Source organism: Paenibacillus sp. FSL R10-2788 (genome assembly GCF_038003885.1).
GTDB classification, from domain to species: Bacteria; Bacillota; Bacilli; order Paenibacillales; family Paenibacillaceae; genus Paenibacillus_AQ; species Paenibacillus_AQ odorifer.
Genome location: NZ_JBBOQA010000001.1, coordinates 3,459,721 through 3,575,063, shown reverse-complemented (window position 1 = coordinate 3,575,063; position 115,343 = coordinate 3,459,721). Strand labels below are relative to the sequence as shown.

The window sequence follows — 115,343 nt, the reverse complement described above, 5'->3', positions numbered from 1 at the left end:
ATACTTATGATTAGGCCCGCTAACTGTAGGCTGCATTCAATATCAGGTTTAGCAAGGCTCAGCGACATCGTTTCCTGTTCGTTTTAGTATGACATTCCTCGTTCTTTGCTATGTAAAAAGAGAAATATTTCACAAAGCAAGAGTTGGCGAACCTGATTTACCTGTTACTGAGCAGTCAAATTAATAACGTGGCCTAATAATTAAAGTTATCTTATCTTAAATTTTAAGTATTTCAATCATCGACATCTCTTAATCCCTAAACGTTCAAGAAAGGGACAAATCTTTCTAACAACTCAGTGAATAACACAAAAAGCACCCGAAGGAGCTATTGATTGATTAGCGTATATGTGATGTCACAAGTTTCCTCCTACTTTGATGCTAACAAAAAAACGAAATTTTCCCATTTTAAGCCGTAATATACCCCCTTTTTGCAACAAAAAAACACTGACTTAAATCATCAGTGTTTTTGAATTCAAGCTAATTTCATCTTCGTCATGACAAATCTTGAACTGCCACCATCATTTAGTACGACCGTAGAAAAAAGAATACCCATCTGACTTCCCGAGTTTAGTCGTCTCCGTTCCGTCCACTAGCTTGACCGCTTTCAGCAACGATACAATTTGCGTATGCATTAGCTTTGCATCAAATTTGTCCATCTCTCTGTTGTCACTATCCACGAGCAGATAGTCGGGCATTGGAATGAATCCAATCACCGGTATCCCTGCTTCAAATAAGGGCTGACTCTCTCCAAACTCAAACTTGTTATGTCCACGCAATAATACAGTACGTGTGCTATCTGTCTTTTCAATAGCCTTCAGCCAAATGGCTGCCATCATTTCATTGCCTGCATACGTATATTCTGTACTTATTTGTCCAGTTGGACCATAATGACCCGTATCATCGTCCTTCCACTCCATGCTGCCTAAATGCTCAACCGTAATTCCAGCTACAGCTTTTAAATGACCATTCTTGCCATCCCACAGCTCTCGATGCCCCTCCATCCAGGTGGAAGTTGCCTGAGAGGACCCTTTGAACTCCGGTAATCTAAAATGTCCTGTCACAAAAGCGAAAATCATCGTACGTTCCGGCTGCTCCTGCTGTAAGTAACGAATCATAGACAGCATGCCCACAGCGCCATTCTCCTCCACTACATTTATCCCATCCGTATGGGTATTTACGATAATCGCTTCGTCTTTATTCTTACCGTCAATTTTCACATAAAAGGATTCTGTTGGGGCATCTTTTTGAATTTCCGCTTCTAAAATAACCGTACCTTCTTTATGCTCCTGAGCTGCGCTGATCACCTTTTTCCCTTCCGTTTCATTAACCCAGATTGCAGGGATTCCTGCATAATCGGTGGTAAAAGGCACATATTGCTCTTCAACCTTATCGTCAGATACCCCTTTCCAGACTAAAACAACAGCTTTTACGCCCATTTCCGTCGCTTGCTCCAATTTAGCTTCTTTTAAAGCTGTAGTGAGGACCAGATCGCCTTCATTTGGGGCAATTTGGTTGTCCATTGGAGATGAAGCCCGCATATTCATAACGATCCCACTTGGAAAATTTCTAAAATTCTCAATTTCAATGACAGCAATTTTTCCACTGGCCTGGCCATATTCACCACGCTTCGTATACACCAGCTCCCCTGTCACACCTTTTTCGTCAGTTTCCCCGGAATAGGGAAAAGCTGAAGAGACATGAATTGCCTGCTGATCAATCATTAAAGCACTGTTCTTTTCTTCCCATCGGTCAAAAGTATAGCGATCACGATATACTTGCAGCCCCATATCCGTTACCTGCTGCTCCAGCCAAGCAATAAACTGATTGTGACCCTCAGAGCCGGTTGTACGGCTTCCAAAAGAATTCATTACTTCAATATCTTTCAGCATCATTGCTGCAGAATCCAATTTACGTTCATCGATCGTCATAGCCGCATCAGCTGATAATGCCACAGGTGTTGTAATAGGTTTTGCATAGATTCCAATCCCCCAAAGTGCAGTAACGATAAGTGCAGTAATGCTGAATAACACTTTACGAACGGCTAGAAACGGAGTGACTCTTTTGCTCCCCGATTGCCCAAAGAGTCCTCTACATATGCCCGCTACGATCAGCAGCAGGATAGAAAGCGCAAGCAGCCAAAATTCTCTTGTTAGTAAGAATAGCCCTTCTGCCACCATCACACTAATAAAAACCACATGTACCTTCTCACGTTTCTTTAAGAGTAAAAAAGAGATGCCTAAATCTGCTAACAAAAAGATAATGGTCACGATCGAGATTACCGTTTCTTTGCCAATGAATACCGTAGCACAGAGTGCTAGGATCAAAAGCAGCACCGCTGACAATCGTCTATATAAGATTTCTAACATGACGCCCTCCCATTTTAACTAACGATTATTTTGACATTACATTTGTAATGCCTTATGGTTTTAGCATATTGAAAAGACTCATGAAAAACAATGAAACGAACATCAGAATGTACAAACGGAGGGAAAATGTCATCTCAAATCATGAATTATACAGTCCAAATACCTCTCAGCATCGTTCCAATAAAGAAACTAACCGTTTGACAAGAGAAGCCATCTGCACGGCATTAGTCTTCTTGATCCAGGAACAGTCTTTTAGTAAAATCACCATCACCGATATTGTGAAACGCGCAGGGGTTTCTCGAACGGCCTATTACAACAACTATTCCTCCAAGCAAGAGATCCTGGTGGATTTGGTCGATTCGCTTATTTTCGAAATTAATCAAAAACTCTTACCTTACACCAATGAATTAACAGGCAAAGCTAAAGAACCTCAAAAATTTATCAAAGTGCTTTTTGAAGTTATTTTTCAGCAGCGGAACATCTACAAAGCACTTCAAAGTGCAAAATTTGATCATGTAATTCTGGATTGCTTGAATGAAATGATGCTTTCTACTGCTCATGACAAAAGCGACGAGAATGTGTACCGAATATACTTTAAAGCAGGGGCCCTCTATAATGTTCTCCTTAAATGGATACAATCAGACTTTGCAAAATCCATTGACGAAATGACCAAAATTTGTCTTGAGGTATACCATACTCCAATGTCCCAGGAATAAGGTTTAAAAATCGTGTTTATAAATAAAAAAACAAAGAAACCACGGAACCAAGTTCGGCTCCGCAGTTTAATTATCAACCCTACTATTGAATTTGAATTTGTTTCATGTACTCTTTGAATGCCTCAGCGATTTCTTTATATTTTGTATGATGCAGATAATGTGAACCTTCCATTGGGATCATTTTGCCCTGTGCGGATTGTTTGACTTGCTCCTCATGCAGCGGAATCCACTGTTTATTGTGCTCGTTATTCGATTGAACGAAGAGAAGCAACGGCAAGTCATTTGGCATTGTGATTTTTTCTCCATTTTTGAAATTGGAACCGAGGTGGCTCAGTTCATTCATCAACGTTGGATTGGTCGCGACTTGATTCGAAATCAAACGCATTTGTTCTTTGGTATGCTCATCGAATGCAAGCGATTCATACGGATCTCCGCTCACTTTTTGGACCAATCTCATTAGACCTGATTTTTGAAGAAATTGCATGGCTTTCAAAGGTAATTTGACATCCATTCCGGGTTGATTGGGAACGCTGCTATCGATGCCGACAAAAGCAAGAACTTCATCCGGATATGTGTTCACATAGGTCGCTCCGTAAAGTCCCGCGATGGAATGTCCCATTAGAATGTAACGGTCTACACCCAGCTGCTGCAAAGCTTCGTGAACCTCACTTACTATATTTTCCGTAGTTCTTTCCTTCTCGGTTTCATCGCTCAAACCATAACCAAAAGGCTCGACCACTACGACTTTATAATTAGGGGTAATTTCATCGATCAGTAATTTGAAATCAAGAGCAGGCGTCGGGGTTCCTTGTCCCGGTAGGAGTACAACGGTTTGTTCTCCGCTGCCTTGAATAAGCACATTCATCTTTTTCCCATCCACATTGACATACTGGCCATACGATTCGATTTTCTTTTTCTCTACCCCGTCGCTGATTGCATCAACGATAAAAACGATGCCCATGAACAACACGAGCGCCCCTACAATACCTCCGATTATTTTTAACCATAGGTTCCGTTTCTTGTGGCTCTTAGTCCCAGTTGTTTTTATTTCCACCTTATTTGCCACGTTCATCTCTTCCCTTCCTTGTCCCTGTATCTGAAGTGCCGCCTTGACGACATATTCAAAGTGTAATCAATCAAGATGTACTCTTCGTGACGACAATATGAACGGAATATGAACAAGCCAAATAAGAGGTTTTAGATCAACATCAAATCGGAAATGAAATAATGTTCTTGTCCTTTACTCAAAAAGCAGCGCCTCTCATTTAGAGGATCGCTGCTTTTTATTGTTTACTTCATTTAATTATGTGTAGGTTCTCACTATTATATTATTTTTCAGCACAAATCATGAACATCGGTGTTGACCGGTTTAAGACTTGCTGTTTCTCATCCAGTACTTTGGCGTTCAAATTCTCTTCAGCAAAAATAGTGGTGAATCCTTCTTCCTTGAGAGTCCGTATATCCCATTCGGGACGCCACTCTCTGGTCAGTGGCAATACAAGACTCAGACGGTCTGTCTCCTCTATGTCCTTATGATGCGGGAGCTCACCAAAGCCCTTATCTACATAGACTTTCTGATCCTCTACTCGCTTTTGCTGCATCTCTTCGTCCCAGAGATGGCGATTCCAGTTGGCATCAAAAACCAGTAGCCGTCCCCCAGGCTTAAGTACTCTTTTCCACTCTTTGTAAGCTGACTGCGGATCGGTAAGGCTCCAGGTAACATTGCGGCACACGATCAGATCGAAACTCTCCGCAACAAAGTCAAGCTTGTGCGAATCCATCTTGCGGAAGGTAACGGTGACACCCTCCCGACTGGAGTGGGAACGTGCTTCTTCCAGCATATTGTCGGTACAATCGATCGCAGTAACCAGATGCCCGGCACTTGAGAGAATCACAGAGAAGAAGCCAGGCCCGCAGCCAATATCTAGAACCTGCAATCTTTCCTTCTGTGGTGCGTTAGCGAGGATAAGCTTCAGCCAGGCCTCCCGCTGGAATCCGTTCAGTTCCTTCTGAATGCCTTCGCTGTACAGCTCAGCTTCGCCTTCCCAATACATTTCCACCTCTTGTTGTATACCCATTTATCATTCACTCCTTCTTGGCAAGTATCATGAACCGGTTTACATTCTGGTAACCGTATTTCAAATAATCTAGCGGCATCGCACGGGCAGGGATAAAGTTTCGGTGAACATCTATGGTTCGGAACCCGGCCTGTTTCAGCGCTGTCTCGTCAGCTTCAGGCCGTAATACATTAACAAATGGCAACTCGCTTAGCAGGTTTTTATCTTGACTGCTTCGCTGGCGGATTCTTTGTTCTGTGAGCAGAATCAGCGTCCAGGACAAAGCATACCAAAGTTTACGGAATACAGTCTTGCTCTCTTTATACAAATAGTTGCCGTCAAAAATAATCAGAGTCCCGCCCGGTTTTAGAATCCGGTACCATTCAGCATAAGCCCTCTGTGGATCAGGAAGCGTCCATACTACATCCCTGCAGACCACTGCATCAAAGCTATTCTCTAGCTCCATATGCAAGTCGGCAGCATCAGCGACATAAGCTGGAACTTTGTATCCATAACTCTCAAAATTTCGTGAAGCTCTATCTATCATTCCCTGAGAGGCATCCACCGCTGTAGGCAGATGACCCATCTGTGATAAGAGTATGGAGAAAAAGCCAGGTCCTGTTCCCACATCCAGCACCTTTTGCTGGGGAGTTGTTCCCAACCCTTTAATAAGCAGTTGTTTCCAGAGGTTTATAGTTTTTTTACTGCGGAATTGAGTCTGTATGACTTTGTCATAACTCTCCGAGCTTGATGTCCAGTATTTCGAAATCTCTTTTAACATCATTTTTCTCCTATGTCGAGTAGATTCCAGAAGACCGGCATAAATGTGGAGTACCCCGGTTTAAATCCAGTCACTCTATTATTTACTGCCAAGATATCGTCAGGGAAATAAATAGCTGCAAACATAGCCTCCTGATACAATTTGGAAAAAATGGAGTCATATGCGGTCTGACGTTCCTGAATATCGGTTGTTCCTACTGCTGTGTCAATTTGAGATTCTAGTGCAGGATCAGACCATACCACAGCAGATGCATCAGCTGTTTTATGAAATAAGGAGAGCAAGAATGCATGCGGATTATAGGCATCGTCATAAGTCCGGTACATAATTAGATCATAGGCTTTGCTTGTCCATAAGGCATCGTAATAGGCATTCGGCTCTAGAACCTGAAGATTCACTCTAATGCCAATCTCCTTTAACTCAGACTGAACCAGTTCACTGATGGACTTCCATTCGGGATACTCAGCCTGCTGCAGCACGAAATTAAGCTCAAGCTGCGCTCCGTCCTTCTGTACCATTCCATCTCCGTCCGAATCCGTGTAACCGGCAGTTGCTAGCAGCTGCTTCGCTTCCAGCGGATCGAAGCCGTACCAGGTATTATTGGATTCCGTCACATAAGGAACCGTCAACGGGAACAGACCTTGGGCTTCACTGCCGATACCGTCCATAAGATCATCGACAATGCTTTTTTTATTAATTGCCAAATTGATAGCTTTGCGCACATTCAGATCTTGAAGTGCGGGCGTTTTGTAGTTAAAGATCATAAAATGAGAGTTTGTTCCTTGTGCTTTTTGCAAGGTCAGTGAAGAATCCGCTTCAATCACTGGCACGCTTTCGACCGGAATCTTTCCCATTTGTCCCCCGGCAATGTCAACATCTCCAGCTTGCAGCGCTAGTACTCTGGACTGTGGATCAGGGATTACCTTTAAAATAATTTTCGACAGCTTCGGCATTTCTCCCCAATAATTCGGATTTCTGACGAGTACGGCTTCCTGATCTGTTTTGTAGCTCTCAGCCATCCATGCGCCAGTTCCAATCGCTTTGATGAATTTACCCGTAATATCTCCTGCGGGTTCCACAGCGGAAGGGCTGATAATTCGGACCGGTCTTGCAAAGGATAACTCGGTTAAGAAGGGATAATACGCTTTGTTGAATGTCATTGTAATCGTATGTTCGTCCACAACAACAAGGGATTGCATCGCAGTTGCCACATTTAACGAATTGGCTGGATCCTTAATCCAGCGTTCGAAGGAGAATTTAACCGCGTCGGCATTAAACTCCGTACCGTCAGAGAATTTGACGTCATGGCGAAGATGGAACGTATATACTTTCCCATCTTCTGAAATATCCCAAGACTCCGCAAGCGACGGCAGTATTTCGCCTTTTTCACTATACTCCACTAATCCCTCATATATCATCGCGTGCACATTCATCGAACCATCATAGGCACCGGCATCCAATCGGTCTATACCGGCATCGGACGATATAGCAACAGTGACTGTCTTGTCCTGAGCTTCAGATCCTTGTGCAGCTTCATTATTGGCGGTATTATTGGCTCTAGCCGTAGAATTGCTGTTATTACTGTTACCGCAACCTGATATCACCATAACTACCACAAGAAGCATAAAGAATAACGATTTTGATAATAGGCTTTTTGTCTTAAGGTTCGTTCTCATTCTTGGTACATCCTTTCTCTACTTAACATCATAGGAATGGCTGGGTTGCCACTCTGTGCCCAGTCTCTTCTTCCTTAAGCGGGGGTCCTGCACGGGTACCGAAGAGAGTAATGTTCTTGTATAAGGGTGGTCTGCTTGCTGCAACATAGTTGCACCTGATTGCTTCTCTACTATTTCCCCTTGACACATCACTGCCACACTGTCGCAAAAACGATTTACAACTGACAAGTCATGTGTAATGAATACATAGGATAATCCCAGCTCATGCTTCAACTCCTGCAGCAGATCCATCATTTGCTTTCGCAGGGTGACATCGAGACTCGAGAAAGGTTCATCACAGATAATCAGCTCCGGCCGCAAGGTGATCGCTCGTGCAATTCCGACCCTTTGCTGCTGTCCACCGCTGAGTTCATGCGGATAGCGGTGAATATGCCGCCGTTCAAGTCCCACAAGCTCAAGTGTGTCTGCTACCGTGGCCCTGCGGGCTCCAGCCTTCCTCTCTCCATAGTTTCGAAGAGGCTCCCCGATAATCTGCTCTACCGTAAACAACGGATTAAATGAAGCCAGACTGTTCTGAAACACCATCTGCATCTTCCTGCGGATCATGCGCATTTCGCTGAAGCTCCAGTCCGTATAATCCTCGTTCCGGTACATAACTCTTCCGGAGGATGGTTTCTCCAGTCCCAGCAGAAGTCTGGCCAAAGTGCTCTTACCACAGCCACTTTCCCCCACTAATCCAAGGGTTTCGCCGCTCTCCAGACTGAGAGACAGGTTGTTGACGGCATGAACACTTCTGGCATTACGTGTGAACCACCCCCTTTCCATCCCATATTTCTTGTTTAGGCTTACCGCTTCCAATAACTTCAAGATCACCACGTCCCTGAAAAATGTAATATTACCGTTGTTATCTGCACTCCATTAAGTATTTAGTATAGGGATGCACGGGATTAGAAAAGAGTTCAAACACATTGCCTGATTCCACGATCTTCCCGGACTTCATCACATATACATAATCTGCAAGCTCCGCAACAACGCCTAGATCATGGGTAATTAATAGGATGCCGACATTGTTCGTCCATCTGATTCGGTCCAGCTCTTTAAGAATCTGGGCTTGAATGGTTACATCCAATGCCGTTGTAGGCTCATCTGCAATTAATAATTTTGCACCGGATACCAGTGCGATGGCGATCATTACTCTTTGACACATACCACCGCTAATTTGAAAAGGATATTTATTGAAAAGCAATTCAGGATCGCTGAGCCCTGCTTGCTCCATCTGCTTCATGGCAAGTAATCTTGCTTCTTTTCCCGACACCCGCTTATGCAGTTTAATCGTCTCCGTGATCTGCCTGCCAATAGTAAGTACCGGATTCAGCGCGTTCATAGGATCTTGAAAGATTACGGCCATTTCTGTTCCCCGAAGTTTCCGTAACTGACGGCTGGAGCACTCACGAAGATTGTTACCCTTAAGCCAGATTTCTCCACTCTCAACTAAGCCTGGAGAATCTAATAATCCTAATATGGACATTGCCGTAACACTTTTACCGCTGCCGCTCTCGCCTACAAGTGCGACAATCTGCCGGGATTTCACCTCGATACTGACATCATCAACTGCCGTAACTTTATAACTGCCTGTGTGAAAGCTGGTGCGTAAATGATTGACCTTCAGCAGTGGAGACTCTACCATCATGTTCTGGCCCCCCACTTCACTGCAGAATCGAAAACACGCTCTGGTTGTCGCAAGCCTTCTCCCAACAGATTAAAGCCCAGAACCGCCAGCATGATCATCATTCCCGGAAATAGCATCAACCGTGGCTCCGTTTGAATATAGGCACGGCTGTCGTTCAGCATTACTCCCCATTCCGGTGTAGGCGGCTGAGCTCCCAAACCCAGAAAGGACAAACCCGCAATGGAGAGCATAATCGTACCCACTTCCATAGATGCAAGAACCAGAATAGGCCGGGCTGCGTTCAGCAGAATATGCCTGGAAATAATTTGTAAATGAGAAGTGCCTGACGCTTTGGCCGCTGTAATATATTCACTTTCCTTGATTTGAAGGACCATGCTGCGTATCACTCTGGCATATCCCGTCCACCAGACAGCAGCAAATGCGATTAGCAAATTCTTCATACTGGGACCTAGCATGGCTGTAATCGCAAGGGATAGGATTAAGCTGGGAAAGGCTAGCAATATATCTATGATCCGCATAATCAAATGATCGATCTTGCCGCCAGCGTAACCCGCCAGTAAACCAACAGGGATGCTAATCGCAAAAACAACGATCAACACCATAAACGAATAATTCAGGGTGGTTCGGGTCCCATAGATTAATCGGGATAAGACACAGCGTCCCAGATGATCCGTACCAAGCGGGTATTGCCAGGAAGGCATAGCCAGTTTGTGTTCCATGTGAATCTGCAGCGGATCGGAAGGTGAAAGCCATGGGGCAAAGACTCCAACGCATATGAACAAAAGTACTATGCCCGCTCCTAACCTTGATCCCTTATTCTTAAATAAGCTAATACGAAATATGACAATCCGCTCCTTCTAAATCGTCACCGCAGCCTGATTCGCGGATCCAGCAGCAGATGTAATAAATCCACTGTCAAGTTAATCAGGACAACGACAACAGCCATCCATAATACGTAACCCTGAATGACAATATAGTCTTTCGCAAAAATCGCCTCAATGGCATACTTACCGATTCCCGGCCAAGAAAATATAGTTTCAACAATAACGGAACCGCCCAATAGCCCCGCTATGTTAACTCCAAGGAGGGTAAGACTCGGAAGAAGCGCATTACGAAGTGCATGCCGAATGATTATTCTCCATTCCTGCAGCCCCTTAGCTCTAGCTGCTGTGATGTACCGCTTGCCCAAAACGTCTAGAAGACTGGAACGAATCAAGCGGATGTAGACTCCTGCCATTCCAAATCCTAGTGTGAGGGCAGGTAGAATGACACTGGATACCCCATCCATTCCCATCACAGGAAATAGCTTAAACTTCACTGCACCATAATAAATTAGGAGCAGACTTAGCCAGTATCCCGGCATTGAAACACTGAGCAGTGCACATACTCTTCCCAGTCGATCAAGCAATTTACCCGGATATAGTGCAGATCCCACTCCTATAGGCAAGGCAATAAGAATAGCGGACAATACGGAGCAGGCACTGAGCAGTATAGTTGCCGGAAAGCGACTCATTAGCTCTGTGAATACTGGACGACCGCTGCTGTAAGATAGGCCTAAATCGAGATGGGACACCCGGTTCAACCAATGAAAATATTGCTTATGTACAGGACCATCCAGACCAAGTGCATGTCTGGTCACCTCAATAGCTTCCTGCGTGGGTTTAATGCCGTCAGCACGCAGCATGATCTCCGCTGGATCACCTGGCGTTAAGTGCATCAGCGCAAAGGTAATGCAAGAGATACCGAGCAGCACGGGGATGAGCTGCAATAAGCGTTGCAACAAGTATCGATTGATGGCATTCAACTCCAAGATCTTAATCGTAATAATTACGATTATAGCATAATCTTTTTAAATTAATAGTCTTAATTTGATTTATTTCATGTAGGACATAAAAAAATCAACCCATATTAAATGAGTTGATCTTTAAACATTTGGCCTCTGCACAGTCGCAACTTTTTTTTGCAATAATATTGTCAAATCCTTAATAATCATGTCATTATAAGTAGGTTCATATTAAAAATAACAATAAAGGAAGTGTGTATTTGAATCGGTTCAATTTAGTCCTCATCTATGTTTTATCCATCATGATAGCTTTTCTTTTAGGAATTTACGTGGCCCCTAGCGTTGAAACACGCTTGAATGGGCAGAATGTGGCAAGTAATCCCGTTATCGAAGAAATACCACCTAGTACCGCAGATAAAGCTGCTATTGCTGCTGAATCCAACACTACTGGGTCCAATTCTATTGAATCAGATCCTACTGAATCAGATCCTACTGAATCTTCACCTTCCCCGGAAGCCGTTGTCTTGGAAGATATGCCTTCGGACGATGATACCGGACCCGCCGGTGATGAAGCTGAAGATCTGCCAGCAGCAGATACCCCATCCGGGCAAGGGATTGGTGCGCCATTAGAATTCAAGTATAGTACGAACTCTGCCGATGCTGTTAAGTTGACCTGGGAAGCTGACAACTTAACCGGTAAAAGGATCAATTATTACACAGCTCACATCAGCACGTTTAATCCAGTAGGCGATCCTTCCAATGATCAGCTGAACGGCAAGAGCAGCTTTTCGCTTAAATATGTGGGGCCGGTTGAGCCCAATGATACTTTATTTATTTTCAGTGATTTTACATATCAGAATACAATACATACGATTATTATTGACCAGCTCACACTTCAATATGATGATGGTACTATCGAGACCTTCGACTATGGTTACGAAACTACCGATGATAGCGGCCTATAATCCATATGATTTGCAGCCCTGGTGCGAACCAGGGCTTTTTGCGAGGCACAATGAACTAATGGTAATGTAAAAAACGAAGAGCGGCCTGGAATCCGGCGCTCTTCGTTTTTTACTGTTATTGTTACTGCCATTCAGTTTAGCGGATGACCGTTACCTTGATCGTATCACTGGCAGTTACTCCCGCCGCGTTGACCAGCTCCGCCCGATATTCGTACACACCGGCAGTGCGTCCGCTGATGGTGGTTGCTGCACTTTGCGCCGAAGGTGTATGGGCATTCAGCGGCTGTGAGTCGATGAGCTCCCCGTTTTCATACAGGCGGTACTCTGTAGCGTTAGTTCCCCACCAAAGATTCATCGACACCTTATAGGTGCCATCTCCGTCCCAGTTATCTTCGGACAGAATCGGCTTGCCCGGCGCAGAGTCACTTATGGTGACCGTAAGCGAATCGATCTTGGTCGTGCCATATTTGTTGGTTAACTCCGCAGTGTATACATAAGTGCCGTTCACCTTGCCATGAAGCTCTGTGCTTGCCGTCTGGGCAGCCGGCGATACATCCTTCAGTGTCTTAGAATCAATCAGTGTGCCGTTCTCATAGAGTTTGTAGCTCGTGCCGTTATTACCCCACCATAGGTTCATGGTGACCGTATAGTTACCATCACTAAGTCCATTAGCATAGCTGCTGTTGGAGGAAAGATCAGCCTGTCCTGGCTTACCAGTCGCAATCACCTGGCCGCCAATAACCTGGAAAGTATAGCTCTTTTCAGTCGTATTGCTGGCCGCATCCTGCACGGTGTATTTCACGGTGTGGGAGCCGGCGCCTAAATCTGCGGCGCTCAGGGTCTGGCCCTCGGCAATCGTTTTCCCATCTAATAGAAGCTGTTTCGAGGTGACACCTGACAATACATCGTCAGCAGTCAATTCAAAGTAAAGCTGCGCTCCTTCTTCTACATCTCTCACCTCATGGCCGGATTCCTTCAGTTCGGCAACCGGTGGAGCCGTATCAATATTGAGGTTCAACGTCTTGGGATCTTCCGATTTGCCTTTTCCCGGCACAGCATGGTATGTCAATGTATGCCGCCCGTCTTCCTTCAGGTCCACAGGTGTACTGTACTCAGCTTCCTTGTTGCCGTTAAGCGAGTAATAAACATTAGCTGTATCTGTATTAACCTTCAGGGTAACGGTGACCGGCTGGTTAAACCAGCCGGAAGCATTAGGCTCGGCAGACAGCGTCGCCGTTGTCACCGGAGCCCCCTCTTCTTCTGCTGCGGCGAAGTCATCGAGGCTTCTCGGCTTGAGCTGGTAGATGCCTTTAAAAATTGCGGCAACACCTGTGATATTAAGTTTTTGTCCCTCAGTATAAGGGAAGATATCCTTAGTAATGCCTGTCCGGGCATCCACGCGCACATGATTGCTAGTCCCGTCGGCGTTGACTGCGTCGAATTCAAAGGAGCCGCTTGGCGTAGCGTTGATAATGTTCGCCACTGTCACACCGTTCAGTTGAACCAATTGGCCTTGGTTGGCATCATTCACCATGTTCGCCGCAATCGGCTGCGGCAGTGCCGCCGTGCCCGTCTTCGCAATTTGTACTGCTTCGGTCAGCTCCAGCTCTGTGTTGTACAGTGCGGTGGACGCTGTTACCTTGACCTTATCGCCCACGTGGAAGCCGCTCTGACTCTGGAAGACATAAACCCCACCGGTTCCATCTTGGAGATAGAAGGACTGTCCGCCAAAGATACCCGGCTCGGTCGTCACGGTCCCCTCCACCGTTACCAGTGATCCGGCTGCCTTAGCCCGGGAATCGCCGATAGAGATTGCAGCCGGTATGGGATCTTCCTCAGCCGGAAGCGGTTCAGCAGGAACATTGCCCAGCGTCACCGATTCAGTCTTGAGGTTTGTACTGTTCTGACGGAGGCGCAGATTGGATGCAGCTGTGGTGCCTGGCTTGATCTGGATCGTCAGGTCCTTGTAGGCATGACCGTTCTGATCAGCCGTCAGATTGAATGAGGAGCTATAGCCGTAGCTGCTTGGCCAGGTGCCGTCGCTGTTCTGAATCTTGGCGATTTGGGCGCCGCTGCTTACCTGGTAGACACCTACCTGGAAGCCGGAAACGCTTGTGCCTGCTGGAAGATTATCTGCACTCACCCGAATCTGAAAATTCTGTGCATTTGGCAGCACAGCCTGGTGCGTGAAGTTATAAACCGCACTTGCAGTGGCTGCCGGTCCGCCGTAGGAGCCTGCTTTGAAGGTGCTGCGATCATACCATTTGTAGCCAGCATTTGGTTGAGCCCAAGGCTCCGGTTGCGGCTCAGTGGACAGCGCTGGCTCCTCGAATGGCAGCAGTGCTGTCGGCTGATCTAGCATCAGGCCATTCACCTGGGTGAAATCCGTATAGCTCTCCTGCTCAGCGAGCCAGTTGACGGTGTTAACCAGCAGTGTGGCATCGTCCACTTCCTTGAAGCCATCGTAAGTTGTTTTCTTGGCGCCGGTATCTTCGCGCAGGTATTTCGGTGTTGCATCCTCTACAGGAGATGAGTCACCGATGAAGGCTGCCTTGCCGGCGCCTTTTTTCGCAACTGCCACATAAGGACCTTCTGCCACACCGCCGCCGTTATAGACCCCCTGGTCTACGGCATTGGCCCAGGCAGCATTGGTTTGCGGCAGGTAGACGATACCTTTCGCACGGGCTGGGTCTAGAATGGCCAGCGTGGAACCGGCATGCATAGCTACCGCCGATACGCCCGTTGTAATGCCGAAGGCTTGATCGGGAGCCACGATGTTGGTTGCGTTAATGTCGCCAAGCGCATTGTAGCGGAAACGGACACCGAACTCGTCCGCCAGCCAGTCAGAGCTAACCACACCCTGCATGGCTGCAGAAGCGACCTCATCGGCATTCATGCCTTTGGCTGGATTGTCCCACGCTCCACGGCGGTAGCCGTTGAAAGCTTCAGAACCATCCCAGCGGTTTTTGTTGCGGTCGGCATTATAATGGTCGCCGATGAAGAAAATACTGCCGCCATCCTCCACATATTCCGCCATCGCAAGCTGCTCGCTTGCTTTGTAGGGCACGTTGGATTCGGCGACGATGTAGACATCATAATCGGAAAGATCACTCAAAGTAATTGGAGTCGTCTTGCGGAGTTCTTTGACATAATAGCCTTCCTGGGCAAGGGCATTCCCAAAGTCTGAAAAAGCGCCGTCAATCACCCAATCGGCTGCTCCCGCAGTCTGCTCATGGGTGTTGTCAAACAGGATCTTCTGGCCTGCATGCTCATTGACCACTTTGGCCTCAATGTATGGTGCAGGATCGTTTGGTCCTTCTGCGAATACCGCCGAACCGGCTCCGAACGTGAACAGCTGAAGTGGTACGGCCACCGCCACAGCTAGAGTGCTGTTCATCAGCCTCTTTTTCCAAACTGAATTCTTCTCCTTCATACCCTTCCTCCTCAAGAAATAGTCCGGTGAGTAATTACCATAAATACCCACCTGCTTGACATCTACTATCCTATCTCAAAACAATTAAAAAAAAGATAGATTTATGTAAACTGCTGTAAAAATTATACTTTTGGCCTATAAAACGGGTCGAATATAGAAAGGGTATTATGAAAAAAGTCACAGTTGCTGAGGCTCATGATGAAGGATTGGGCTATCGGGATATTAGTACAAAAAAAAGCGAAACGGATAAATGCTCCGTTTCGCTCTCTCCTAAGTTACTGATAACCAAGTAACAAATTCACAATCGTATCAAGCTGAAGCTCTAATGAAAAAGGGTCCTCCATTACGAATTCATCATGATAATTATCGCCATACAAATAAACTTTGCCATTTTTCACTGCAGGGATGCCTTTCCATATGTTACTTTCCATTGCTTTATTGGTTGCATCCGCATCGCCATTATATACAAAAACATAATCACCTAAGTATTCTGGAAGCACTTCAAGTGAAATGGATTCAAACCCCTCCGCCATATTTTTGGCACTTTCTGTTGGAGGCAGCTTCAGCATATTGTATATAGTGGAAGAACCATAATTTCCTCCCTTTGCCGCTAAGACGTACACGGCCTTTTGTGAAAACTGAACAATCGAAACGGTTTCCCCTTCCTTGATAACCCCGGCAAGTTTCGACTTTGCTTCAGCTACTTTCAGTTCATATTCCGTAATCCATTCTTCTGCTTCTTTTTCTTTTCCGAATATTTTGCTTACACTCCTAAATTTATCAAGCGGCCCTGCTGTTTTTAACCCCTCCCAATAAGGCAGAAAAACAGTGGTCCCAATTTTCTCATATTGTTCTATGTTCTCATCGATCGAACCGATAATTAAGTCCGGATCTAGCATCGTTAATTTTTCCAAATTTAAAGGAAAATCCCCTAAATCCTCAATTTTCTCGATCGTTTCTTTGGGTATGTCCGCTTTTTCCATCCACCCTTCATCCAGCATAAACGTTCTTGCTCCGATGGGTATAATTCCTAATTTCAATAAATGCCCCATATATTGGTCAGCCGCCACTCTTTTCGGCTCTGCTGGTACTTCCACATCTCCCTTAGGCGTTGATAATATTCGAGTGTTCGTACTTTCTTCTGATGTTGCTTGATTTACGGTTCCATTCCCATTACTTTGTTCCTTCGTAGCAGTACCCGTCCCGCTTGAGCAAGCACCTAATAATAGAGAACTGCAAAGCAGTAAAGCTGCCGTCGTCTGAGATTTTGTCATTTTAAACATAGGTAATTCCCCTTTTTCCCTATTATGATAATGATTATCATTATTAATATACTGTTGAACGATGGGTTCAAAAATAGAGGATGTGGGGAAGTTTAATGGACTTTCAGCAACTTTAGGCCGCTGAAACTCTCTTGTTCTAAAATGTGCAGGGGATACACCTTTTCTTTTCTTGAAAATTCGGCTGAAATAATATACGTCTTTATAACCAACACTTGCTGATATTTCCCCGACCGAAGCATCTGTTGTCATTAAAAGCTCCGTTGCAAGTTCAAGCCGAAACCGAATTAAGTAATCAATCGGACTCATACCTGTGTGCTCTTTAAACAAGGATGACAAATGATAAGCACTGAAATTAAATACTTCCGCAAGCGAATCTAATGTAATTGGCTCCGCATAGTACTCCTGGATATAGGTGATTACCTGGACTGCAACACTTGTTTGTTTCACTTCAGTCTCTTTTCTATGTAATTCTTTTAAAACCTGATGAATGAATTGATAAAAAAGTGATTTTACATTGAGTCTCTCTTCTTGCTCGTTCCATTTTTGATACATCAATTGCATTTTGTTATAAAGTAAAATGGGTGCATCTGGGGAAAAACAATATTGTGTTTGGAACAGATCCTCCTCTTGCATCCATGCACGGTAATAAATGATATAGTAAACAAAATTCTTGCTTGTCGGAACAATATTAAGGGTCGCTCCTTTCCCGCTATGCAGGACTTGAAATCCTGTAAAAGAAAATTCAGACTGATCTAATTGAACTTGAGCGCTCCCTTGTACCGAAAGTAAAAATATACTGGCAGGAATCTTATATTTATGAAGAATTTCGCCCCGAACCCTTTCAATACGGCGCACATCCAATAACTTGACCGTCGCTTGGTCCCAAAGCAATATTTGATTGCTTTTGTGCATAATGACTACCCCTCCGTTATCTGTCTAATACTCATCATAAATGATAACCATTATCAATAACAGTCAAGATATTTAACTTAATAACAAAAATCCGATTGCCCTAAAAGGTGCAATCGGATTTTGTAATATAATTTTATTGTTCAGACGCCAATTGCAGAAAATGATCTGCAGCCAAACGGACAGCCAGGATACTTGCGCTATTGAGTGAGTTATCAAAGATAAGTACATGATTGTTTTTCACTGCTTCCAGTGAGTTCCACACGTTCGAAGTTTCCTTGTCCTTGATGGCTGCCTTTGCGATATCCATATCATGCTGGATAATAATATAATCTGGATTCATGCTGTATATTCCCTCCAGAGAAAGTGCCCCTCCCTCTTCAGGATATCCCTTTGGTGGCAACAACCCAAAGCCTACAGTTTGATTGTAGTACATCGTGTTTTTAGAGCCTTGAGCATTAAAATTGGCTTTTCCGTCGACCCGTAGTAAAGCAAATGTTTTATTCTCAAGACTACTTAACTGTTCTTTTGTTTTTGCAATCATTTCTTGGGTTTCCTTAATGGCTTGTTCCGCTAATGTCTCTTTACCAACAATCTGAGCACACAGCATGGCCGTTTTTTCCCAGGTATCGGTGTAGTCAATTAAGATGACTGGTGCAATCTTATTCAACTCTTCATAATTGCTATCAACAGAACCCTTGAAGGTTACAATCACATCTGGCTTTGCATCCATGATCATTTCCAGGTTCGCATTGCTGCTGCCCAAATCAATAATTTCAGCAGTTCCAGCATAAGGCTGTAAAGTAGCAAAATCCTTCATCGCTTCCGCTGCATTGGTTGATGCGATTGGAGGAGTATCTAGAGCAAAAAAGTAATCTAAATACAAGGGATGCAAAACCGCTATACGCTCAGGACGTGTCTTAAGCACCACTCCATTGTCGCTGGCATCCGCAATTGTTCTAGGCCATCCCGCTTCATCGATCTTGCCGGCTTCCGGTGTAGGCGTGACTGAAGTTTCGGAACATCCAGCCAGTAATCCTGCAAGTATAATTAAGGATGCAATCCATCCATATAGTCTTTTCATTTGGCTCCCCCTTGAGTTGTTATCATTACTGTCTGTATAAATGCTTCATTAAATCACGGTTTTTCTGCGTGAACAGGTCATTATGTGAAGACACCATCCCGGACGAATTTGCCTCCGGTGTGATGTATTGTTTGGCTTGGTTTACCGCATTGGCAGCATCCTGGAATGCCCCCGCGATCAGGTGCAGTTTCCCATCATGGTGTAGAACATCACCTGCCGCATAAATACCCGGCACGGATGTCCCGCTCGTTACTGATCCTGAAATCTGATGTTCCCACAGATCCATTTTAATTTCACTGTTCACCAGCAGTTCTTTGTCGCGCTCATAACCGTGATTAATGATGACCTCATCGACAGACAGCTCAAATGCCTCTCCGTTGTCATTACTTTTCAGCAGTACAGTCCCTATTCTTTCGTGATCCGGTGTGGCAATCAACTTTTCGATTGAAGTATTTAACAAGCACTCTACGCCATTGTTTGCCAAGCGTGAAATATCGGCTTCATGCCCCTTTAAGTTCTCTTTCCGGTACGTCAGAAACACCTTTTTGGCAATCGGAGCCAGTTCATTCGCCCAGTCAACAGCAGAATGGCCGCCTCCCGATATTAGGATAGTCTTCTCTTTAAATCGGGCAAGTGACTTCACCGTATAATGCAAATTTGTGATTTCGAATCTTTCGGCACCCTCGATTTCGAGCTTGACCGGCTTCAGAATGCCTCCTCCAATGGCCAATATCACAGTTTTAGTGAAATGCTTCCGGTTTGCGGCGGTGTGTAAAATAAAGTAACCTGCTTCATCTTGCGAGATGGATGTGACCTTTTCATTAAAGGCAACCTCCGGTTGGAAAGTCATCCCTTGAGCAACCATTTGTTCAATAAGTTGTGAGCCAAGAATAGGCTGTAAGCCTCCTACGTCCCAGATCATCTTTTCCGGATAGACATGCACCTTGCCGCCAAGTACAGGTTGGAATTCTATAATTTTGGTTTTCATTTCACGGAGTCCGCTATAAAATGCAGCAAATAATCCAGCCGGACCGCCGCCAATAATCGTAACATCAAACAATTCCACTTCATGCATCGTTCAATCGCCTCATTTCTCTTTTTTAAATCCCTAAATGCTCACGGAAAGTGCTTCCAGTATATTCACTCCGGAATAAACCTCTTTCAACCAGCTCCGGTACCAACTTCTCAAAAAACAACTCCATAGATTGTTCCGAGCCGCCTGGCAAGGCGATGAAGCCATCCATAGCCTCCGCATCAAACCGTTCAATAATATCGTTCAGCACATCCTCTACTGTCCCGACAGATACCCAATGTGCAGATCCGACAACCTCCGGCCTGTCCAAGATTTCTTTCACTGTAGGCTGGTTTTTGATAATATACCGCCGTAACAATTCGGCATGAGTCCGGCTGCGGACGGCCTGACTGGAATCGGGTAATATATCGTCAGTTACTCGCTTATCTAAGGGATAACCGCTTAAATCAAGACCCATCACCGATTTGAGCGAAGCATGTCTGCGTTCAAGGCTTAAATTCGCATGTGCAGCCTTATGTAATTTAAGTGCTTCTTCGCGCGTATCGGCCAGGAAAAAATATAAGCCCGGCAAAACTTTGATAGCATCCGGATCACGGCCCTGCTCAGCCGCTCTTCTTCTCAGATCATTCCTTAGTTCCACTCCCGATTCGATATCCGGCATTGCCGCAAAAATAGCATCAGCTACAGATGAGGCGAAATTCCGTCCAATGTCTGAAGCACCAGCTTGAAATAGCGGCGGTGTTCCTGATTTGTGAGCAGGCAAAGTAAGCGGCCCTTTTACACTGAAAAATTCCCCGGAATGATTAATGGCAGTCACTTTATCCTTATCCGAAAACATACCTGACTGACGGTCGATAACAATCGCTTCATTCGGAAAACTCTCCCAAAGCTTGCGTACAACATCCGTGAATTCCATAGCCTTGGCATATCTTTCTTCCGGTGACGGCATAGGTGAATCGCTGAAATTATTGGCACCTTCAATCGAAGTGACAATATTCCAGCCGGCGCGTCCATTGCTCAGCCAGTGTAAGGACTGCAATTGCCTTGCAACAACATACGGCGGATTAAAAGTAGTGGAAATCGTCGTTACCAGTCCGATCCGCTCGGTTTCACGAGCTATCGCTGCAAAAAACAATGCAGGGTCGGGGCTGCCGAAATTTGAGGAGTCTCCTAACATCTGCGGGCTAACATACAGATAATCAGCCCTGAAAAGAAAATCGAGCTTTGAATTCTCAGCCATTTTTGCCAAATTAATATAGTAATCAATAGACTCCATCTTCTCTACTCCGCTATCCGGGTGTCGCCAGCCGTCTCCTTTCATCCAGGTTGCATTTAAGGACAGGCCAATACATAATTGTCTTGGTCTTTTTTCTGTCATATCTACCAGCCTTTCATTTATAAATCAATTTACTGATAATGATTCTCAGTTACAAAGGTGAGTTTATCAAAAATTTAAATAAATTCAAATGTACAAATCTCAAATCCAGCATGCATCATTATTTAATCTAAATAAAAAAAAGTCTGCACTTCTGGCTTATCACCAGTAGCTGCAGACGTAGTTCAAGTACAAGAAGCTCATTATGTACATTACTTATAGGCAGAGGGAGAAACACCGAATTTCTTTTTGAATAATCGGCTGAAATATAGTGGATTGTCATAACCAACACGGTCAGCAATCTCGCGGATAGGAAAATTACCTGCTTTGAGTAATTCACAGGCCCGTTCCAAACGATAATTAACGACATAGTCGATTGGTCGTAGTCCCGTATATTTATGAAAGAGGTAAGAGAAGCGGTTGGCACTCATTGCATGCTGTTCCGCTAACTCACCGAGTGTAAGTGAATTCATATAATGAAGTTTAATATACGCAAGAGCTTCGTCTACCATTTTTTGATTCGGAGAACTATCGTTCTCTCTGTAACTGCACGCAATCAGAACCTGATGCATCAGGCTTAAGAACAACTCCTTGATACGCAGCTTCCCAATTTCTCCGGATGGATGGGCATTCTGATGGAGCATAATTAGTAATTCAATAATCTTTAGATTCGCTCCCGGCTCCAGCTTGAAATGAGAGTCAAATTCGTGAGTACTATTCATTTCTTCCGGCATATCCAATTTATAAAAAAGTGAGTAATACTCGAGCTCAGATTGTCCTATAACCTGCGAATCCATCTGCATGCCCGGAGCAGCATGAAAAACTGATCCTGGCCGTAATTCATATACCGTTCCATTCACACGTATTCTGGCTCCCCCGCGAATGATAAATAGAAATCCATGCTTAACGGTGGTGAATTCACTTAATAAGCTTTTGGGCTGGATGACTAAGCGGCTTCTATCTTCTATTTCATAGACACCTTTAGTAAATGCCTTTGCTAATTTGTCCAAATTTATCAATGTTCTGCACCTGCTTCCTAGCACCATGCTTCTTTTAAGATCAGATCCAATTCTGATATTTATTTAAAACAGTATAGACAATAGTGTGCGAAATTGCTAGAAGTGTAGTAGATATTCTAATGTACATTGTACCCAAGAAGATGCTCAGGAGATTTTGGTTGAAAATATGCCGTTTTCATTACAATCAATTTGAAGAAGTTCATCCTGTAAAATCCAAATATCAGTTTTTTCAACAAAAAAATGAAATCCGCCAATGGATTGAACCCATGCGGGATCGATCGGTGTAGCACTTGCATTAATTCCAACAGTGAAGGCATTTGAGCCTCCACCGGCATATTTTGCATAAATTCTTACATATTGGTCCTCTTCCAAACCCCATTCATTCTTAAATGAATCCAATGCTTTTTCGGATACTGCAAATGATATCATTCCTCTTCTCTCCTTTCTGCTGTTCAATCACATTTTTTTATTTCGCCACGATAATTGGCCATTCTGAAACTGGCTCCGCATCCACATGAAGCTTTTGCATTAGGGTTATTCATAGTGAATCCGCCTACCATTCCACTCTCTTCATAGTCAATTTCAAGACCGTCAATATAAGGAATACTATTCGGGTGAACCAATATACTAAAATCCTTTTTATTTAATACAATATCCTCTTCTGCCTGCTGTTCATCTACGACTAGGGTATAGGATAATCCACTGCATCCCCCTTCATCAACACCCACTCTAAGGAATGGATTTCGGATATTCGCACTTAATAAGATTTCGGCGATTTTTTCTGATGCCTTATCACTGACCTCGATGATCATTGTGAACTCCTCCTTCGTTTATTTGTTTTTCAAACCTAAAGATTGGATACCCGTTCCTATCTGTTCAGCTACTGGTGAGATCCGAGTGCTCGCAAATAAACTCATTACAATCAACAAGAGATGGAAACCCATTGCTACAATTAATCCGGATTGGAGTGACATTCCGCCAGCCTGACAAACCACAAGAATGGAACCGCCGATCCCGATAACTACACCGGGTGTAAAAGAATCCGCAAATTGCAGATTTGCCGAGGTGTTGCCGACACCTCCTTCTCTTGTCTGAGAAAACGCCACAACACCGCTAATCGGATGCGCCAATCCAATGCCGATTCCAGCGATGATCTGTCCAATAACTGCAACGGTAACGGTCACCACGGGTATCCAAAATACGATAGTAATCCCTATGGCAAGCAGCAATACACCCAGAATAATTCGCGTATGCCGTCCACGCCCCTGATCTGCCGAATCCCACCGTCCTTGCAGATACGCTATGACGCACCAACTCAACGCAGCACTCGCTACAATCAATCCGGCCTGAGAAGGCGTTATTCCCTTCACATCGATTAGAGCCAATACCAAGAAATTCTGTGTGCTGGTATAGGCAGCGAAGAACAGCCCACGTGTTGCCAGAATAGCTGGCATGCCTCTTCGAAGCGTAAGAGTTCCCTTCGGCAGCAGTTTGCGGAGCGGAAATATCATCAGTACTAAGCCGATAAGGACTAAAACAAATCCCATAATACTCGGAAGCATGCTTAGACCAACCAAGAAAATCCCTGTACCCATCGTTAACAGTAAAGCCATCCAAGTCGATGAAGCTCCGATATCCCCTTGTGTCTTCGGTGTTTTTAATTTCGTGAACGCAGGTAAACTAAGCAGCGCTGAAATTATCAGGATCGGTAATATTCCCCAGAAAACAAACCGCCAGGACCACTGATCTGCGATAAGACCTGCAACGTATGGACCGAGCATGGACGGAAGAACATAGGCCGTACCAAACGCTCCTAGTATTTTGGCGCGTAATTCATCCGGGTAGCTTAAGGATATTGCTGTGTACACACAAGTCATCATAGCTCCGGCGCCCAAACCCTGCATGGCCCGTGATCCTATCATGGTAAACATATCGCCTGATGTTGCGGCAGCGATCAACCCAACGATAAACAAAAGTAGTGCGATAGTGAACGGTACTGCAGGTCCTCTTCTATCTATGATTCGACCGACGACCAGAGTTCCGATAATCTGCGCAAGCAGATACGTGCTGAATATCCAGCCAAACAGGCTAAGGCCGTTCAAATCTCCAGCAATCGAAGGGGCAATGGTGGTTACGGACAGACCTTCGAATCCAACAGCCATCACTGACAGAATAATACCTATGGATAGTGCAAAATAACGTGGGCTGAAAATACTTTGATGATTAGACGACATGAAATGTGACCTCCAAGAAAATTGGTATGTATACATCGTATCCGGACACTTAGTAAACATTTTTGTTTATAATGTCTAAGCTACAGTTCAGCTTTGACTTTGTCAACATTTTTGTTTAAAATGTAGTCTGTGATGTAGATTTAGTTGCTTCAAAAGGAGGTGCACCTTGAGCCGAAATCAAACCAAAAAGGATGTCTCAACCAAGACCCGAAGAGCGATCATTGATCTGTTAAAGCAGCAAGGGGGAATGGATGTTATGGCACTCTCCTCGCAGTTTTCGCTATCTGGAATGGCTATTCGTCAACATTTGAATGCGCTGAAAGAAGAAGGGCTGGTTACTAATAAAGAAGAGGCCCGTCCCATGGGGCGGCCCACCAAGCTATGGATCTTAACCCCCGCGGCCGATCGGTTTTTTCCAAGCGGATATTCGGATTTATCCGTCAGTCTGATCCATTCCATGAAAGAAGCTTTCGGAAACGAGGGGCTGGACAAGCTGCTGGCTGTTCGAAATAAGAATATGCAAGAACAATATCTTCAGCAACTCGGTGATACAGCAGATGTTAGAGTGAAGCTGGAGAAACTGGCCGAGATTCGAACAAATGAAGGGTATATGGCCGAGGTTAAGGAGCAGGATGATGGCAGTCTTTTATTCATTGAGAAACATTGCCCGATCTGTGAAGCTGCTGCTGTATGTACCGGGTTATGCAAAAATGAGTTACATCTATTTAAAACTGTTCTAGGTAATAATGTTCATATTGAACGGGGGGAGTACATATTAGCGGGAGGAAGAAACTGTGTATATACGGTTAGAAAAAATAAGCTCCTGTTTCCAAGCTGCCATGCTGAATGACCGCGCCACTAAGGGAAGGGTGTTCCCGTTGAAATATTCATAATTTGAAGCGGTACCTTGCAGCGGTTTTACATATTGTAACAAATTCATGGGGCATAACTTTCCTTTTCTGATATGGTCATATCATGCTTTATTTCATAAATGGAAGTTTTAATAGAAAATTATGGATGGTTATGTTCATGGGAAAATGGTAGATTATTCTATGGTTGATATTTCAGCTTGTTCGTGTTCGATATATGTTATTAGGATTACGCGCAAGTCGGGAGATATGTTTAGGCTTATATAATCTATATTTGGGGCGGGTGTCTGCATGGACAAAAATTCTGGTCATAGAACAAACGTTATAGGCGCGGGTGAGGTTGGCGTCGCCATCTCGGTCGATATGAATACGAATGCTATTCATGAAACAAACAGCTTATTTTGGGATACAAAAGGAAATGATGTTTTAGGAGCTACCGCACTACCTTTATATGGAGCATTTGTCTCAGAAGAACAATGTCAACTTTTTGGTGATGTCTCAGGGAAAAAGTTGCTGGAGATAGGCTGTGGAAGCGGTCAATCTTTGCAATATTTGGGGGAACGCAATGCATCTGAACTATGGGGTACGGATATATCAGAGAATCAAATCGAAAAGACTAGGCAACTTTTGACGGCGCACGGACTTTCAGCAAATTTGATCTGTTCTCCCATGGAAGAAGAATGTGGCCTGCCAGAGGATTATTTTGACTTTGTTTATTCGGTTTATGCCATAGGCTGGACAACAGACCTTGAGGGTACTTTTAGCCGGATTGCTTCTTACCTTAAAAAAGATGGATCATTTATTTTCAGCTGGTCTCACCCTATACACAAATGTGTTGTTGCAGAAAATGATATGCTTGTTTTCAAAAAATGTTATTTCGATGAATCTTGGTATTCAGTATCTCTTGAAGAAAGTACGCTAACCTTATCGGATCGTAAATTATCAACCTATGTGAATGCGCTCTCTAAAGCTGGATTTGTTATTGAGCAAATGATTGAGCAATCTGATGATGAACTTATGCAGTCGCGGGACGATAAAAGCGATTTTGCAAAAAAAGCAAAGATGCTTCCTGTAACTTTTGTAATTAAAGCAAGAAAACTCTAGCATCCGATACCTATTGAACAACCTTACAACGTAATAATTATTATTCTAAGCCGATCCAGAAAAGGATCGGCTTATTTGATAGCTTTGTTAAGATCAATCTTGCCTGTTCTCAACAGATTTCATACGGTTTTGATCATCTGGCACTCGGTCATTACTGAATTCCTGGCCTGCTTCTACTTCACCATGACCGGAAGCACTTCGGGCAAAATTTGTGAACTGCCTCTTCTGCTCATCTAGCTTATGTTTACTTTTAAGAAGCTCCTGCGGATCTTGATTTGTCATCATTATCACCTCGCAAAATGGATTCATGCTGTTTATTCGCACTACATAAGTTTTCCATAATAGAGCGGTGCTTATGCAAGATAAAAAAACTCCTGCTCACCATAAGCAGAAGTTTCTAAATGAAGTTCTATTTAACGAAAAATATCAATTATTTTATGCAAAACAAGGTATTCCAAAACAACAATCCCACCGCAAATGAGTATAAAAAACTGAAGTCTTGCCGTATTCATTCTATCCTTCCAATACTCTCCCCGGAATAAAGAAATGATGTTAGGCGTAAAAGTATGCCTAATCGATTCGTTATAATCATCATTATCCACGAAGAACACACGAAACAAAAATCTATATACTGGAATATTTAAGAACAGTAACAAAATGATCATCACAAGACTCAATGTCCTCTCCTCCCAAGATCCACTTATCTTAATTTTACCACATGAGTAAATGTAGAAATCGGAAACTGATGACAACTTTATAACCGCTCCACTAAAAAAAGACCTTCCCTTTATAGGAAGGCCATTATTGAGTAATATTCACTTTCAGCTGTGTAAACGACTATTTATGCTCCAACCACTTACACTCAGTAATTTCCATTTCCGTGAAAACACCTTTAAATGAAGAATTCTCTGGGCTACAAGCATATAAGCCAAAATTTATTTCCTCATTCCCTTCAAACAAATGAAAAATACGCATCTGTTCAAATGTAGTTCCATCCAAAGAGCTTTCAATACAGAAATCACTTTCACGTCGACTTAGTCTATAATACATTGTTTTAATGTTTGCATCGATATCTGTTGTTGCCCAATCTGAATATCCGTGATTTGTAACCACACTTCCAAGTCTTTGGAATTCCTCATTTTCATATTCTACCGATGCCTTGAACCAATTGTCACTGTCCTGATAGATGACTATCCCACACTGCTCGTATCTATTTGCACTATCATAATCTGTTCTTACTATAAATGAAAAATATTTCTCAGCAGTTTTCATTAACAGTGCAGGTGAATTATCATTTCTAAAACCATAATAGGTTCTTTGCCAAAAATCTGTATTCGGCATCGTTACAAATTCAATCCTGTTTTCTGTAATAGTATAATCAGTGATTGGATTTATCCAAAAAAGCTGTTCTTTATTAAAGTTCATTGCTCTACTCCTCACTTTTTATAAAGTTTTATCAACCATTTTCATTGCTAAGATTCCAAATACAATTTAAATAGTTTTCAGCAGTTCATCCTAATAATACCATTTGAAGAATATAACGCACATCATTTTCTAATCTTTTATATTGAAGTATCCAGAGAATTAAATAAAAAGGTTGTCCCGTTCACATAAGCTCTCAAAATCGCTTGAGCATATGGCTGCTCTTCGATCAAACCCTCGGTCTCTAGCGGATTCTCTGCATGAAAGCTATAGGCTTCGATTATTGCCATGACTAAGAAGCACTCTAGCTTCATTATATGTTCATCTTCCAGCTTTCTGATTCTCTGATATCCTTCGACGAAATAAGCTCTTTGTGTTGGGTATAATCCCATAATAGCCTGAGCTATATCGTAAAGATGGTAGCCGAAGCCACACCTGCCAAAATCAATAGGGTACGGTTCATTATCCTGAAAAATGACATTTCCATTATGTAAGTCCGCGTGGATCATCCCGTAATTTTGTTCATGTCTTGTGAACGTTTCGAGACATGTTGCCACTTTAGTGGCAGCTACGGAATACAACTTAAAACCCTCATCCGATATGAAATGTTTGCGATGTAGACTTAGGTGATCCCAGTCCCGTTTAAAGCTCAGTGCACCCCAAGAAGGACGAGTAAAGCCGCTGGAAGTACTAAAATCAGAGCTGGCCTCATGAAGCTTTGCCATCAATGATCCTGTTTTACGGATGCCCTCCTCCGTTAGTTCGCTTTTGTCTACATACTTTCCCTCGACCCATCTCATTAAGCTCGAATAAAACCGTTGTCCGTCACACACCGACGTTTCCGTAATAAAGGCCCCTTCACGATTGGTTACAGCTTCGGGCAAGATGAGGCCCTTACTCTTCAATGCGAACAACCACTCTATTTCTGAAATGGTTCCTTCGCGTTGTTTGTTATTCGGGTGAATACGGAGCAAGAACTGTTCCCCCACTTCGCTTACAATGCGGAAGGTGACATGTTCGGATACTTGAATGAAGTGAATGGAGTTCCAGTCTATTTCGTATTCCTGCAAAGCATGAAAGGCCGCTTGCTTTACTTGTCTCAGAGTTCGGAGTCGATTCTCCTCAGTATTGATCTGAAAACCGTTATTCATTGCTTATCTCCTTTGTCTACCATACTTCCATCATTTTAACAGTCTAGACGGATAGCTGTAATGATAAAGAATGAATATGAAAAGAGTTTTCTCTTTTTGACTCACCTATAAAAATAGGGAATTCATTGCCATTTAGGCCTGAAATTCCCTACTCTTCAAATCTAATAAGATTCTTCTTCAAGCGAAATTGCAACAGGTTCTATGACATTAGTATAAGTGCCATCACCAAGCTGGGCTAACCCATTATACCCCCAGGTCAGCAAGGTCCCCTCCTCACTAACCGCACCGCCGCTCATATAACCTGCACTAATAGCGACGATACGACTGCCAATGTTGAGCTTAGAAGCGAGGGAACGCTCCGACTCAGCACTACCACCGAGCTGGCCCTCATTGTTCGCTCCCCATAACCATACGTTTCCATCGCTTTTCAGAGCCATGCTATGCAAGGCGCCAGCGGATACACTGATAACTGAACCAAGATCCAAGGCTTGAACGGGAGTATAATGATCTTCGGTTGTCCCATCCCCCAAGATTCCCTTAACGTTCGTTCCCCAGCTCCATACGGTTCCGTCCTTTTTCACTGCCATGCTGTGATAGAAGCCGGCAGCTACGGAAGTAACGCTGCTTAACTCAGCAACCTGCACTGGGGTCACGTGGTCGATTTTTGTGTTATCTCCGAGCTGACCGTAGGCATTGAACCCCCATGCATAAACCTGACCATCGTGGCTAACCGCTAGATTATGAAAGGCTCCGGCTGAGATCGATGCGATTGAGTCCAAACCTGCAACCTGCACCGGTAATGCACTATCCTCGGTGGTTCCATCTCCAAGCTGACCATATGTGTTAAGTCCCCATGCCCACACCGTTCCATCGGACAACAACGCTAACGAATGCTGCTCACCTGCTTGAACCGCTATGACATTCACTAATCCAGTCACTTGCTGCGGCACAAGCTGGGGCGCCGACGTACCATTACCCAGCTGGCCCACGCTATTGCTTCCCCATGTCCAAATCGTTCCGTCCGTCGCGAGCGCGATGGAATGGTCTTGTCCAACGGATGAGGCGCTTATCTCCGGCAAGCCAACAATTCGCACAGGCTTATTACGAGCAATGGTTGTGCTATCACCGAGCTGGCCCATCCTATTATTGCCCCAAGCCCATACGGTACCATCCGGCTGTACAGTCAATGTATGAAAGGAATTCCCGTTGCCCATGCTCATAATGGGACCAACATTACTTACAACATCAAGTGTACTAACCTTCAACTCGTTACTAATTGCTGATTTGTTCCCTGCTTCGTCTATAGCTTGTACTACAAAGGTATACTCCTGTCCAGCCTTCAAGTCGACGGCCGTGTAGACCGTTGTGCTAACTGTTACTTCTGCCAACAGATCAGAGTCCTTATATAGAACATATTCCGCAACTCCGACATTATCCTCGGATGAAGTCCATGCCAAGCTAATGCTATCTGATGTGCGACTGAAAAGAGTTAGCTCGGGCGTACTCGGTGATTCTTGATCGGCTAGAGGGAGTTCCTCTTCCTTCGTTGTTGGTGGGTACGCTTCCGCTGGAAGCGTACTTGCGGTTAAAGGTGGACTTGTTTTCGACACGGGTCCGGATATGTTTACGGCTTGGACCGTAAATGTATAGCTCCGGTCTGAAACCAATCCCTTCACCGTATACTCCGTTAATTCGCCTGAATCGAAGGTATAGACCACATCGGTTACGCTAGGATTGGTAGACTCCATTAGATTTACCTTATAACTCACATCCGTGTTAGAGGTTCCCTCTACGGCATCCCAGGTAAGGCGAATGCTTGTGGAGGTTGAATCGCTGACTGCCAGATTCGCTGGTGCAGCCAATAGCTTTACTTGTTCAAAAGAGCGTCCTTTTGCATCTCCTACAGACGGGAATTGAATGACGGATGGAAATATAAGAACTAACACCAACATTAAGCTCAATTTTTTTATCGGAAATAGCTTCCTTGCCATTTTTAATCACTTCCTATCAAATAAAATGGATGGTTCCTACCTCAAATCTTGAATTACTTAATCTCAATTCCGGCGCTGGCATAACCTGTTACAGTATTTATCAAGCTTAGACCGGAAGCCGTCGAAGAGAACACTAACATTAAGCGATCGCCAGCCTGAACAGCCGTATTTATGCCTTTGACTGATCCGTCACTAGTAGATCCAATAGAAATTATTCCTGTCAAACTAGGCGCCAAGGATACTGCTGAACCAATAATAGGTGTAAAACTGTTGCTATTACTATCCGCTTTATATATTTCTGCTTGAACGTTTATGGTCGTGCCTATTAAAGAAAACGCTAAAGTTGGGCTGAAAAAAGCATATATTGAAGTGATCGTACCATTACGTGGAACGATAAACGCTTGGTTGTACGGATCTTTTGTAGGATCAGAACCATTACTTCTGGTTAAATCTATTTTTCCACCTACTATACTAGCTCCTGAGTACGAACTGCCAAATCCAAGCATCGCAACTGTACCTTTTAATCCCCCGACGATTGTTGTTACAGTAATTGGTGATCCGGAAGAGAATGGAATTATAGTTGATGCGCCAGATGCCCCGGTAGCTCCGGTTACCCCTTGAATTCCTTGTACTCCCGTAGCTCCGGTTGCGCCAGTTACTCCTTGAACTCCTATTGCACCTGTAGCTCCGGTAGTTCCAGTCACCCCTTGAACTCCTTGTGCGCCTGTATCGCCAGTTACGCCTTGAATTCCCTGAACTCCTTGTGCCCCGGTAGCTCCGGTTTCACCTTTAGAGACAAGCAGGGTAAAGTCGTTATTTATATCAGAAGGTACTCCAGATGGGTTGTTTATAGTAACGATGTAGATACTTCCTAAATAAGTAACGACTTGTCCTGCATGATAGGAAGTCGCTGAATTGAACGGAGCAATGCTATCAAGACCAATGCCAGTTGCGCCAGTCGATCCGGGAGCACCGGTTATCCCTTGAATACCCTGTGCACCCGTTACGCCAGTTGACCCCATCGCTCCATTAGCGCCAGTTGCACCGTTAGCACCCGTGGCACCTGTTGCCCCATTTGCTCCGGCTGCTCCAGTAGCCCCGACAGCACCAGTTGCTCCAGTTGCGCCAGTAGCTCCAACAGCCCCAGTAGCTCCGACAGCACCAGTCGCTCCATTAGCACCAGTAGCCCCGGTTGTGCCAGTAGCTCCAACAGCCCCAGTAGCCCCGACAGCACCAGTAGCCCCGACAGCACCAGTCGCTCCATTAGCACCATTCGCCCCGGTTGTGCCAGTAGCTCCAACAGCCCCAATTGCCCCGACAGCTCCGGTTGCACCAGTCGCTCCGGTCGCACCAGTGACACCTTGCGGTCCACTTGAACCAGATACCCCATTTTGACCCGCTGGACCGGTAGCACCTGTGTCTCCTTTTTCCCCTTTCGAACTAGTCTGGCCTACAGCCCCTAATCCCAACACTTCAACGAAGGATGCCATTCCTCCATTATGAATAAGCGTCACCAAAGACCCCGCAGGAAACACGCCCTTGCCATTGTCCCCGAACAGAACAGATTTGCTATTGATTTCGAGCTTCTCTGTCTGACCGCTGCTGCTTAAGAGTTCGATCGAATTTTTGGACATCGAGACGACAGAGCCATGGATAATCCGATCGGATACCTTGCTCGCAAATATTTCAGTCTTAGACAAGATAGCTGCAAACTCGGCGCGAGTAGCCGTCTGCTTAGGCTTGAAAGTATTATTAGGGAAGCCAGATATGACCTTGCGGTTAACTGCGGCATTAATGTAGCCTGCTGCCCAGTCCGATGCGTCTGATGCATCCGAGAAACCTATGTCGCTATCCCTAAACTCGATAGCTTCGGATTCTTTGCCTGCGGCACGAATAATTAGACGTGTTATCCACTCTCGACTTGCTTGCTCTTTTCCCCAGATGACGGTGTTGGGTCTCGCTTCCTCGCTTGGAATCACGAGGCCGATGTCAATCGCTTGCTGAATCCAAACAGTAGCCCAAGAATCTACGGTGAAGGGCAAGCTGCCGCTAGTAGCCTTAGGTTGCTCATATCCCATGAACCTGAGTACCATAACAACCGCTTCCTGATTCGTGACTGGTCGGTTAGGGCTAAAGTTTCCGGAACCGTCTCCTTCGATTACCCCAAGCGCGGAAGCTTTAGTGATATACTGATATGCCCATGAGGTAGAATCGACATCACTGTAAGCTGCTGCACTTGCCCGGGGTAGAATACTGCTATAAGCAGGGCTCAAGGGTGCAATCAACTGACTCATCAGAATAAATGCCATTGAGCTCTTGTAAGCTAACTGCTTGCCACTTTTCTTGCCACTTGTCTTCGTCCTCTTTAATCTTGCCATTACTAAATCCCCCTCAAATTTATAAAGTTATGTATTGCTTCAAATAATCGCGATTAACCATGACGCTCGGATAATCCGGTACATAGCCCCCAGCTATCTCATTGTGATAATGCGCTTGTTCGTATTGTCCTAAGCGATCGTAACAGACGCATAATTGCAAATGCGGCAGCCACGTCCATGCCGGAAGGTCTACTCTAGCGTTAAGCTCAGTCGGCTTTGGTACTTCCGTGGCTAGCTTGTACCAAAAAGCAGCATTCTCGAACCGTTGTTCGATTAGCTCATAAGACCCTAATTGACAACAGGCTTCGGCTCGGGGAGGCGACAAGGCAAAAGCTTGAAGTACTTTAAGCTTGGCTTCTTGAAAGAGACCTAATTGTGACAATGCATCTCCGGCACGCCGACTCGCAAGTAGCTTGTCCTCCAACCAGCCATTCGGCATGACTATGAAGGCATCGTATTGCTCTATCGCTCGCTGCCATTGGCCGTGATCGTATAGCTCGTTGGCATAATAAAATAAATCCCGCGGAGTGAACCTCGTTTGCGCTTTCAACATCCCCTCATAGATGAGAAGATTACGCGAGGACTGCGTATGCTTTCGATCATGTGTTATGCCTAACTCGGCATAGAACACATTGCCTGCGACCTCAAGGTACTCATGAACGACTCCAATCCAACGGAATTCACAATTTCGTCTTAGAAGGCGATTACGTCTCAAGCTCGAAGTTACACTTCCGTCTTTGTCACGGTCGAGATAATAATGCATCGATACAGCATCGATATCCCATGGTAGATCGGATACGATGGACTGGAGAGCCTTTGCATCCTCTAACTGCAGATAATCGTCCGCATCCAACCACATCAGGTACTCTTGAGTAGCGAGACTGAAGGCATAATTTCTTGCTTTGGAGAAATCGTTCACCCATTCGAAATCATAAACCCGTGCTCCATAAGATGCCGCGAGCTCTTTGGTTCCATCACTCGAACCTGTATCCACAATAATGATCTCATCGACAAGCTCCCTCACGCTGGATAAACAACGCCCTAAGGTGTACTCTTCGTTTTTTACGATCATGCATAGGCTGACAGTGACTTTCCTTGTGCCACTATACAAGGAAGAAGTTAAATCGAATCCCCACTTGCTTATGGCCATAGCACGATTTAAGATTAATCGGTTATTGTACCAATCAGGATCATTGGGATCTACTGAAGGAGGTTCATTCCGGAAGACTACGCATCCTTCGGCTATGTAAATATCCAGGTTCATAGATAACGTGCGATAACACAGATCGTCATCCTCGTAAGATTCGACCTCAAATCGCTCATCAAAGGACCCGATCTGCTCAAAGTAGCGACGGGGTATCATCATTAGTAAACTGACAAGTCTAGGAACCCGGGTCCAAGACATTGATTTCCCGATGGAAAGCATCGATGACGACTGATAGAGTTGCTCCATGTTCTGATATACAATCGGAATCCGTTGAGCGCCGCTAACATCATTCATCCTCGGACCCACGATTGCAGCATTGGAATGATGGTCCAGACAGCCCGACAACTGTTCTAACCATCCCTCGTTAACCATAATCTGATCGCGGATGAATACAAGATGATCTCCCGAAGATGACACCGCGCCCAGATTGAATGCTGCTGCAACCCCTTTGCTCCGGCTATGAATGACATGAACGCCGTATTCATACGCAAGGTAATTCGACACTTCGGCAGATTCGTTATCCGAGACGACAATCAGCTCATAGGACATAGACGTATATTTCTTAATCCGATCCAGACATTGTACGGTCAGGTTAAAGTGCTGAGCCAACAATATAATGCTAATATTCAATCGCTTTTCCTCCTATATTCGACATTTTCCCTAAATCTACCATTCTATTAGCGTTGCATTCAAGACAACCAAAGTTGCTATTAGCCAGTTTCACAAATAATGATAAGCTTAAAAAGACAGCCGGGTATGCAACTCTGCTCTATTAATGCAATAAATAATTTTTACAGAATGCAGGAAATTTCCACCTACTAATTCTGGCATGCAACGTATACCGTATTTGTTACGACTGGCAACGAAGGTATCGCTGTTTCCATATTCCAACAATATATATGTATAAAGAACATTTAAATAGTGTGGGTTGTCATCACTTTTGTCATATGACAATATGGTATTTAATGGGTTTTACATGAAAAGATAGGGTCGTTAATCATTTATCTGTTCCTATTGAGATTCAACATTCGATCGTCTTACATAAAAAAACTGCCTCTGAGGGCAGCTTTTTTTCTTAATATATCGTTTTTACGAATGGAGCGAATGAACCTTTAAAGCGCTCTTGTATCGAAAATTTGCACAGTATTGGCTATATAACTCCAACACACCTGATAGTGATTGAAAGGGATAGAGATTTCACAATTAGATTGTATTTTTTCTCAGGAAACTCTCATAAAAAAAAGGGTATCCCAAACTGGGACACCCTCTGATTAGCTTATCGTCTCACCCTCCGAGCAAAATCCACAAACTGAAATTTATCCAGCCGGTGTCTAGACTCGGTATATTGGTAAAGCACCGTGTTCTCCAAATAAACATAGTTTCGTACTACTACAATATGCGTAAAATTCTTCAAATCGAGCAGTCTATGATCCTCCTCTGTGGAAGGTTCAACAGATATCAGCTTCTTCGCATAACTGATCTTAAGGCCCAATTCCAGCTCCAGATATTCATAGATTGAGCCCTCGGCGATTTCCGCACTCAGGAAGGAAACGATATCCGCACGAAAATAATCCTTATCCAAAATGATCCGTTCACCTTCAATCTCTCTGGCACGAACAACCTTCCAAACCAGAGTTTCAGGTGGAATCTGCAGATGTCTGGCGAGAGCGGAGCCTGCCGGCTCTTGTATCGTCCGCTCTACCAGTGTCCGCGAGGCAGTACCCAGTGTATCGGCCATCTCTTTAAATGAAATCAAACCGGTAACGGGGAAATCCATTCGGGTCATGTCAAGCACAAAGGAGCCTCTTCCCTTAATTTTGTGAATATATCCTTCTCGGAAAAGTAGATTCAGCGCTTTGCGCACGGTCTCTCGTGAAGTGGCGTAAGCTTCGGCGAGTTCACTTTCGGAAGGCAGCTTGGTTCCCGGCAGCAGTTGTCCAGAATGGATTTGGTTGCTGTATTCATTATAAATTTGCAAATATTTATTTTCTCTCAATTTTGATCACCGCCCTTTATTGTATCACGTCATGCCTTTGGAAGCATCGATTCAATTGGAGGGGAATTCATAGCGTTGAACATATAAATTCTTATATTTATAGAAAAACAGCCCCCAAGGGGCTGTCTTTCTATAGTATAAAGTCTTTGCCAATATAGCCTTTATCAACCCTTGAGATGAATAGTCAAGATGCTTGTTTGTTTGGCCGTAGCTGGTCCGGTCTTCTCTTCAATCTTCTCGACCATCTCCTGACCTGCAGGAATGATGATTGGAGTAATCACCGGGTAACCTGCTGCGCGGATAGCTTCCATATCAAATTCTAGTAGAAGCTCGCCTGCCTGCACCTTATCACCAATATTCTTCAGGCTGGTAAAACCGCTACCTTTAAGCGCCACCGTGTTAATTCCAACGTGGATTAATACCTGAACACCGCTGGCATGCTCCAGTATAAGCGCATGTTTGCTCTTAATCACATGAGCTACTGTAGCATCAAAGGGAGCATATACTTTCCCCTCAGAAGGTTCGATTGCAATTCCCTCACCCATTTGCTTTTCAGCAAAGGCAGGATCGGGTACCTGTTCTAGCGATACTGCAGTTCCACTAAGCGGGGAGACAAGCTCCAGAATATTAACTGATTCCTGTGACCCTTGAACTGAATGACGGCTGCTCAATTCCTCTGGTTCGCTCGTAGTACTAGAAGCCTCTGTAGCTGTGTTCTTTTCGGAACGACCCACTACAGAACGTCCGTACAATACTGTGGCGGCAAATGGCACAACGAGAACAATAACCATACCTATGAAGAATACGCCCCACTGGTTCGGGAAAATCGAAAGGAAACCGGGAATTCCCCCTACGCCAATGGATGAAGCGCGAACCTGGTTAACGGTAAGGAGCATACCGGCAATTGCTGAGCCGATCATCCCGAAGATGAAAGGGTAGCGATAGCGGATATTCACCCCAAAGATTGCCGGTTCAGTCACGCCGAGGAATGCAGAGACGGAAGACGTAGCCGCCAAACCTTTTGCCTTTTGTTCTCTAACAACGAACATCATCGCCAGTGCCGCAGCGCCTTGTGCAATATTGGAGAGCGCCAGCATCGGCCAGAGGAAGGTGCCCCCCTCACTGCCGATGAGCTGTACATCGACTGCCAGGAAAGTATGATGCATCCCAGTGATGACCAGAAGTGCATAGAATCCACCATAGATCAAACCACCAAGGAGCGCAAAATGATCAAATACATAGATCAAACCCGAGGTGATAGCATTGGCAATGGCGAACGTAACCGGTCCGATAATGGTGAAGGCCAGAAAACCTGTAACCAGCAGGGTCACTGGAGCAACGACCAGTAGTTTAATGGAATCAAGCACCCGACGGTTGAGGAACTTCTCCAGTCTAGCCAGAATATAGGCCGAAACCAGTACAGGCAATACTTGCCCCTGATAACCGATCTTCTCCAAATGCCAGCCGAACAAATTCCAGGTCGGAACGGTTCCCTCAGTTGAAGCACTTGCATAACTGTAGGCACTTAATAGATCCGGGTGTACGAGAATGAGACCTAGCACGATCCCGAGCAGAGGACTGCCCCCGAAACGTGTAACAGCTGCCCAACCGATAAGTGCTGGTAAAAAGGTGAAGGCTGTGCTGGCAATCGTGTTAATAATCGCAGCAATGTCTTTCCATGCAGGATAGACATCTACCAATGACTTACTATCAAAAAAGATACCAGGTCCGGTCAAAATATTATTAATCCCAAGCAGCAAACCTGCGGTTACGATGGCCGGAAGAATCGGAATAAAAATATCAGCCAGTGTTTTGATCGCCCGCTGCAGTGGATTCTGTTTCCGTGCTGCCGCTGATTTCACGTCATCCTTGGAAGAGCGGGCACCACCAGTGATCTGAATCATTTCATCGTATACTTTATCTACAGTTCCTGGTCCGATAACGATCTGGAACTGCCCCTGCGTAGAGAATTGTCCTTTTACGAGTTCGTTACGGTCCAGGGCTTCCGAATCCACCTTGTTCTCGTCATACAGCGAGAATCTCAGCCGGGTTACACAATGCGTCGCAACTTCAATATTCTCCTTGCCCCCAACCGCCCGTACAATATCTTCAACATTTTTGCGGTCTATAGCCATATCTTCACTCCTTACAAAATTGATGTGTGCTCCTTCTTAAGTACACCTCGTTAGCGGACTAACCACATGTAGGAAGCATAAGGACTAAGCTGAAGCTTTTGTGTTAATTTAGGTGCATCTGCTGTATTCCCAATCAGAAGCTCGTCCTTACCACTTGGCGACAATTCAGACCAGTGATTATCTTCAAAGCGGAAAGAGATCTTTTTACTGCTGAAGTTCGAGACCACAACAAGTGTCTCTTCATCGCCTGTTCTGGCGTATGCGAATACTTCGGGATGACCTTCATCGAGTCTCTTGAAAATACCTTCTATAAATATTTCATATTCCTTGCGTAGTGCAATCAGTTTACGGTAATGGTGGAAGATGGAACCAGGATTTTCCAGCTCCTTCTGCACATTGATGTTTGGATACCGCTCGTCTACCTTCAACCATGGAGTACCAGTGGTAAATCCGGCATTCCGGCTGTCATCCCACTGCATCGGCGTACGTGAATTGTCCCGCGAACGTTCTTGGAGAATGCTGAGAGCAACCTCCGGGCTTTTCCCCTGTTCACACAGAATGCGGTACATATTTAGTGACTCAATGTCGCGGAACTCATCGATGCTTTTCCATACCGGATTCGGCATACCGATTTCTTCCCCTTGATATACATAAGGTGTTCCCTGAAGGCCATGCAGAGTTGTCGCGAGCAGCTTGGCGCTTTCCACACGGTAAACCCTATCATCAGTGAATCTGGAAAGGGCACGTGGTTGATCATGATTGTTAAAAAATAGTGCGTTCCAGCCTCCGCCTTTCTGCATTCCAGTCTGCCACTGCGAGAACAACTGTTTCATTGCCTCGAAATCATAAGGCATCAGTTCCCACTTCTGTCCATTCGGATAGTCGACTTTTAAATGATGAAAATTGAAGGTCATGGAAAATTCCCGCTCTTCGGGACTTGAGTACCGGATACAATGCTCCAGTGTAGTTGAGGACATCTCTCCTACAGTCACCATCTCAAACGGACCAAACACCTCTTTATACATTGCTTTGATGTATTCATGGACCTGTGGACCGTCAGTATAGAATTTACGTCCATCCCCCGGTGGAACACTCCCGTCATCGTTAGGGAAGCGCTGATCTTTGGAGATTAAATTAATTACATCCATGCGGAAGCCGTCGACACCCTTTTTAGCCCAGAATAACATCATATCATTCACTGCTCTACGTACCTTCTCATTCTCCCAATTCAGATCCGCCTGGGTTTTATCGAAGAGAGTAAGATAATATTGTCCCGAAGTTTCGTCGAACTGCCAGGCAGGACCCCCGAACTTCGACTGCCAGTTGTTGGGTAAGCCCCCGTCCGGAGCCGGATCCTTCCAGATATAGTAATCACGGTAAGGGTTGTTCCTGCTTGAAATGGACTGTTTGAACCACTCATGTTCAGTCGAAGTATGGTTAACCACGATATCGATCATTAGCTTCATTTCGCGTCTATGCAATTCCTGTACTAGCTCGTCAAAATCCTCCATCGTACCGAAATCCGGGTTGATATTTTCATAATCTGCTACATCGTAACCGTTATCATGTTGCGGCGAAACATAAACCGGCTGTAACCAGACAATATCGATTCCAAGCTTCTGCAAATAATCTAATTTCTCAATAAGTCCTTTAATATCTCCTGTTCCGTTGCCTGTAGTGTCCTTAAAGCTCTTCGGGTACACCTGATACACCGTGGAGCGGCGCCACCATTCCGAATACTGGGACTGACTCAAGTTGAACACCTCCAAAAAGAATTCTTTATTTCAACCATTAAACCTGTATATACAAGTTCAAACACTTCACACAGTTTAAACCTGTATATACAGGTTGTCAACACTATTACTATCGAAGGAGTGGCATGAGTAGAAACTAGATTATTTATAACGTTGTATTAGAATGCGATTCATCGAATAAAGGATTAACGACAGGTGGCTATAAAATTAACCCCTTTAATAATTGATTATTACCCTAATATTTGATCCGTAATAACAAAAAAAGCCGCTTACTCGGCAGCTTTTTAGATACGAAGATATGTAGATAAAAAACAAACAGGATACCTTTTACTAATACAAGTTAGGTACCCTGTTTCTTTTCAAAGTCAAATTAAGTTTATTTAAGCTCCTGTAGGAGACTCTGACCAAATTGGGGCATGGTCACAACAAAGTTATCAGCAACTGTTGCTCCAATATCCGAAAAAGTCTTCGATATAGGCAGCTCCCCTTGTCGATTGAAACTCTTACTGTAGAGGAGTAAAGGAACATATTCACGGGTGTGATCCGTGCCCGCATGAATGGGATCATTCCCATGGTCTGCCGTAATTATAAGAAGATCATCTTCACATAGCTCCGCTAGAACTTCATGTAATCGATCGTCAAATTCTTCTAGCGCTTTCCCATACCCGATCGGATCTCTACGATGGCCATAAAGTGCATCAAAATCAACAAGATTCAAGAAACTAAGTCCTGTAAAATCAGTATGAAGGGTCTCCATGAGTTTATCCATGCCATCCATGTTAGACACTGTACGCAAAGACTTGGTGACACCCTCCCCATCGTATATATCTGCGATCTTGCCAATCGCTAGTACATCGAACCCGGCATCCTTGAGCTCATTCATCACGGTTCTTCCATAAGGCTTCAAGGCATAATCATGACGGTTCGATGTTCTTTTGAAATTTCCGGGCTGCCCGAGGAATGGTCTAGCAATCACTCTGCCTAGCATGTACTCCTCACGTAAAGTAATCTCTCTGGCAATCCCGCAGATTTGATACAGTTCTTCTAAAGGAATAACCTCTTCATGAGCCGCAATCTGAATCACGGAATCTGCTGAAGTATAGACAATGAGTGCACCTGTGTTCATATGCTCTTGTCCAAGCTCATCGAGAATAGCTGTGCCACTAGCGGGTTTATTCCCAATCACCTTTCGTCCTGTTCTTTCTTCTAATTCATTAATTAATTCATAAGGAAATCCTTCAGGAAACACTTTGAAAGGAACGTCAATTCGTAGGCCCATGATTTCCCAGTGACCTGTCATCGTATCCTTTCCATTAGAAGCTTCCTGCATTTTGGTCCAATAAGCTAAAGGGCGCTCTACTTTGGGAACTCCGGGTATTGGGTCAATATGACTTAACCCTAGCTTGGATAACGCAGGAACATGTAGCCCATTCATTTTTTCTGCAATATGCCGTAATGTATGTGATCCTGCATCCCCAAACTTTTCAGCATCTGGAGCTTCACCAATGCCTACAGAATCCATAACGATGACGAAAATCCGCTTAAACCGGGGTGTTTGTTTCATGTTAATACTCCTTGCTTCAACTAGAATATGATACCGATAATCAAAGCTGATAAAACGCTTACAAGTGTGGCGCCAAATAACAGCTTTAATCCAAATCGTGCGACGATATTCCCTTGCTTTTCATTCAATCCCTTCACTGCACCCACAATGGTACCAATCGACCCAAAGTTAGCAAATGAGATTAGAAAAACGGAGACAATGGCTGTAGTACGGCCACTTAAACCTTCTTGAATCTTAACAAAGTCAAGCATAGCAACGAATTCATTCGCAACAAGCTTTGTCGCCATAATACTACCGGCCTCAACAGCTTCATGCCATGGCACACCGATAAGAAAGGCGATGGGTGCAAAGACGTAGCCTAACACTCCTTGGAACGAGATTCCGAATATGCCACTGAAGACCCCGTTAATCAAAGCAATGATTCCCACAAAACCAACTAACATTACCCCAACTACTATGGCTACTTTAAAGCCATCCATAATATATTCGCCCAGCATTTCAAAAAACGTTTGTTTTTCTTCTACCTGAACTTCAACAATATCTTCTTCAGGTGTAACTTCATACGGATTAATGATGGATGAAATGATAAATCCGCCAAATAGGTTTAATATCAATGCAGCTACTACATACCGAGGTTCTAGCATCGTCATATAGGAACCAACGATTGACATGGATACCGTAGACATTGCAGACGCACATAATGTATACAAGCGATGTTTCGGCAATAGTCCAAGCTGGTTTTTCACCGAAATAAACACTTCATTTTGTCCGACAATTGCGGCTGCAACTGCATTATAAGATTCCAATTTACCCATGCCATTTATTTTACTCAGCACCAGTCCAATATACTTTATAATGAATGGCAGTATTTTGTAATGTTGCAAAATCCCTATCAATGCTGACATAAAAACAATGGGCATCAAAACATAAAGGAAAAATGTATGCGCCCCTTCATTTGCAATCCCGCCAAACACAAAGTCAGTACCTTCATTGGCGTATCCAAGTAATTTTGCAAAACTATCAGCAAACCCTTTAATCAAAAATTCTCCAATGCTCGTTTTTAGGATAATTAATCCCAAACCTATCTGAATAGCAATCATTACAATGATTGGACGATATTTAATCTTTTTCTTATTGTTACTTCCTAGCCATGCCAGTAATAGAACAATAACCAGACCAGCAATAGAAATTAGATAATGCATTTTTAGCCCTCCAAATTATCGGTTAATTTTCTTGGAATCCTCATATCGGAATGCATCTTTCCACATTAACCCTTGTTCCAAAATAATCGCTAACAGGCTTCCGCATATTAATCCATTATTTAAAATGGCTATCACGGATCGGAGATAAATGGGCCGTAGCTGATGCAGGAATAAACATTAAACCTACACCCACTAAAAGGGAAAGCCCACTGACAATAAATGTTCGCTCTTCATGAATAACCTTTTTCAATTCCTTTAGCGCTAGTCCGACCATCTTCACAAAAATGACGAAGGTAACAGAATAGCCTATGGGAGCTGGAATCGCAGATATGAAATTCATCATAGGCGGAAACAAGGATATTGAGATCACTAAGCTGCAGCCTATTAAAAATGATCTGCGCTCCCTCATCCCTGTTTGCTCAACATATCCCGCCGCTCCCGAAATAGGGACTGAGCCGATCGCTCCTAAACCACCACTAATAAGATGCGTAATTCCAGAAGTAAACCCGGCGCGCAAATAACGACGATGATCCCCTTGCTTGGGTTTCATAACGGTCTCCATCAAACGGATGGATGCCACTGCATTGGTTATTAATAATAGGGTTAGTAAAAATGCAGTAGTAATTGTCCCGGCATCGAATCGGGGTTTTCCAAATGGGAATATTTCCGGCAGCTTAAATAGAGTATCCGCACGAGAAACCGCCGGCATACTACCGCAGATTATAAATAATAGGCAGCCTATCACTATACTGAAAATTATTGAAAACTGGCTGAGTAATACAAAGCGGCTGTTGCCTAACCAAAAGGTAATGCAGACCACAATCACACTAAGGATGAACACTTTAACATCTAACATGGTGTGGGATATGGTAATCCCCATCATCCCTTTCATAAAAGATCCGCTTAATTGAAAGATCAATAAAAGTAAATAAATAAAGGTGATGGTTGGAGTAAATAGACGAGCGATTTTATCCATTAGCTTAAATGCTGAAATTAGGATAAACAACACTCCGCTAATGATCATCGCTCCACTTAAAGCCTGTAAAGCGCCGTTGTTAGAGGAATAAAGTCCCCCCACTAAACTCGCGTAAATGGTAAAAATGCTCCACCATAACCCTGCCGGACCTTCATGAATAGGGAATTTATGACCCATCAGGCCTTGTAAAAATCCAGCTATTGCTAAAGTAATCATGGTGCTCTGAATGAGTCCGGAAGTCTCTATGGGTGTTAAGTTATATAAATCTGCGATAGCAATGGGTGCAGCAATTGCACCAGCGATCATAAAAATCATCCACTGCAATCCTGACAGTATTACCTTCATTTCTTTCTCACTCTCTTTTCTAACAACACTACACTCTTATCAATAAATCAGCCTTCAATGACTGTGTTAAGAGCTACTTCGACCATTTCATAAAAGGATTGTTCACTTTCTTTATGAGTTAGGTGTTCCTGTCTTAACAATTGACTGCCGACGGTCAAAATCGATAAAGCTTTTACACCATATTTAGCGGCTAAAGTGTATAGGGCGGTACTTTCCATTTCTACAGCTAATACACCGAAATCCATAAACTTGTGAAGCCGATCTAAATTTTCACGATAAAATTCATCAGAATTATAGATGTTACCAACAAACACATTGGCATTTTTAGCTTGTGCTTGTTGATATGCTTTCATTAGCAATGAGAAATCTGCCGTTGGTGCAAAATTACAGCCATGAAAGATCTTTTCCGTCATATTACTGTCTGAAGATACTGCTTGGGCTAATATAATATCGCGGATATTGATTTCTTCCTGCATCGCGCCACATGTACCAATGCGAATCAATTTCTTAACTTCATAATCGACGATCAATTCTGTCGCGTAGATACTCATCGATGGATTTCCCATCCCTGTCCCCTGAACCGACACAGGCACACCCTTGTATAATCCAGTGTATCCATACATCCCTCTTACTTCGTTATAACAATAAGCCTCCTCTAAAAAGTGTTCTGCCACAAACTTTGCACGCAAGGGATCTCCTGGGAGCAAAACGAGCTCTGCTATTTCTCCCTTATTTGCACCTAAATGCCTACTCATAGTTCTTCCTCCAACTTTTAATAGTAAACTGAGGTTTACCGAAATCGCTTTCCACTTGCCTTCAAGTAAAATCAGTTTCGAAACTAGATTGAGCATAAGGTTTTTTAACATTACAAACTAGACCAAAAACTTACGGAGCTTACGGAAAATAATTGGTCAAATTATAAAAGCAGTTCTTTACGAATGTTGTCTAAGTCTCTTTTAGAGGGGATCGTAGAAATAATAACAACAGGCACTGTCTTTAATGCAACCGGGATATTACTAATGACAAGATCGATATTATTTTGCTGCATGATCTCGTCGGTCAGGCCTTTCATTATGGAAGTATTAAGGATCAACTGATCCCCAATTTCTTTTTTTATCAAATCTGCTATGTAATGACGAATTGAAAATTCTTCCCCGATCACTAAAAAAGCCCTCTTACTTTTGTAACGTAAACTCGAGCGGACAATTAAGGTTAGCTTTGTTAAATGAAAGTGATTAAACAAAACAGAAGGGTAAGTTTTATTCCACGTTTGCATACAGGTTTGCAATTCTTGATAAATCTGCTGGCACTCCTTTTGAACATATGTTGTTAAATGACTTGTTGAAATCATCATCCATTCAGGAATGGCATTTTCGATTAATAGCTTGTCAAAGAACCCGTAAATCTCCAAAATAAACCGTTCTTGCATATGCAAGTTCGGGTATACCTTTGCTAATAACATTAGAAGCAGATTCCCCATTTGATATTCTTCTTTATCCTTATGTAATTCTACTTCTTTCATCGGAGTGATCTCTGACCCTTCATAATAATGATATTGGCTGAGACTAACCATGGATTGCATAAAGAATATTTCACTGTTTGGAAATTTAAGGGACAGCTTGTCCTCAAGACGTTTTGCAATAGTTTTCACTGGAAAATAAAACATTCCCTTTTCCCAAGGGTAAGCATTTTCGTCGATTTTCACACACTTTCCTTTAGCCACTCTTTCTATAACAATGGCCAACAAAAACGATAATCTCCTTTTGGAATTGATAAAATATACAATGTTATTCTCATTTTCTATATTTGTGATTAACTGATTAATATAAGCAAAATCAACATTCGCAAAGGGCCAGCCTGTAAACTCATACGCATCACAATATAACTTCCAATAAAAATATCGAATATTCATTTCATTCCCTTTGATCATGGGGGTAGAAAAACTAATGCGTAGCTTATAAGCTTTTAGATCATCATTATTTAATTGCACAATCAATTTCTTCAAAGACGAGGTACTCATAAACATGGCTTCGGAGAGCTCCTCCACAGACAGTCGCCCTACATTCGTAAACAAAAAATCCATCAGCCGATAAAAGATGGTTTGTCTGAACATAGAAGAAATCACTTCACTAATCGTACTTCGCCCATCACGTTGAAGAACTATTCCCTTTCCTCTAGAAACCTCAATGGTTACAGTAGATGGTAATTGCTTGCTGATTTCCTCCACCATCTTCCGGATGGTCTTATCAGAGATCCCTAAACTTTTTTCAATTTCCGCTAAGGTAAACCATCTATGTTCCGTATCAAGCAGCGTTAATAGTTGACTAGCTAAATTAAATCCCTTATCCATTTTTCTACACCCACTTAATTTCGTTTTAATTTTTATAGTATAAACAAATTCGCAACCATAACCCTATTATTTTTCAATAAAAAAACCCGGGCTTTATTTACCCGAGTTTCACATCACATTATATTTGTGTTTTTTCTTCAATAGGGCTAATTGCTTTCAGCTGCATCGTTATGACGGCTGCAATAACGGCTTTGATGATGTCTCCCGGAAGAAAGGCCAACGCTCCGACAAGACCAGCCCAGATCGAAGTATTGGTTATCAATGCCATGACAGGGGCACCAATCAGACTCACTAGTAATACACCGAAGATTATGTTGATAGCTACCAGCTTCCAAGTTCGAACCTTCGGCCAGATTTTTTCGGAATACCAGCCAATAAGGCCGGCCGCAATTGGAAAGCTAAATATGTATCCTGCAGAAGGTCCAACTAGCACCGAGATTCCGCCGCGACCGCCGGTCAGTACAGGCAGCCCAATGGCTACTAGTATGATGAAAATAATTAGACTGAGAGCGCCCATCCGTTTCCCCAGAAAACATCCAGCCAACATGACGCCAAGTGTCTGGGCAGTGATCGGAACGGGGATGAAGCCTAGTGGGATGGGCGGTATCATCCCCAACACCGCGATAAGTGCTGCGAATAATGCAGCATAAATAAGTTCTTTTGTCTTCAAAAAAATGACCTCCATTGGATATCAATGATTGTATTCTGGTTAGTAAATACGTCCAGTAAGCTGAATTATAATGGAGATATTCTTTATTGTAAACCATAAATTATTATATGGTTTACAATAGAATAAAATACCATGCTTGAGTTTTTCCTATTGTTATATAGAATTAGAGTATTCAGTCGCAATCGTTGGATGTTAATCTATTCAATGGGTTTTGGTCGGAGAGTTATACTTTTGGAGGTTTAAGTTCATGACAGTAAAAGAACATATTCTTGCCTTACTCGACAGTAATAAGGGTGAATATTTTTCCGGCGAGGAAATAGCCGTTCAGTTATCCGTGACGCGCAGCGCGGTCTGGAAAGCCATAAAATCTTTACAGACAGACGGTTATTCCATACAAGCTGTAACCAATAAAGGATATTCCATGTCACCACAAACGGATATCTTATCAGCCAGTGCAATTTCAAAGTACCTGGATACTCGGGGGCAAAAGTTACGAGTTGAAGTCTTTAAGACCATATCTTCCACGAATGAAGCCGTAAAAAACCTTGCCTCAAATGGAGAAGCTGAAGGTAAGGTGATTCTTTCGGAAGAACAAACAGCTGGTCGCGGGCGAATGGGCCGGAAGTTCTTTTCTCCACCTGGAACGGGTATCTATATGAGCATCCTGCTGCGTCCAAAGCTGTCCGCAACAGACTCAGCTTTATTGACCACTTGCGCCGCAGTAGCTGTAGCCCTTTCTATCGAGAGCGTATCCAGTAAAGAAACGCAGATTAAATGGGTAAATGACGTTTTCATGGAAGGGAAAAAAGTGTGCGGGATTCTTACCGAAGCATCCGTGTCACTGGAAAACGGCTGGCTTGATTATGCTGTTCTCGGCATCGGTATCAATGTAGTCCTCCCTTCCGAAGGCTTTCCCACTGATCTTACCGAGATTGCAACAACTGTAATTTCCGAAAACAATCCTTATGGTGATCTCCGCAACCGTCTCGTTGCAGAAGTACTAAACAATTTCATGAGATATTATGAGCATTTAACGGACAGATTGTTTCTTTCCGAATACAAAAAAAGGTTAATTTCACTTGGAGAACCTGTGACCGTGATAAAGGATAATGAACAACGTAAAGCAACAGCCATTGATATCGATGACGATTGCCATCTGAAAGTCAGATATGAGAATGGTGACGAGGAGTATCTTTCAAGTGGAGAAGTCAGCATTAAAATTTAACTGGAGCTTCGCCTCCAAAGCAGCTATGTGCTGCCTCATGGCAGGCTGCGTCATCATACGAGCCAAAAAAACCTTGCTGATCCAAGGTTTTTTTAGATGAACTTAAAGTATCAACTTAAAGCTTAGGATTTTACTGTACTAAAGTATCTAAATCAGGCTGCAATTTGTTCCGCAGAACATACAGCATGATGGCACCCACAAGGAACGCAACAGCATCCGAAATGACGAGCGACCAGACTACTCCGTGAAAACCGTTCATTCGATTAGCGATATACAATACTGGAATCAGAGTAATACCTTGAATAATTGACATAATAAAGGCGGCGGTTCCTTGTGCTGTCGCTTGGAATATCCCTGTAAACAACGCGGTCGTTCCTGAAATGAACAGGGATAAGAACGTTACATGAAGAATGTAGCTGCCCAGTTCAATTAATTGAGGGTCATTCGTAAATAAACCGATTAAGTGGTCTGAAATCAGATATACAATAATGCCGAACACGGCTGCTAATGCCACAGTCACTTTGATTGTAAAAGTAATGGTGTGCTTCATGCGTAATTTGTTAGCTGTAAAAGAGAAGGCAATCAGCGGCACGACTCCCTCACATAAGCCCATCAGGATAACCTCTGGAAATTGTAATAAACGTGATGAAATCCCGAAGGCCGCAATGGCCTGCTCCCCATATTCGACCAGAAAACGGTTAAAGATGAGTGACATTGCACCCATGAAGAGACTCATAACAAAGACTGGAACTCCAATTTTAAATACATTGCTGAGAATGTCTTTGGAAGCTTTGAACCATTTTACGGAGATGGTTAAGAATTGGCTCTTATATCCCATGTGGAAGGCATAGAATGCACTAGCAACCAAGTTAGAAATGACTGTAGCAGATGCAACCCCGATCACGTCCCAATGGAAGACGAAAATGACTAGCGCATCGAGAATAATATTCACAACAACACTGAGAAGCATACCGATCATCGAAGTGATTGCTGCCCCCTCCGAGCGCACGATATTCTCCAGCGTGAAGAATAGAACGACGAAAGGTGAACCAATAAGCATAATCGTGACATAGTCCTTCGTGAATCCGAAGGAGTCAGGCGTCGCTCCCAAGCCATGAACGATTGAATCGATCAATGGGATGCCGGCAGCCATCAAAATAAGACCGAGAACTAAACTGCTGTAAAAGGCGAATGAAGACACATGCTTTACATCATCATATTTTTCCTCTCCCAGCAAACGGGAGATAAATGCACTGCTACCGATGCCAATCAAGTTACCAAGCGCCATTATGGCGGCAAATAACGGTAAAGTTAGTGCGAGTGCGGTTAACATCGCAGTATTGCCCAGTGTACCAAGGAAATAGGCGTTCAAAATGGAGTATATGACACTCATCGACATGCCTAGCATCATCGGTACTGCGAAGTGAGCTACGGCTTTTGCGACAGGTGCTTTTTCAAAGTAATGGAGGTTTTCTGCATCCATAGGGTTCACCACTATCTTTCTTTATTTTGTTTTTTGAAATACTTAGAATTCTAACTATCTGTCCAATATGAACCGTGACGCAGCAACAAGCAAACCTGTACCCTAACGTCGAGTTTTCAGATTTGGCATACGAAATTTGATTATTCTTCAGTTTCACATTACGCTGCCTTTGCCGTTCATCTTTCTCTGGTGGAAAGGCAGCGCCTCAGCTACTGTTTGCAAAAAGACTCTAATTACTTATCGTCCGGGCCATGTGACTTGTCAGGTGACGAATTACTGTCATCTCTGGAAGGCCAGCCGAATCCGCGCATGTCACCATGCCCTTCTCCGCCAAACCCAGGGAATCTGCCGCTAAAGCGTTCGTCCCTAGAATTTCCCCACATTTTGTGCATTTGTCCGCGCATAGCCATCAGTTTTTCAAATTCCTCTGTTCCCATACGCTCCTTTGCGGCTTCCATCCACATAGCCATCACATCACGTTCTCCGTCCGTTCCAAGTTCTTCCTCCAAAGCTGTAATGACGCGAGTTAGGTAATCCCCGAAAGCTATCTGCTCTTCTGGCGATAAGCGAGAAAATATGTTGCCGTTGTCTATCTCTTGTTTCTCTTCCTCTTGCCCTTTTTGCGTTAGGTAAATCAACATGATACGTTTGTCTGTTTCTGAGGGCTTACGGGTGATGTATTCTGCTTTCTCCAGTTTACCAAGCAATTCATTGAGGGATGATACACGGATGTCCAGCATATAGGATAAGTCTTTGGTGCTGATACCGTCTTTCATCCGAAGAAATGCTAATATCCTGCCTTGCCCACGTGATGCGTCGGCCATCGGACCAACCGCGGCGTGAGTTTTCAAGTGTTGCCTTTGCAACAGCCATTGCAGTTTCGCGAGTTTTTCGTATAACTCATCATTCATGTCCATAATGAATCCTCCGTTGAATTTTTACGGTACCTGTTGCTCTTTGTGACGGTACCTGTTGATTTGTATTATAACGGTACCTGTTAGATATGTCAAAATGTTTTTTGCAGGTACCGTTAGTATGTTGTTACGATGTTTCTGGGAGGTGGCTTATAAGCTTGCAAACAAATACAAAACCCGCGCCCCGCGCGGGTTATTTCAAAATTATATTGTGATCAGTTTTCATTTTATATATCTGCAAGCAATCCTTCAAAGCACTTTAAAACGGTTTGCTCGCCTATTCGATGTGCCTTGATATTCTACTTATCACCGGCAAGTGTAAGCCACTTGCGGTTATGATGTTCCTGTACTTCAACAGGGGTATCGAAGAAATCGCTCAAGACATCCGACTGCAAGCAGTTTACTGTCTCATCCCCTTTGTAGATTTCGCCGCTCTTTACCAGCAGCGTGTGCGTAAAGCATGGTGTTATCTCTTCGATATGATGGGTTACATACAGCAAGGTTGGTCCACCGGGTTGCTTTGTTATCTTCTCGATCATCTGCAGCAGCTGTTCTCGGGCAAAAATATCAAGTCCCGTGCATGGCTCATCAAGAATTAGTAGATCTGGATTGGCCATTAGTGCGCGTGCTATGAGGACTTTCTGCCGCTGTCCTTGCGACAAGGTATCATATGTACGACTAACTAAGGAAGAGCAGTCTAGAAATTCCATTAACTCTTCGGCTTGTTTTTGATCCTCTTCATTTGTCTTATCATACAGACCAATGGTCGCAAATTTTCCGCTTAGGACGATGTTCAGGGCAGTCTGATGGCCGTACAGCTTCTGCTGCAAGGAGGTGCTTACCCAACCGATTCGTTTGCGTAGCTCTCTCAAGTCCACATCGCCGAAGCGATGGTCCAGCACCTCGACTTGTCCTGTTGTCGGCCAGATATAGCCGTTCACTACATTTAGCATCGTCGTTTTTCCTGAACCGTTCAGACCGACGATACACCAGTGTTGTCCCTGCTTCACTTCCCAATTCATATCGCGTAAGATCATTGTCGTATCACGTTGCCATGATACATTTTTGAGTGATATAATCATGCCCAATTTTCCCTCCTTAAACATGCTTCAATGAGTTCAATACTATCATGGTACAGCCCTTCCCGTAAAAAAACCATAACCTCAAGATTTTTTTACCAGTGGTTCTACGGACAATTAATCTTTGATTCTCTGTTTGTTTCGGTATACTGTCGGAGGGATCCCATTAAGCTGTTTAAAAATCTTGCTGAAATGATATTCTTCGTAGTACCCGCATAATTTGGCTATTTCCTTAACTGGATAATCGGTAAAGACTAGATAACGGCAAGCTTGCTGGTTCTGTATGTGCATATGGTATTCCTTAGGCCCCATCCCCGTAAATTTTAGGAACATCTTACGCAAGTAAGATGGCGAAATGCCGTATTTCTCCGCCAATTTTTCGATCCGGTGATGATCCTTATAGTCGTTCTCGAGTGTTTTCTTGATTTGCTCGAAGGCGGCGAAAGCTCCAGACTCCATCAGATTCCAGTCCGGTTGTACGGTCTGGTGCAGCATATGCAGCAGGATCTGCATTTTAGCCCGGGAAACAGCTATGCCATCGGTTAGTCCGGGCAGCCATTCCTGGTGAATCCCCCAGACCAACCGGCTAATTTCCTCAGCTTCCTGTTGATTATATTGGCTTAAGAAGGGAAGTCTTAGTTTTCCGATTGGCTTGACTTCCTTCCATACCGCATCATAACCAAGCTCGGCACAATCGAAGAGCAGCATCGTTATACGAAGTGGAGCATCCATCTGCGAGCGCATGGACAGTTTAAGGCCTGGTTTTAAATAGATTAGCATTCCAGCCTCTACTTTGTGCTCAACATTGGTCAGGAAAACCCCTTTACCTTCATGAATCCAGTACAAGCTGTGCACATTTACCATGTTACGGATGTCCTCCCAGCCGGGATAAGTAGCTTTGTCGAGTACAAAATGGATATGCACGGTGAGGTCATTCAGCTTGTAATCATTTTCTTCCAATTAATATCCCCTCCTGCTGCTAAAAGAGCGATTTAAACAAGACGGTAACGTTTTTTTCTATTCAATGCTTAAACTCCAAATGTTACTATCCATATTATCAAGATGTCTGAAATTCTCAATACATTACAGGAAAAAAAAGGAGGAACACACTTGTTAAGGACTTTTAGCGAGTATCAAATTCGGAGAACTGAGCTGTTGGATGGGCCTTGGGATTTCATGAAGGATCCGTTAAATACGGGTGTTCAAGAAAAATGGTTTGAGCGATTTCCACATTCTAGGCAGTCTCTTTATGTGCCCTCGTGCTGGAATAATGAACTGGGAATGTACGATTATGAAGGTGTCGGTTGGTATCGTAAAAAAATACAGATTGTGAATTCGCAGCATGTCAGACTCATCTTTCATGCCGTGCTGGGCCATGCCGATGTCTATTTGGACGGGCGGCACCTTGGGTATCACTATGGCGGATTTACACCTTTTGAATTTATTGTTCCTTCCTTAGGGGCAGGAGAACATGAGATTATCGTCCGGACGGACAGCACCTTGGACCTACTTACGATTCCGACAGAGCAGGTGGATTGGTATCATTACGGGGGTATCATACGGTCGGTGGAGCTGCAATATTTGCCTGATATTTACATCGAACAGCTGAAGATTGATTATGCACTGCATGGATCAGATGCAGATGTTACTGTTCAGGTGCAGCTCCATTCCTTCCATAAGGAGCAGCATACTACCAAGATCACATTCTCCGAAAGCGGACATGAATTGCACTCGGAAGAAGTACAGATTGAGACTGGCCAAACCCTCAGTCATACGTTCAAGTTGCTTATGCCTGAAATACGTTTGTGGAACGTAGGTCTTCCAGAACTGTATACCTTTCAACTGCGGACAGAGGAAGACGACAAGATTGAACGGATCGGTTTTCGCTGTATTGAAACAAAGGATCATCGGATTCTAATTAACGGTTCACCCGTATATCTTAAGGGGGTGAACCGACATGAAGAGCATCCTGAGTGGGGTTTTGCCTTCCCACCGAAGCTGATGCACAAGGAGCTCAGTATCATTTTGGAATTAGGTTGCAACTCCGTCCGGGGCTCGCATTATCCCCAGAGCCCATATTGGCTTGATCTACTCGATGAGCAAGGGATTGTATACTGGAGCGAAATTCCGATATGGGGAGCCTTTCTGCCGAACGAAACGGTAAGTGAGCCGCTCTTCCAGGAGCGTGCACTGTCTATGATTGAAGAAATGATTGGCCTGCATTTTCATCACCCAAGTGTGATCTTCTGGTCCGTTCATAATGAGATTGATACCCGGACTCAAGAAGCATATGCTTTCACACAAGCTCTAGTCGGGTTGGTGAAGAAACTCGACAGCACTAGGCTTGTCACCTACGCTACGATGCATCCACTCGAAGATATTCTACTTCCATTATTCGATGTTATCGGTATAAATAAATATTTCGGCTGGTACGAAAGCGATACAGCCAGCTTCAAAGACATGCTGGAACAGTTCCATGTGCGTGCGGAGCAGATGGGAGCCGGTAACAAGGTTGTGCTCATGACCGAATTCGGTGGTGCTGGACTATTCGGGGATGTGGGCTGGGAGCCGAGATTGTTCAGCGAGGATTATCAGGCAGATATTGTGACTGAAGCGCTGACAATCTTCAAGAATGATTCGAAAATTGGCGGGACCTACATCTGGCAGTTTGCAGACATCCGCGGCGATCTGAAAAGCAGCAGTAAGAACTTCCGCGACCGGGCCCGCGGCTTCAACAATAAGGGTCTGGTTAATGAATACCGTAAACCCAAACAATCCTTTCGTGAAGTGCGCTGTATCTACCGATCTTGGACAGATTAATATCCACATTGACTAAGAAGCCCATCGTCAGCATGGGTTTTTTTAGTGTCTTCATTCTTAGATCCTTACAGCTGGTGTCGGATGCTGTATATATATAGTTAAGCTGGGCGTATTAAGCCGGTTCTATTCTTTGCGTACTCGGGTAGCAGTAAGTTGATTGTCTATTTTCGGCATTCGATACAAGTGCTTCTCCTCTTACATTGCAGATAGATAAAGGAGTTTTAATCTAGAGTGATCAGTATGGTATGAATAATACTTGTTAATTTTTTATGATCCGTTGCCGTTTTTACCATTGTACGCAGTCCTAACCAGGCATTCATTAAATAATGAGAAATGGCCTCGGGCTCCAGTGAAATTCTAAGTTCACCTCTTTGCTGGCCAGTCTGAACGAGGTCATATAACAACTTCTCCGTTTTTGAATAGCTATTCTCAACAAAGGATGCAACCTCCGGATCCAGTACTCCCAGCTCCACACCCGAATTAACTATGAAACATCCTTGAGGTTCTCCTTCGCTCCTCATCGAGGATTCTAGAAATTGTCGAATGATCTCCTTTACCGGTTCTTGCTTCTCAACCAAGAATCTCATTTTTTTGTTTTGAGTAGATTCGTACCGTTGGAGTGCCGTCAAATATAAGGCGTGCTTATCACCAAATGTATCATAGATACTTCTTCTGTGAATTCCCATACAGTCTACCAAATCTTGCATTGAAGTTTTCTCGTAACCTTGCATCCAAAATAGTTGTATCGCTTTATCTAGTACTTCATTAATTTCAAATTCTTTGCTTCTTGCCATTGTAATCACCTCAAGCAATCATTATACATTTAAGTAAACGATCCGCAAACTAATATATAAAACGTAAATAAAATCAAGCAAGATGCTTGATTTTATTCATAACATGATAACTGAACTGATGCTTACCATTGGATTCTTACTTTGGCTGTTTTTAAACAATCCAGAGTCCAATCTTTTTCCAGCGTGTGCAAAAGTTGTACCCTACGTTTAAGAATAGGGAAGCCAGTTCTTTTTGCTCCAGTTTCTTCGACGATCGTTTTCGTGACTAATATCTAATTCGATTTAAAACTCAGATATAATTGGATAGATTTGATCTCTCAGATTGAAGTTATAGTTCTGGTCAACAATCCCTATCATATCATTGCTATTATAAAGTTCTACCATGAAACTCGCCATTTGTTTGGCAGTGTGGTACTTAGGCATGTTTGCTTTGTAATCAAATTCTTCAGCATCTATTGATTTCTTCACAAATTCCGTTTCAGTTATTGCTGGAGCTAAAACTTTTGCTTTTAATTTCGCGCCTTTAAGCTCTAGTTCTTTTGCAAGCCCTTCGGTGAAGGCACTAACATAATATTTAGATGCAGAATAAGCAATGCTCCCAACAGCAATGGCATATCCGAGTGCGGATGATACGTTAATTAACTGAGTTCCTTCTACATCAGCATAATCTCGCACAAATAGTGTAGAAAGGATCGTCAAGGATTCGATGTTAACACGTAACATAGTTTCAACTTTATCTAAATTCTGTTCTACCACAAAAGAAGCTTCACCAAGTCCTGCATTATTAATCCAGGTTTCTATTTGGTATTCCTTCAAAGTGTTATACAGTGTGTAAGCCTGCTCTGTAACAGACAGATCACTTGAACGAACAAGAACATTTACATTAGGATCAATATTCTGAATTGTTGATTTAAGTTCTTCTAATTTATCTAATCTTCTAGCTACCAAAATTAAATTTTTACCGCGTGCAGCAAACGCCAATGCTGTTTCATACCCAATTCCTGAGCTTGCTCCTGTAATCACTGTATATTTCATATTATTCTCTCCCTTTTAAGTTTTTTGATCATTTAACAACATTTCGATAGAGTTTTGTTCACGATTAAACTTGTATCTCGTTCATCCCTCCCTTAATAAATTTCTTCGAAATATTCAAGAACGATCATTCTAGTTACGGCAAAAAAACTACACTATTAACTCTAATTTAAATCAGTATATCAATTCTAGAATGATCAATAAAGAATTTTTCGACAACCAATTTAGATATACTCCTTAAAATCTGATAATAACTTTCCCTTTAGGATGACCTTCAGCAACAAAATTCAGTGCTTCGTTAATCTCTTCTATGTGGAATTCTGTTGGGTCCACTGCTGGTACAATCCCATTATCTTCAATAATCTTCGTGATTTTCTTTAATTGTTCGCCATCACTGCGAACAAAAATGAAATGATATTGAATCTTCTTTTTCTTCGCTTTATGATCATACTTAGCCCCAGCGATGGTGAAGAGCTTTTTTTTCCAGCCAGAGAAGCCCAGATCTTCTGCAAAACGTTCGTTAGGACCGGTCCGCAGAGAAAGAAGGCGGCCTCCTGCTTTAATAATTGAAAGCTCATGATCAAATTCGCTTGGTCCCAAGGTATCAATCACATAATCTACATCACCAAGCTGTTCCCAATAGTTCTCAGTCGTATAATCAATATATTGGTCTGCACCAGCGGCCATTGTCCGTTCACGTGCTTCTGGATTTCCACTGATGATGACCTTGAGCCCCATACTTTTGGCGATAGGAATGGCCATTTGGCCAAATGAACCAGAACCTCCAGGGATAAACACGATTTCGCCAGCTTTAGCATCTAATTCTTCATTTAATCCTTGATAGGCTGTCAATCCTGTTAATGGCGCAGCTGCACCAGTCACAAAATTCAAATTAGCGGGTAGGTGCCCGATGGCATTTGCATTAATTGCCGCGTATTCCGCAAAGGCACCGATTTTTTGTAGTGGCAGACGTGAATAAATTGCATCGCCAACTTTGAAGCCTTGCACCTTCTTACCTACTTTTTCAATAACACCCGTCAGCTCGTTACCAAGTACCAATGGGAATTCATAATCCTGAATCAGCTTTACGCTTCCGGTACCAATGAGCAATTCCAAATGATTAACTGCTGCTGCTTTCACCTGGACCAAGACTTCGTTATCACTTATTTCTGGGATTGGAATATCGTTCACTTTTACTATGAACTTTTTTGAATATTTGGTGATCTGTGCTGCTTTCATAATTTATAACCCCCTATGCGTTAAAAAAAGTAACATTTATTTATTTTTGTAACTTATACAATAAGCATAAAGCAATAAGTTACAAAAATCAACAATTGTTACTGATTATTTTATATGTTAAAATATTCGCAAGTGTATTAACGATAAAAAGGAATTTATTGAAGAAAGAAGGGTTGGCAGTACTGTGGCTAAAATCACACAAGAGCTCATTATTGAAACAGCTGAGGCATTAATTAAACGCACGGAAAAATCCGAAGTGACACTCTCACAAATTGCGGATGAATTAAGTATCACCCATGCAGCGCTCTATAAGCACTTTAAAAATAAGCAAGAGCTCTGGGCAGCCGTATCTAAGAGCTGGTTCAACCGGATGATTTCAGAACAAATTAAATTAGATATGACTAGTTTAACTAAACCGCAAGAATTGCTTCACGATTGGTTATGGGCATTTGTTAACGCAAAAAAACGGGCTTATAACGAGAATCCCAAGATGTTTGCCTTGAATACTCAATACGTGGATAGCAATCCACTGGTATTACGCGATGTTCTCTGGGATTCCTACCAAATTATTGACGGCTTCATGGACTATCACGATCCCCACTTGGAACGGGCTGAGGCGATTCTCTCTGCGTTTGCAGTATTTAGCCTCCCATCCTTCAAAGAATCCTGGAATTTACCTGACTACCAAGACAGGTTTGAACGCATCTGGAGTTTAATCAAACAGGGTCTATGAATTCAAATCCTCTAGTTTTTAAAAAAATTATTCTTCAATCATAAACATGGTCCAGAAGCTTCTGTCTTCTGAAGTACTGCCGTTGCTCTCCCACTTTTGTCCGGTTCCCCAATTTTCGTAAAACTCGGAATAAAATTATCATTACGAAGTCCTGTTTTGGTGGAATACGCGGAATTCCTGAATTCCTCACTGAGCATGCCAATATGTGCGGGTTACGGACGACTTCTGGAACCTGTGGCTGGTGAATGGCAAATTCAAGTGCGATTATCTTTAAATCTCTCCTAAAAATGGTTTGCTAAAAAAATGTAAAGCCGGTTATTCAGGATCATCCTGAAACCGGCTTTTTATTTAGAACAAATTAAAGGTATAAATTCTTTGCCGAGTCTGTTAATGCAGTCCTCAGTTCTAAGTTCTAATCATAAAAATGGCCCCTATAGTTCCCTTTAACTCTAAAAAGTTTAGCTTTTTTCTCGGCTTCTATTCCGCAAGCCTGTAAGTCCAAGCAACCCTAAGAGACCCAACCAGCTCCAATTAGTGCCTCGATTCTCATCCCCGACTGCCTGTGCTCGGTAATTTCCATTCTCGACCGCTGTTGAATTATGATTACCCGTTGCATTAACATTCCTTGCATTCAGGTTATCATTTGTTTGATTAGCCGAGTAATGTGTTTGTATCCCTAGGTTTGCTTCATCTTGGTTCGCAAATGCTGGAATACTTAAAAGTAAACTAAGACATGCAACTGATGCAAAAGTAGCAATCTTCTTCATTTTTTTCCCTCCAGAACAATATTGGGCAGGCAGCACCCATTGCTATTTTCCCCTATTTAATCCTTCCTATCCGAGAATTTTGAGGAATAGCTTTGCTTCTGATTGTTCTTCCCTCCTGTCTTTCCCTCGCTTGGAGTAACAGCGAATAAGGATAGCAGTCACGTTCCGCCCCTACGGCTGCTATATAAAGAAGTGATCGTGCCTCGATTTCTTTTTCAATTCTTTCAAGGGTGCAAACCATAACAATGTACCTAAATAAGCGCCGAGGACAGGGCTTAACATTTTACCAAAGGTGTTGGAAGCAATGACTCCCATTCCATCCCTGCCTCGATGGAGATACACTCGACTCTCTCCAGTGATAACCAACTTCATTGAATGCAAAGGCAATTATACTTGCAAGCGGTCCGTTAGAACGATTACTGATAAGTCCTCTCTAAAATAGTATCTGCCATCGTCCATGGAAGTATCTATCCAATCATCACGATGAAAAACATTTGATTCCTCCACAACTCGTGTTCAATTTTATCGTTCCTTATTTTCACATTTATCCTATTATGAGAAAATTAGTGCTATTTATTCTTAAACTTGCACGGATGCCGAAGCCTCAAATTGACATACCTATTTTATGTGAAAAGCTGCAATTTTCTTGTTGTTGTGGGCATGCTAATGTTTGTTCAAATCCAACAATAAAGGAGACTATTTATGACAGGGATTCTAGGCGGTAACCCCAAAGAAGAACCGATGCATTATGGAGAGATTTTTACGGTTTGGCAAGCCTCAATGGTCGCAAAGGGAGCCCTCTCTTGTTACAGAGCTTATATGTACCACGCGGGCGACAATGACCTGAAAAAAATATTAGGAGCTTTAATTGATCAAGCGGAGCTTGAAATCAGTGAGTGTGATACACTGCTCTCAGAGCAAGGTATTGCATCTGCACCAGTAATGCCAAATCGGCCCGATGCTAAACTTGAAGATATTCCTGTAGGGGCACGTTTCACAGATCCTGAAATTGCAGCCAAACTTGCAGCTGATAATGCTGTTGGACTTGTGGCATGTAGTCAGGCAATGGGACAATCGATCAGAGAAGATATAGGGGCTTTGTTTGCTAAATATCACCTTACCAAAGCAGCAATCGGCCTTAAAATTCTACATTTGACTAAGAAAAAGGGCTGGTTGATTCCTCCACCTCTTCTTGTTAAAAGACCTGAATCCGTGAAGGCGTAATTCTACTCACTCTTTAGTTTCTTATAAAAGAAGGCCCGCGATCTTCCGCAGGCCTTTTTTTGGTTGTCCTACCACTGCCTTTATCAGAATAAGCTAACTATATAAAGGAGGAGGACAACATTAACGTATTTATAGGTTATATGATTATAGGATTATCCCTCTCGGCACCTCTCGGACCCATTAATGCAGCACAGCTGGACAAGGGACTCCGCGGAGGATTTATGCCTGCCTGGATAGTCGGTTTAGGGGCGGTTAGTGCCGATATCATCTACATGCTGCTTGTTTATTTTGGCCTCATTCATCTGCTGGATGCTCCGTTTGTTAAAGTGTTTTTATGGTTGTTCGGATTCTTTGTCCTCGTCTATTCAGGTGTAGACAGCATTAAAAATACAGGTGACATTTCAGCTGACGGGCTGAGGGGCAACGATACCTCACTATCCAAATCTTATCTGTCGGGATTTCTCATGTCCTTGTTCAATCCCCTCTCGATCCTTTTTTGGTTGGGTATTTACGGCTCAATATTAGCCAAGGCGGTCAGCGAGTATCCGATGCAGCAATTATTGATCTATAGCGGAGCAATCGTACTAGGGATTCTTTTCTGGGATGTAACCATGGCTGCCGCCTCCAGCCTCTTTCGTAAATTTCTAACCGTTCGGGTATTGAAGGCGATCTCCGTTCTGTCAGGTCTGTCGCTGATTGGATTTGGTTTTTATTTTGGTGTACAGGCTGCCCGACTTCTCTTTTTTCATTAAACCTTGTTTTTTCGCATCCTGATGCCCTTAATCCGAAATTCAGGACCGCCCGGTAAAGAATGATATTCATGGGTCTGTTCGTCCGCCCCATGCCCCATAACATAACTGTCCTTCTTATTACGGATGTGTTGAACGATCCAATCACTCAAGGCAATCAGCGAAACAATTAGCAGGCTGATGTAGAAGCCTGGACGACTGAGCGCATGAAATAGCGTACCTGCTACAGCAGTAGCGATCAGCACTAAGCCTAGCCAGCGTTTCACCCCGTTTAGAAGACTGGGCTTAAGCAGCTTGCGGGAGGAGAGCAATATAAAGGACCAGTTATAGAGGATCATCAGTCCGGCAGCTGTTGTAATGTATTCGTATACTTTTCCTGGCAACCACAATGACATCATAATGGCACCCCCTAAACCTCCAGCTATTAAACAAAGGGCAAAAAACGGATATTTATCCTTCCATTTCTTCGAAAAAACCTTGGGTGCATCCCCTTCCTGTGAAAGAGTGATCATCATCGAGGTAATGGCATAAAGCGAAGCTGTCATCGTGGAGAACCCAGCTATGATCAACACCCCGTTAAACAAATGCGGTATAAAGGTCAGATGGTCGCTGCTGAGCGCGAGCACAAAAGGACTTTCTTTTGGATTAAAAGCACTAAGCGGCACCATGATTACTGCAAGCCCGATTGAGAGAACGTATACTGTAGCCAGTCCCAGCAACATCACCTTTCCTGCTTTTGGAGCTTCCTCAGGTTTCTTTAGCCTGTAGGACATAATTCCCAGCACCTCAATGCCACCATAGGCATAAAAAGCAAAAATAAAGGCAGACCACAACCCAATACCTCCAGATGGAAACAACGCTTTAAACCCAAGTGGAACTTTCGGTGAGAACTTAGAACCGCCGATCCAACCCGTCAGAAGTACGGCAGCAATAACAAGGAACATTAGTATAGCCGCCACTTTAATGATGGCCAGTATATTTTCAACCCTGTCAAAGCCCTTATTACCAAAAAACACAATCAATAGGCTCACGGCAGCAAAGCTGGCAGCAAATACCCACATCGGTACGGCCGGGAACCAAAAACGCGAGAATATGGACAATGCTGTGAGCTGACTTCCCATAATCAACAGTTCCGAAAACCAATATACCCAGCCGCTCCCGAACCCTGCCCAATTTCCAAATGCTTTTTTTGCATAGGATCGAAATGAACCCTGCTCCGGATCTTCCGCTGTCATCTGAGCCAGTGCATCAAATACGACATATGTTCCAATAGCAGCTAAAATGTAGGCTAGCAGTACTGCTGGCCCTCCCATGGAAATTGCTAGACCTGAGCCAAGAAAGTACCCGGTTCCTATAGTGCCTGCTATGCCTAACAAGCTTAGTTGCCACCATTTCAGTTTATCGTCTTCTTCAGTTTTACTGGAAGGTTGCTTCATGAATTCCGTCCTCATCCTGATTAGAATTTGAGATGTCTCTCATCTCTAGAATTCCCTTCAGGCGGGTACGTTATTTACAGGAATCATAATAAATAAGCTTCCCGACCAGAAAGGCTGACAGGCTTATAGTTATTCATACCGGGTAGTATGCAATAAAGAAGAAAAGACTGGTTAATCAGTATGGCTTTTTTGTGGTAGGAATCGTTGTATCGATTCGCATGTTTACGGAAGTTTCTTGTTCTGTGATCTGTGGAATGGCAATCGTAACTACATCTAAACCGCAGTATAAATGATATCTTTCCGTACAAATGGTACTATTGGGTATGGACTTACTCTATAGTAAAGGATAATTTACTCATGATTAGAAAAAATCTAACGAATTTTTATACTGGTGAATTTGCTAAGCTATTCGGAATCAAAAAAGATACATTGTTCTACTATGACAAAATAAAGCTATTTCAACCAGCAGGAATAAGCGATAACGGATATCGATATTACACTTTACAGCAGCTCGATACCTTTTGGGCTATACAATCACTCCGATAGTTGAACTTTCCTATTAAAGATCTGAAGAGCTATTTCAGTTCACCTTCCTCGGAGAAATTGACCAAGCTTGCTGAAGAACAACTCATAAAGGTGGAAGAAGAAATTAAAAAGCTACAAGAAATTTATTGGTTCCTTTCGAAGTTGACATCCATATCAGAAGAATTAATAAATACCACACTAGGTGAAGTTACAATCGTTGAATTACCGGAGGAACACGTGATATATAGTGCCCCGAATCCACGTACCGGTGATACCTCTAACGAAGAATGGAATTACGATTATGAAGTTTTTTTAGAGCAAACAGGAATGAAAGGTCCAGCTTTCATTGGTTCTGTGACTAGCAAAGAGGATATCTTGCATGGTCGGTTTAACCGAGTTGAACGTTTGTTTGTTCACACTGAAACTCCGAATGCCGAATTAAAATCCGCAGGTCTTTATGCCATTCTTTATCATAAAGGCAGCTATGAGAGCATAACGGAAGTTTATCCGTTCCTGTTAAATGAAATTAGGGATAGAGGGTTTCATGTATCCGGTAATGCTTATGAAGAATATTTGGTCAATGCATTGTCAACCAATAGAGAAGAAGACTTTGTCACGAAAATCAGTCTTGCTATAAAGTAGAAAATTTAATTTATAGCTTAGCGTCGTGTGACGAGTTGCTGCAACTCGGTAGCCCAGAGCTCCTTGCGGATTCGGTTGAGCCACGATGTAGAACTCGCGGTATACTTCCTGAGGCCGATACCCCTCTCTACTAATCCAACGTCGGAGATTATTCCAGGTGGCAGCAGTGCTTTCTGAGCCACGGTGGACCGTCGTTACAGCCGCTTCAACACCAGAGAGTACTACGACCTCGAATCCGTCTCCGGAGACAACCTCTGGTCCGACAGGAAATGCGGCAGTCACAATTAACCCGTTACCGTCCACGTCTTCCTCAAAGGTGGCTAGCGATACCGCACCAACAATCACACCTGCCTGGGTAAGGCTGAGGTAGAGCTGATTAAACATTGGACCAATGATAGGGTTGATGTGATTAAAGCTCTTCGCTTTTGCCATGATGCGGGCGACGCGCAGAGCCGGCAGCGATTTGATCTCTGGTTTGTGTGCAGCGAACTTAGGTTTTTCTTCAGACACTGCTGATCCTTCAACACTTTTTTCTTCTGTGTCTTCTTCTATATAATTATTCATGAGGTACTGCGTTGCCGCTAAGGCATGGGTGCGAACCAGATGCAGCAATTCCTTGATCGATACCGACTCATTGGCCGCGCTGCAATTGCTTCCGTCCGGACCATACCAGAAAGCAGGCGTACCACGATAACGCCAGTACCGACAATCGGAAATCGCAACATCAGGAACCAGCACCGGTTTTTTCCACCCCAAATCTTCTACCGTCTCCTGCAAGATCCTAGCCATCTCACTGTCTGGATCCGATACATCCGCCGAATCGACCCCTTCCAATTTGATTTCTGCTTCGGGATAGCGAGCAACAATATCTCTGGCTTTCGAGAAAATCGTATACGGATCAGCTCTGACTGGAAGAACAACGGATACCGAGAATATACAATCAGGTGAAATGACACTAGGTGAATTGCCGCCCTCGATCGTACCAACATTAACCGTGATTAATGGCAGAATCTCAGCCGCACCTTCTCCTCTGGACTCGTTGTACTGTTCACGCCGCTGCGGATTAGAGAGTATATCCGTAATCGAGGAGGGAACGTCTACCTCGATACCTTCCAACTCGTCAAGGTCGCGGATGATATCGGTGGCGATATGGATCGAGCTTTTGCTTTCGTTAGGATACCCGGATATAGCTCCCCGTGTCGCCACTCGTACAGAAAACTGCATGTAACCCTTCGAGGCGAACGAAATCGCATCCGTTCCAGAGGGTTCGGCGCTGAGGACGCAGTCGGCTTCCATTTCGCTTTCGATCTGCTCGAACATAAAGCCGGTGCCCCGTCCATATCCAGTCTCTTCATCGGAGACGATGGTAAGCGATAGTTTGCCCTTCAGTTGATCGAGTAATTGTGATAGATACGTGTAGGCGAAAAGCATCGCCGTTACGCCTGCCTTCATATCTGACGTCCCGCGTCCCCATACCCGACCGTTCACAATCTTTCCGCTCCATGGATCGTCAGTCCACCCGGGTTCATCTCCAGCAGGCAGTACATCGAGATGTCCGTTGAACATCAGATGCCTACCCTCGCTTGGCATTTGCACCGAAGAAATGATATTTGGCATGGTATCTTTGGCGTTGACTTGCCTGTACGGAAGTCCTTCGATGTCGAGGTAACTCTGAACCATCGCCATTGCCTCACGCGTATCACCTGGAGGGCTAGGGGTTTCACATTTAACTAGACTTGAGAAGAACTGAACAATCTTCTCCTCATCACGTTCGACCCAATTCATTATTATCTCGCTAATTTGTTTTAACTGATTCTTTTGCTTCAATTGTTGATCCATATCCTTGTCTCCTTTGAGTGATTGATGATTTGCAGGCTTACATAGGTCATCTGTCCTGACAAAGGGTATCATAAGGTATGGAGTTACTCCATAGTAAAGAGGGGGTTTTTCTTTTGTTTTGGAATAGCTGAGTAACTCCTAAATCCAAACCGTATCCAGCAGCTCGTCCACTGCTTGAATTCTGGTCACAGATGGTGTTTGTATTAAATTCCCTCTGACCATAACCATAGCTACATCAGACAAAGCTTTTATGTTCTCCAATGGGTTTTGCTCCATCATGATTAAATCCGCATATTTGCCCACATCTATAGAACCTGTCAGGTGATCGATTCCCAAAATATCTGCATTTGATTTGGTTACTAGTTCAATAACCTCACATGCGTTCAGCTTTGTTTGTCGCATGAAATGATCAAGCTCACGCCAAAGATCATAGTGGGTTACATAGGACATAGCATCGTCCGTTCCCACACCGATTTTGATATCATGTTCTATAGCCTGCTGTAGCCCTGTTAACATAGAGTCATACACAAGCCGGGCATTTTCCTTAATGGTTGTATTCAACTTTGTCAGGATCGGATCTAATTTCGCACTGGGATAAGCTGCTTGTAAAGTAGGAATCACAGCGGTGTAGCCCTTTAAGGCTCTGGGATTATTTTTGTACAGCCTGATCATATCCTCATCCATCACCGCGCCGTGTTCAATAGTATCCACTCCACCCTTTAACGCAACTCTTACACCTTCGGTACTTTCTGCATGTGCCGCCACACGCATCCCAATTTTGTGAGCTTCCTCGCAAATGGCAGCCACCTCTTCTTCCGTCATTTGCAAGCGGCCTGCTTCTCCGATCCTTTTGGCATCAGTGACCCCGCCAGTTACACATATTTTGATTAGGTCCACTCCGTTTTTTACATTGATTCTTACATTTCTTCTCCCTTCCCATGGTGAATCACCGACCAAAGCCAAATAAGGTGCACCGTGGCCATCCGTTACGCTCAGGAAATACCCAGATACCAAAAGATTAGGTCCAATAGATTGATTTGCCTTAATATCATCCCTCAACTGAACATCAGTATAAAAAAATTCACCTACGCTACGTATCGTTGTTACTCCGGAATGCAGTGCGGTTAGGGCATTTTTTTTCATCCGTCTCTTCAACATGTTTCTGCCCAGTCTCGTATCCAAAATATGATGAAACGCAAAATTCAGCAGCCCTTCACTGGCAGACAGCGTAAACGGCTTACCATCGGCAAAAAGATGGACATGCGCGTTGATGAGACCGGGCATCACATATTTCCCCGAACAATCGATCGTTTGGAAATGGGTGGGGACAGTTACAGCGCTTGCTTTCCCGATCTCCTGAATCAAGCCGTTTTCATCAATCAAAATCGTCATATGGGAATCAGTCCCTTTTTTCGCATCTCCATAAATAACATTACAGTCCATAAACGCATAACCTGTCTTCATCGTAACTTCCCCCGTTCTTGATTACACCGCCCAAAAATGAATAATTAATTCATTATTGGATTAAAAAAATAGGGACCCTCGTAGATGCTAAATGTGCATATCCACTTGGTTGTCCCTCATTGCTGCGTTGCGCCCCAGTTTTACCCCACACCTAAATTCGGCGCATTGATGTTATTCGTTTAAGCTTTTTAGTCCATGCAGCCAGTATAAGCTTAATGCCTCAAAAATCCTTCTCCGGCTATCGGCGCTCATCTCGTGCTTTAATAAATCCAGAATCATATTGATGACATTGTTCGCGATGATCTTCAGCAGAATCATATTTTCTTCGGTTCCGATTTCGTATCTTTTATAATGATCTTTTATATAGGGTCTTTTAGTTTCGATCATCAGATCGATCAGCTCGTTTTTGGCATTGCTATATACGGTCCCTTTATTCTTTTCAAAAATAATGACAATCTGCCTGCTGTACTGGGTTAATATATTTATTTGCTCTTGAACGATAGCTGATTTTTTCTCATTATTAACATCATCAAAAAAAGTCTGGTTATCGATACGAATATTTTCCACTAGCACATTCTTCAAATAGTCCACTAAAGACGGGGGAACAACCGAATAGAACAAATCTTTTTTATTTTTAAAATAAGTATAAATATTGCCAACAGAAATTTGAATTTCATCGGCAATATCATTCATTTTGGCATCAGAGAAGCCTTTTCGGAAAAATACCTTTAAAGCGGCGGATTCAATTTCCTGTTTTACTTCTTCTTTTTTAGACTGCATATTGCCCCTCACCTTTAATAATGAATTAATGATTCACTATTAAAAAATAATTCAAAAGATTCGATTTGTCAAACTACATTCGTGATTCAACCATTACAATATTTCGATATAGCCTTCTGTACCATGCACACGAATTCGTTGCCCATCTTTTATCAATTTGGTAGCATTCTCCACTCCGACAACTGCTGGTAAGCCATATTCACGCGCAATAACTGCCCCATGGGTCATTAGTCCACCAACTTCAGTAACTAGACCTTTTACAGATACAAACAATGGAGTCCAGCTAGGGTCAGTAAATAAGGTAACTAATATATCACCATCTTCTAGATCAGCATCCTCCATGTTTAAGATGACACGCGCTCGTCCCTCTATAACACCGGAAGAAACCGCTAGACCTACAATAGCTTCTGTTGGGAGGTTTTCTCGGTTGTACTTACCCGCAATAATTTCACCATCAGACGTGAGAACACGTGGTGGAGTTAGTTTTTCATATAATTTGTACTCTTCTTTTCGTTTGCTGATGATCTGGTAATCCAGTTTGCATCTACTTACGACTTCGCGAAGTTCTTCAAACGTTAAATAGTATATATCTTCTTTTTCAGGAATAACTCCTGCTTGTACGAGTTGTTCGGCTTCTTTTAATAAAGCTTGCTTATAAACGAAGTAGCGATTAACCATACCGTATTTGGGGTATTCCCTAAACCCGCTGAAATTCCGGATGAGATCAATCATTCGTTTTGTTTCTTTAGCTTTTTGTTCACCATCGGGTAATTGCTTCAATCGATCTAATAGCTCTTGTTCTTTTTTCAAAGCTTCCTGTCGACCTTGCTCAAATTTCCGATGGCCAGCATTAGGTTCAAAGTTTTTGATATTACTAAGAATCATGGGGACAAGTGTAGTTGGTTTTTCGCTCCAACGAGTTCTTGTAAGATCGATTTCTCCGGTACATCGCATTCCGTATTTACTGAGATAGTCATAGAAAGCCTCTTGGGTTTCCTGCCCACCCTCAAAACTAACCAGTTCATCTAAGAAATTATCGTCTTTAACCTGCTGTAAATAATCAATGACTTCCGGATAAGGTCGAATCACATCAGCGAGATTGAGTAACGCCAGACCCATTTCCGAAGTAATATTGCCCTGTACAGATTGAGAAAGCGTATCTGCTACGTTTTTTTCACCTAACCATTCGTTTATTTTTTCATTGATCCATGCTGAAGCATCCATAGCCGCCATAATCACACGCATACTTTGTGGGTTGAATAGAATCTTCTTTAATTGCTGCATATCTTCCAGAATAAAATCAAACAACTCCGCCCCTGATTTGGTTTGAATGTTTTGTTGCAACTCTTCTATTGATGCTTGGTTGCTCTTAATGAGGTCAGAAACGATTGTCGGATCATTTTCGAGTTGTACTTGAGAATCACTAGGTGGCAGGCTTGTATTGCTTTTACTCGGAGTAGAAGCTTTTTCATTATCTGCCGAAAATTTTATAAAATCTTCTCGCTCTGCGATGGTTATGAGTGCGTCTTTTATGAGGGGATCAGATTTACCTAAGGCTTCTATGATCATTTCTCTGCTGCCAGGTGAAGCAAGACTTGATGTGACATCAACAAACAATCTTCCGCCAGCTGTACGCATAGGTGCAGGAGTCGTTAACAGGTAAAAAGCCAATCCCAGCGGTTTCATGGGATCTGTCATCATTTGTTGATGACCAACAGATACATAAACGTGGTTTTCTTGATCATTCGCTTCAGGGATGGGGAATAAAGTCGTGATTGGCCGACTCTGGACGATATAAAATGTATCCTCGTCCAAACACCATTCGATATCTTGTGGGCAACCAAAATAGGCTTCAATCTGTCTGCCTATCCTTGCTATTTTTAAAATTTGTTGTTCAGTAAGTGTTTGAGTCTTTTGCTGTTCGAGGTCGATCTGCCGGGTCTCTGTTCCGCCTTCTTTTAGTCCGTAGATAGCCAATTTTTTGGTTGCTATTCTCTTATCGACAATTTTCTCTTGCTGTACTTTATAACAATCGGCAGATACCAAGCCAGAGACCAGTGCTTCGCCAAGTCCAAAACTAGCATCGATGGATAGCAGTTTCCGGTTAGAAGTAATCGGATCAGCGGTAAATAAAATCCCTGAAGCCTGTGGAAAAACCATCCTTTGAACGATAACGGATAAATAAACTTGACTGTGGTCAAATCCATTTTGCATACGGTAGATTACGGCACGATCCGTAAATAGAGAAGCCCAACATTTGCTGATATGCTGAAGGATTGCTTCTATGCCGATGATATTTAAATAGGTATCTTGTTGACCTGCAAAAGAGGCATGTGGTAAATCTTCAGCGGTGGCACTAGAACGCACTGCATAAGCATGTTCATCACCAAGCTGGGTGAGATAGTGAGAAACTGCCTTCACAACATCGGAAGGAATTTCTGCTTCCATAATGATTTGCCGAATCTTCCTACTGATTTCACCGATTTGATCCCGATCTTCTACTTTTAGCATAGTTAGTTGATCCAACAAAGCATGATACGTTTGGTTCTGTTCGAGGGCTTGGTGATATCCTACTGTTGTAATACAGAATCCTTCTGGTACTTGTATTCCTTCTATTTTTGATAATCTCCCTAAATTTAACCCTTTTCCGCCAACGAGCAAAAGCTGTGTATTGTCCACTTCCTGAAAACCGAGAACTAAAGAACGCATTTATTATCGCTCCTAACTATTAAATTGAGAAAAAAATTGACAAGAATTTAACGGCATGATAATATAAATATATAAGATGCAATTATTATGCCTAACATTTGAATATCAGTCGTGAGTTGATTATATCATCGTGTCTTTTCATATGCAATATATAAGAATCTGATGAGATAAATCAGGTTCTTTTTTTTTGATTTCAGCTATCATTAGTGTTAAAGCAAATAAACCGCAGCCCCTCAAGTGGCCTACGGTTTATTTGCTGTAATATTAGAATGTCGTAATAGGGTATATTATAATCCCTTCACTTCAAACTCATAGATCCGCGCTGCTGTATCGGCTCCCTGCGTAGGTTTGAGAATCAATAATTTTACATAGCGGGCTTTTACTAACGCAATTGAATCAGTCGACTCGGCAGCCGAGTTTCCTTGGACGTTGACAACATCCGTCCAGTTCGTTCCGTCGCTGCTGACCTGAATCGTATAATCACTGGTATTAAAACCGGACCACTCTCCTCCGCTCTCAGCATGCTTGATGACAAAAGTGCTGAGTTGATGTTCGGCGCCGAGGTCAACCTGAAGCCAATGGGGCAGATTGCCAATTGCGCACCATTTACTGTTATCCGTCACTTTACCATCTACGGCGTTAGGTGCCCCTTCCTTTTCCCCGCAGGCGTGATCGGCTGTTGCAGTTTTACCAAGTGCCAGATTTTTCACTGCGCTAGCTTCCTTGCTCACTGTGATGAGCCCTTTTTTCGTAATTGTGTCTTGGCCCGAGCTGTTGGTTGCAGTTAGCGTCACGCTATAAACGCCCTCCTGAGCGAATGTCACAACTGGGTTCTTCGATGTGCTGACCGCCGGGCTTCCGCTTTCGAAGGTCCATGACCATCCTTCTGTCACTTCAGTCGACAGGTCGGTGAAGTTTACGCTCTCGCCTGGAGCCACTAGGGTTCGATCAGCCTTGAACTCCGCAATCGGCTTTGGATAATCCGGCCAGCTGATCTTCACGCTAGAGGGTTGACCTTGCTCGTATCTTCCATTGATGGCAACAACCTTCAATACTGTGACCGTTTCTTTGTCTATTCTTCGTATCTCAGGAACGTAAAACACATGATTTGGTGTTGCACCTATGAACATTTCACTACCATCTGGCAGTACACGATAGATTTCGTATTGTTTGACCTGCTGGTCAAGCTGTTTCCACTGTAATCGGGCGTCTCCATAAATACCATTGCGGAAATCGGATTGAGTGACCTTAAGATCGCGAACCGCGGGCAATGGTTTGATCGAGTCATTAGCATTTTGAATAGAGAGCTGGCCAATTTGAATGTTGTAATTATTAATTGCATCCTTAGAGTCAAAATACAGTGACAACTCTACGATCCGTTTCCCTTTGTATGGGGTCAAATTCAATGTTTCAGTAGTCCAGTCTGGCGATGTCTTATCCTTCACGTTAAGGAAGACATATTGGTTGGGATGGTCTGCGAAAGCGAGACCAACCTTCAGGCTTGGCTTATTTTGTGTTTTGTACGTAATAGACAGCTTTGTACTTGCTTCGATCTTAAGGTCGGTCTTGTAGAGTTTCAGATGTGTCGCATTGTTAGGGTTCAGCACGCCTGATACCTTCAGCGAACTGCCACCGTAATATGCATTGGACCAGTCGAGCACTGGTGTAAGTGGGGTACCTTTGCTGTCTGCGATCCAGCGCCAGGATGGAAGAATATCCTGCAGACTCCGGTTGTTCCAGCCCTTATCCCGCACCTGCTTCCCTCGTACAAAATATTTCTGTCCGCTTCCCGTGTTGAAGTTAGTGGTGAAAGGCAGCTCATTTACTGGTGATGATTCGATCACATCGTTTGCGATACCTTTCCAGGCTTGATCGCTCGAGGTGTTACTCGGATTCCCGTTTGGACCCACCCAGAATTTGTTCTCGCGTACAAAGAAATCTTCCATACTCTCTGCGCTGTTAAAAGCCCAATCCGGACGGTAAATACCAAGGGAAGTAACGGCAGGATCTTTATCCGGAAACAACAGATTCCAGTTCACCTTTGTATCGTAACCCTTGGCTTCGACATCGATGCCTGCATACAAGTCATATGGACTTCTGCCCAAGCTTCTAGCCTTCTCTGCCGAGCTTTTAAGATCCTTCCACCAAAAGTTCAGGAACATATTGTCTGTAATTTGCTTTTTATTGTCTTGCAGGAACATCGCATTCTTGTCGTTAAGTGCATTTTGCCAACTGATACTGCCCTCATTGGTCATGGAATCATACCATACGATGTGCATAGAATTTGACTTGTGTGATTCCAGATAACTTAGGAAAGCTTTCATTTGCTGTGCGTCGGCCGGCGTTCCGCCCTCAGTCTCCTGGTTAATAAACCAGCCGTCAAATCCGTAATGGCTCGCAACCTGGATCAACTTGTCAGCAACAGGAAAGGAGCCGTCACTATTCTGCTGAAGCATCTGCTTGACCCATTCATACTTCCCGCCATATACGGTTGGTGGGAAGAACACCGTTCCGATAATCGGCACGCCATTTTTATGAGCCGCGTCGATCGTATCAGCGCTTGGAGGTACGATGATCCCTTCGCCCGCGGAACCACCCCAATAGACCAGCTTGTCAACATATTGCCAATAGGTAAATGTGTTAGCTTCGAATTTGCTTGAACCCTGCGATGGAACTCCGCTTGTTCCCGGGTTCAGTGCTGATAAAGCCATGACTTTTGGCGCTTTGGTTGCATGAGCGTTGACTCCATCTGCTACAAAACGGTCCTGCAGCGGGACTGTGCTCCGGTTAAATGCCGCATCCGGGTCGGATGCCGGACTCCACTGAAGCAATTGCTCCGGAAACCAATAGGATGAATAAGGCTGTTTCGCGAACGCAGTTGTGGATAAGGCTGCGCACATCACAAGTAAGAATATAAAACCTGCCCCAATCTTTTTCATGCCATACTCCTCCAATCGATAGATTAAATGATTGCGCTTACATTTTATCAAGTTGAACAAAGCTATAGATAGTGGATTAATGGCAAGTTCAGGTGCAATTATTACAGGTCGTAAGTCTAAGGTCAATAATCTCAGTGGGGAATTTGCTCCTATAAATTTGATATTTATATACAAAAAGCCGCAATTATGCGGCTAGTAAATGTAAATGTATAGGATAAGGTAAAGTGTATAGTTATTACGCTTTCAGGTTTAAAAGAAAATGCCGTGTGTCCTGATACGCATCTGTCCAGCCCATCTTAGCATAGAATCGAAGTCCATCGAGTCCCTTAAAATAATAGGCACCGATTAGCCGCTCCTCAAAATTCGGGGTCACTATTCTAGCTTTCTCTTGATAGTTTTGATACGCGTTAATGACATTACACCAAGGCATATGCTTGTCGAGAATCGCAAGGTCTATGAGAGAATCGCCATACATGCAATTTCCATCAATAATGCTGGTTATCCTTGTTCCGTTGGACAAAATATTCCACTGTTGAAAATCTCCGTGTATAAAGCTTCTATTAGATTCATTATAGGGTACGTAGGTCATCAAACGACTATAGATTTCTTCGTATACGTCTCTTTCCAAGCAAGACGTGCGGAAGAGTTCATGCCAATTCTCCCAGAATGTCCCCATCTGATCTTCCGCATTTACGGCAATGACGAAGTCTTTCCAAGATGAATAGGAGCCATTGCCGTTAGGACCGATCCAACCATACCCGTTAGTTCCCCCAATATCCGTTTCGGCCATTCTTGTTAAAATGCCGATAATTTCAGGCATCAGCCGGGTTTGTTCCTCTGCTGTACAATCGGATAGATTGCGACCTTCCATTCGCTCCATGATCAAATAGGTTAACTGATTAGTCCTCCCTAACCCCAAACATTTTGGGAAAGGGATACCTTGGTCGAGTAGCAAATTGGATACAAATTGTTCGGTCTCATATGCTCGTTCCAAATCGCTGAATTTAACAACATAGTCTTTTCCTTCGAGAATAAAAGAAAACACGTTGCTAATATTGCCGCCAGACATCGGTGTAATCTCAGCCGCTCCCTGTCCAAGATGATTCCACAGTACTTTTTCAATTTCACTCATGGTCAATTCCGGTTTTTCGTAAGCCATTTTTACTCCAACTCCTGCTTATTTGAGTCTACTATGAATTTATCCGCAGCATATCAAAAACACCATTATCCTAAATATCTCGTTCCTCATACTCAAAGGGTTCATCACATGAGTAAATTTCATGGAAAAACCCTACATATGGGATATCGTCTTCTAGACATTTTATACGATATGACAGCTCTTCATCGCATTCCGGCTCTTCACCATTGTTCCGCATTACCTCGAATGCATCAACGATGTTTTCCATGAGGGTTACTTGGATAAATAATGGCAATGTATCTAACATCGAATCTTCGATCCTGGTCTCGGATCTGTAGCCACCAAGGACTGTTTTAAAATAATCATCCATAAACTTTTTGCGTTTATCAGTATCTTGTTCAAATTGTATCCAGCCCACTCCAAGTGTCCAGAGATTTGCCAGGTCATACATATACCAACAAAAACAGGAGTTATCGAAATCAAACACAGTTATTTGCCCTGTATTAAAATCGATCATATAATTCCCATCGCAGTAATCAAAATGGACCATCCCAAAAGACTCGTGATGCCTGTCCATCCCTTCTAACGTTGTAAGGAGATCTACCAGCTTCTCCTTCAACAGAGATAACGAGTCAGGTATTAGCTTATCTATATAATCGGCATTGTATTTATCAAAAAAATCATACCGAGAATGGACAGGCGTATATCCCTTCGATAATTGATGCATTTTTCCAAGGACTTTACCGCAGTTATAATAGTATTCCGTAATAGGAACGCCTTCCCGATACTGATAATTATTTTCCACGAGCATACCCCCCTTGGCCTTTACAAACAAGCAGACAAAAAAGGTATGATTATTAAGAGTTATCGTTTCCAGCAGATTCCCCTTCTGGGAGTTAACCACATTCGAAACACTGCCGCCATGCTCGTACAAGTACCTGATATATTCCACTTCACCCAGAATATCTTCTCGGCTTCTGTCGCTTAAGAAGGCAATTCTGATTATTTTTGCTTCAGAATCAGCTTTATCACAGTTATATGCAACATTCCGTCCTCCTTCATGTGCATTGATAAGCCTGATTTCATAACCTTCCAATCCGTACAATTCCATCACTAATGGAAGTATGTATGTATCAGCAATTTTAATAACCTCGTTATAATTCAGAATATCTCTCCTCTCAACTCCTTCAATATATGGTTAGTTTACCAGCTCCAGCTGATAAACTGCATGGAGAAAACAACTATAACTGAAATATCCTGCTTCATTAGGTCATCGTTCCTAGGTACACACGAATTAAAATATCTTGGTCATGATTACCGAATCCAGCCCCATAAAGTGTCAAACCACCAACATTAACAGCCTTCTCGTCAACTGCGAAACGAAGCGTCCAGAATTGTTCCCGTAGCAAAATATCTGCGACAGTAATGTCCGACATCCGTTCTTCATCAATAAATGTGCCCGAAGTGTCAATGCGGATCGTCTTCAATAACCCGTATTGATTTACATTCCGATGCCACCAATCCGGAGTATATATGCCTCGTGCCGCTCTTCCAAAGTCTGCCGGACTGGTCCAAGTTCCAAGCTTCACACCGTTAAAAAAGAACTCAATATCCGAAGGCCAATGATCTCTCAAGCCTGGCGCTTCAGAAGCAATTTCCATTGAAATCTCGATGGCCTCGGGCATTTGACCGGGAAGTAAGTAGTTAGGCGTTTTGTACTCTACGTAACCTCTCCCAAACCACAAAATGCCGGCGTTGACCCGTTCGGGATCGAGAAAATAGCGGGGATCGTCCCAAACCCCAATTTCTTTCTCTTGTGTCCCAAGACCACATGTAGGATGGACATCAAACGAGGTATAATGACCGACTGAAATGGTCTGCTCTCTGATCCTCGGGGTTTGAGTGGCAGTGGGGAGTTCGATTTCAACTCTTTTTTGTTTAAGGAAGCACATTTTGTGTGTTCCTCCGTTTAGGCGTACCCTGTGGCTTCCTGTAAGTCCAGCTTGTTCGAGCTTTCGGATATGCATGGTAACTATGGAAGGGCTAAGCTCTAACTTAGCCGCGATCTCCTTCACATTCATTTCATTATCTGCAATGAGGCTCATAATCCTCCATCTGACTTCGCTTGCCAGCGCTTCATATAATGCCATGAATTTTGCTTCGCCGTTTGCTTTGATCATCATCATAATCACCTGACCTGTGCTTATTGAAATTACATATATATTAATTTAATAAATATAACGTATATCTTCAACCCCGATTCATTGAAAACCTATAAGCAATAGTGTTTAATTTTCTTAGTAGTTAAATATATTGAATTCTTATTTATATGAATTTATTAATGAGGTGGAGAAATGAAATACAATAACCCGGTCATCAAAGGGTTTTATCCTGATCCCAGCGCATGTAAAGTTGAAGACACTTATTATTTGGTCTGCAGTTCCTTTCAGTATTTTCCCGGTGTTCCGATTTTTGAAAGCAAAGATTTAATTAATTGGACCCAAATCGGTCATTGCTTAACCCGAAAGAACCAGATTCAACTGGATACTGTGGACAGCTCCGGTGGTGTATTCGCCCCCACCCTGCGGTACAATAAAGGACGATTCTACATGACGACCACTAATGACACTCTGCGCCAGAACTTCTATGTCTGGACTGACAATATTTACGGCGAATGGTCTGATCCGATTAATGTAGATCAAGGCGGTATTGATCCGGATTTGTATTTTGAAGACGGCAAAACGTATTTCATGAGTAATGGGACAGACGATTACGGAGTTAATGGTATTGTCCAATGTGAAATTGAAATTGAAACTGGGCAGAAGCTGTCGCCAAGCCGTTCAATCTGGCAAGGATCCGGTGGGCGTTATTTAGAGAGTCCTCATTTATACAAAATTAATGGACAATACTATCTACTAGCTGCTGAGGGTGGAACCGAATATGGGCATATGGTTACTTATGCAAGAGGCAATTCTCCTACTGGTCCATTCGAAGCCTACCCGCATAACCCCGTATTGACTAATCGAAATTTAGGCGGTTACGAGCTTCAGGGAGTTGGACATGGAGATTTGGTACAAGACCATGAGGGGGATTGGTGGCTGTTACATCTCGGATTCCGGCAGACTGGCCAGTATCTTACCTATCACCATTTGGGGCGCGAGGTTTTTCTAACTCCGATTACCTTTGGCGAGGATGGATGGTTTACAGCAGGTCATGAAGGTACCACACTTATAAGTTTCGAGACTGATCGTATTGCGGACACAGTCATTCAGCAGGAGAAAAGAGTCTTTACGTTCGAGAACACAGATTGGAATTTGGACTGGTGTTACCTGCGTCACCCGGTTACAGAAAATTATCGGTTAGAAGCTGATAAAATAAAGCTTAAAGGAACTGCAGTTACGTTAGATATCCCGGCTACTCCGACATTTATTGGTATTCGTCAAAAAGATTTCAACGCAATTATTTCGTGCCAAGTCAGCCTTACGAATGGTGAAGCCGGAATTACACTTTACATGGACGAAAATCACCATTATGACTTGGCCTTGCGTAAACATCCAGAGGGTTATGAGATTATCGAACGGCTGAATATCGGAGATATCAAATCCATTGAAAAAACAAAAAATATAGGTCAATGCAACCATGCTTCATTAGTTGTCAAAAGCAGTCCAACGCATTATCACTTTTATATCCAGGTAGACGGTACTGAGATCTTACTCGGAGCTGCGCAAACCAAATATTTATCCTCTGAAATAGCCGGAGGATTCACAGGTGTGCTTATTGGTTTGTACGCCACTGGAGAAGACCAAGATTATAATGCGATATTCACAAATTTTAGCTGCCTTTATTCTTAAACCTCCAAATTAGAATGAACTGTACAAGGCTAAGGGTGTTCTTATAAATAAAAGACGGGTTAACCCCTTAATTATGGTTAACCCATCTTTTATCAAAACCAATAAGATCCTAAGAAAAATTAGATATCCAGCTTCCTAGTACTTAACGCTTTTACCATTACAGGATCTCTATGTGAAAAGAACAAACTCTCTTTTGTATCTAACAGCGCAATTTGTTCTATATCCTCTGAATTTAATTCAAAGTCAAAGATATTAAAGTTTTCAATTATTCTTTCTTTCCGGACAGACTTTGGAATCACAACAACTCCTCTTTGCGTCAACCAGCGTAAAACCACTTGGGCAACAGATTTATTATATTTTCGAGCTATTGATACTAATACTTCGTTCTGGAACATGTTGTTTTTACCTTCAGCAAATGGACCCCATGATTCAATCTGAACATTGTTTTCTTTCATGAATGCAGCACTTTCAATTTGTTGACAGAATGGATGTGTCTCAACTTGATTAACGGCAGGTGTTACTTCATTATGAATAATCAAATCAATCAGACGATCGTTCTGGAAGTTACTTACGCCAATCGCTCTGATTTTTCCTTCACGGTACAATTCCTCCAGCGCCCGCCAAGAACCATGCACGTCGCCAAAGGGCTGATGAATTAAATACAAATCCAAATAATCAAGTTGCAATCTTGAAAGGGATTTTTCAAATGCTTCCTTTGTACGTTCGTATCCGGTATCTTGAACCCATAATTTCGTAGTAATAAATAGATCCTCTCTTGGTACTCCACTCCGTTTGATGGCTCTTCCCACCGCTTCTTCGTTTAGGTAAGAGGCTGCGGTATCTATCAGTCGATAACCTGACATGATCGCATCGTAAACAGCTTGTTCACATTCAGCTTCATCTTGAATTTGAAAAACTCCAAAACCAAGTATCGGCATTTCAACACCATTGTTCAAAATAACTTTTTGCATAAAAAATCCTCCTATTAGTTGATGATACACCTCTAGTTAGAAGTGTGTACTATCAATTTCCATTTTAGACAAAGCTTCATTTAGTCTATCTACATCTTCCTTTGTTAATTTCAGATCAGCTCCATATAGGTTTTCTTCTAATCTGTTTAATTTTGTAGTGCCTGGAATTGGAATGATATATGGTTTTTGAGCTAATTCCCACGCTAATACGACTTGAGCCGGTGTTGCATTTTTACTTTCTGCAACTTGAGTAATTAAATCTAATAACACTTGGTTATGATCAATCACATCAGGTTTGAATCTTCCCATGAAACTTCCCATGAAACTTCGATAGTCATCTTCATCATATTTGGTTTCCTTAGTATATTTACCACTTAAGAAACCATTTCCTAATGGACTGTAAGCGATAAAAGCAATTCCTAACTCTTCACAAAGTTCAAACAACTCTTTTTCCGGTTCACGCCACATCATGGAGTACTGATTTTGGGTTGCAGTAATCGAACAAACAGCATGTGCTCGTTTCATATAATCAATCGGTGCATTTGAGACACCCCATGTTTTAATCTTCCCTTCAGCTATTAAATCTTTCATTGTTTCTGCGACAGCTTCAGGTTCGACATTCGGATCCACTCGGTGCTGATAATATAAATCAATACAATTGACCCTCAGCCTGTTTAATGAACCTTCTATTTGCTCACGAATAGAATCTGGTGTGCTATTTAAAATAAGTTGAGGTTGACCGTCTACAGCTTCTTGTCCTAAAATTCCAAATTTAGTTGCAATCACAACTTGATCTCTTTGTGGTGCAAGAGCTTCGCCTACTAATTCCTCATTGGATTGTCCATAAAAAGCAGCAGTATCAAAGAAATTACATCCTAGTTCAACTGCTCTGCGAATTAATTTAACCATTTCATTACGATCTGCTGGCTTTCCATAGGCATGATCCATTCCCATACAGCCAAGCCCTATTGCCGAAACTTCCAAGCCACTATTTCCTAATTTACGCATTTGCATCTGAGATCTTCCTTTCGCATGAAGTTCAGTCAAAGTTCAACGTTCAACGTAGTCTGCATTATTTTCAGCACGTTAATTCAGCTAAATTAGTTTGGGTACTATTTTAGTATGCAACAATTTTTCACAAAACAGATATCATAATAGTATTAAATCATTGCCTATTCCTCTCATTTTAACGAATAGACAGATATATGAGTCACTTTATAGCGACTACAAGGATTTCAAACCGAATCTTAAGATTAGATAAATATTGATTCTGCTCCCTTTAAAACAAATTCCCCACAGGTAATAATGGATACAAACCTACTATTGGAGTGAACAGTAATGATTAACATACTCGTTGTTGAAGATGATAAGCATGTAAGAAGACTTCTTGAAGCTGTTCTGAAACGCGAAGGATACGATGTAGTAACTGCTGAAGACGGAGTTAAAGCTTTGGAGGTCCTAGATTCACAACATATTGATCTGATCATTCTGGATATTATGATGCCTAATATGGATGGTTATGAATTCGCCAAGGAAGTAAGAGATGCCGATAGCTTGGTCCCCATTCTTATGGCTACAGCAAAACAGCTGCCTGAAGATAAGAAAAAGGGGTTCCGGATTGGAACTGATGATTATATGACCAAACCCATTGATACCGAAGAAATGCTGCTCAGAATCCAAGCGCTGCTTCGCCGTTCGCAAATCGCAAGTGCCCGTAAATTAGTAGTGGGTAAAGTGATCCTTGATTATGACGCATTGACAGTAACCCGGGAGGACGAGAAACAAACGCTTCCGCAAAAAGAATTCTATTTGTTGTATAAGTTATTGTCCTATCCTGAACGGATTTTCACGCGCATCCAGCTTATGGACGAAATATGGGGCATGGAAAGTGAAAGTACGGATACAACCGTTAATGTGCACATCAATCGTCTGCGGAAACGGTTTGACGCTTATCCAGAGTTTGAACTGGTTTCCGTCAGAGGTCTTGGATACAAGGCGGTGCGAAGCCAGTGAGCAAAATAAGTAACAAGCTTAACAACAGAATCAGCCTTCCCATCTATTTTTCCCTTATCATATTTTTCATCTTTCTTATTACCGTTGTGATTACAGGACTACTCTTCTTTCTCGCACAAGTTTTTGGTTTGTTGAACGAAGAGCTTGCCCAGGATGGATTCGTACTACCCATAATGGTATTAATCGCTTGTACAATTATCGGTACCACGATATCAGCCATCACAAGCCGGAAAATGGTAAAATCCATCCGGATATTTATTGAGGCCACAGAGCGTCTTGCCAGCGGTGACTTCTCCATGCGGCTCCAGCTCAAAAGCCCGCCAGAGTTTGAAATTTTATCAGAGAATTTTAACCGGATGGCTGAAGAGCTTGGGGGTATCGAAATTCTGCGAACCGATTTTGTGAATAATTTTTCCCATGAATTCAAAACACCGATTGTATCTATCAAGGGATTTGCCGAAGTCTTAAAGAACGATGATCTTACCAAAGAAGAACGGAATGAATATCTAGATATTGTCATTGAGGAATCGACCAGACTTGCCTCCCTTGCTTCGAATGTACTGGAGCTGACACAAGTTGAGACGCAAAAGATTCTGACAAACAAAATGAGGTTTAATGTTGGGGAACAAATTCGCCAATCTGTGCTTTTGCTAGCTGCCAAATTTGAGAAGAAGCACCTGAAGCTAAATGTTAATATTCAGGATTATGAACTCTCCGGCAATAAGGAGCTTTTAAATCAAGTTTGGTTAAATTTATTGGATAACGCGATCAAATTCACTCCTGAACATGGCGAAATTGAAGTTAACATGAAGAGAAACGAAGATAACGTGGTGATTCTAGTTCGTGACTGCGGAAGCGGTATTCATCCGGAGGCTCTTCCCAAGATATTCGATAAATTTTATCAGCAGGATACTTCCCACTCGACTGCAGGCAATGGACTTGGATTAGCAATTGTTAAAAAAATCATTCATCTACACAATGGAACCATTTCTTGCGAAAGCATTCCATTACAAGGAACCACATTTACAGTAACGATTCCAATTGGAATATAGTACGAGCCCTGGAGAACCTCATCGTTCTTTCAGGGTTTTTTCATTTTTCAGAAAAGTTAACTTTCAGTTTATCTTCATTCGTTATCATATAAGCAACACCACATAAAGGAGTCAGATGTATGGTAACTATACTTAAGTACTTAAAACCGAAGGAATGGGCCCTAATCGGTATCAGCATCCTATTCATTGTTACACAGGTATGGTTGGATCTGGAATTGCCCGGTTATATGAGCGAGATTACTCGTCTTGTACAGATACCAGGAAGCGAAATGAGCGAAATCATTGCAGCCGGAGGCTGGATGTTGCTCTGTGCCCTCGGCAGCTTAGCCACATCAATCATAGTGGCAGGGATCGCCGCTAAAATTGCCGCTAACTTCTCTTCAAGATTACGCTCCAAATTGTTTGATAAGGTACAGTCTTTTTCTATGGAAGAAATCAACAACTTCTCTACAGCTAGTTTAATTACCCGTTCAACGAATGACATTACACAAGTGCAAATGCTGATTGTCATTGGTCTGCAACTGCTGGTGAAGGCTCCCATCCTTGCCGTTTGGGCAATGCTCAAAATTACAGGCAAGAGTTGGCAGTGGTCGCTTGCTACCGGTGTCGCAATTGGGGTATTGATTCTTATTGTCGGCATAGTGATCGTGCTTGTGCTTCCGAAATTCCAAAAATTGCAGCAACTGACTGATAATCTTAATCGTGTTGCAAGAGAGAATCTTACCGGTCTTCGTGTCATTCGTGCTTATAATGCGGAAAGTTACCAGGAAGATAAATTTAGCGTAGCCAACAGCGAGCTTACCCGAACGAATTTATTTGCCAACAATGTACTGTCCATGATGATGCCAAGTATTTCTCTCATTATGAGCGGTTTAAGTCTCGCAATATATTGGATTGGTGCTATTTTGATTCAAAATGCCAATGGTACGGCGAAGATGGGCTTATTTTCAGATATGATTGTCTTCTCATCCTATGCGATGCAGGTGGTTATGGCATTCATGATGCTGATCATGATTTTTATCCTGATGCCTCGTGCCCATGTATCCGCTAAAAGAATCAATGAAGTGTTGGATACTAAGCCAAGCTTAGAGAACGGATCACTTACTACCTCCAAGACAAATCGGTTGGGTGAAGTCGAATTCAAAAAAGTCAGCTTTAAATATCCGGATGCAGAAGAATACGTTATTGAGGATATCAGCTTTACGGTGAAAAAAGGAGAAACTGTGGCCTTCATCGGTTCAACCGGATGCGGAAAAAGTACTGTAGTGAACCTGATCCCTCGCTTTTATGATGCTACAGCAGGTGAAGTGTTGGTGGACGGTATTAATGTTAACCAATATGAGCAAACTGCACTGCGCAATAAAATGGGATATGTATCTCAGAAAGCGATTTTGTTTGGCGGCACGGTGAGCTCTAATGTTGCTTTTGGCGACAATGGCAGTGATCTGTCCTCTGATGTTGTAGATGCCATTTACACCTCTCAAGCTTCAGATTTTGTTGAAAAGATGGAAGGAAGCTACGAGGCTCATGTCTCTCAAGGCGGTACGAACTTGTCTGGCGGTCAAAAGCAACGTCTTTCCATTGCCCGAGCCATTGCCCGTTGTCCTGAAATATTGATCTTCGACGATTCCTTCTCAGCACTTGATTATAAGACGGATCGCAAATTGCGTAGTGAATTGAAGAAGAAATCTAGCGGTACGACGATACTAATCGTTGCGCAGCGGATCGGTACAATCAAAGACGCAGATAAAATCATTGTACTGGAAGCCGGACGAATGGCAGGCATGGGAACACATGATGAATTGATGCAGACCTGTGATGTCTACCAAGAGATTGCTTACTCACAACTTTCAAAGGAGGAGCTAGCTTAATGAACAAAAGCAAAGAGCAACTCAACACGTGGAGCAAACTTCTCCACTATTGCAGAAAATATATCCCTGTAGTTCTTATAGCTATTATTAGTGCAGCAATCGGTACGGTTCTGACTCTGCTTGGACCGGATAAGCTTTCGGAGATGACAGACTTGATCACTGCGGGCCTCGTCACCGGTATTGATATGGAAGCAGTAACTTCTATCGGCCTTTTCCTTGTATTTATCTATATCCTTAGCGCTGTGTTATCTTTGGTACAAGGATTAATTATGTCCGCAGTTACGCAAAAGGTCTCCAAAAACTTAAGAGCCGATCTCTCACGCAAAATGAACAAACTTCCGATCTCTTATTATAATAATTCTACAACCGGTGACATCCTGTCCCGGGTTACCAACGATGTGGATACGATCGGGCAAGCTTTAAACCAAAGCGTCGGCACACTGGTAACTGCCCTTGCCCTCTTTACGGGATCCATCATCATGATGTTCAAAACAAATGTGATCATGACTATTACGGCGGTTGTTGCAACTATCATTGGCTTTGGCCTCATAGCGGCAATTATGAAAAAATCCCAAAAGTATTTTCAAAGTCAGCAAGAATACTTAGGGAAAATCAATGGCCATGTGGAGGAAGTATATACAGGACATACTGTAGTGAAAGCCTACAATGGTGAATCGCAAATGCGCAATACATTTGAATCCCTGAATATGAATCTTAAAGATAGTGCATTTAAAGCGCAGTTCCTCTCCGGTCTTATGATGCCGATTATGATGTTTATAGGCAATCTAGGTTTTGTGGCCGTTTGTGTAGTTGGTGCTGTACTTGCTATGAACGGAACGATATCCTTTGGGGTCATTGTAGCCTTTATACTGTATGTCCGTTACTTTACACAACCGCTCTCTCAGATTGCTCAAGCCGCACAAAGTCTGCAATCGGCTTCCGCGGCAAGCAAACGTGTCTTTGAGTTCCTCGATGCTGACGAAATGGACAATGAAAGTCATAAAGAAAGACATCTTAAAACTGCTGTGGGCAAAGTTGATTTTGAACATGTGCAATTTGCTTATGAAAATTCAGATAAACTTGTGATTAAAGATTTTTCTGCAGAGATTAAGCCTGGGCAAAAAATTGCTATAGTCGGTCCTACCGGCGCAGGTAAAACTACACTGATAAATCTTCTAATACGGTTTAATGAATTAAAGGGCGGAGAAATATATATTGATGATACCCCCATCAGCAGCTTAACAAGAGAAAACATCCATGATCTATTCTGTATGGTCTTGCAGGACACCTGGCTTTTTGAGGGCACTATCAGAGAAAATCTAGTGTACAACAAAACAGGTGTAACCGATAAAGAAGTTGAAGATGCTTGTAAGTCGGTAGGCTTGCATCATTTCATTCAGACCTTAAGTGCCGGTTATAATACCATACTAAATGACAAAGTTAATTTATCCACGGGCCAAAAGCAACAGCTTACGATCGCCCGCGCGATGCTCAAAAATGCCCCAATGCTCATCCTCGATGAAGCTACAAGCTCAGTCGATACAAGAACAGAGCTCTTGATTCAGCAGGCAATGGATAAGCTCATGGAGGGAAGAACCTCTTTTGTTATTGCGCATAGACTCTCAACCATTAAGAACGCCGATGTAATTCTGGTTCTGAAGGAAGGCGATATCCTGGAAAGCGGCAGCCACGAAGAACTACTTGCCAAAAATGGTTTCTATGCGGAGCTTTATAATAGCCAATTCGACCAAGCCTCTTAAAGCCTAGTTGACACTGTGAATTGTCAAAAGGACCTACTCATTGTTCTTATCCAGAACAATGAGTAGGTCCTTTATTTGCTATGAACACATATCATCTACTGGCAAGGAATTCATCAAGCTGTTTTTGCTTTTCAGCAATGACTTTATCTAGGCCGGCCGATTTTTGGGCGGCGATAAATTTCGGCAATTCTTTGTCCAGATCAACCGAGCCGGTCTCAAGCATCTTTTGATATTCTCTTAGAACGTTTGCTAGTGCTCCGACTTCGGATTTGACTGGCTCGCTGTCAAAGGTGAAGCCCAGTGCCGGCGATGATTTAGCGCCTTCGTTGAACTTTTTGAACTGCTCCCACTTGTCTGGAGCTTCCGAACTCCAGACATAGTTCAGGAATTGATTTCCCAGCTCCCAAGCGACGCCCGGTGCGTACTGTCCTGACTTCTCCGTCTGCGTCATAACATTACCATTAAGTGTAAAGTGTGTACCTTCAATACCGAAGTTAAGCAGATTAATAATCTCTTGATCTGTATGAAGCAGGTTAATCAGCATCATGGCGCGTTCCGGGTTCTTAGACGTTGATGAGATGGCTAACATGGCGCCGGTAGTCTCCGATGTGGCGACCGTTTTACCTGTTAAAGTAATTTGTGCAAGCTTGCCATCAAGTCCTGTCGCGGATGCGATTTCTTCTGCTTTGCCTGGCTTAAGAGGCTCTACAGTGGAAAATACATTGCCCGTCTTATAAGCATCAAGGGATGACGTTTGGGAAGTGGCCGCATCTTTGTTAAGATACCCCTTCTGGAAGAAATCACGGGTTACTTTTAATGCATTTAAGTATTGTGGATACTCTTCGGCCGGTTTGACTGTCGCTTCCGTGCCATTCTTATCGATAGCGCCAGGTATCGTCGTATCACCTAAAAAATCCAATTCCACAAAGGAGTGAGAGGCGAACGTGCCACCCGTTGTATACAGCGGATACATGGTTGGCTTCTTCTCTTTAACGATCTTATAAACGGCATCTAAATCTTCGATCTTTTGCACTTTACTCATGTCAATGCCGAGTTCATCAGCGATATCCTTCCGGTACACAATGCCCCCTGACGATGCCAATTCTTTATTCGTAGGGACTGCATAATTTTTGCCGCCGATTTTGGAGCCATCGAGAAAAGCTGGATCTAAGCTATCCTTAATGCCCTGGCCATACTGATCGAGCAAGGGACCGAGATCTAAGTAAGCACCTTTGGCAACGTTCTTTGCATACCCGTTCCATGAGGCTGTAAATAGAATGTCTACGGGCTCTCGAGAAGCGATGATGAGGTTAGTCTTATCATCCCATGCTCCCCAATCGATTGGTGCGATATCTACCGTCGCGTTGATTTTTTCGGTCAAGATCTTGTTCAGCGCTTCCTCGACGATAGCCTCGTCCGCCTGTGGAGCTCCTTCGTAGACCAACTTTATTTTATAAGGCTCCAGCTTCGAGGGCTCATTGGATGTGTTATCGGTGGTTGAATTCGCTGATGAGCTCGGTGTGGCGCTTTCTTTTCCGGCATTATCCGGTGTAGCGTTGTTCGAGTTGTTTGAATTGCCGCAAGCCGTAGTGCCTACTGCTGAGATAAGCATCAGTGTGAGAAGCAGTGAAGCCTTGCTTTTCGTATCCTTCATTTTCAAGTAATCCCCCCGTAAAATAGAATGATATGCTAAACCATATACTGGTTTTAGCCGTTTCCGTGCCCACGTAAGTGATCGGCAATCTTAGCCTTTAACGGAGCCTACTGTCAGGCCTCTGATAAAGTATTTCTGGAAGAACGGGTAAGCAAATACAATAGGTCCAACACCTACAACCACCATCGCCATACGCACGGTTTCACTCGGGAAGTTGATCATTCCGCCAGCTCGGGTAATTTCAGCCATCGCGTTCGGGTTACTGGATAAGTACTGGATGTTGACCATCATCTTGTAAAGAAAGTACTGCACGGATATATTGTGGTTGTCTGTAATAAACATTAGGCTTAGGAACCAGTCGTTCCAGTATGTCAGTGTTTGGAACAGTGCAACGGTTGCCAGAACCGGCAGAGATAATGGCAATACAATTCGGATAAATATCCGTAGCTCCCCTGCCCCATCTATTTTTGCTGACTCCAGCACAGCTTCAGGTACGGTCTCCTTAAAGAAAGTGCGCATGATCAGTACCCAGAATGCGGACATGATCAGCGGCATGATCAGTGCCCAAAGTGTATCTTTTAATTCCAGCATCTGTACGTATACCAAGTACCAAGGGACTAAGCCGCCGGAAATCAGCATCGTTAGAAAAACAAAAAATGTAAAATACTTTGCCTGCGGAAAATTATTCCGTGAAATGGGGTACGCATACAGAGCTATTATGATGACACTTAGTATCGTACCTATCACCGTGACGGTTAGTGAGATTCCATAGGAATGAACGATTTGACTGATATCTTTCATTAGGAATCGATAGGCTGCCAGATTGAAATTTTCGGGCATAAATCGATATCCGTGTGTCATAACGGACTGCTCATCGGAGAACGATACCGAAAGAATCAGCAAAAGCGGTAGGATACAGAGCGCCGAATAGATGACAAAGAAGATGTTGATGAGGGTTGACGCCCATCCCGACAGCTGATTCTTTGGATTGGACCCAGATAAGGATTTACTCATTGTATTGGTCATAAGGGCTCCTCTCTTAGAACAGCGCGTTCTCGCGGTTAAAGCGGCGAACGACCCAATTAGATACAAAAACCAAGATGAAACCAACGACTGATTGGAACAGGCCTGCTGCTGAGGAAAGTCCGATATCCCCAACGGTCAGGAAGGTGCGGTAGACATAGGTATCGATAACGTTTGTCACAGGGAACAATGCCCCCGATTCACGTGGCACTTGGAAGAATAGGCCAAAGTCGGCATTGAAGATCCGGCCAACCTGCAGCAAAGTCATAATCGTGAGGACAGGCATGATCAAGGGAATCGTGATTTTCTTGATCTGTTGCCACTTGTTTGCCCCATCAATTGTCGCGGCTTCGTAGTACTCCTCGTCGATACCAATGATTGCTGCCATATACACAACCGTGTAGTACCCCATGTTCTTCCACGTGTTAATGATCGGCAAAACGATCGGCCACACTTCTTTCGTGAAGTACCAGCGTACGGAATCAAGACCAAGCGCCGGCAGCAACGTGCCGTTGAAGTATCCTCGCTCGTCGCTCATGAACCCATACACTAAGTACGAGATGACGATCATCGACAGGAAGTATGGCAGGAACATGATCGTTTGGTGTAGCTTCGAGAGGAAGCGGTTCTTCATCTCATTAAGCATCAAGGCGAACCCTAGAGGAAGCGCCATGTTCAATACAATAAACAGCGAATTATAAAGCAATGTGTTGCGAATGATGATGTACGAATCCTTCGAGGCAAACAGGTATTCGAAATTTTTCATCCCTGTCCAGGGGCTTCCCAGGATACCGTCCTGGTAATTGATTGTTTTAAAGGCAATAACGATCCCGAACAAAGGGATGTAGTTATTTATTACAAGCAGAACGATTCCCGGCAGCATCATTGCGTAGAACATCCAGTAAGTACGAATATTCTTCACGATGGAAAAATTACGTACAGTACGTATTGGTTTCCTATTTGTAGGAAGCGGCATAGCTTTCAATAGAGTTGTTGCACTCCTTTCACTGTCTTACACACTCCCCACACCGTTGTTTAGGCGGTAATGGGGAGTTCAGGTTTTCACTATTGAGCCGTAACGTCAATTGTGACGTTACTTATTGAGGTTCTGTTCCCCACTGAAGAGCGCCTGCGATATAGCCAGTTGTATGGCTCCAATCGATGTAAGTCGAATCGGTCGGATCGAAGGAGTAATCTCCCGTCTGCGTGTAGTTCGTCCAATCGGTCTTGTTCACGCGGATCTGAAGCTCAATGCTGGCTCCAGCTGCCAAACTTCCGGCTCCGCTCGTAAAGCCGATTTCCAGATAATGATCAGATCCTGTCAAAGGAGCCGGCAACTTGACGAAGTCGCCAGTTACGTTGCTACTGCCGACAGTGGACCAATCGCACCAGAAATTCTGGTCCTTCTCCCCATCGATCGTGTAATAATAATGAAGCTTCACGTCGGACAGATTGATGGCAGTGGTACCGGTGTTCTTCAGCTTTATCCGAGGGCTCAACGAATTGCTCGTTGCCGTAACAGGAGAATTGTACTGCTGCACTTTGATAGAACCACTTTCGGCAGTGGGGGTATCGACCACGGAGACCTCAAGATTCGCACTTACTCCTGCGCTAAAGTTGAACGTCAGCGTTGTTGTTCCCACCGGTTGGGCAGCCAGATATGCCTTCTGAATCGTCACTGTCGTGCCTGATACGGTGTAGTCCGTACCAGCAACTAGGGCAGTCGTGCCATTATTAATGCCGATGAGTGTGTTATCGTTCAGCGTCAAGGTCACCGGAATGTCGGTCTGATTCGCGGGTTGCTTGTCAAAGGCAGCGGTCGTCGGACTGATCGTCGAGTTAATAACCGACGAATCGTTCACAGCAACGGATAGCGTAGCAGATGAACCGGCGTTAAACAGGAAAGTGAGGTTGACCGTGCCGATTGGCTGCTGCGCGAGATAGCTCTTGTGTAGAGTGACCGTGTTACCCGAAACGGTATAGTCTGTGTCCACAACCAGAGATGTCGTACCGTTCTTAATGTCGGTGAGCGTGTTGCCGTTCAACGTTAGGGTCACCGGAATATCAGCTTGATTTGCGGTTTTCTTATCAAAGGCAGCAGTCGTTGGATTAATGGTCGAGTTGCTGCTATTTCCGGTTGCGAATGCGGCAATGAATACCAACCCTGAATTCCAATAAACGGTATGTTCATTTGTAGTCCATTCTTGGAAGTTATCGGTATAGTTTTTGGCTGCAAATCTTGATATCTGGTTTCCTACAGTTATGTCGTTGGAGTATTTATTCGGTCCTCCGACCAGATATCCCTTAGGTACACCAGGTAAACCATCCGTTCTATACATGATGCTGAACGGATATTTCACGCTGTTATCGCCGTAACCTGATACAAAAGATACGCCTACCGGGTTCTGCCCCAGAATCCAGTCTAACTGGCTATTGTTAATCTCATTAATGATAGCGCGGTTGCTCTCAAAAGTTCCCAGCAATTTCGTACCGATGATCATTTCCATCGGTGTGTCCGCAACCTGCATGGTGATTCCCCAATAGTAGTTACCATCTTTTATGATGCTTTTCCAAGGGCTGTCGTTGTATCTGCTCACTTTGTCATTGAACCATTGCTGGAATTTATCCGAATACCAGCTTAAGACTCCAGAGTCCGGATTAGCGGCTTTCAGATAGCTGAAGAAGCCTGTATTCCAGGTGTTTGCCCAACCACTGGCGAAATCAAGGGTATCCTCAAAAAATATTCCCATATCAGTGTAATTCGCCAGAAAATAATCGTTGTATTCGGCATCGCCGGTCGATCGGTACAGAGAGCCAGCAGCCCACAGACGATTCGAAGCGTCATCCGTCACATCGTAAGGCCATCTGCCCGTGTTAGGCGTCCGAATATTTTCCGGATGTGCTTCCAGGTACCCCCATGCGTCTATTGCCGCATCCAAGCAACTTTGGGCAAAAGCCGGATCAATATTCTGATACATTAAGTAGGCATGTGCCAATACACCGGCTGCGGTAGCTGTATCGGCGGTCGTTTTGATATCAGTACGCGAGCTTACCGTATCCTTATCGATAATTTCTCTGTCTACCATATTGTCGTCATCCTGAAAGGTCACTCGCGCATAGAAACCGCCAGTTGCAGCATCCTGCATTTTGAGCATCCATTCCAGTTCCCATCTTGCCTCATCCAGGATGTCGGGAATGCCGTTTCCGCTCTCAGGAATATTAAATTGATTGTCCGTAAATTTCTCCGGCATCATTTCATAGGCCCAGAAGAGATCCGACAAGGCTTTGGCTCCTGCGTTAACGTACTTGCCTTTATCGCCCGCATCGTACCATCCCTTGGAAACATCTTTTTTGATGGAAGGATTGGACATTAAAGGCACTGCGGTGTCAGGAGTAAAATCTGTTCTTTGATAATTTTGAGTGTATGGGCTGGTAATATTAATCCCGGTTCTCTGGTAATAGAAGTATCTCGTTACGTCATTTAAAAAGGGTTCATAGATTTCGTTAGCTTCGCTGATAGTGAACTTGGGCGAATTCTGAAGACCCTGAACTGAAACATAATATTTTCCCGGAATCGTTAAATTTGTGAAATCGGCGGTAAAAATACGCTCCCCGCTGTCAATAGCATCATAATTCTTGGTGAGTACAAGCGTTCCGGAGTAAGCTGTGGAATTATTTGTGGCGTTAATAACGTTAAACGGAGTACCTGCATCGACCGTGAGCACATCCTCAAAACCGGTTACGAGCGCTTGCTTTACTCCATCTACGGGATAACCTAATTGATTGACCTTGATGGGTGCGTACTCTTTTTCCTTATCGGGAGACGTAACCCTAATGTCATTAAGCCAGACTTTTAAAGGTTGAAAACCATTATTCTTGATGGATAATGCATCTATGGAAGATACATCAATTCCTTGGGAGACCTGAATTAGATCCTTTAACGGGATCTTCACATGGGTCCAACTTGTAGTAATGCTGACGTAGTTGTTAATGTTTACTGTAGTGGTAATTTCATTGCCGGCAGCTCTTTCGAATACCCGGTCTTTGAAGCCCAGTAAAAAGGACTCTCCACCCGCATTTCCTTTGATATTAAACTCAAGGAATCCATTTGGATGATAAGAGGTAAAGTCATACGCTTTCCAGCCGGCAACCGTAATTAAAGCGTTGTACCAGGAAGGACTGGTAGGCGTCTTCGCATTCAACAATAATGAAGGCAATCCATTGTACATTGCTGTAGAATCTATGGGCAGCTTGCTGTTCTCCGTCTCCAATCCAAACCCGCTATCTCCTGCCCAGCCATCGGATATATTACTGAATATTTGGTAATCTAGTAAGTCTCTCCATCCTGCAGGCGCTTCGGGGGTTGCCGCATTAGTCTTGATCGGATTTGAAAAAAAGATAGTCACAAACATAGTTAATGCCAGAAACACGCTTACTTTTTTCCTCATTACCTCTCCTCCTAAAAAGTTTTGTGAGCATAAACTGCTTCGCTCCGCTTCAAACAAAACTCAGTTCGAAAGTTTACACTTAGTTGTGAGAGTTACTCTATGATTAGCTTCGTATACCATCACCTCTTTTTATTGAAAACGCTTTCTAATAAAATCATTTTAATTCAATAAGTTAATCCTGTTATATAGAAGAAATAAAGGAACATAGAAGAAAACAAGCCACAATATTATGGCTTGTTTTCCATGTACCAATTATTTACTTCTCTCGTGATTACGTCGCCGCCATTCTTGTAAAATTGGGCTACGAACTCATCAAAGTAGGAGAGCGGCTTCTCGCTATAAATGATGCTCAGATAACTCTCCGTTGCGAGTTTCTGCAGGAACACTCCGTGTTTCTCCATCCCGTCCGTTAAAGGTCCGTGGTACCGGTTCGGGATTTCGAGTCCCTGCTCGGCAATCGCTACCCCAGCCGCCGTAAGTTGAGCCGAATTCAAACCTTTAATGGCTTGTTCGATCGGCGTCGTCACTATGGCTTCCGAATTTTCAGATAATTTTCTGATTGCATCCGCATTCATATAAGGCAAGGCTGGAGCGCCACCTGTCAGCGGATAGAGCATCCAGCGCATATCCATTGAAGACCCGTCCGCAAGCGGCCACTTATCATTCGGCACGCATTCAGTCGCAAAATTGACAGTAATGACCTTGTCGTTCATGATCACATAATCGTAACCTTCGTGAAACCCTTGTGCGAATCGGGGATCGAAGTACGGATCATCCGGTCCGAAATTTTTGGCAAGCAACTTGTTATAATAAGCGAACCAGGCTTCCATATTCGTGAAATCCTTGCTGAACACCGTATAGATACCGTACAACGGCTTTTGTGCCTTGCCCTTTAACCCATCCGGTCCGGCAGGAACGGAATAAGCCTCCCAATCCGCTTCCGGGTCGACCTTCACTGTATCGCCGAGCGGCCAGGCTCCCATCCAAAACGGGCCGAACATGACACCAGCCATTCCGTTAACCGCCAGTTCGGACGCTTGGCTCGGGTCCTGCATGCCTGCATCTCTGTCCATGTAGCCCTTCGCCATCCAGGACGCCATCGTTTCCAGGTATTTCTTAGCATCCGGATGTACGGCGCCAAACATCAAGCTGCCCTTCTCGTCCTCATTCCAGAACAGTTTGATGTCAGACGTGCTAATCATCTGCCTTGAAAAAGCTCCGGCGATCGCATCTGTCTGCCCCATCCAGCTCCAGGGACCTTCCTTTAGCGGAACCGCCAGACCAACTTCGTCATCTTCACCATTCCCATTAGGATCTTGTTCAGAAAATGCCTTCAGCACGTTCTCCAACTCACTTATCGTCGTAGGCGGGTTCAGCGACAGTTTCTCAAGCCAATCCTTACGGATCCACATGACCGTTCCCTCATCTCCTGCACTAAAACGGGGAAGTCCATATATCTTGCCGTCTTTGGTCACTTCTGCCATAGTATAAGCGTACTTCTCGAGCGCTTCTTTTAGCTTAGGATGCGCATACTTCTCGATGGCATCATCCAGCGGAAGCAGCTTGTCGGCTTTCAGCAGATACTTCAGGATGTCTCCTTCAGCGCTAAGGGTGTCCGGCAGCTTGCCATTCACAGCCAGCGCCAGCCGAATTTTGGTATCTGCATCCTCGAACTTGCTGACAATCCAATCAAACTTCGTGACGATTCCCAGATTATCTTCCATCCAGCGGGTATGCACGTTGTCTGTAAGGCTCTCATCTGGCTTGAATGCGTTAGGCCGATTCTCGTCCACGATTCCTGTTGTGATGGTTATAGGCGGATCGTATTTAAAATCCCATACCGGCTTCGTTTCCCCATTGGATGTACTGTTCTGTGCCGTTTTCCCTGTGTTACTTAAACAGCCGGAAACTAGCAGTACTCCGCTCAGAACTGCCCATAGAAATCTGGCCTTTCTTTTTTGCTTCTTCACCGGCCCAATCACTCCATTCCCGATCGGTATCTATCCCTGAATTCCTGCGGCGTCACCTGATAATAGTCACGGAATTTCCGAATAAACCAGTTGGTATTGGGATAGCCAATACTTTCACCAATATGGTAGATTTTATTATTTGTATGCTTGAGCACCTCGCAGGCTTTGAGCATACGCTGCTCGTAAATATATTGGGATACGGTAGTGCCTGTACACTGCTTAAAGATTTTTGACAGATGGTTAGGATGTACGAAGACGCGTTTGGCCAGCAAAGTAAGTGACAAGTCCTTGTCCAGCTCTTTCTGGATGTAGAGTTGCGTCTTCCGGATGATCACCTGGCTGTGATCCTCGGTCTCCTCCCCTAGCTTATCGCGAAGTGTGCGTAGTAAGTCGAGCGCCCAGCTTTCCAGCTGCGACGCGTGCAGCATCGCTTTTCCTTTAACGAAAGCCGATTGCTCAGGAGTGAGCATTTGGGCCAGCGTCCTGCCGCTGCGATTCGCGATATACTGGAAGGCATTGGAGAGAAAGAAAAAGACATCGCGCATGAGGTAAGGCGAACCCGTATGCATTAGCGGTGACACAAACGCTCGGATCTTAACTTCCGCCGCTTCCCATTGCTCCGTTTCCAAAAGATGTGTCAGCAGAGGCGTTTCATAGAGCTTGCGCATAAGACGCGCTTCCTCTTCATTCCGCTCTGGCACCTGCCCACCCGAAAAACCGTCACTATCCAATCGTGATTTAGCTGTCATATAACTAGCTTGCAGTCCTTCCGGGAATAAGCAGTCGGTTTCCCCTACAGAAATTTCACCTTTAAGCAAACTCTGTACTTCTTGCTTTAATCGCTCTATCCGCTCAAGCACCCATTCCGGATCGGGTGGTGCTCCTGATAGGTCATATACCAGAGCGAGCAGGTTTCCTTCATCATCCGCAGCCGACCAGCAGTCATAGCGGTCCATCAGCAATTCTTCCAGCATGTTTGTTACCGCGAACCGGATCAATGACTGCGAATAGAGGTCTTGTCCATCGAAGGGGGAACCCAATCGGACCAGGCACATCGAGACATGACCTGGTATCGGAAGAGGGAGGTCAAACAGCTTTAACTTCTCTGCAAGCGCCTTGCTATTCAGATTTCCGCTGAGCACTTTGAGCAACAACCCTGCTTTCAGTTCTGCACTATTGTCTCGGTAGATACGGAAGCCCTGTTCGATTGATCGCTCCTGCTCAAGCTGCTTAATGATCCGGCCCATTGCCGTAAGTAGCTGCTCGTCCTTCGCGGGCTTCATCAGGTAATCGAGCGCTTGCAGCTCAATCGCTTTTCGGGCGTAATCGAAGTCCGCATAACCTGTGAGGAGCAGGCACTTCAGCCCTGGAATACGAAGCCTGGCCTGTTCGATCAGTTCCAGACCGTTCATGCGGGGCATACGGATATCCGTCATAAGGATGTCAATCGGGAAGGTGTCTATCAGAGCAAGTGCCTCGCTCGCGCTGTAAGCCTTCCAAACGCGGGAGATACCAAGTGTCGCCCATGGAATTGTATCTGCCAGACTGTCCGCATAATGTTTCTCGTCATCAACTACAAGCAGGCTATTCATTGCTCTTCCTCCTTCGTTTCGTCTTTCATCCCAAGTCTCCAAATCAGCCTCACGTTTAGCCCCCCCAGTCTGGACGGGCAAAACTCAATTTGAGCGTCTGAACCGAAGTTGCCTTGCAGTCTTTGATATACGTTCCAAAGACCGCAGCCTGCATATTCGCTGGCCGGAATATGAAGCTCCATTTGCAGTTGGTCCATCCGTTCTTTATTTAATCCTTTTCCGTTATCCTCCACTTCCAAGTGCAATTGGTCTTCATTGACGTAAACTCTAATTTCAACCCGGCCTGGATATTCGACGTTCTCAAGTCCATGCACGATCGCATTCTCCACGATCGGTTGGATAAGAAGCCGGGGAATTCGCAGCTCCGCCAACTCTTCAGGCAGTTCGATGCTGTAGGACAGCGTCTCATTGCGAAGCCGAAGAATCTCGAGGTGAATGCGCACGAACGCCAGTTCTTCACTCAGGCTGACTCCTTGATTATCCATTCGCGTCGTATACCGGTAATAGTCGGCCAGATGATACGCCATGTCTATGACAGCCCGATTCTTCCCCATCTTGGTCATATTAATGATGAAACCTAAACAATTGTACAGAAAATGAGGATGAATCTGTGCTTGTAGCTGTTTTAGCGTGGCATCGCGCGCAAGGATACGCGATTGTAGGACATTCTCGATGAGATCTTGGATCTGCGTCGCCATCTCGTTAAAGTTCTGCATCAGGAACGTGAATTCATTGTTTGATTTCTTCGGCAGCCGGTAGGCGTAATCGCCTTCCTTAATCCGCTGCACCGCACGCACAAGTTGGAAGATAGGCCGATGTACGTTCCAGTACAAGGCAGACGCGGCGGTAATACAGGACAGGAGCAAAATAATCGAAGAAGCTCCAAACAATAACCGCTGTTGCTTGATAGGTCCGATAATCTGGTTAAGTGGAACAGAATCGACGAGATGCCACTCAAGAATATTGGAATAATAATAGGTAATCAGATAAGGCCTGCCGTCGAAGGAATGAATTAAAAAACTTGAATCCCGGATATTGATCCTGTCGCCTAATTCCGCGATAATTTGGTCCATCTTGGGCCCATCTGCGGACCGGCTGGCGATGATGGCATGTCCTTTTTTGTAGAAAAACGGGTTGTCAGAGTGACCAGATTTGTAAGTATCAAGCAAATTTTCGAAGCTCCACTTGTAGAGGTTAATGCGAACGGCAACATCCAGATCGTCCGGACGGGCTGGTTTGTAACCCGTAGTGACATAAGTTCGAGTAAAACCGGAGCCAATCTCCAAATCTTCGCTATAGCTCCACCCTAGCGAAAATCGGCTTTCAAACTCTTGAAGGTCATATTCATAGGAGGGGGAAGAAGAAATACTATCGTCTCGTTGCGGGAAATAGACGGTCACGTCATTGCGCCAGTTGCCCGATGCGCTGGCCAGCGACAGCTTCTCTTGGATCAGCAGCCTTGTTTTCATTAGGGAATAATCGCTCATGTTGAGGTTGTAAAGGTACTCCAGCACGTTCGTGTCAACGAGCATAGGTGCGGAGACTAAGTCGAACTTCTCAATGCTGGCATCCAGTTGTGCCACGAAAAGCTCCATCCGGTTCAGGCTGGCTTTGATAAGCTCCTCCTGTATGACGTTGATGCTCTTAGAGGTAGAATAATAGTACAGCGCCACAACCGGAGTTAGCAGAATCAGCAATAACACTAACATTTTCTGAAAAATATTAAATTTGATCCGCATGGGATTTCCATCCTTGTTTTGTAATTACACCTCAACCTGTATTTTACAATGGATAGAAAGCGTTTTCTATACAAATTCTTTGCGTTTCAACAAATTAAAATAACCTCATTCCCAATGAACTCTACTTAGGAATGAGGCTTCGTTAAAATTTAAAGGCATTATCAACCGTTATTTTAGGACTCCCCAAAAAGAATCTCCGCATTAAATATCTAGCGATCCTGCTATTTCCCATCAGTTTCATGCACGCTAGCGAGAAGTTTTTAATCTCTTTAGGGGATTTAACGATCATGCTGATTATCAACTGTTGAGCAAAATGCACAAAACGAATTTCCCGATTACGAATGGGCTGCAAACGATCTAAACGCTTGTATTCATGATTTGGCTCTAATTTTGATGCAACAATAAGTTCAGCTGTGACCAGCGCTGTTTCAAAAGCCAAGGACAATCCGATAGCTCCGAGTGGAGAAGAACAATGTGCAGCATCACCGATTAGAATACAACCCTTATCATGCCAATTGTCCACCATAAAAGTCTCTGATTGGATAGAAACGAACGATTTGAAATCACTGATTTTTTCAATGTCTTCTTCAAGCTCAGGAAAGGCCTTTATGAATTCAAGCTTTAATGGTTCGATGCCTTTTCTTTTTATGGTATTCCATTGGTCTTTCTTCATTGTAAAACCTATTTGCACACAATCAGAGGAATAAGGAAGCCCTATGAAGTTACTAAAATCAGACAATCTGAAAAGGAGTTTTTGATTTAGCTTGAACTCATTAGTCGATATTTTGCACCAGATTAAATCAAAATCTTCTTTTTTATACTTAAAAGAAAAATCGCTTGTCTTCCTAACCGTGGACATCCGTCCATCCGCTCCGACTACTAAAGAAGCATGGATCTCAGTCATTTGTCCATCAACTAAGGCGTTTACTCCGACTGTTCGATTTGTACTTTTAATAGTTGAAGTGACCTTAGCGTTAAAAATGAGCTCAAAATTAGTATAATCCTTTGCTAGATCGTAAAGAAAAGTTAACAGGACGGATTGTTTTATTTTAATTGCGTAAGGTGCCTCCGGCATTTCTTTTTCATAATCAATTTGAGTGATATATTTCTTATTATTCCATATTTCGGCATTAAATAATTTTATATGCTCATACTTTTCAAGACACTGTTCCAGGTTCAGCTCTTTCATGAGCCTTACAAATCGAGGCTGGAGAACTTCTCCTCTAAACTTGCGATTAAAGCTTGTTTGACTTTCCAGTACGGTAACTCTAATTCCGTTTTTGGCTAACAGCAGCCCTAGAAAGAGGCCAGAAGGTCCACCACCAACAATGCAAATCTCCGTTTCTTTAATCATTCCTATCACTCTATGGGTAAAGAAGCAGCCCGTTCATTTTTCATTACTGGAACCCTAGCCGATAATCTAAGAAAAAGAGAGATTAAAAAACCTAATAAAAGAATAGAACCTAATATAGTAAAGGATAACGAATAATTTTCTGTTTTTAATAATTTCAATGCTAATATCGGGCCTGTGCTAGCACCTAGGAATAGAATAAATGCATTGAATGAAATAGCAGACCCTCTTGCATTTTCCCCTAATTGACTGACGATAGAGATGATAACGGGAGTTACCAGCGCGATACCAGCCACAAATACAACGCTCATTAGGACAAGAAGTGGCAGGTTCGTGCTAAAACCTAGAGCAAGCAACCCAATTGCAGCTAAAGCTAAGCCTCCCCTTAGAACAGCGGCCATTCCAAGTTTTTGAGCAATTCTTCCGGAAAAGGGTGCTAAAAGCATCCCCGCGATTCCAAATGCACGAATATACAGGATATCCTGTGAGGAAAGTCCAAACTTAGCTGAGCTTAAATAACTTCCCAAAACGGTGTACATGCCAACTAAAGTTAATAGGAGCATAAAGGTTATCGCAAAAGCCAAAAGCAATTGTGATTGTTTTAGCAGAATTGTCATTTGTTTAAACTTCCGCAGAACATTTTCTTTCGGTCTTAGCATTTCATCTTTAGGAAGGAACCTTATTACAATCACTGAAGTAATACCATACACAATCCCCAAAATAAAGAAAATAGCACGCCAGCCAAGAGCTTCGTTAACAATCCCACTAAAAACCTGGCCTACTATGCCTGCCATTAACAGTCCTGAGCTTATAAATCCAACGGCTGTTAATCTTTTATGAGGCGGAAACATTTCCCCTGCATACACTAGCGCAATAGGTGCAAATGCAGCAGCCACTAGGCCTTGCACTCCTCTGAGCATAATAAGCCCGTAAAAACTATCCACAAATCCTAGCGCAAGCGTAACTACGGTTAACCCAATAATGCTGGCTACTAAAAATACTTTACGTCCATACCTGTCTGAGAAAGGTCCATACAAAAGACAGCCCAGCGCATAACAAAGAGAAAATGAACTCCCAATCCAAGCCGCCTCACTCGGGCTAATCTGGAAGGCATGCGAAAACACTTCGGATAATGGAATTGTAATATACATGCTAGTTAGAATAACTAAACCACACCAAAATAAAATAATCGTCATTAATGAATAGTTCTTATTGTAATTCTGAACGTCTATCGTCTGATTCATAAAGTGAATATCCCCCGGTTTACTATTAATTTGCAACAGTGATGCCTTCCAAGACATGGATCAACAAATCGTTTATGTAATCCGCATCCGGAATTTTTTTATAGATGAGAATTTGAAAGTAAATGGGACCATAAAGCAGATCTAAAGTTATATCCAGGTTAATTGTTGACTTCAATTCTCCCTTATCTATGTCTGCTTGGAGTAATTGTTTGGCTTCATTTCTTTTAGTCATTAAAAACAATACGTAAAAATCTTTCGCGATTTCTTCGCTCTCTGTAACTATAGTTAAAGTGGATTTCCCGATTTTGCTATTGAGGATACGAGCTAAAGCTTCAAGCTGTTGTTTAAAGTTAACCTCAATGGATTTATTGCTATCAAATTCAAACTCTGATTCTACGGTCATTAGAAAAGCGTCCAATACAAGACGTGCTTTATTTTCCCACCATCTATAGATGGTTGTTTTACCTACTCCAGCTTGTGCTGCAATCGCCTCAATCGTTAATGATGAATAACTGTTGGATTCTAACATTTCAATGGTTGCAGTAAGAATCTCCTTTTTACTTCGAGGTTCTTTGTTTTTCCCTTTCATATTCATTTCACCTCCTAGATGTTATTTATTAAAAGTATGTAATTATAGAACGATACGTATCGTTCCACTGTTACATTATCTTATATCATTTTCATCAAATTTAAAATAGCTAATTTGAGAATTATTATTTTCTGGATTTAGGCATGCGTTAGATGACTAAACATAACTTGTGCATACAAAAACTAACGCTTCGGAATGGTCCGAAGCGTTAGTTTTTGTGGATATTTGCAATTTAGGATTTGATGACTAGTCCAGATACATCATTCCACTGATGATGGCTAAAACTTGAGCTACATCTGTTATCGGTGCAATATCCTTTAAAATTCTTTCCTTTGTTGGATAGATTCTTTTATCCAATCATTTAAAACGGATGTACTAACAAAAATTTCATCTCCGATTTTAATAATGGGAAACAACACACCGGTATATGCACCTTGTGTTTTCAACATTGTTTCTTCTGTAGTAATAATCTTGCGCACTTGAGATTCAGTGATGTTTAAATATTTAGCAGTTTCTTTAAGTGTCATTAATGGTTTATTTGAATATTCATTGTTAATTGTTGGACTTATAGATGACTGACTGCCTTTGATAATAAAACAACCAGTAATGATTGCAATTCCTAAAATTATTGAACTAATAACGTTACTAAGATTTTTCATAGATATTCCCCCGCTTATTTAGTTCTTGTAATTTTTGCAGCTAATAAACTTCTTAATTTTATTTAGTTTGCTACCTTTAATAGAAACTTGTTCGTTTTTTCAATAAAGCACCATTTCTAATTCTTATTGTAATACATCAGGAAAAGATGAGTGTTGTACTTAGTTACATATTACTCCTCAATTTTATTCGACACACCACATATTTTCAGCTGCTCTCATTTTAAAGTGAAATAACTAAAACGTTCAGCAAATCATTAGACCCATGAAGATTGTGATAAAAGTCAAGCAAAGGGAACGCGATCGTTACAAAGTTGCATCTGGAGAGAAGTGCCGCTTATCATACTTCCATCGTAAAACACTCTGGATTAAACGAAAAATGTGCATATTACTATTCATTGTTTCTTTTCTTTTAGATTCTATATTAGCATTTAATACTTTTAGTATAAGCAACTATTACAAATCATCTTCATGAAATAATTACTTATCTCCTATTTTTATATTAATAATATATTTTTCTAAAAATTAAAAAAACTTATTGGTGTAAATGGTGCTAAACTTTGTTCTTTATTATTATAAAGAAGTTTTATTTCTGGTTGAAAAACTATATTCTCCTTTTTCTTAATAATATAATTACATTTAATTTCATAAACTTTCAGTTCTTTTAAAATTTTTTTATCAACTTTATTTCTGAATTCTTCCTTAATTTCTTCCTCTGCATATATATCTGGATTAACTTCTACAGTAACAATTTCAATAAAACTCTTTACTTCTTTCGGATAAATTAATTCTGCTTTTATATCACTAGTAATAATATGATTTGAATCTAATATCTTATACGAGTATGAATACTCTTTATTTAGTGCTGTTACATTTTTAGGGGATATCGGAGATTCCATTACGGAAATTCCATTTTCCTCACCAGAATAAAATTGTAAATATACTGGACTAATATTTTCTTTAAAGGTTTTACTTCCTAGTTTTATTTTGATTTTATCAAAACCCAATTTTTCTAAACCTAATATCCTATCAGAATTTAACCTTATAGAAAATCCTTCTACTAAAAAATTCTGGTCAGTCAATTCCCATTCTATATCGTCTGGGCTAAATTCAATTTCATCCTTTTTTTCATTGGATAAAGTTATTGTTATATCCGATTTATTTAATTTTTCAAAAGTATCTTTTTTTAAATTTGATGTTGATCCAAATAGCAGCAATGACGAACCATTATTTTCTGAATGTTTTATATTGATCGTATATATCCCAACTGCTTGGTTGAATTCTAGCTTATTTAGTATATTACTAATGCTATTAGATTCACACCCAAATACTATTAATAGAAGAGCTACTTCAATCAAAAACATTATTTTTTTCAAATAGTGTCAATTCCCTTCCAGTTATACAGATATAAAAAAGGAGTGAATAGTATGTATCCACTCCTTTTTTACATTAACTAAACTCTTAAACTCTCAAACCTATTTCTGCTGTTATAACTCATCTTTAATATCAAATCTATAGAGCAACCTGCTGTAATGCGTAATATTGGTCATGTGCTTCAGTAAAAGCGCTGCCTGCATATTTAACACCTAACTTAGTAACATCATAAGTATACTGTTCTTGGTAATATCTTAAAATAATCCTACCTTTGTATCCTTTAGTAGTTGGGTACGAAATAGTCTGTGTCGTTGTGAATGCAGCACTTGAACCGATCGTTCCTGAAATATTGGTTTTTAAAAACGCTACGTCCACTCCACCACCACCCGTAACTGAAGCAGTGACAGTTGTGGTTACTCCTTTCGAAACTGAAACAGTACCAGGATAAGCAACGTAATCTGAGACTGGCTTAAATAAATTATAACTTATAGGCTTACTTACATTAGAAAGTGTGTATGTCGCTCTTGCCAAATAATTTGTTGCATCGGGTTCATTCGGCGTAATTGTTTCCAGTTCTGGTGTAAAGCTGCGCTTGGTTGAATAGTCACCGATATATGTTTCAATTGCACCTGGTTCATTTAAAGTAATTGTATCCTGTTCGGATTTAAAGATACTCTCGGATGCATAGTCACCGATATAAGTTTCAGTTGCGCCGGCTTCATTTACAGTAATTGTATCCTGATATTCTGATGCTGCAAAAGCGGTTGTGCTTAGACCAAAACAAAAAGAGCATGCAAGCAGCATTGTAAAAACTTTCCTAGTTTTTTGTGTTCTTACAGCTCCACCCCTTTTTTTTAAACCACCTATCTTAGTACAGTTTTTTTCATATCGCATCAAAGTCACCCTTTCGAATTTATGGAATTTTTCGTTAAAATGTGTTATCCAAATAATAGTTATTTACATCATCAACAATTTAGTTTCAAAAAATATCACAAGAAAAAAGTAACAACAATTGTACTTATTAATAAATCAATATGACCACCCACCTTCATATGAATAAAAATAAAGACATGTATGTACTTTTAACATTAACGCTTAACATTTAATGTGTATGGATAAATTACCATTTAAATCATTATTTTGTCAACGATAATTTAATAGATACCATTATTCTCTTAATTATTAATATAAAGTAAAAATCAACGGTTGATATAACGTGAAAATCGATCTATAATTTTAAGATACTATATTATACTGGGGGAACCTTTATGTCCTATACAAAATTGACTAATCGGGAATTAGAAATCATGCATATTTTATGGAAGGAACCCCACCCTCTTACCGCGACAAATATTTTTGAGAAAATCGAGGAGAAATTTAGTATATACAGCATACAAAACGCCTTACAATCGTTACTTACTAAAAATGCAATTGAAGTTGCAGCTTATACAAAGGTTTTTAAAACAACTGCAAGAAAGTACAGACCTATTATCACTACAAATGATTATGCAGTTATGCAATTTGCTCAATATTACTCAACGGATGATGCTCAAACTGGTATTACAGAATTAATCTCAACATTATTTAAGTTCGAGGATGAAAATATTGATATACACACGATTGATAGATTAGAAAAGTTAATAAAAGCGAAAAAAACAGAGCTTGAACAAACGAAACTGACGCAAAAAAATGGGGAGGTCGATAGATGATAACCATTTGGAGTATACAAACTACTCTATTAGTAAGTAGTTTGTTTATTTGCTTATATTGCCTTATAACTAAAAAATCATCTACTATTAGTAAAGTTGGTGTTCCGGTTTTATCCCTATTGCTGTTACTTATTACAATCAGATTACTTGTTCCAATAGAAATACCTTTTGCTCATACTATCGAATTACCAAAATTCCTACCCATAATAAATGATTTTTTTAATTTTTCTATTTATTCATTCAGCGATCAAATAAAGATTAACTTATATCTTTTTTTGGGTGTTATTTGGTTATCGGGAACACTCATAAGTATTAGTCGGATTTTTCAAAGGTACTCTAATTTGTGTAAATTAATAATGACGTGTTCTATCAAGAAAAATATAAACTCTGAACTTTTAAGTGTCCTCCAGAAGGAAATTAAAATACCTAAAAATTTAAAGTTAATTGAAACCTCATTGACTTCAGTTCCCATGATGTATGGTTTTTTTAGACCCACAATTGTTTTTCCAGTACATAATTTTACTGATCAAGAGGAATATTTTATTATTCGGCATGAATTGCATCACTATTTTAATAAAGATAATTGGATTAAAACTATCATTGAACTGTTATGTGCTTTTTATTGGTGGAATCCTTTTGTATATCAATTGCGTAACCAAGTGGATAGAATTTTGGAAATAAAAAATGATCTTACCATAACAAAAAATTGGGAGGAATATAAACGGCTTAATTACCTCGAATTTCTTGTGAATACCTATAAAAACTCTATAAAATCTAAATATATGCCCTTTACTATGGACCTTATTGATAAAAACAGATCTACTTTCATGAACCGCTTTGAGCTACTGTTATCAAACAATAAACCTAAAGAATCATGGTTAAGGTTTTCAACCACGAGTATATTAGCCTTATCATGCTTTGTGTCTACATTATTTTTTGTTGTACAACCACGATATTCTTTTCCAGATAATTACGCTAGCACAGCTATTGATATAACGCCTGATACAGCTTACATAATAAAAAACAAGGATGGTACTTTTGATATTTATCTCAATAAATTAGGTTACTTCATTACCATACAAGAGATTAATCCGTTTTACGATAAGTTACCTATCATAAAAATGAAAGAGGACGATATTAAATGAAGAACCAGAAGATTTTCAAGAGGATCATTGGAAGTATTATAATCATTGCTTTTTTTAGTAATTTTTTGAGTGTACATATAGAAGCTAGTTCATATACAACACCACTCGAACAAAGTGACTTTAAAATATTTGCAGACGTACTGGAAAATAAGATAGTACTTATTGACGGTAAATGGTATGAAATCGTATTTAATAGAACTACGGGGAAGATCATTAGTAAAAAAGAAATTAAGCGGAATTAGATTATCTGCACGAATATAATTTTCTGAAAAATGATAAATGAGCTAAAAAAACCTTAAGATGCACGAGCTACCAAAGTCAAAAATTAAAGCGAGACCGTACTTCAATATAGAGAGTACGGTCTCGCTTTTTCAATATAAATTAAGATCATGGATAAACAATACCTAGCAATTTCACAGAAAAGTGTGGCTACACTAGCTGCGCGGCTCGGGTAATTTATCCACTAGAATTGTAAGGTCAACAACATCGGATAGTTCAGTTAGCGAGCTACAATTCCCTTCAGAATAATTACCTTTGAAGGGAATTTTGTAATAGATACGCTTTAATACCATTCACAGACGAAAAACGAAAATGGTTTTATTCTGTGTTTTACCACTAATCATTAATTATATTATAGTGTCTCAGTTCACAATCTTCCATTTATTACCAGATTATATTTTTGCTCCGTTGTATAGGAGTCACATTCATCATTAGTGATATTCGCTTCGAAGAAGTTATCGTACTCTATGACTGTAGCATCCAAGTAAGAAGCAACCTCAGCATCACAATAAATTCACTAGTAACACTGCCTCCATCCAAAGACTCGACCAAAGGGCTGGTTCGTCCAACCCAACGATCCTTAATAACAGAAATAAGTGGCTGAATAGCGTCCTGTGATTAGTGTGATAAATGCTATTCTTCCATGTTTACCACTCCTTACTTCAAAAGATATTTATTAATAATTGTAGCTGTTAATGGATACATGTGAAAGGAAACAACATTTTTAATTATTAGATCTTTCGCCACCTATTAATAAACACTTTGTAAGCAAAAAGAGCTGGAGCCAAGTGAACTTGGCTCCAGCTCTTCTCTGGTGCTTACAATTCCATTACTCTGTAAATTAAAGCAGCGGCTTCTGCACGTGTGGTCAGGCTCAGTGGTCTGAAGGTACCGTCGGTATAACCGTTGACAATTCCTGTCTCCCGCATGTACTCAACCGCATCCATCGCGTAAGAACCGATTTGATTCTCATCGGCAAAAGTTGCTGCCTTGCCGGAGATATCCGACTGGAGAGCAGTTAAGCTCAGAGCGCGAAACAGAATAACAGCCATTTCTTGGCGGGAGATAGGTTCTTTTGCGGCAAATACGCCTTCGCTACGTCCGTTAACAAGCTTTAGCGCCTGAGCTGTTGAGACAGCTTGGTAATACCAAGCATTTGAACTCACATCTTTGAAAGTACTGCTACTCTCGGCTTGAAGTTCTAGCGCTGATACTAACAGCTGAACAAATTCCGCTCTTGTAATTTGCCGGGCAGGCTCGAATTTGCCCCCGCCTGTGCCATGAATAAGATCACGGGAAGCCAAAGCTTCCAAGATGACTGTGGAGCCTGAATCAACATCAGAGAAGTGGATATTTGCATTAGCTGCAGCATAGAGTCCAAAATCACTTGATGTAAACGTAATTTTTCCAGTACCTGATACGTATTTGGAGTTTTTGACCACTTTGGCCACTCCCTCTCCGGTAACAGAGTAGACGATGGCTTGATGTGCGACCTCGTCAGGGGTTAATTTATATCCAAATGATACCTTCATTGCCGCAGAAGGGCTTAATGTTTCTTTGGACTTGCCGTCTACCGTCATTGAGATCCGGAACAAAGCATGCGTTTTCCATTTCTCTTTTAAGGCAACTGGAAGGGTTGACGCATCAACAAAATGGATAGATAGCTCCAACTGCCGGGCACCCTCTGGAATATTCTCACCTAAAGTGTTAATTGGAAGTGTTATTGTGGCAGCACCTGCTTTTACAGTTAGGGAAGTAACATTATCTTTTAGTTCGGGAATGGGCACTTGAAAAGCCACACCGCTGGCAGTCGCATCCTCTTCAGCAAGCTCAAGTACTAAAGCTCCATCTTGCACTCCCTTCATCGCTTTTTGGAGTTCTCCTGTGGGAAGCTGTGCAATTTTCATTCCTTCAGCACCGGGTGAACCCTGAATGCGAATACGGCCCGCTGAAATTATATTCACTGGATTAACTATTTTTCCTCCACTACTTTCATTTGTGTTGCCACTATTATTGCTGCCGGACGAATTGCCGGTCGTATCTGTTCCCCCACCTTCTTCACTCCGCACTACATTCAAAGTGTAGGTCTTAGTTGTTATGCCGTTCGCAGCGGTAACTTTAACATCGATTCTGTTATCTCCTACCTTAAGCTCACTTCCACCTGTTACCGTCAATTTGGCTTCTGCATCTGAAGGTGTCCCAGTTACAGCCACCGCTGTCTTGGAAAAGGGCACATTTATTTTATAGTTCAGTTTCTTACGGTCAAACTCAGGGATGTCTGTACCGTCCATTCTCAAAACGCTCAAATCGGCATTATCACTCAGCGGTGTCTCTTCTTCACCTTCTACGTTCATAAACTGGAAGGTGCGGAAAAGTGAGGCGTCCTTCGCAGCGCCAATGCCTGATCCCCATTCAATATATCCTTTTCGACCCGCGCCATCATTATCGTTAACCAGCATGGAGAAGCTTAAGATATCGCTCGCCGCTGGACGGATCGGGCTTATTTCGCTCCAAGGTAGTGCCAGAGCATATGATGTAACCTTGGTCGCCTCATCTCTGGCCACACTTAAAGTTCCCTTAGTCAACACTCCGGTAGCTGCACCTTTCATGGACAGCCAGCGATATATTTGCGGCCCCTCTGGTGTTTGCGAGATTCCGTATTCATACCAGGATTGACTATCGCCCGGGACACCGGGAGCAAGACTGAACTGAATACTGTCATTTTGCCAAATATTAATCCCGGCAGCATTATGGCTGAATACATCATCGCGGATATCGGCGGTCAAATAAATGTGTTCTTCATCCCAGCGTAGCTGCGCTGTTCCACTAAGATCATCCGCACCCTTATATCCGTTGAGCAAAGGGGTTCCGTCCGCAAGAGCAATCAGAGCGGGACTTCGTGTATCGGACTGATGCTGCATCCGGTTAATATCTATGTTTTGCTTGAGGTGAACTGTCTCATAACCTTCAAGGTCAACTGTCAACTCAAGAGGATATTTAACCCCTTCAGAGAATCCCGGCAGTGGAATTGAATAAGTAAATCCACTATTTGGGGCAATTTCAGACAATTGCGATTCACTACCGCTGATCTGACCAGTCTCTTCCCCTAGGGTCCAGGAAATCTTTTTAATTCTCAGAGGATCCACACTGGAACTGTTCGTAAATTGAAGTTGCAGCGACATGCCGCCGTTATTACCATCTGTAATATGAGGAGCAATTTTTAAACCTTGAAAATATAGTCGCAGATCATCTACAGGGGCTTCTGGAAGCGTAGCAGGATCAAGTCCGGGTCCATTATAAGCTCCAATATTCGGTGGAGTTGCTGCTGAAACGGGATTGCCCCAGTAGTCCCGTCCCCCGTTGTCTGCAATGATGGTACCGGCCCCAAGAGCAGGAGACCCCTCCCTCAGCTTGTAACCGTCCACTGTATTCCAGCCAATTCCGCCGGTGCCCTGAGCAACTAAGAGTGGATTTGCTGTGATAGGATTGGTATTTTCCGGCTCGCTTACTGGATGGTTGCCATATAATAGATTATGATCGAAGCTACCGTTCACCCCTGGCAGATTATAACCTCCTTGACCAAGGTTGTAGACCAGATTGTTTCTAAAAGAATATGGAGCGTTAATATTTCCTGCGTCATCCCATTCATGATCGATAATTTTGGTGTTTTGCCCAGCTCCGATATAGATAGTATTGTTATAGATTTGTGTATCTGGCGTAACCCCGCCTGCAAAATTAAACGTATGCGTTAGATCATTCTGGCTGATGTTGTATCTGACTACATTGTTAGAGGAGCCTGTCAGCACTCCCGGAGTCAAACGGGCATCGACAAAAAGCATGAATCCGCCTTTGTTGCCATGGCTGTAATTATATTGAACCACACTGTCCATCGTATCGATATCCAGATTGAAGCCCTGACCATCTCCCTCTGGTTTGTTCGTGTTAAAAGACTCATTGAACTGGACGATATTATTCTTGCCGCGAGTCGGCCAAATTGCGGCAGAGCCGTTAAACTCGCCTTCTTCGGAATAATTTCCGCCTTCCTCCGCTATGTTATGCTCAATCACCGCTCCATCCGCACCGAAGGTGAGAATACCGTCGCTGTCGGCTTGTTTGACATAATTTCCACGGATCGTAACATTGACCGTAGCATAGTCTGCTCCGTTAAAACGCTGATCCCATACCACAATACCGGTCCGGCCTATCCGTTCCACTGTATTGCCCTCGATCCATACCCCATCGAACTTGTCCGTGCCCGTCGTTCCGCCCACATATACGGAGATACCTCCAAACGCATGCGGGCCACCTTCGGCTCCGGAAACCGTCGGATAACGGAAACTGCTTGATACATCATGGACATAGTTATCCTGAATGCGGATATTACTTAATGTTCCTCCATTAGCATTCTCCACCATAATACCTTCCCGGTAAACAGTTCCCCTCTCGGAAGCATAATTAGTGACCTCAAGATCCCGAATCACCCAGTTCGAGGCGTTACGTAGGTATACAGCTGCTCCGGCCATGCCTCCACCGTTGATAATCGGTTTGCTTCCATTCCCATAGGCAGATATTGTAATCGGTTCTTCATCTGTGCCGCTGCCCTTAGGATATAATTGTTCGTTCCAGATTCCACCCTTCTTTAACAAAATACGATCCCCAGCTTCAAAGGTAGTCTGATTCACTACAGAGAAGGTCTTCCAGGCAGTCTCCGGTGTTTTTCCATCGTTGTTGTCGCTGCCTGCAAATGAATCCACATAATATTCTCCGTCTCCACCGCTGCTCCCTCCATCTCCAGGCAAGCGGTTGGATAAGGTGACCGATCCTAGTTGCATCAGCCAGGGTGCGGAATCACCGCTAAGCTCGATTTTTAAATAATGAATGCCGGAAGGAATCCCTTGTGCCGGACTATAATTCATCCCAGTCCAAGCCGCATCACCAGTGGCCTGTGGAGGTTCATGAACAGCAGAAAGTTCTGTCCAAGTGGATGCATCCGCCGAACCATAGAACTTGATAGTCCCGCTAGACCCGGCAAAGGAATGCATGCGGGTTGTGAAATGTTGCAGATTATGCAAATGGTACACGAGTGATTCTGCTGAGTCTGCTGTTCTCACCGCACGAGAATGATCTCCACCAAAAAAAGCGGGATTGCTTGTATCTAAAGACCAATTTGTACTGTGTGCATAAAGCTGTGCAATGTCGTCAAGCTCATCAACAATCGTTTGTGGTGCAAGCGACACATTGGAGAGCGTAAGGTGCCCAAGCTGCATCAGCCAGGTATCGAGGTCACCACTGACTTCAATTTTGAGATAATTGACACCATCCGGCAGCGCCCCCGAGGGTGTATATACTGTTCCGTACCAGCCAGAACCGGTTGCCGTGGGACTGTCGTTGATGGCTGGAAGCTCCGTCCAGATATCTGCATCTGGCGATCCGTAGAACTTGATAACAGCCGTGGAACCAGAGAAATAATACGCTTGAAGCGTAAACGACTGAACTCCAGTCAAAGGGTAAATGGCATAGCCAGTCTCCGTGGAGGTTCTGACCAGCCGGGCTGCATCTCCTTCGAAAAACTGAGGATTACTACTGTCAATTAGCCAGTTCTCGGACCTGTGTTCCGCTGCCGGAAGGGTTGAGAAATCATCGGCATTCGTCTCTTCAGCATGGGCAGAAACGCCCATTACAGGAAGCACCGCTGTGAAGATCAGCACCATTATAAGCAGTGATTTTGCGAGTTTTTTGAACATTATTGTATTATTCCCCCTTGAACATTTATTGGATGGTATGGTTTGCGAGATCTTCAGCCATCGGGTAATTCCATTCCACGACAGCTTCGGACAGCTTTTCGTCCACAATGGATCTATACTTCTGCTGCGCCAAATTCAGTGCGATGGCATCCTTCACATGATCGAACGGCTGAATAGCTGCATCATCTGCCGACAGGCAGTAAAGTAGGTGGATAGCCCCATTTTCAGTAATCAAACCGCTAAACTCTCCCGGCACCAGTTGCTCTGCGGTAAGCAATACCTTTGGATTTTCCAGAGCTGCTGTTCGACGTGAAGCACTTGTTATTTTCACCTCGCCAACGTTTACGCCAAACTCCTTTGCCTGGCCTTGGAAGCCTGTGCCTGAAGAATCTGTTGCTGCTGTCGCTGTTGCTATTGCATGGAGCTTTTCCATTCTTTCTAAGGCTTTTTGCTGATCTTTGTACTCTGTTTCTGGGCCAAAGGGAAGCGTTGCCCATTCCAGACGAATCGTTCCCGGCAGAGAATATTTCGCAATTAGATTTGCTTCATATTCCAATTTCACCTGTTCGTCTGAAATCACGATACTTCCGTTACTGCGCATGGCCTCAATCGTGGCATCCTCAAGGTTGCTCATGTAATAACTGAAATAGGCCTGCGTCTCCAGATGAAGAGGACCATATACCACCTCCTTATTCGCTGCTGCCTGACTCCGCCGATTATTCTCGCGCTCCATCTCCTTGAGAAAACCTTCAAAACTGATATCCGTTACGACTCCTGCTTCTTGAGCAAGCTGTAGCTCCATCCGCTTCGTCAAAAGCTGAGTTTGAGCTGTATTGATCCATTTCTGCATTGGATTTTCGCCGGAATAGTAGGCAGACCAGAAGTCTATTGAATAGTCGGCGTTGTAAGTTTGTTTAAAATAATCAACAATCAGTGCCCGATTCATTTGAAGATGCCAGTTGAACTCCGCTGCTGTGGCCTCCTGCCCGTTAAGGGTCAGAAGCATTTCTTCTGCTTGTGGAGCTTGCATATTCTTCGCACCAATCAGCAGCAGGCTTCCTGCTAACAGAGCGGTCAGAATAACGATTAGCTGATTTCTTTTGGAATGAAGTTTTAGAGTCATAAGTTATTTCCTCCTCTCTCATCCTCGATGTTAAGCGCTTTCATTCTCTTCGATATTAGACATGTTTACGTTGAAATAACAGGCGGGAAAGCTGCGAAATGGTTTGCCATTTCACGATTTGACCGTAAAGCCCAGTTTTCGCCCTATAAAAAAATGCTGTCGGAGAATAGAGAAGTTACGTATTCGAACGTGGAATGTTGTACAATGTGCAGGAATTCAGCGCGTTTGTCGGGAGTGAGCAGCAGCTTGTTGTATATCAAGCATGATTTCCATGCAATTACGGGATCGGAGTGATTTATAGAAAAGTCGATTTGCATTCATCACTGATTCAGTGTGTTCCTCAATTTTTTTTGATTGTAAAATCATCTAATAAAAACAAAGGCAGTCCGGAATTTTCCAGACTGCCTTGCATTGTTCTTAAGACTGATCTGTGCCCGAAAACATACAGAAATTCAAGACTCCACCTTTGGCAATCTCATCATGTGACAGAGAGTGGTGCTGCCATAGCGATCCGTTCCAGTGGACGGATTTACTGTACACATTGGCGGGGCTGTTGTTCTCTGCTTCAATGATCCATTGCTGCCCATTTTCAAGCTGAATAGTTACCTTATCAAAAAGCGGGCTGCCGAGCACATATTCAGGAATTCCAGGACTTAAAGGGTACAGGCCGATGGCGCTCCAAATAAACCAAGCACCCATGCTGCCGTTATCTTCGTCGCCGGGTAAACCATCCATCTGGCTGCTGAACAGTTCGGTCATGGTTTTGCGGACCCAATACTGCGTTTTGCACAGCACACCGAGTCTGGCAAATATATAAGGAATGTGGAAGCTCGGCTGATTGCTGATGGCAAACTGCCCCAGATCGGCGGAGGCCATTTCCGACATTTCGTGTATTTCCAAACCATAGGATCCCACTTTAAATACAGGTTCCTCAGCCATCAACTGATCCAGACGCTGGACAAAAGCCTCTTCACCGCCCATCAGCCCGGCTAGTCCCGGGAAGTCGTGGGGCACAGCCCAGCTCCCCTGCCAAGCCCCGCCTTCACAAAACGGATTACCCCACTCCAGAGGATCAAATGCTTCCTGCCAAGTACCGTCCTCATTGCGACCTCTCATAAACCCAACTGTTGGATCAAACA

General features: G+C 43.0%; 88 protein-coding genes (1 of these 88 running past the window's edge). 19 read left to right on the top strand and 69 right to left on the bottom strand.

Features of this window, described 5'->3' with window-relative positions:
- Positions 1-518: 518 nt before the first annotated feature.
- Complete coding sequence (locus NSQ50_RS15800; RefSeq protein ID WP_052097061.1) at positions 519-2,366, bottom strand: hypothetical protein; 1,848 nt, start codon at positions 2,364-2,366, stop codon at positions 519-521.
- 80 nt (positions 2,367-2,446) lie between these two features.
- Between NSQ50_RS15800 and NSQ50_RS15795 the strand changes: the two genes are divergently transcribed.
- Entirely contained in the window at positions 2,447-3,082 is a 636-nt protein-coding gene (locus NSQ50_RS15795; RefSeq protein ID WP_212592203.1) for a TetR/AcrR family transcriptional regulator, read from the top strand.
- Positions 3,083-3,164: 82 nt separating this feature from the next.
- Here NSQ50_RS15795 and NSQ50_RS15790 read toward each other — a convergent pair whose 3' ends face one another.
- The 8 genes from NSQ50_RS15790 to nikB form a co-directional block, all read right to left on the bottom strand.
- Positions 3,165-4,154, bottom strand: coding sequence for an alpha/beta fold hydrolase (locus tag NSQ50_RS15790; protein WP_076099138.1), 990 nt, complete (start codon positions 4,152-4,154; stop codon positions 3,165-3,167).
- A gap of 256 nt (positions 4,155-4,410) precedes the next feature.
- Positions 4,411-5,160, bottom strand: coding sequence for a class I SAM-dependent methyltransferase (locus NSQ50_RS15785; RefSeq protein ID WP_076223690.1), 750 nt, complete (start codon positions 5,158-5,160; stop codon positions 4,411-4,413).
- A 7-nt stretch (positions 5,161-5,167) separates the two neighbouring features.
- On the bottom strand, positions 5,168-5,920 hold the full coding sequence (locus NSQ50_RS15780; protein ID WP_076223687.1) for a class I SAM-dependent methyltransferase: 753 nt from the start codon (positions 5,918-5,920) through the stop codon (positions 5,168-5,170).
- Entirely contained in the window at positions 5,920-7,593 is a 1,674-nt protein-coding gene (locus NSQ50_RS15775) for a nickel ABC transporter substrate-binding protein (RefSeq protein WP_076099141.1), read from the bottom strand. Before NSQ50_RS15775 ends, NSQ50_RS15780 begins: the two co-directional genes overlap by 1 nt.
- Before the next feature lie 18 nt (positions 7,594-7,611).
- Positions 7,612-8,460, bottom strand: a complete 849-nt coding sequence (locus NSQ50_RS15770; protein ID WP_076223684.1) for an ATP-binding cassette domain-containing protein — start codon at positions 8,458-8,460, stop codon at positions 7,612-7,614.
- 37 nt (positions 8,461-8,497) lie between these two features.
- Positions 8,498-9,283: an ABC transporter ATP-binding protein gene (locus NSQ50_RS15765; protein ID WP_076223681.1), complete on the bottom strand. Its 786-nt coding sequence runs from the start codon at positions 9,281-9,283 to the stop codon at positions 8,498-8,500.
- Positions 9,280-10,116 (bottom strand): nickel transporter permease, encoded by an 837-nt coding sequence (gene nikC, locus NSQ50_RS15760; protein WP_143760498.1) that lies wholly within the window; start codon positions 10,114-10,116, stop codon positions 9,280-9,282. Before nikC ends, NSQ50_RS15765 begins: the two co-directional genes overlap by 4 nt.
- A 32-nt stretch (positions 10,117-10,148) precedes the next feature.
- Positions 10,149-11,093 (bottom strand): nickel ABC transporter permease, encoded by a 945-nt coding sequence (nikB, locus tag NSQ50_RS15755; protein ID WP_256715538.1) that lies wholly within the window; start codon positions 11,091-11,093, stop codon positions 10,149-10,151.
- 275 nt (positions 11,094-11,368) lie between these two features.
- On the opposite strand from nikB, the gene NSQ50_RS15750 reads away from it, so the two are divergent.
- Positions 11,369-12,031 carry a hypothetical protein gene (locus tag NSQ50_RS15750; protein ID WP_326058545.1) on the top strand — a complete coding sequence of 221 codons (663 nt, stop codon included), beginning with the start codon at positions 11,369-11,371 and terminating at the stop codon, positions 12,029-12,031.
- 136 nt (positions 12,032-12,167) lie between these two features.
- Here the strand turns inward: NSQ50_RS15750 and NSQ50_RS15745 are convergent, their stop codons facing one another.
- The 9 genes from NSQ50_RS15745 to NSQ50_RS15705 all read right to left on the bottom strand — a co-directional run bounded on the left by NSQ50_RS15745 (position 12,168) and on the right by NSQ50_RS15705 (position 24,401).
- Positions 12,168-15,464, bottom strand: coding sequence for a chitinase N-terminal domain-containing protein (locus NSQ50_RS15745; protein ID WP_076223673.1), 3,297 nt, complete (start codon positions 15,462-15,464; stop codon positions 12,168-12,170).
- Positions 15,465-15,739: 275 nt separating this feature from the next.
- On the bottom strand, positions 15,740-17,659 hold the full coding sequence (locus NSQ50_RS15740) for an AraC family transcriptional regulator (protein ID WP_076223670.1): 1,920 nt from the start codon (positions 17,657-17,659) through the stop codon (positions 15,740-15,742).
- A 133-nt stretch (positions 17,660-17,792) separates the two neighbouring features.
- Entirely contained in the window at positions 17,793-18,740 is a 948-nt protein-coding gene (locus NSQ50_RS15735; RefSeq protein ID WP_076213785.1) for an ABC transporter substrate-binding protein, read from the bottom strand.
- A gap of 25 nt (positions 18,741-18,765) precedes the next feature.
- Positions 18,766-19,815: an NAD(P)/FAD-dependent oxidoreductase gene (locus NSQ50_RS15730; protein ID WP_076223667.1), complete on the bottom strand. Its 1,050-nt coding sequence runs from the start codon at positions 19,813-19,815 to the stop codon at positions 18,766-18,768.
- A gap of 25 nt (positions 19,816-19,840) precedes the next feature.
- Positions 19,841-21,151 carry an NtaA/DmoA family FMN-dependent monooxygenase gene (locus NSQ50_RS15725; RefSeq protein WP_076223664.1) on the bottom strand — a complete coding sequence of 437 codons (1,311 nt, stop codon included), beginning with the start codon at positions 21,149-21,151 and terminating at the stop codon, positions 19,841-19,843.
- A gap of 209 nt (positions 21,152-21,360) precedes the next feature.
- The gene (locus NSQ50_RS15720) at positions 21,361-22,158 is read right to left on the bottom strand and encodes an AraC family transcriptional regulator (protein WP_256718562.1); all 798 of its coding nucleotides are present in this window, start codon (positions 22,156-22,158) and stop codon (positions 21,361-21,363) included.
- A gap of 153 nt (positions 22,159-22,311) precedes the next feature.
- On the bottom strand, positions 22,312-22,596 hold the full coding sequence (locus tag NSQ50_RS15715) for a hypothetical protein (RefSeq protein WP_076223661.1): 285 nt from the start codon (positions 22,594-22,596) through the stop codon (positions 22,312-22,314).
- 23 nt (positions 22,597-22,619) lie between these two features.
- Positions 22,620-22,979, bottom strand: a complete 360-nt coding sequence (locus NSQ50_RS15710) for a HesB/IscA family protein (RefSeq protein WP_370510539.1) — start codon at positions 22,977-22,979, stop codon at positions 22,620-22,622.
- Between the two features lie 18 nt (positions 22,980-22,997).
- Positions 22,998-24,401 (bottom strand): MFS transporter, encoded by a 1,404-nt coding sequence (locus NSQ50_RS15705; protein WP_051490956.1) that lies wholly within the window; start codon positions 24,399-24,401, stop codon positions 22,998-23,000.
- Between the two features lie 166 nt (positions 24,402-24,567).
- Between NSQ50_RS15705 and NSQ50_RS15700 the strand changes: the two genes are divergently transcribed.
- Positions 24,568-25,251 (top strand): helix-turn-helix transcriptional regulator, encoded by a 684-nt coding sequence (locus NSQ50_RS15700; protein ID WP_036677115.1) that lies wholly within the window; start codon positions 24,568-24,570, stop codon positions 25,249-25,251.
- 310 nt (positions 25,252-25,561) lie between these two features.
- Positions 25,562-26,374 carry a class I SAM-dependent methyltransferase gene (locus tag NSQ50_RS15695; protein ID WP_038571275.1) on the top strand — a complete coding sequence of 271 codons (813 nt, stop codon included), beginning with the start codon at positions 25,562-25,564 and terminating at the stop codon, positions 26,372-26,374.
- A gap of 93 nt (positions 26,375-26,467) precedes the next feature.
- Here the strand turns inward: NSQ50_RS15695 and NSQ50_RS15690 are convergent, their stop codons facing one another.
- From NSQ50_RS15690 to NSQ50_RS15615, 16 genes are all read right to left on the bottom strand, one after another.
- Entirely contained in the window at positions 26,468-26,659 is a 192-nt protein-coding gene (locus NSQ50_RS15690) for a hypothetical protein (RefSeq protein ID WP_036677120.1), read from the bottom strand.
- A 128-nt stretch (positions 26,660-26,787) separates the two neighbouring features.
- Complete coding sequence (locus tag NSQ50_RS15685; protein WP_051490957.1) at positions 26,788-27,051, bottom strand: hypothetical protein; 264 nt, start codon at positions 27,049-27,051, stop codon at positions 26,788-26,790.
- 160 nt (positions 27,052-27,211) lie between these two features.
- Complete coding sequence (locus NSQ50_RS15680) at positions 27,212-27,799, bottom strand: DUF1349 domain-containing protein (RefSeq protein WP_076143671.1); 588 nt, start codon at positions 27,797-27,799, stop codon at positions 27,212-27,214.
- A gap of 137 nt (positions 27,800-27,936) precedes the next feature.
- Positions 27,937-28,947, bottom strand: a complete 1,011-nt coding sequence (locus NSQ50_RS15675; protein ID WP_076143672.1) for a phosphotransferase enzyme family protein — start codon at positions 28,945-28,947, stop codon at positions 27,937-27,939.
- A gap of 161 nt (positions 28,948-29,108) precedes the next feature.
- Positions 29,109-30,938: an RCC1 domain-containing protein gene (locus NSQ50_RS15670; protein ID WP_076223659.1), complete on the bottom strand. Its 1,830-nt coding sequence runs from the start codon at positions 30,936-30,938 to the stop codon at positions 29,109-29,111.
- A 53-nt stretch (positions 30,939-30,991) separates the two neighbouring features.
- A complete protein-coding gene (locus tag NSQ50_RS15665; RefSeq protein ID WP_340949608.1) occupies positions 30,992-33,316 on the bottom strand; it encodes an exosporium glycoprotein BclB-related protein in 2,325 nt (774 codons plus the stop codon).
- A 19-nt stretch (positions 33,317-33,335) separates the two neighbouring features.
- Positions 33,336-35,153: a glycosyltransferase gene (locus NSQ50_RS15660; RefSeq protein ID WP_080742504.1), complete on the bottom strand. Its 1,818-nt coding sequence runs from the start codon at positions 35,151-35,153 to the stop codon at positions 33,336-33,338.
- A gap of 646 nt (positions 35,154-35,799) precedes the next feature.
- A complete protein-coding gene (gene treR / locus NSQ50_RS15655) occupies positions 35,800-36,519 on the bottom strand; it encodes a trehalose operon repressor (RefSeq protein ID WP_038571269.1) in 720 nt (239 codons plus the stop codon).
- Positions 36,520-36,683: 164 nt separating this feature from the next.
- Positions 36,684-38,654: a PTS system trehalose-specific EIIBC component gene (gene treP / locus NSQ50_RS15650; RefSeq protein WP_036677132.1), complete on the bottom strand. Its 1,971-nt coding sequence runs from the start codon at positions 38,652-38,654 to the stop codon at positions 36,684-36,686.
- 50 nt (positions 38,655-38,704) lie between these two features.
- Entirely contained in the window at positions 38,705-40,408 is a 1,704-nt protein-coding gene (treC, locus tag NSQ50_RS15645; protein WP_038571266.1) for an alpha,alpha-phosphotrehalase, read from the bottom strand.
- Positions 40,409-40,784: 376 nt separating this feature from the next.
- Positions 40,785-41,972, bottom strand: a complete 1,188-nt coding sequence (gene deoB, locus NSQ50_RS15640; RefSeq protein WP_076213762.1) for a phosphopentomutase — start codon at positions 41,970-41,972, stop codon at positions 40,785-40,787.
- A gap of 20 nt (positions 41,973-41,992) precedes the next feature.
- The gene (locus NSQ50_RS15635) at positions 41,993-43,174 is read right to left on the bottom strand and encodes a NupC/NupG family nucleoside CNT transporter (RefSeq protein WP_036677141.1); all 1,182 of its coding nucleotides are present in this window, start codon (positions 43,172-43,174) and stop codon (positions 41,993-41,995) included.
- Between the two features lie 115 nt (positions 43,175-43,289).
- Positions 43,290-44,495, bottom strand: a complete 1,206-nt coding sequence (locus tag NSQ50_RS15630; protein ID WP_256717049.1) for a purine/pyrimidine permease — start codon at positions 44,493-44,495, stop codon at positions 43,290-43,292.
- Between the two features lie 47 nt (positions 44,496-44,542).
- A complete protein-coding gene (gene deoD, locus NSQ50_RS15625) occupies positions 44,543-45,250 on the bottom strand; it encodes a purine-nucleoside phosphorylase (RefSeq protein WP_036677145.1) in 708 nt (235 codons plus the stop codon).
- 161 nt (positions 45,251-45,411) lie between these two features.
- Positions 45,412-46,845, bottom strand: a complete 1,434-nt coding sequence (locus tag NSQ50_RS15620; protein ID WP_036677148.1) for a helix-turn-helix domain-containing protein — start codon at positions 46,843-46,845, stop codon at positions 45,412-45,414.
- A 118-nt stretch (positions 46,846-46,963) separates the two neighbouring features.
- Positions 46,964-47,515, bottom strand: coding sequence for a biotin transporter BioY (locus tag NSQ50_RS15615; RefSeq protein WP_036677150.1), 552 nt, complete (start codon positions 47,513-47,515; stop codon positions 46,964-46,966).
- Between the two features lie 247 nt (positions 47,516-47,762).
- On the opposite strand from NSQ50_RS15615, the gene NSQ50_RS15610 reads away from it, so the two are divergent.
- Positions 47,763-48,740: a biotin--[acetyl-CoA-carboxylase] ligase gene (locus tag NSQ50_RS15610; protein WP_038571255.1), complete on the top strand. Its 978-nt coding sequence runs from the start codon at positions 47,763-47,765 to the stop codon at positions 48,738-48,740.
- Positions 48,741-48,870: 130 nt separating this feature from the next.
- Here NSQ50_RS15610 and NSQ50_RS15605 read toward each other — a convergent pair whose 3' ends face one another.
- The 4 genes from NSQ50_RS15605 to NSQ50_RS15590 all read right to left on the bottom strand — a co-directional run bounded on the left by NSQ50_RS15605 (position 48,871) and on the right by NSQ50_RS15590 (position 53,176).
- Positions 48,871-50,223: an MATE family efflux transporter gene (locus NSQ50_RS15605; protein ID WP_076143682.1), complete on the bottom strand. Its 1,353-nt coding sequence runs from the start codon at positions 50,221-50,223 to the stop codon at positions 48,871-48,873.
- Positions 50,224-50,456: 233 nt separating this feature from the next.
- A complete protein-coding gene (locus tag NSQ50_RS15600; protein WP_051490959.1) occupies positions 50,457-51,140 on the bottom strand; it encodes a MarR family winged helix-turn-helix transcriptional regulator in 684 nt (227 codons plus the stop codon).
- 296 nt (positions 51,141-51,436) lie between these two features.
- Positions 51,437-52,219: an ABC transporter ATP-binding protein gene (locus tag NSQ50_RS15595; RefSeq protein WP_036677157.1), complete on the bottom strand. Its 783-nt coding sequence runs from the start codon at positions 52,217-52,219 to the stop codon at positions 51,437-51,439.
- Positions 52,220-52,333: 114 nt separating this feature from the next.
- Positions 52,334-53,176: a helix-turn-helix transcriptional regulator gene (locus NSQ50_RS15590; RefSeq protein WP_036677158.1), complete on the bottom strand. Its 843-nt coding sequence runs from the start codon at positions 53,174-53,176 to the stop codon at positions 52,334-52,336.
- Positions 53,177-53,326: 150 nt separating this feature from the next.
- On the opposite strand from NSQ50_RS15590, the gene NSQ50_RS15585 reads away from it, so the two are divergent.
- Positions 53,327-55,036, top strand: a complete 1,710-nt coding sequence (locus NSQ50_RS15585) for a glycoside hydrolase family 2 TIM barrel-domain containing protein (protein WP_076143686.1) — start codon at positions 53,327-53,329, stop codon at positions 55,034-55,036.
- A gap of 221 nt (positions 55,037-55,257) precedes the next feature.
- On the opposite strand, the gene NSQ50_RS15580 is transcribed toward NSQ50_RS15585, so the two are convergent.
- The 3 genes from NSQ50_RS15580 to NSQ50_RS15570 all read right to left on the bottom strand — a co-directional run bounded on the left by NSQ50_RS15580 (position 55,258) and on the right by NSQ50_RS15570 (position 58,101).
- On the bottom strand, positions 55,258-55,830 hold the full coding sequence (locus NSQ50_RS15580) for a TetR/AcrR family transcriptional regulator (RefSeq protein WP_076099173.1): 573 nt from the start codon (positions 55,828-55,830) through the stop codon (positions 55,258-55,260).
- A gap of 282 nt (positions 55,831-56,112) precedes the next feature.
- Positions 56,113-56,865, bottom strand: coding sequence for an SDR family NAD(P)-dependent oxidoreductase (locus NSQ50_RS15575; RefSeq protein WP_076143688.1), 753 nt, complete (start codon positions 56,863-56,865; stop codon positions 56,113-56,115).
- Positions 56,866-57,099: 234 nt separating this feature from the next.
- The gene (locus NSQ50_RS15570) at positions 57,100-58,101 is read right to left on the bottom strand and encodes an NADP-dependent oxidoreductase (RefSeq protein ID WP_076099174.1); all 1,002 of its coding nucleotides are present in this window, start codon (positions 58,099-58,101) and stop codon (positions 57,100-57,102) included.
- Between the two features lie 184 nt (positions 58,102-58,285).
- Here NSQ50_RS15570 and NSQ50_RS15565 point away from each other — a divergent pair, with 184 nt between their 5' ends.
- Positions 58,286-58,834, top strand: coding sequence for a TetR/AcrR family transcriptional regulator (locus tag NSQ50_RS15565; RefSeq protein WP_038571236.1), 549 nt, complete (start codon positions 58,286-58,288; stop codon positions 58,832-58,834).
- Positions 58,835-59,292: 458 nt separating this feature from the next.
- On the opposite strand, the gene NSQ50_RS15560 is transcribed toward NSQ50_RS15565, so the two are convergent.
- Positions 59,293-59,601, bottom strand: coding sequence for a WGxxGxxG family protein (locus NSQ50_RS15560; protein ID WP_038571232.1), 309 nt, complete (start codon positions 59,599-59,601; stop codon positions 59,293-59,295).
- Positions 59,602-60,303: 702 nt separating this feature from the next.
- On the opposite strand from NSQ50_RS15560, the gene NSQ50_RS15555 reads away from it, so the two are divergent.
- Both NSQ50_RS15555 and NSQ50_RS15550 read left to right on the top strand, forming a co-directional pair.
- Positions 60,304-60,825: a DUF3231 family protein gene (locus tag NSQ50_RS15555; protein ID WP_036677170.1), complete on the top strand. Its 522-nt coding sequence runs from the start codon at positions 60,304-60,306 to the stop codon at positions 60,823-60,825.
- A 119-nt stretch (positions 60,826-60,944) separates the two neighbouring features.
- A complete protein-coding gene (locus NSQ50_RS15550; protein ID WP_038571226.1) occupies positions 60,945-61,577 on the top strand; it encodes a LysE family transporter in 633 nt (210 codons plus the stop codon).
- Here NSQ50_RS15550 and NSQ50_RS15545 read toward each other — a convergent pair.
- The gene (locus NSQ50_RS15545) at positions 61,574-63,010 is read right to left on the bottom strand and encodes an amino acid permease (RefSeq protein ID WP_076223656.1); all 1,437 of its coding nucleotides are present in this window, start codon (positions 63,008-63,010) and stop codon (positions 61,574-61,576) included. The two genes, NSQ50_RS15550 and NSQ50_RS15545, sit on opposite strands and share 4 nt — an antisense overlap.
- 357 nt (positions 63,011-63,367) lie before the next feature.
- On the opposite strand from NSQ50_RS15545, the gene NSQ50_RS15540 reads away from it, so the two are divergent.
- Both NSQ50_RS15540 and NSQ50_RS15535 read left to right on the top strand, forming a co-directional pair.
- Positions 63,368-63,556, top strand: a complete 189-nt coding sequence (locus NSQ50_RS15540) for a MerR family DNA-binding transcriptional regulator (protein WP_081386903.1) — start codon at positions 63,368-63,370, stop codon at positions 63,554-63,556.
- A gap of 57 nt (positions 63,557-63,613) precedes the next feature.
- The gene (locus NSQ50_RS15535) at positions 63,614-64,177 is read left to right on the top strand and encodes a GyrI-like domain-containing protein (RefSeq protein ID WP_081386902.1); all 564 of its coding nucleotides are present in this window, start codon (positions 63,614-63,616) and stop codon (positions 64,175-64,177) included.
- On the opposite strand, the gene NSQ50_RS15530 is transcribed toward NSQ50_RS15535, so the two are convergent.
- The 8 genes from NSQ50_RS15530 to NSQ50_RS15495 all read right to left on the bottom strand — a co-directional run bounded on the left by NSQ50_RS15530 (position 64,124) and on the right by NSQ50_RS15495 (position 77,226).
- On the bottom strand, positions 64,124-65,767 hold the full coding sequence (locus NSQ50_RS15530; RefSeq protein ID WP_179087749.1) for a M20/M25/M40 family metallo-hydrolase: 1,644 nt from the start codon (positions 65,765-65,767) through the stop codon (positions 64,124-64,126). The two genes, NSQ50_RS15535 and NSQ50_RS15530, sit on opposite strands and share 54 nt — an antisense overlap.
- Positions 65,768-66,154: 387 nt before the next feature.
- On the bottom strand, positions 66,155-67,480 hold the full coding sequence (locus NSQ50_RS15525; RefSeq protein ID WP_076223652.1) for an amidohydrolase family protein: 1,326 nt from the start codon (positions 67,478-67,480) through the stop codon (positions 66,155-66,157).
- 171 nt (positions 67,481-67,651) lie between these two features.
- Entirely contained in the window at positions 67,652-68,260 is a 609-nt protein-coding gene (locus NSQ50_RS15520; protein ID WP_036677176.1) for a TetR/AcrR family transcriptional regulator, read from the bottom strand.
- Positions 68,261-68,353: 93 nt separating this feature from the next.
- Entirely contained in the window at positions 68,354-70,969 is a 2,616-nt protein-coding gene (gene ppsA / locus NSQ50_RS15515) for a phosphoenolpyruvate synthase (protein WP_076223650.1), read from the bottom strand.
- A 287-nt stretch (positions 70,970-71,256) separates the two neighbouring features.
- The gene (locus NSQ50_RS15510) at positions 71,257-73,908 is read right to left on the bottom strand and encodes an endo-beta-N-acetylglucosaminidase (RefSeq protein ID WP_076223648.1); all 2,652 of its coding nucleotides are present in this window, start codon (positions 73,906-73,908) and stop codon (positions 71,257-71,259) included.
- A gap of 235 nt (positions 73,909-74,143) precedes the next feature.
- Positions 74,144-75,067, bottom strand: coding sequence for a phosphotransferase family protein (locus NSQ50_RS15505; protein WP_076223645.1), 924 nt, complete (start codon positions 75,065-75,067; stop codon positions 74,144-74,146).
- A 70-nt stretch (positions 75,068-75,137) separates the two neighbouring features.
- Entirely contained in the window at positions 75,138-76,157 is a 1,020-nt protein-coding gene (locus NSQ50_RS15500) for a phosphotransferase enzyme family protein (protein ID WP_170914197.1), read from the bottom strand.
- Between the two features lie 154 nt (positions 76,158-76,311).
- The gene (locus NSQ50_RS15495; RefSeq protein ID WP_076143698.1) at positions 76,312-77,226 is read right to left on the bottom strand and encodes an ArsR/SmtB family transcription factor; all 915 of its coding nucleotides are present in this window, start codon (positions 77,224-77,226) and stop codon (positions 76,312-76,314) included.
- Positions 77,227-77,400: 174 nt separating this feature from the next.
- Here NSQ50_RS15495 and NSQ50_RS15490 point away from each other — a divergent pair, with 174 nt between their 5' ends.
- Complete coding sequence (locus tag NSQ50_RS15490; RefSeq protein WP_076143700.1) at positions 77,401-78,897, top strand: glycoside hydrolase family 43 protein; 1,497 nt, start codon at positions 77,401-77,403, stop codon at positions 78,895-78,897.
- A 119-nt stretch (positions 78,898-79,016) separates the two neighbouring features.
- Here NSQ50_RS15490 and NSQ50_RS15485 read toward each other — a convergent pair whose 3' ends face one another.
- Both NSQ50_RS15485 and NSQ50_RS15480 read right to left on the bottom strand, forming a co-directional pair.
- Positions 79,017-79,868, bottom strand: coding sequence for an aldo/keto reductase (locus NSQ50_RS15485; RefSeq protein WP_036677189.1), 852 nt, complete (start codon positions 79,866-79,868; stop codon positions 79,017-79,019).
- A gap of 36 nt (positions 79,869-79,904) precedes the next feature.
- The gene (locus NSQ50_RS15480) at positions 79,905-80,882 is read right to left on the bottom strand and encodes an aldo/keto reductase (RefSeq protein WP_076223643.1); all 978 of its coding nucleotides are present in this window, start codon (positions 80,880-80,882) and stop codon (positions 79,905-79,907) included.
- A 324-nt stretch (positions 80,883-81,206) separates the two neighbouring features.
- Here NSQ50_RS15480 and NSQ50_RS15475 point away from each other — a divergent pair, with 324 nt between their 5' ends.
- From NSQ50_RS15475 to NSQ50_RS15460, 4 genes are all read left to right on the top strand, one after another.
- Positions 81,207-81,881 carry a response regulator transcription factor gene (locus tag NSQ50_RS15475; RefSeq protein ID WP_036677195.1) on the top strand — a complete coding sequence of 225 codons (675 nt, stop codon included), beginning with the start codon at positions 81,207-81,209 and terminating at the stop codon, positions 81,879-81,881.
- Complete coding sequence (locus NSQ50_RS15470; protein WP_081383663.1) at positions 81,878-82,933, top strand: HAMP domain-containing sensor histidine kinase; 1,056 nt, start codon at positions 81,878-81,880, stop codon at positions 82,931-82,933. Before NSQ50_RS15475 ends, NSQ50_RS15470 begins: the two co-directional genes overlap by 4 nt.
- A 119-nt stretch (positions 82,934-83,052) precedes the next feature.
- Positions 83,053-84,804: an ABC transporter ATP-binding protein gene (locus NSQ50_RS15465; RefSeq protein WP_036677198.1), complete on the top strand. Its 1,752-nt coding sequence runs from the start codon at positions 83,053-83,055 to the stop codon at positions 84,802-84,804.
- Positions 84,804-86,564, top strand: coding sequence for an ABC transporter ATP-binding protein (locus tag NSQ50_RS15460; RefSeq protein ID WP_036677200.1), 1,761 nt, complete (start codon positions 84,804-84,806; stop codon positions 86,562-86,564). The genes NSQ50_RS15465 and NSQ50_RS15460 overlap by 1 nt, the downstream gene beginning before the upstream one ends.
- A 91-nt stretch (positions 86,565-86,655) precedes the next feature.
- Here the strand turns inward: NSQ50_RS15460 and NSQ50_RS15455 are convergent, their stop codons facing one another.
- From NSQ50_RS15455 to NSQ50_RS15395, 13 genes are all read right to left on the bottom strand, one after another.
- Entirely contained in the window at positions 86,656-88,218 is a 1,563-nt protein-coding gene (locus NSQ50_RS15455) for an ABC transporter substrate-binding protein (protein WP_076141243.1), read from the bottom strand.
- A 90-nt stretch (positions 88,219-88,308) separates the two neighbouring features.
- On the bottom strand, positions 88,309-89,244 hold the full coding sequence (locus NSQ50_RS15450; RefSeq protein ID WP_081383287.1) for a carbohydrate ABC transporter permease: 936 nt from the start codon (positions 89,242-89,244) through the stop codon (positions 88,309-88,311).
- A gap of 13 nt (positions 89,245-89,257) precedes the next feature.
- Positions 89,258-90,163 carry an ABC transporter permease gene (locus NSQ50_RS15445; protein WP_036677441.1) on the bottom strand — a complete coding sequence of 302 codons (906 nt, stop codon included), beginning with the start codon at positions 90,161-90,163 and terminating at the stop codon, positions 89,258-89,260.
- 175 nt (positions 90,164-90,338) lie between these two features.
- Entirely contained in the window at positions 90,339-93,689 is a 3,351-nt protein-coding gene (locus tag NSQ50_RS15440) for a glycoside hydrolase family 9 protein (RefSeq protein WP_076141242.1), read from the bottom strand.
- Positions 93,690-93,916: 227 nt separating this feature from the next.
- Complete coding sequence (locus NSQ50_RS15435; RefSeq protein WP_076223640.1) at positions 93,917-95,659, bottom strand: extracellular solute-binding protein; 1,743 nt, start codon at positions 95,657-95,659, stop codon at positions 93,917-93,919.
- A gap of 8 nt (positions 95,660-95,667) precedes the next feature.
- Positions 95,668-97,251 carry a response regulator gene (locus tag NSQ50_RS15430; protein ID WP_076223637.1) on the bottom strand — a complete coding sequence of 528 codons (1,584 nt, stop codon included), beginning with the start codon at positions 97,249-97,251 and terminating at the stop codon, positions 95,668-95,670.
- Positions 97,248-98,990 (bottom strand): sensor histidine kinase, encoded by a 1,743-nt coding sequence (locus NSQ50_RS15425; protein ID WP_076223634.1) that lies wholly within the window; start codon positions 98,988-98,990, stop codon positions 97,248-97,250. The genes NSQ50_RS15430 and NSQ50_RS15425 overlap by 4 nt, the downstream gene beginning before the upstream one ends.
- A 142-nt stretch (positions 98,991-99,132) precedes the next feature.
- Positions 99,133-100,344 carry an FAD-dependent monooxygenase gene (locus NSQ50_RS15420; RefSeq protein WP_076223632.1) on the bottom strand — a complete coding sequence of 404 codons (1,212 nt, stop codon included), beginning with the start codon at positions 100,342-100,344 and terminating at the stop codon, positions 99,133-99,135.
- 5 nt (positions 100,345-100,349) lie between these two features.
- Positions 100,350-101,585: an MFS transporter gene (locus NSQ50_RS15415; RefSeq protein ID WP_076223781.1), complete on the bottom strand. Its 1,236-nt coding sequence runs from the start codon at positions 101,583-101,585 to the stop codon at positions 100,350-100,352.
- A 25-nt stretch (positions 101,586-101,610) separates the two neighbouring features.
- Entirely contained in the window at positions 101,611-102,174 is a 564-nt protein-coding gene (locus NSQ50_RS15410) for a TetR/AcrR family transcriptional regulator (RefSeq protein WP_076141240.1), read from the bottom strand.
- A 317-nt stretch (positions 102,175-102,491) separates the two neighbouring features.
- Complete coding sequence (locus NSQ50_RS15405; protein ID WP_036677218.1) at positions 102,492-102,833, bottom strand: helix-turn-helix domain-containing protein; 342 nt, start codon at positions 102,831-102,833, stop codon at positions 102,492-102,494.
- A gap of 515 nt (positions 102,834-103,348) precedes the next feature.
- Positions 103,349-104,194 (bottom strand): hypothetical protein, encoded by an 846-nt coding sequence (locus NSQ50_RS15400; protein ID WP_340949604.1) that lies wholly within the window; start codon positions 104,192-104,194, stop codon positions 103,349-103,351.
- Positions 104,195-104,342: 148 nt separating this feature from the next.
- Entirely contained in the window at positions 104,343-105,098 is a 756-nt protein-coding gene (locus NSQ50_RS15395; RefSeq protein WP_143760444.1) for a hypothetical protein, read from the bottom strand.
- Between the two features lie 374 nt (positions 105,099-105,472).
- On the opposite strand from NSQ50_RS15395, the gene NSQ50_RS15390 reads away from it, so the two are divergent.
- The 3 genes from NSQ50_RS15390 to NSQ50_RS15380 are packed head-to-tail and all read left to right on the top strand — an operon-like array spanning position 105,473 to position 107,300.
- Complete coding sequence (locus tag NSQ50_RS15390) at positions 105,473-105,913, top strand: BlaI/MecI/CopY family transcriptional regulator (protein ID WP_036677226.1); 441 nt, start codon at positions 105,473-105,475, stop codon at positions 105,911-105,913.
- Positions 105,910-107,058, top strand: a complete 1,149-nt coding sequence (locus tag NSQ50_RS15385; RefSeq protein ID WP_076144070.1) for a M56 family metallopeptidase — start codon at positions 105,910-105,912, stop codon at positions 107,056-107,058. The genes NSQ50_RS15390 and NSQ50_RS15385 overlap by 4 nt, the downstream gene beginning before the upstream one ends.
- Positions 107,055-107,300: a hypothetical protein gene (locus NSQ50_RS15380; RefSeq protein WP_036677231.1), complete on the top strand. Its 246-nt coding sequence runs from the start codon at positions 107,055-107,057 to the stop codon at positions 107,298-107,300. Before NSQ50_RS15385 ends, NSQ50_RS15380 begins: the two co-directional genes overlap by 4 nt.
- 855 nt (positions 107,301-108,155) lie before the next feature.
- On the opposite strand, the gene NSQ50_RS15375 is transcribed toward NSQ50_RS15380, so the two are convergent.
- The 3 genes from NSQ50_RS15375 to NSQ50_RS15365 all read right to left on the bottom strand — a co-directional run.
- Positions 108,156-113,081 (bottom strand): S-layer homology domain-containing protein, encoded by a 4,926-nt coding sequence (locus NSQ50_RS15375; protein ID WP_076222445.1) that lies wholly within the window; start codon positions 113,079-113,081, stop codon positions 108,156-108,158.
- Between the two features lie 25 nt (positions 113,082-113,106).
- Positions 113,107-114,204 (bottom strand): peptidyl-prolyl cis-trans isomerase, encoded by a 1,098-nt coding sequence (locus tag NSQ50_RS15370; protein ID WP_036677240.1) that lies wholly within the window; start codon positions 114,202-114,204, stop codon positions 113,107-113,109.
- Between the two features lie 417 nt (positions 114,205-114,621).
- Positions 114,622-115,343, bottom strand: partial view of a GH92 family glycosyl hydrolase gene (locus NSQ50_RS15365; RefSeq protein ID WP_076222447.1) — the final stretch only. The gene runs 1,444 nt beyond the window's last position; 722 of the gene's 2,166 nt are visible here — the last part of the coding sequence; its start codon lies off the right edge, out of view — the gene reads right to left on this strand; its stop codon occupies positions 114,622-114,624.

Excerpts from the sequence above, each read along its gene's own strand:
- NSQ50_RS15675 (WP_076143672.1), bottom strand. The coding sequence starts at position 28,947 with ATGAATAACGGTTTTCAGATCAATACTGAGGAGAATCGACTCCGAACT.
- NSQ50_RS15795 (WP_212592203.1), top strand. The coding sequence starts at position 2,447 with ATGAAAAACAATGAAACGAACATCAGAATGTACAAACGGAGGGAAAAT.
- NSQ50_RS15425 (WP_076223634.1), bottom strand. The coding sequence starts at position 98,990 with ATGCGGATCAAATTTAATATTTTTCAGAAAATGTTAGTGTTATTGCTG.
- NSQ50_RS15410 (WP_076141240.1), bottom strand. The coding sequence starts at position 102,174 with ATGAAAGGGAAAAACAAAGAACCTCGAAGTAAAAAGGAGATTCTTACT.
- treP (WP_036677132.1), bottom strand. The coding sequence starts at position 38,654 with ATGGCTATAGACCGCAAAAATGTTGAAGATATTGTACGGGCGGTTGGG.
- NSQ50_RS15740 (WP_076223670.1), bottom strand. The coding sequence starts at position 17,659 with ATGCACAAAAGCAATCAAATATTGCTTTGGGACCAAGCGACGGTCAAG.
- NSQ50_RS15375 (WP_076222445.1), bottom strand. The coding sequence starts at position 113,081 with ATGTTCAAAAAACTCGCAAAATCACTGCTTATAATGGTGCTGATCTTC.
- NSQ50_RS15635 (WP_036677141.1), bottom strand. The coding sequence starts at position 43,174 with ATGCATTATCTAATTTCTATTGCTGGTCTGGTTATTGTTCTATTACTG.
- NSQ50_RS15530 (WP_179087749.1), bottom strand. The coding sequence starts at position 65,767 with ATGCCAAGCGAGGGTAGGCATCTGATGTTCAACGGACATCTCGATGTA.
- NSQ50_RS15735 (WP_076213785.1), bottom strand. The coding sequence starts at position 18,740 with ATGAAAAGACTATATGGATGGATTGCATCCTTAATTATACTTGCAGGA.
- NSQ50_RS15780 (WP_076223687.1), bottom strand. The coding sequence starts at position 5,920 with ATGTTAAAAGAGATTTCGAAATACTGGACATCAAGCTCGGAGAGTTAT.
- NSQ50_RS15520 (WP_036677176.1), bottom strand. The coding sequence starts at position 68,260 with ATGCAGTCTAAAAAAGAAGAAGTAAAACAGGAAATTGAATCCGCCGCT.
- NSQ50_RS15405 (WP_036677218.1), bottom strand. The coding sequence starts at position 102,833 with ATGAAAAATCTTAGTAACGTTATTAGTTCAATAATTTTAGGAATTGCA.
- NSQ50_RS15730 (WP_076223667.1), bottom strand. The coding sequence starts at position 19,815 with ATGCATGAAGTGGAATTGTTTGATGTTACGATTATTGGCGGCGGTCCG.
- NSQ50_RS15505 (WP_076223645.1), bottom strand. The coding sequence starts at position 75,067 with ATGGCTTACGAAAAACCGGAATTGACCATGAGTGAAATTGAAAAAGTA.
- NSQ50_RS15605 (WP_076143682.1), bottom strand. The coding sequence starts at position 50,223 with ATGGATGCAGAAAACCTCCATTACTTTGAAAAAGCACCTGTCGCAAAA.
- NSQ50_RS15750 (WP_326058545.1), top strand. The coding sequence starts at position 11,369 with ATGATAGCTTTTCTTTTAGGAATTTACGTGGCCCCTAGCGTTGAAACA.
- NSQ50_RS15575 (WP_076143688.1), bottom strand. The coding sequence starts at position 56,865 with ATGAAATATACAGTGATTACAGGAGCAAGCTCAGGAATTGGGTATGAA.
- NSQ50_RS15500 (WP_170914197.1), bottom strand. The coding sequence starts at position 76,157 with ATGGAATTGTACGGATTGGAAGGTTATGAAATCAGGCTTATCAATGCA.
- NSQ50_RS15465 (WP_036677198.1), top strand. The coding sequence starts at position 83,053 with ATGGTAACTATACTTAAGTACTTAAAACCGAAGGAATGGGCCCTAATC.
- NSQ50_RS15800 (WP_052097061.1), bottom strand. The coding sequence starts at position 2,366 with ATGTTAGAAATCTTATATAGACGATTGTCAGCGGTGCTGCTTTTGATC.
- NSQ50_RS15395 (WP_143760444.1), bottom strand. The coding sequence starts at position 105,098 with ATGCGATATGAAAAAAACTGTACTAAGATAGGTGGTTTAAAAAAAAGG.
- NSQ50_RS15680 (WP_076143671.1), bottom strand. The coding sequence starts at position 27,799 with ATGAACTTTAATAAAGAACAGCTTTTTTGGATAAATCCAATCACTGAT.
- NSQ50_RS15580 (WP_076099173.1), bottom strand. The coding sequence starts at position 55,830 with ATGGCAAGAAGCAAAGAATTTGAAATTAATGAAGTACTAGATAAAGCG.
- NSQ50_RS15430 (WP_076223637.1), bottom strand. The coding sequence starts at position 97,251 with ATGAATAGCCTGCTTGTAGTTGATGACGAGAAACATTATGCGGACAGT.
- ppsA (WP_076223650.1), bottom strand. The coding sequence starts at position 70,969 with ATGCGTTCTTTAGTTCTCGGTTTTCAGGAAGTGGACAATACACAGCTT.
- NSQ50_RS15600 (WP_051490959.1), bottom strand. The coding sequence starts at position 51,140 with ATGGACATGAATGATGAGTTATACGAAAAACTCGCGAAACTGCAATGG.
- NSQ50_RS15690 (WP_036677120.1), bottom strand. The coding sequence starts at position 26,659 with ATGATGACAAATCAAGATCCGCAGGAGCTTCTTAAAAGTAAACATAAG.
- NSQ50_RS15745 (WP_076223673.1), bottom strand. The coding sequence starts at position 15,464 with ATGAAGGAGAAGAATTCAGTTTGGAAAAAGAGGCTGATGAACAGCACT.
- NSQ50_RS15775 (WP_076099141.1), bottom strand. The coding sequence starts at position 7,593 with ATGAGAACGAACCTTAAGACAAAAAGCCTATTATCAAAATCGTTATTC.
- NSQ50_RS15450 (WP_081383287.1), bottom strand. The coding sequence starts at position 89,244 with ATGACCAATACAATGAGTAAATCCTTATCTGGGTCCAATCCAAAGAAT.
- NSQ50_RS15415 (WP_076223781.1), bottom strand. The coding sequence starts at position 101,585 with ATGAATCAGACGATAGACGTTCAGAATTACAATAAGAACTATTCATTA.
- NSQ50_RS15630 (WP_256717049.1), bottom strand. The coding sequence starts at position 44,495 with ATGAAGGTAATACTGTCAGGATTGCAGTGGATGATTTTTATGATCGCT.
- NSQ50_RS15570 (WP_076099174.1), bottom strand. The coding sequence starts at position 58,101 with ATGAAAGCAGCACAGATCACCAAATATTCAAAAAAGTTCATAGTAAAA.
- NSQ50_RS15595 (WP_036677157.1), bottom strand. The coding sequence starts at position 52,219 with ATGATTATATCACTCAAAAATGTATCATGGCAACGTGATACGACAATG.
- NSQ50_RS15420 (WP_076223632.1), bottom strand. The coding sequence starts at position 100,344 with ATGATTAAAGAAACGGAGATTTGCATTGTTGGTGGTGGACCTTCTGGC.
- NSQ50_RS15560 (WP_038571232.1), bottom strand. The coding sequence starts at position 59,601 with ATGAAGAAGATTGCTACTTTTGCATCAGTTGCATGTCTTAGTTTACTT.
- NSQ50_RS15490 (WP_076143700.1), top strand. The coding sequence starts at position 77,401 with ATGAAATACAATAACCCGGTCATCAAAGGGTTTTATCCTGATCCCAGC.
- NSQ50_RS15510 (WP_076223648.1), bottom strand. The coding sequence starts at position 73,908 with ATGAAAAAGATTGGGGCAGGTTTTATATTCTTACTTGTGATGTGCGCA.
- NSQ50_RS15790 (WP_076099138.1), bottom strand. The coding sequence starts at position 4,154 with ATGAACGTGGCAAATAAGGTGGAAATAAAAACAACTGGGACTAAGAGC.
- deoB (WP_076213762.1), bottom strand. The coding sequence starts at position 41,972 with ATGAAACAAACACCCCGGTTTAAGCGGATTTTCGTCATCGTTATGGAT.
- NSQ50_RS15710 (WP_370510539.1), bottom strand. The coding sequence starts at position 22,979 with ATGATCATCGAGGTCAGTGATAAGGCATCAGAAAAAATCGCCGAAATC.
- NSQ50_RS15670 (WP_076223659.1), bottom strand. The coding sequence starts at position 30,938 with ATGGCAAGGAAGCTATTTCCGATAAAAAAATTGAGCTTAATGTTGGTG.
- NSQ50_RS15765 (WP_076223681.1), bottom strand. The coding sequence starts at position 9,283 with ATGATGGTAGAGTCTCCACTGCTGAAGGTCAATCATTTACGCACCAGC.
- NSQ50_RS15555 (WP_036677170.1), top strand. The coding sequence starts at position 60,304 with ATGACAGGGATTCTAGGCGGTAACCCCAAAGAAGAACCGATGCATTAT.
- NSQ50_RS15440 (WP_076141242.1), bottom strand. The coding sequence starts at position 93,689 with ATGAGGAAAAAAGTAAGCGTGTTTCTGGCATTAACTATGTTTGTGACT.
- NSQ50_RS15485 (WP_036677189.1), bottom strand. The coding sequence starts at position 79,868 with ATGCAAAAAGTTATTTTGAACAATGGTGTTGAAATGCCGATACTTGGT.
- NSQ50_RS15695 (WP_038571275.1), top strand. The coding sequence starts at position 25,562 with ATGGACAAAAATTCTGGTCATAGAACAAACGTTATAGGCGCGGGTGAG.
- NSQ50_RS15495 (WP_076143698.1), bottom strand. The coding sequence starts at position 77,226 with ATGATCAAAGCAAACGGCGAAGCAAAATTCATGGCATTATATGAAGCG.
- NSQ50_RS15475 (WP_036677195.1), top strand. The coding sequence starts at position 81,207 with ATGATTAACATACTCGTTGTTGAAGATGATAAGCATGTAAGAAGACTT.
- NSQ50_RS15665 (WP_340949608.1), bottom strand. The coding sequence starts at position 33,316 with ATGGCAAGATTAAAGAGGACGAAGACAAGTGGCAAGAAAAGTGGCAAG.
- deoD (WP_036677145.1), bottom strand. The coding sequence starts at position 45,250 with ATGAGTAGGCATTTAGGTGCAAATAAGGGAGAAATAGCAGAGCTCGTT.
- NSQ50_RS15455 (WP_076141243.1), bottom strand. The coding sequence starts at position 88,218 with ATGAAGGATACGAAAAGCAAGGCTTCACTGCTTCTCACACTGATGCTT.
- NSQ50_RS15545 (WP_076223656.1), bottom strand. The coding sequence starts at position 63,010 with ATGAAGCAACCTTCCAGTAAAACTGAAGAAGACGATAAACTGAAATGG.
- NSQ50_RS15400 (WP_340949604.1), bottom strand. The coding sequence starts at position 104,194 with ATGTTTTTGATTGAAGTAGCTCTTCTATTAATAGTATTTGGGTGTGAA.
- NSQ50_RS15610 (WP_038571255.1), top strand. The coding sequence starts at position 47,763 with ATGACAGTAAAAGAACATATTCTTGCCTTACTCGACAGTAATAAGGGT.
- NSQ50_RS15525 (WP_076223652.1), bottom strand. The coding sequence starts at position 67,480 with ATGAAGACAGGTTATGCGTTTATGGACTGTAATGTTATTTATGGAGAT.
- NSQ50_RS15725 (WP_076223664.1), bottom strand. The coding sequence starts at position 21,151 with ATGACAGAAAAAAGACCAAGACAATTATGTATTGGCCTGTCCTTAAAT.
- NSQ50_RS15380 (WP_036677231.1), top strand. The coding sequence starts at position 107,055 with ATGAAGAACCAGAAGATTTTCAAGAGGATCATTGGAAGTATTATAATC.
- NSQ50_RS15705 (WP_051490956.1), bottom strand. The coding sequence starts at position 24,401 with ATGTCGTCTAATCATCAAAGTATTTTCAGCCCACGTTATTTTGCACTA.
- NSQ50_RS15385 (WP_076144070.1), top strand. The coding sequence starts at position 105,910 with ATGATAACCATTTGGAGTATACAAACTACTCTATTAGTAAGTAGTTTG.
- NSQ50_RS15480 (WP_076223643.1), bottom strand. The coding sequence starts at position 80,882 with ATGCAAATGCGTAAATTAGGAAATAGTGGCTTGGAAGTTTCGGCAATA.
- NSQ50_RS15715 (WP_076223661.1), bottom strand. The coding sequence starts at position 22,596 with ATGATATCATTTGCAGTATCCGAAAAAGCATTGGATTCATTTAAGAAT.
- NSQ50_RS15460 (WP_036677200.1), top strand. The coding sequence starts at position 84,804 with ATGAACAAAAGCAAAGAGCAACTCAACACGTGGAGCAAACTTCTCCAC.
- NSQ50_RS15370 (WP_036677240.1), bottom strand. The coding sequence starts at position 114,204 with ATGACTCTAAAACTTCATTCCAAAAGAAATCAGCTAATCGTTATTCTG.
- NSQ50_RS15620 (WP_036677148.1), bottom strand. The coding sequence starts at position 46,845 with ATGGATAAGGGATTTAATTTAGCTAGTCAACTATTAACGCTGCTTGAT.
- NSQ50_RS15785 (WP_076223690.1), bottom strand. The coding sequence starts at position 5,160 with ATGGGTATACAACAAGAGGTGGAAATGTATTGGGAAGGCGAAGCTGAG.
- NSQ50_RS15390 (WP_036677226.1), top strand. The coding sequence starts at position 105,473 with ATGTCCTATACAAAATTGACTAATCGGGAATTAGAAATCATGCATATT.
- NSQ50_RS15540 (WP_081386903.1), top strand. The coding sequence starts at position 63,368 with ATGATTAGAAAAAATCTAACGAATTTTTATACTGGTGAATTTGCTAAG.